Genomic DNA, 94,395 nt, shown 5'->3' with positions numbered 1-94,395 from the left:
GTGGGAGCTATGTAGGGCTTAGTGCTGCAGGATTTTCTCAAGGAAGTGCTGCGCACGTTCGGAGCGGGCGCTGATGTCGCCGAAGAATTCCTCTTTCGGGCAGTCTTCGATGATCTTGCCGGCGTCCATGAAGATCACGCGGTCGGCCACTTTGCGGGCGAAGCCCATTTCGTGGGTCACGCACATCATGGTCATGCCTTCGTGAGCCAGTTGCACCATCACGTCGAGCACTTCGTTGACCATTTCCGGGTCGAGGGCGGAGGTCGGTTCGTCAAACAGCATGACGATCGGGTCCATGGCCAGTGCGCGGGCAATCGCAACGCGCTGTTGCTGGCCGCCGGACAGTTGGCCCGGGTGCTTGTGGGCGTGTGCCGACAGGCCGACGCGCTCAAGCAGTTGCAGGCCTTTCTTGGTGGCTTCTTCCTTGCTGCGGCCGAGCACCTTGATCTGCGCGATGGTCAGGTTTTCGGTGATGGTCAGGTGCGGGAACAGTTCGAAGTGCTGGAACACCATGCCGACGCGTGAGCGCAGTTTCGGCAGGTTGGTCTTCGGGTCGGCGATAGAGGTGCCGTCGACCACGATGTCGCCTTTCTGGAACGGTTCCAGTGCGTTGACGCACTTGATCAGGGTGGATTTGCCCGAGCCCGATGGCCCGCACACCACGATCACTTCGCCTTTTTTAACCTCGGTGCTGCAATCGGTCAGCACCTGGAAGTCGCCATACCACTTGTTGATGTTCTTGATAGAGATCATACGGCAAACCTTTTTTGCAGACGCTTGACCAGCAGCGAGGCGGAAAAGCTGATGATGAAGTAGACGACACCGGCGAAGATCAGGAACTCGTTGGAGCGGCCGATGATGTCGCCGTTGGAGCGGGCGGAGTTGAGGAAGTCCACCAGGCCCACGGTGTAAACCAGCGAGGTGTCCTGGAACAGAATGATCGACTGTTGCAGCAGCAGCGGCGTCATCTTGCGGAACGCCTGGGGCAGGATGATCAGACGCATGGTCTGGCCGTAGGTCATGCCCATCGCCTGGGCTGCGCCCATCTGGCCCTTGGGAATCGACTGTACGCCGGCCCGTACGATTTCACAGAAGTACGCGGCTTCGAACATCATGAAGGCCACGACGCAGGAGGTGAACGCACCGATCGGGGTGTCTTCGCCGGTGATCCAGCGCAGCACGAACGGCACTGCCAGGTAGAACCAGGTAATGACCAACAGCAGCGGGATCGAGCGGAAGTAGTTCACATAGGCGCCGGCCAGACGCGACGCCAGTTTGTTGGACGACAGGCGCATCAGCGCGAGGACCGTGCCCAATGCGATGCCGCCGACTACGCCCATGACCATCAACTGCAAGGTCATGATCATGCCGTTCCACAGGCCAGGGATAGCGGGGATGATGCCGCTGAAATCAAAGTCCATTATTTACCCCCCACGGAGATCAGGCCGGGCACGGCGACTTTCTTCTCAACCAGGCGCATCAGCAACATCAGGCTCATGTTCAAGGTGAAGTAGATCAGCGTGGCCAGGGTGAAGGCCTCAAACAGGTTGGCCGAGAACTCGGCGGTCTGTTTGGTTTGCGCCAGCAATTCCATCAGGCCGATCAAGGACGCCACGGAGGAGTTCTTGAACACGTTGAGGAATTCCGAGGTAAGCGGCGGAATGATGATGCGGTAGGCCTGTGGCAGCAGCACGTTCCAGTAGATCTGCGGCAGCTTGAAGCCCATGGCACGCGCGGCGGCTTCCTGGCCACGTGGCAGCGCCTGGATGCCGGTACGCACCTGTTCGCACACACGGGCGGCGGTGAACAGGCCCAGGCACACGACAACGCTCAGGTAAGCCGAGGTGGTCGGGTTGAGGTCTTGTTTGTACCAGTCCTGCAGGTTTTGCGGCAGCATATCGGGTATCAGGAAGTACCAGATAAACAGCTGAACCAGCAGCGGCACGTTACGAAACAGTTCCACGTAGCAGGTCGCGATGCCCGATACGATGCGGTTTGGCACAGTGCGCATGACCCCCAGAACGGAGCCCAGCAACAAGGCGATAATCCACGCCACGACGGCGATGGCAATGGTCCAGCCCAAACCGGAGATGTACCAGTCGAGATAGGTCTCGCTGCCCACGCCGGTGGACTTGAAGAACACGCCCCAGTCCCAGTTGTAATTCATTAGGGTCTCCCCTCGAAATCGATCGATGTACAAGCACCCGCTTGGGGAAGATCCTTTCCCGCCCGACGTTGAACGTCAGGCACACGCGATCGGCTCGAAAACCGCCAGGTCGAGTGTTCCAAATTAAAGCCAGCAGGTAGTAACAGACGCCTGAGGGAGGGTTGGCTCCCTCAGGAGATAAGGTTAGTCAGAAATCAGATTTTTACGTCAGGCGCTGGTTTGTCGCTTGGGTTAGCGATCAGCTCCTTAACCTTCTCACTCATCGGGAAGTTCAGGTTCAGGCCTTTAGGTGGGATCGGGCTTTCGAACCACTTGCTGTAGATCTTGTTGATTTCGCCGGATTTGTACAGGGCGACAATCGCGTCATCCACGGCTTTCTTGAAGGCCGGGTCGTCTTTACGAACCATGCAAGCGTAGGCTTCAAAGGACTGTGGCGTACCGGTGATGACCCAGTCGTCCGGCTTCTTGGCCTTGGCTTCTTCACCGGCCAGCAGGGCGTCGTCCATCATGAAGGCTACGGCGCGGCCGCTTTCCAGCATCTGGAAGGATTCGCCGTGGTCTTTGGCGGAGATGACGTTCATGCCCATCTGCTTGTCGGCGTTCATCGCTTTGATGATGCGCTCGGACGTGGTGCCCGCGGTGGTCACGACGTTTTTGCCTTTGAGGTCGGCAAAGTCAGCGTAGGACGGCTTGCCGTCCTTGTCTTTCTTGACCAGCAGACGGGTGCCGATTTCGAAGATGTTGACGGTGAAGTCGACCTGCTGGGCGCGTTCGGCGTTGTTGGTGGTAGAGCCGCACTCAACGTCCGCAGTGCCGTTCTGGATCAACGGGATACGGGTTTGCGAGGTCACCAGGTTGTACTTGGTTTTCAGATCGGGTTTGTTCAGGTCTTTTTTCAGTTGTTCGACGATAGCCAACTGAATGTCGTGGGAGTAGCCCACTGGTTTGCCCGAGCCATCTGCGATGTAGGAGAACGGAATGGAGCTGTCGCGGTGAGCGAGAGTGATGGTGCCGGAGTCGTTGATTTTCTTCAGTGTGCCGGTGAGTTCGGCGGCGAAAACTGGAGTGCTGATCAGAGCAGCAGCGATAGCTGCGCCCAGGATATGGGGAACGATGCGCATCAATACTTCCTCGACATTTGTTTTTTTTATGAAGCCGGCTAAACGGCTCTCTTGTACAGCGAATGCCCGTAACGGCTCCTGAAGCGTCTCAGGCAATCGTCAGGGAGTGTAGAGCATGAGTCGTGCCATACCTGAAACAAAAGGTTATCTGATTGATTTATAAGGAGATTAACTTTGTGTTACTAGTAATTCGTAACTATAAGGTCCGGCAAACCGAATGGTGCGGGGTGTGCTGTTCGGAAAACCGAATGCCATTGCGGGCATAAAAAAGCCCCTGGGCCATACGGCGCAGGGGCTTTTTAACGACTTGCTGATCAGGCCGCTTCAATCTTCGTGCGGTTCTGCTCAACCTTCGACAGGTAACGCTGTACGTTTTCCTGTTCTTGCGCGGTGGTGAACAGGCCAAGCTTGGTACGGCGCCACAGGACGTCCTGAGGTTGAGTTGCCCATTCTTCAGCACACAGGTAATCGACTTCGCGGGTGTACAGGCCGCCACCAAGGTGGTCGCCCAGGTCAGCCAAGGATTGCACGCCTTCCAGCAGGCGCCAGGTGCGGCTGCCATAGGTGGTGGCCCAGCGGCGCGCGATCTCGTTTGGCACCCAGTCGAACTTGGCGCGGATGGCCTCGGCCAGGGCTTCTGGCGTGGTCATGTTTTCGCCGCCAGGCAGGCTGGCGGTGGCCGTCCAGCTTGGGCGCATCTGCGTGAAGTAAGGCGCCAGTTGTGCCATCGCCGACTCGGCGAGTTTGCGGTAGGTGGTGAGCTTGCCGCCGAACACCGACAAAATCGGTGCTTCGCCCGTGCCGCCAGACAGCGACAGCGTGTAGTCGCGGGTGATGGCCGACGGGTTATCCGACTCGTCGTTGCACAGTGGGCGCACGCCGGAGTAGGTGTGGACGATGTCGTCGCGGCTGAGCTGCTTCTTGAAGTGGGCATTCACCACGTTGAGCATGTAGTCGGTTTCACCTTCAGTGATCGCTACTTTCGCCGGGTCACCGGTGTATTCACGGTCGGTGGTGCCGATGATGGTCAGGTGGTTCAGGTACGGAATGGTGAAGACGATGCGCTGGTCTTCGTTCTGCAGGATGTGCGCGTGGGCGCCTTCGTACAGCTTCGGCACGATCAGGTGGCTGCCCTGGATCAGGCGGATGCCGTAAGGCGAATCCAGCTTCAGGTCTTCCTTGATGAATTTGGCAACCCATGGGCCGGCGGCGTTCACCAGCGCGCGAGCGCGGATCGAGAACAGGCTGCCATCGGCGCGTTCCATGTTCATTTCCCACATGCCGTTGCTGCGGTGTGCGCTGACGCAACGAGTCTGGGTGTGGATATGCGCGCCTTTTTCGCGGGCGGCCATGGCATTGAGGACTACCAAGCGGGCGTCGTCGACCCAGCAGTCGGAGTATTCGAAGCCTTTGGTGATCTCGCTTTTCAGCGGGCTGTCGGGGCCGAACTTGAGGCTTTTGGAACCGGCGAGTTTTTCGCGCTTGCCCAAGTGGTCATACAGGAACAGGCCGGCACGGATCATCCACGCTGGACGCAAGTGCGGGCGGTGCGGCAGCACGAAGCGCATCTGCTTGACGATGTGTGGCGCTTTGGCCAGCAGCACTTCACGTTCTGCCAGGGCTTCGCGCACCAGGCGGAATTCGTAATGTTCGAGATAACGCAGGCCGCCGTGGATCAGCTTGCTGCTGGCGGAAGAGGTGTGGCTCGCCAAGTCGTCCTTTTCGCAAAGGAATACCGACAAACCGCGACCGGCTGCGTCTGCTGCAATGCCGACGCCATTGATCCCGCCACCGATTACGGCAACGTCATAGACTTCGGCAAGCGGTGGAGCAGGCAAGGTGGAAGGGTTCATCGGCTGGCCTCGCGATTTATTCGTCTTGGAATTCGAACATTAATGTTCATTTCCGAAAATGGTAGCTGATAAACGCGCGCACAGCCACCCTACTTCGATTGAAAAAACTCATCGAAGAGGCGAGAAAAGAAAATTTGTGAACATGAAAGGCGTGGCGTGCCCGTTCCATCGCCATCGCGGGCAAGCCTGGCTCCCACATTTGGAATGCAATCAATTGTGGGAGCCTGGGTTGCCCGCGATGGCGGCGGTACAGGCGCCAGCGATATTGAAGGGTTAGACCACTTCCAGCCGAACCTTATGCTGGTTCAACAACTGCACCAGCGCCGGCACCGGCTGCTGATCCGTCACCAAACAGTCGACCAAACTGATCGGGCCCAAGCGAATCATGGCATTGCGCCCGAATTTACTGGAGTCCGCCGCCAGGATCACCTGGCGCGCATTGGCAATAATCGCCTGTGAAACCCGCACTTCCTGATAATCAAAGTCGAGCAGGCTGCCGTCTTCATCAATGCCGCTGATACCTACCAAGGCAAAGTCGACCTTGAACTGGTTGATGAAGTCGACACTCGCCTGACCGACCACACCGCCATCACGGCGCACATTACCGCCGGTCAACAGCACATCGAAATCGTCCTTGGCACTGAGCATGGTGGCGACGTTGAGGTTGTTGGTGATGATTTTCAGGTGGTTGTGATTGAGCAGCGCGCGCGCGATCGATTCGGTCGTGGTGCCGATATTGATGAACAGCGAGGCGTGGTCCGGGATTTGCGCCGCAATGGCTTCGCCGATGCGTTGTTTCTCATCGCGCATCTGGTCGGCACGCATGGCGTACGCGGTGTTCTCGACACTGGAGTCATAGGCCGCGCCGCCGTGGTAGCGGCGCAGCAGATTGGCGTCCGCCAGCTGGTTGATATCGCGGCGGATGGTTTGCGGGGTGACAACGAATAGCTGCGCCATCTCCTCGATACTGACGTAACCGCGTTCGCGGACCAGTTCGAGGATTTGTTGTTGGCGGGGAGGCAGATTCATGGGGCGTCCTTTGGGCTGCCATACAAAAGTGGCCCATGATGACGCAGCAAGCGGCTCCCCGCCAGTTACAACCCTATATGGGTCCGGCGGTTGGCTTATTCAGCGCCTTCGTGCGGTTCCCAGTCGCGGGTGCGGCTGACCGCTTTTTGCCAGCCGGCGTAGAGTTTTTCTTTGGCGGCTTCATCGAGCGTCGGCTCGAATTCGCGTTCGATCACGGCCTTGCCGCGCAACTCGTCCAGGCTGCCCCAGAAGCCACAGGCCAGGCCTGCCAGGTAAGCGGCGCCGAGTGCAGTGGTTTCGCGCATTTGCGGGCGCTCAACCTGGGTACCCAGGATATCGGCCTGGAACTGCATCAGGAAGTTGTTGGCCACCGCGCCGCCATCCACGCGCAGGGCTTTGAGGCGTTCGCCCGAGTCCTGTTGCATGGCGTCCAACACGTCACGGGTCTGGTAGGCAATCGACTCCAGGGCGGCGCGAATGATGTGATCCACGCGTACGCCACGGGTCAGGCCAAACAGTGCGCCACGGGCATACGGGTCCCAGTACGGAGCGCCCAGACCGGTAAAGGCCGGCACCAGGTACACACCGTTGCTGTCCTTGACCTTGCCAGCAAAGTATTCGGTGTCGGTGGCATCCGCGATGATCTTCAGCTCGTCACGCAGCCATTGCACGGTGGAGCCACCATTGAACACGGCGCCTTCGAGGGCGTAAGCCACTTCGCCGCGTGGGCCGCAGGCGATGGTGGTGAGCATGCCGTGTTTCGATTTGACCGCTTTGTCACCGGTGTTCATCAGCAGGAAGCAGCCGGTGCCATAGGTGTTCTTGGCCTGGCCGGCTTCCACGCACATCTGGCCGAACAGTGCGGCCTGTTGGTCGCCCGCGATGCCGCCGATAGCGATGCCGCTTTTGGTGCGGCCGTAAATTTCCGAAGACGACTTAACTTCCGGCAGCATTTCGCGCGGTACGTCGAGAATCTCCAGCATCTTCGCATCCCACTCCAGGGTGTGGATGTTGAAGAGCATGGTGCGCGAGGCGTTGGTGTAGTCGGTGACGTGGGTTTTGCCGCCGGTAAATTTCCAGATCAGCCAGCTGTCGATGGTGCCGAACAGCAGTTCGCCGTTGCGCGCACGCTCGCGGCTGCCTTCGACGTTGTCGAGGATCCACTTGAGCTTGGTGCCGGAGAAGTACGGGTCGGTAACCAGGCCGGTGGTGTCGCTGATGTATTGCTCGTGGCCATCGCGCTTGAGCTGCTGGCAGATCTCGGTACTGCGGCGGCACTGCCAGACAATTGCGTTGTAGATCGGGCGACCGGTGATCTTGTCCCACACCACGGTGGTTTCACGCTGGTTGGTGATACCGATGGCAGCGACCTGGTCATGGTGCAGGCCGGCTTGTGCCAGGGCCTCGACCATCACTGCGCTTTGGGTGGCGAAGATTTCCATCGGGTCATGTTCGACCCAGCCGGCTTGCGGGTAATGCTGAGCGAATTCACGCTGGGCGGTGCAGACCACGTTTGCATCACGATCAAAGATGATCGCCCGCGAACTGGTGGTGCCCTGATCAAGGGCAATGATGTAGTTCTTATTCTGAATGTCGGTCATGTCGATTGCCTTGGACGGAAATAAGGAAGTGAGTAATCAGCCTGGGCCGCAAAAGGGCAGTGGGACCAGGCTGGCGGTATCAGGAAATACGCGTCTTGCCGTTGACTGCCGTGTCAGTTGTTGCTTCAGCTATAGCAGGTGCGGCGCTTGGCAGATGACGGGCAATCAGCCCGCGATAGGCCGCAGCACCGAGGCATGCGCCGACAATCGGCGCGAAAATCGGTACCAGGAAGTAGGGAATATCGCGACCGCCAGTAAAGGCTATTTCACCCCAGCCGGCGAAAAAGGTCATCAGCTTGGGCCCGAAATCCCGTGCCGGGTTCATCGCAAAGCCGGTCAACGGGCCCATGGCGCTGCCAATCACGGCGATCAGCAGGCCGATCAGCAGCGGGGCCAGCGGGCCACGTGGCAGGCCATTGTTATCGTCGGTAAGGGCCATGATCACGCCCATCAGGATCGCGGTGATGACCATTTCAACCAGGAAGGCCTGGGCCGTGCTCAGCAGTGCATGCGGGTAGGTGGAGAACACCGACGCCAATTCCAGGCTGGCCTGGGAGCCGCGAACCATATGATGGGTTTGTTCGTAATCGAAAAATAGATTGCTGTAGAGCGTGTAGACCAGCGCGGCGGAACAGAAGGCGCCGGCGATCTGGGCAAGGATGTAGAAGGGCAATTTGCGCTTTTCGAAATCGGCAAAAATGCACAGGGCGATACTGACCGCCGGATTGAGGTGAGCCCCGGAAATACCGGCACTCAGGTAGATCGCCATGCTCACGCCGACCCCCCAGATGATACTGATTTCCCACAACCCAAAGCTGGCACCCGCGACCTTGAGCGCAGCGACACATCCTGTACCGAAGAAGATCAGAAGCGCAGTCCCCAGGAATTCGGCCATGCATTGGCTCGAAAGTGAAGGCTGTTGAAGTGCAGTTGTCATGGCAAACCTCGATTGTTGTTCTTGTTGGGCGCACAACCTCAACGGGCCGTTGCGCAATTTTCACCGTAACCGGGATCCCCATCCTGACTACGGCTTACTACTGGAACGCTGTGGGACTATTCCTACAGTATTCGGAAACGAAAAAATATAGACAAGAATGACCGCTGTCAAAGGTCGAAAGTGAACCATTGGTCATTTTTGAACTATTGGTCTGGTGAATGATCATGCTTGTCCACTCCAGCACTCATTTCAGGAGGCGCGCACTAGAGCGTTTTGCATGGGCTTGGCCTAGAATTGAGCGTCTTTTTGCCGCGCCCGGAGTAGCCATGACCCCCGCACTCGACTTGTTGAAAAAAGTTCGCGCCGAACATCATATTCACAGTTATGAACATGACCCCAAGGCCGCGTCTTATGGCTTGGAGGCCGCGGAAAAGTTGGGGCTCGATCCGGCGCAGGTGTTCAAGACCTTGCTGGCCAGCAGTGAGAAAGGTGAATTGTTGGTGGCGGTGGTGCCGGTCGTCGGAAGTCTGGATTTAAAAGCGCTGGCCCATGCGGCCGGGGTAAAAAAAGTCGAGATGGCCGACCCGGCGGCGGCGCAACGTTCCACCGGCTACCTGTTGGGCGGCATCAGCCCGTTGGGGCAGAAAAAGCGTTTGCGTACGTTTATCGATGTGACGGCGCAGCCGTTCGCGACGATTTTTGTGAGTGCAGGGAGGCGGGGCTTGGAAGTTGAACTGCCGGCGGCGGTGTTGGCTGAGCATACCCAGGCCAAATTTGCGCCGATTGGCCGGGCCTGAAACTGGCACTTTGACTGCGAAGCGATCCAATGTGGGAGCGGGCTTGCTCGCGAATGCGGTGGTTCAGTAATGAATTCGTTAACTGACACTGCGCATTCGCGAGCAAGCCCGCTCCCACATTTTGAGTCGGTTTCGTCAGCTATCAGTTGGCGGGGCTGTAGCGGCGAACGCCGGATTCGGCTTGAGGAATCTGCGCAGCGACGCTGCCTGACGCCTGGAACAACACCAGGTGTTCAGCGGCCACTCGAATCCCTACCTGCGCACCGACTTGATGGTCAGCATGGCTGGGGAAAATCGACTCCAACTGAGCGCCCGTGGGCAGTTGCAGGCGGTACAAGGTCGAGGCGCCGAGGAAGGTCTTGCCGACGATCCGCGCTTTCAACGCACTGTCCGGTGCGTAGACAATGTCATCCGGGCGCAGCAACACATCCACCGCGCCACCCGTTGGCCAGGTGTAGGCGCGATTACCGCGCAGGTCACCCAGTTCGGTGCTGACCGATTCCGGTGAGCTCAATTGACCCCGGATGAAATAGCCTTGGCCGATAAAGCTCGCGACGTAAGGTGTCTGTGGTTCGTGATAGAGGTTGTAGGGCGTGTCCCACTGCTCAAGACGGCCCTCCTTGAAAACCCCCACATGGTCGCTCACGGCGAAGGCTTCTTCCTGATCATGGGTGACCAGAATCGCGCTGGTGCCGCGTGCCTTGAGAATGTCGCGCACCTCATGGCTGAGCTTGCGCCGCAGCTCGCCATCAAGGTTGGAGAACGGCTCATCCAACAGCAACAGTTGCGGCTCCGGCGCCAGGGCGCGGGCGAGGGCGACGCGTTGCTGCTGGCCGCCGGAAAGCTCGTGAGGGAAACGCTTGCCGAGGTTTTTCAGGTTGACCAGTTCCAGCAGCTCGGCGACCACGCGGTCTTTTTGCGGGTGTTTGCGAATACCGAAGACGATGTTGTCGGCCACGCTCAAGTGCGGAAACAGCGCGTAGTCCTGGAACACCATGCCGATCCGGCGTTTCTCCGGTGCCAAGGTGAATCCCGCGCTGGAAATCACTTCGCCGGCCAGGCTGATTTCACCTTCGTGCACGGGCTCAAACCCTGCAATCGCGCGCAAGGTCGTGGTTTTACCGCAGCCCGAAGAGCCGAGCAGGCAGCCGATGTCGCCGGCGTTGAGGTGCAGGTTGAGGTTCTGCACCACCCGTTGATCTTGATAGCCGCACGCCAGATTACGCAGGTTAAGCAGTAATGGCTGGCTCATGCGTGGTGGTACGACGGCGGGACGAGGAATTCAAGCAGTGCCTTTTGTGCGTGCAGACGGTTTTCCGCCTGGTCCCAGGCCACCGAACGCTCATCGTCGAGCAGGTCGAGGCTGATTTCTTCGCCACGGTGAGCGGGCAGGCAGTGCATGAACAGCACGTTCGGCGCGGCCAGGTCGAGCAGCGCGCGGGTTACCTGGAACGGCGCAAACAGCGCCAGGCGCTTGGCGGTCTCTTCTTCCTGGCCCATGGAGGTCCAGACGTCGGTGCTCACCAGGTGTGCGCCGATCACCGCGTCACGCGGGTCGCGCACCACGGTGACCCGATCACCGGCCTGTTCCAGGAATCGCGCGTCAGGCTCGTAGCCTTCCGGGCACGCGACGCGCAGTTGGAAGTCGAACTGGATCGCCGCTTCTATATAACTGTTGCACATGTTGTTGCCGTCACCGATCCAGGCCACGGTCTTACCCTGGATCGAACCACGGTGCTCCAGGAAGGTTTGCATGTCGGCCAGCAACTGGCAGGGGTGCAGGTCATCGGACAGGCCGTTGATCACCGGTACCCGGGAGTTGGCGGAAAATTCGGTCACGGTGCTGTGGGCAAAGGTACGGATCATCACCGCATCGAGCATGCGCGACATGACCCGGGCGCTGTCGGCGATCGGCTCGCCACGGCCCAGTTGGGTGTCGCGCGAGGACAGGAAGATGGCTTGGCCACCCAGCTGGATCATGCCGGCTTCGAACGACACGCGGGTGCGGGTCGACGACTTCTCGAAAATCATCCCGAGCACACGGTTTTTCAAAGGCTCGAACAGTACGCCGCGGTTACGCAGGTCTTTAAGCTCAATGCCTCGACGGATCACGCTGAACAGCTCTTCGGGCGTGCAATCCATCAGGGAGAGAAAGTGCCTTGCGCTCATCATTAACTACCTTTTTGCAACAGACCGCAGATACTCAAAGCCTTGTTTATTGTTACAACGGGCGAGACCTGCGGCGAAAGCCGCACGGGGCGACGAAATAGGGGAAGGCGCGATCTTATAATTAAATGTCGCGTCTTACCAATAGGGCTACGGTTTTTAAGGGTGTTCAAGAAGGGCGCGAGAGCGCTTTTGAAGACTGATTCCTGACAGCAGCAGCTCATTTGTACACTGGCGCCGAGACCTTTTGCAATGTGTGAGGGCGGGCCCAGAGCGGGTTGTGTCGGTTTCAGCAACGGTGTGTAAGGTTCTGAAACATTTGCACATGCTTGGCCATGTCCTGGCCTGATGCTTGCCGATTCACAGGACGAACGTTGCTGGTGCCCACGCAGGTGACGGCCCATAGTTGGGCCAAAGCCCAATAAAAGAGACTGGCCATGACCAAGACTCTCCACCACCGTGCCTGCCATCTGTGTGAAGCCATCTGCGGCCTGACCCTGGAAACGACCCAGGCCGAGGACGGCACCCTGGCGATTACGTCGATCAAAGGCGACCCGCTGGATACGTTCAGCCGCGGGCACATCTGCCCCAAGGCCGTGGCGCTGCAGGACATCCAGAACGACCCGGACCGCCTGCACCAACCGATGTTGCGCGTGGGCAGCGAATGGCAGCCGATCCCCTGGGATGACGCGTTTGCGTTGGTGGCCGAACGATTGGCAGGCATCCAGGCCAGGCATGGGCAGAATGCGGTGGCGGTGTATCAGGGCAACCCCAGCGTGCACAACTATGGGTTGATGACCCACAGCAACTACTTCCTCGGTCAGCTCAAGACACGCAACCGGTTTTCCGCGACCTCAGTGGACCAGTTACCCCATCACCTCACCAGCCACCTGATGTACGGCCATGGCCTGTTGCTGCCGATCCCGGATATCGACCACACCGACTTCATGCTGATCCTGGGGGGTAACCCGCTGGCGTCCAACGGCAGCATCATGACCGTGCCCGATGTGGAGAAGCGCCTCAAGGCCATCCAGGCGCGGGGCGGCAAGGTGGTGGTGGTTGACCCTCGGCGCAGTGAAACAGCGGCGATTGCCGATCAGCATGTGTTCGTGCGGCCAGGTGGCGACGCGGCGCTGTTGTTCGGGTTGCTCAACACCTTGTTTAGCGAAAACCTGACCCGTGACAGCCATTTGCCGGTTGAAGGTCTCGACGACGTGCGCAACGCGATTGCCGGGTTTACCGCCGACGCCATGAGCCGCCAGTGTGCGGTGCCAGCCGAGCAGATCCGCCAGTTGGCACGGGACTTCGCGGCGGCGGACAAGGCGGTGTGTTATGGGCGCATGGGGGTTTCGACCCAGGCATTTGGCACGCTGTGCCATTGGCTGGTGCAGTTGATCAATCTGGTGACCGGCAACCTTGACCGCGTCGGTGGCGCCTTGTGCACCACGCCAGCGGTGGATTTGGTCGCCTCGACTGGCGGTGGGCATTTCAATCGCTGGCAGAGCCGGGTGTCCGGGCGCCCCGAATACGGTGGGGAGTTGCCGGTGTCAGCGTTGGCTGAAGAAATGCTCACCGAAGGCGACGGACAAATCCGCGCCCTGGTGACGGTCGCTGGCAACCCGGTGCTGTCGACGCCGAATGGCCGCCAACTTGAACAAGCCTTGGATGGGCTGGAGTTCATGCTCAGCATCGACCTCTATATCAACGAGACAACCCGTTACGCCGACCTGATTTTGCCGTCCACCTCGGCGTTGGAAAACGATCACTACGACACCACGTTCAATATGTTCGCTGTGCGCAACGTCACCCGTTTCAATCGCGCAATTCTGCCCAAGCCTGCGGGCGCGTTGCACGATTGGGAAATCTTTGTTGGCTTGGCCAAGGCCTTCGCGGCGCAGACCGGCGTCGCGCTCAAACCGACCATGGCACCTGCGCAGATGATCGACTTCGGGCTGCGCGCGGGAACGTACGGTGATGCATCCAGTCACCAGCTGTCGGTGGCGATGCTGGCGGATCATCCCCATGGCATGGACTTGGGGCCGCTCACGCCCAACCTCGCCGCACGCTTGAAAACCGCCAATGGCCAGGTGCAGGCGGCACCGGCAGTCATTCTCGCTGACCTGGCGCGTTTCACGGCGCAACCTGAGCCGGTGGCAAATGAGCTTCTGCTGATCGGCCGTCGCCATGTGCGCAGCAATAATTCGTGGATGCATAACTATCACCGACTGGTGAAGGGCAAGCCGCGCCATCAACTGCACATGCACCCGGATGACTTGGCCAGTCGGCAATTGAGCGATGGTCAGCGCGTGCGTGTCAGCTCGCGCATTGGCATGATCGAAGTGGAAGTGCTGGCCAGCCTGGACATGATGCCCGGCGTGGTCAGCCTGCCCCATGGTTGGGGTCACGGTCGCCCGGGCGTGCAGATGACCATCGCCAGTGGGCAGCCGGGGGCGAGTGCGAATGACTTGACTGACGAGCGGCAGTTGGACGAATTGTCTGGAAACGCCGCGCTGAACGGTGTGCCGGTGCAGGTGGCAGCCGCATAAGGCCCGAGCACCGCGCTGGAATTTTGCGTTACAATGCGCCACCGTGCCGACCTGTGAGTCGCGAAGTTCCTGCAGAGGTGTTCCATGGATATCATCGAAACGATCAAAGAGCAGATTGCCAACAACACCATTCTGCTTTACATGAAGGGCGCCCCGAACGCTCCTCAGTGCGGTTTCTCCGCGAAGGCGTCCCAGGCCATCATGGCGTGTGGCGAGAAATTCGCTTACGTGGATATCCTGCAAAACCCGGAAATCCGCGCCAACCTGCCGAAGTACGCCAACTGGCCTACCTTCCCACAACTGTGGGTAGCCGGTGAGCTGGTCGGCGGCAGCGACATCATCGTTGAGATGGCGGCTGACGGTTCGCTGCAAGCGCTGGTCAAAGATGCCGCGGAAAAAGCAGCAGCCAAGACAGAAGCGTGATGCTTTTGTAAAAAGCACTGCAATAAAAAGCCCCGCTTCTCGTAAGAGAGCGGGGCTTTTTTGTACCTGCGCGCCGTGGGTTATTCACCCATCTGCGATTGCAGGTAGTTTTCCAGGCTGACTTTGACGATCAGGCCCTCTTGGGTTTCCAGCCAGTCGATATGTTCTTCCTGGTCTTCAAGAATATCTTCCAGCAGTTCACGGCTGCCGAAGTCGGCCTTGATTTCGCAATGAGCGATGGCGGCCTTGAGGTCGCTGTGGCTCTTCTGTTCGAACTTCAGGTCGCTGATGATCATTTCCTGAGTGTGTTCGCCGATGTTCAGCTTGCCCAGGTCCTGCACGTTCGGCAGGCCTTCCAGGAACAGGATGCGCTTGATCAGCGCGTCCGCGTCCTTCATTGCCTTGATGGACTCTTTGTATTCACGTTTGCCCAGCTTTTCCAGGCCCCAATCGTCATACATGCGCGCATGCAGAAAGTACTGATTGATCGCGACCAGTTCATTGGCAAGGATTTTGTTGAGTTGCTGGATGACTGAGATGTCGCCTTTCATGACTGGGGTCCTGCCCTGTAATAGCTGTGTATAAGCCGGAGTTTGAGCGGCGAACCCCTTAGTGTCAAACCTAAGTTATTGAATAATAAATGAAAATTAATCTGAATAAGAATGTTTGTGTTCCGCGTCTTGGCGCTAACTAATTGAATTTCAGGCATAAAAAAACCGGACACCAGGTCCGGTTCTTTAAAACACGCTGATTTAAGCGTGTGTAAATTCTGCTGAATAGGGGAGCGCGGCCTGGGCTGTTTGCAATTGCGTCAGGGTCTCCCGTACCACTTGCTTGGCGAGGCAAGCGCATTTGCCACACTGGCTGGCAACGCCGGTGGTTTCACGTACTTCCTTGTAGCTGCAGCAACCTTCGTAGATTGCTTCGCGGATTTGTCCGTCGGTGACGCCAGTGCAGAGGCAGACATACATAAGGGAGAACCATCGCGGGTTTAAGGCTTAAGTGCGATGGATCTTAATGTTAACGAGAATGATTGTCAAAGTAGATTCGCAGGTCTTTCCGGCCTCAGCGCCGTCGCGCTGACGAACGGTTTTTTCAGTGTATGATGGTCGGTCTTTACGAAGCGTGACTGCGTCACAGGGCTGTCGCTTATAAACGGCAGACTTGGAGGCGGTCCTTTTACTTCAATCGTCACCCTTGCATCAGGAGATATCCAATGAGCGTACTCGTCGGCAAACAAGCCCCGGATTTCGACGTACCTGCCGTCCTCGGCAATGGCGAAATCGTTGACAGCTTCAAACTGTCTGAAGCCATCAAAGGCAAATACGGCCTGGTGTTCTTCTACCCGCTGGACTTCACCTTCGTCTGCCCTTCGGAGCTGATTGCTCTGGACCACCGCATGGACGATTTCAAGGCGCGCAACGTTGAAGTGGTAGCCGTTTCCATCGACTCCCATTTCACCCACAACGCCTGGCGCAACACTGCCATCAATGATGGCGGCATCGGCAAAGTCAAATACACCATGGCTGCCGACATGAAGCACGACATCGCCAAGGCTTACGACGTTGAGTCCGAAGGCGGCGTGGCGTTCCGTGGCGCGTTCCTGATCGACGACAAGGGCGTTGTGCGCTCGCAGATCATCAACGACCTGCCGCTGGGCCGTAACATGGAAGAGCTGATCCGTCTGGTCGACGCGCTGCAATTCCACGAAGAGCACGGCGAAGTGTGCCCTGCCAACTGGAAAAAAGGCGACAAAGGCATGAACGCTTCGCCAGAAGGCGTTGCGGCTTACCTGACCGAGAACGCTGGCAAGCTGTAAGCCACGTTCGACGCAAAAAAAACCGGCCTGAGAAGGCCGGTTTTTTTATGCGCCGGAAACGACCTCAGTCGTTGAAGTCTTCCCAGCCGCCCATCTGCTTCCAGCGATTGACGATGCCGCAGAACAGCTCGGCGGTCTTCTCGGTGTCGTAGCGCGCCGAGTGGGCCTCACGGCCGTCAAAGTCGATACCGGCGGCCTGGCAGGCCTTGGCCAGCACGGTCTGGCCATAAGCCAGGCCAGCGAGGGTGGCGGTGTCGAAGCTGGAGAACGGGTGAAACGGGTTGCGCTTCATGTCCAGTCGCGCCACGGCGGCGTTCAGGAAGCCCAGGTCAAAACTGCTGTTGTGGCCGACCAGGATCGCGCGTTTGCAGCCATTGGCCTTCAACGCTTTGCGCACGCCACGGAAGATATCGGTCAGCGCCGCTTCTTCACTCACCGCCATGCGCAGCGGGTGGTCGAGCTTGATCCCGGTGAACTCCAGGGCTGCCGCTTCGATATTCGCGCCTTCGAAGGGCTCGACACGGAAGAAGTGCGTGTGTTCCGGGAACACAAAACCCTGTTCGTCCATGCCGATGGTGGTGGCGGCGATTTCCAGCAGGGCGTCGGTGGCGCAATTGAAGCCACCGGTTTCTACGTCGATGACAACCGGCAGATAACCGCGAAACCGCTCGGCCATCGGGTGACGGGAACCGCCACCACTGTGCTCGTGTTCGTCATCGTAATGGTCTTCACTCACTTGCTTTCCTCCAGCAGGCGCCAGCGCAGTGTTTCACCGGCGCGCAGCGGGATAACAGTCAGCTCGCCAAACGGCAGGCTGGCAGGGGCGGTCCAGTCTTCACGAACCAGGGTAATACGGTCGGTGTTCGCCGGCAGGCCATAGAAGCGCGGGCCGTTGAGGCTGGCGAAACCTTCGAGCTTGTCCAGGGCATTGCGCTGTTCAAACGCTTCGGCGTACAGCTCGATCGCAGCAAACGCGGTGTAGCAACCGGCACAGCCACACGCGGCTTCTTTGGCGTGCTGGGCGTGGGGTGCGGAGTCGGTGCCGAGGAAGAACTTCGGGTTGCCGCTGGTGGCGGCATCGAGCAACGCCACCTGGTGGGTGTTGCGCTTGAGGATCGGCAGGCAATAGAAGTGCGGCCGAATCCCGCCCACCAGCATGTGGTTGCGGTTGTAGAGCAGGTGATGCGCGGTGATGGTCGCACCGACATTGGCCGAAGCTTCGGTGACGAACTGCACGGCATCCGCAGTGGTGATGTGTTCGAACACCACCTTGAGGGTCGGGAACAGCTCGACCACACGGCGCATATGTTCGTCGATAAAGATCTTTTCGCGATCAAATACGTCCACATCGCCACGGGTGACTTCACCGTGGATCAGCAGCGGCATGCCGACTTCAGCCATGGCTTCGATCGCCGGCAGAATCTTGTCGATACTGGTCACGCCGGAATCAGAGTTGGTGGTCGCGCCCGCCGGGTACAGCTTGGCGGCGTGCACGAAGCCACTGGCCTTGGCCTGGCGAATTTCTTCAGGCTGGGTGCGGTCGGTCAGGTAGAGCACCATCAACGGTTCGAAGCGGCTGCCGGCCGGTCGTGCAGCGAGAATACGCTGGCGATAGGCGTCGGCTTCTGCGGCATTACGCATCGGAGGTACCAGGTTAGGCATGATGATGGCGCGACCAAACGTGCGCGCTACATCAGCCACGGTTTGGGGTAACGCAGCACCATCGCGAAGATGAATATGCCAGTCGTCGGGACGCAGCAGGGTCAGGCGGTCGGACATTGGGGATTCCAGGCGGGTCAATCTGGTGGGAATGCTACCGGAAAAGACTCTTGCAGGCACTCGCTATCAAGTTTTGCGGGACGCTACCGATATCCCAAGGTATGCCTTAACGACGTATGACGCTTTGAAGTGTTGTAGAAACCAGTGGAGCCTCCCGTGCGCCAGCATTATCTAGCCCTGCTCAGTGTGTTCGCCAGCCTGCCTGCGATGGCCCTCACGTTTCAGACACGTCTGGAGAATATTGAGTGGAAGGTGGAAGGCGACCAGTTCGAGTGCCGCTTGACCCAGCCGATCACCGATTTCGGTTCGGGTGAGTTCGTGCGCCGGGCCGGCGAGCAGGCGACATTTCGTCTGAAAGCCTACAGTGGCGCACTCGGCGCGGGCTCGGCGACCTTGTTGGCCGCCGCTGCCCCGTGGCAGCCGGGCCGCGGTGATATCAACCTCGGCGCTGTGCGTGCCGGCAGTGGCGACGTGTTGTTCAATAGCTCTCAGGCTCAGGCCGGGCGATTGTTCATGGGCTTGCTGGAAGGGCGCAGCCCGACTGTGCGGCATTACGGGCGCGAAGGTGGCTACTCGGAAATTCGTCTGCTGCCAGTGAAATTCAACAAGGCCTACAACGACTATCAACTGTGTACCACCAAGCTGTTGCCGATGAATTACGATCAGGTCAAACAGACCGAAGTCGGCTTCCCCGGTGGTGGCATTGAGCTGGATGCGACGGCCAAGAAGACGCTGGCGGTGATTGTCGCGTTCATGAAAGCCGATCCGACGGTCAACCATATCGAGTTGAATGGCCATTCGGACAACAGCGGCAACCGCCTGACCAACCGCGACGTCTCACGCCGTCGTGCGCTGGCGGTCATGGACTACTTCAAGGCCAACGGCATCCAGGAATCGCAGGTCACTCTGCGTTTCCACGGTGAAAGCTATCCCCTGGCACCCAATACCAATGCCGCCAACCGGGCGCGTAACCGTCGCGTGAATATTCAGCTCGAACGGGTGGCAGCCCCCGAGAAACCGGCGCCTCAGGCGACTGGCCCGAGCAACCCTGCACACACGTCATAAAATGCGCTCATAAGGTGCGACCATCGGTCGCCCGCTCGACATAATCTGTCGCTTTATCTTCATTTGCTGTCGCGCCTCTGTAAATTCACGGTTTTGGTCGGTAGAATCGACGGCTTTCCGTACAACCCCGTGGAGTGATGGCATGGCCGACGTAAACAAGGTCGTTCTCGCGTATTCCGGCGGCCTGGACACTTCGGTGATCCTCAAGTGGCTGCAGGATACTTATAACTGTGAAGTGGTGACCTTCACCGCTGACCTGGGTCAGGGCGAAGAGGTCGAACCTGCACGTGCCAAGGCGCAAGCCATGGGCGTGAAGGAGATCTACATTGACGACCTGCGCGAAGAATTCGTCCGCGATTTCGTCTTCCCGATGTTTCGCGCCAACACCGTCTACGAAGGCGAGTACCTGCTGGGTACTTCCATCGCACGTCCGCTGATCGCCAAACGCTTGATCGAAATCGCCAACGAAACAGGCGCCGACGCCATTTCCCATGGCGCTACCGGCAAAGGCAACGACCAGGTGCGTTTCGAACTGGGTGCCTACGCGCTCAAGCCTGGCGTGAAAGTGATTGCCCCTTGGCGTGAGTGGGACCTGCTGTCCCGTGAAAAGCTGATGGATTACGCTGAAAAGCACGCCATCCCGATCGAGCGTCACGGCAAGAAGAAGTCCCCGTACTCGATGGACGCCAACTTGCTGCACATCTCCTATGAAGGCGGCGTGCTGGAAGACACCTGGACCGAGCACGAAGAAGACATGTGGAAATGGACCGTCTCCCCGGAGAACGCTCCTGACAAGGCCCAATACCTGGAACTGACCTACCGCAACGGCGACATCGTCGCGCTGGACGGCGTCGAAATGACCCCGGCCACCGTGCTGGCGACCCTGAACCGTATCGGTGGTGAACACGGTATCGGCCGTCTCGACATCGTAGAGAACCGCTATGTGGGCATGAAGTCCCGTGGCTGCTACGAAACCCCGGGCGGCACCATCATGCTGCGTGCTCACCGCGCCATCGAGTCCATCACCCTGGACCGCGAAGTGGCTCACCTCAAAGACGAGTTGATGCCCAAGTACGCCAGCCTGATCTACACCGGCTACTGGTGGAGCCCAGAGCGTCTGATGCTGCAGCAGATGATCGACGCCTCCCAGGCTCACGTGAACGGCGTGGTGCGCTTGAAGCTGTACAAAGGCAACGTGATCGTTACCGGTCGCAAGTCTGATGAGTCGCTGTTCGACGCCAATATCGCCACCTTCGAAGAAGACGGCGGTGCTTATAACCAGGCGGACGCGGCAGGCTTCATCAAGTTGAATGCGCTGCGCATGCGCATTGCTGCCAACAAGGGTCGCAAGCTGTTCTGAGTGTTCCCCTCGTTGTGAAAAATGGCCCCTTGTTCAAGGGGCCATTTTTTTTGCCTGGCTATAAAGACGCGCGCTTTAAATAGGGCGTGATGTTTATCGTTTGGCGAGGTTGTTTAAGTTTTGTTGAATATCGAAGTTGAGAGTGGCGCCACCCTTGGTGGCGTGTTTATTTCTGCGTGGATGAATGAAATTTTTACACCTGAATAGGAACTATGTCTTACAGAAGATTCACTACGTAAGTAAGGTGAGTGTGTAGGTCGCTGAATATTCCGTAGGAAATAAGGGTGTAAGCAGGTATGTTGTATGGAACTGAAACCGTTGATTGTATTTCACCTGCTCACTCGCCTGGCCGCGACAAGCAAGGGGCGTTTCCTGAAAACCCTGTGCGGTGCATAGACGGCGTACCGCTTATGTGCCGGATGTTTAACTCAAGATATGTATGGCCCCGGAAAGTTCTGAAAGTCTCCGTAAAACCGGATGCGCCTGAAGTTGTGATTTTTTGTAGGGTAATTCCTATATCGTTGTGGGTTGGGTCTCTGCTTGCTGTTGCTTGGGGGGGAGCGCTATGCCAACTAGGAAACGACTAGGCTATTGTGCTTGCTCTAAATAATTCGAACAGCGAAATTGGACTTTCTCATGAATAAAGTGCTGATCGTGGATGATCATCCCGTCATTCGTCTTGCTGTGCGCATGCTAATGGAACGTCATGGTTATGAAGTCGTTGCCGAGACTGATAACGGCGTCGATGCGTTGCAACTTGCACGGGAACATGTGCCAGACATTGTCATACTGGATATCGGGATACCCAAGCTTGATGGGCTGGAAGTTATTTGTCGCCTGGCGTCTACCAAGCAGCCTGCGCCCGTCAAGGTGCTGGTGCTGACATCTCAGGCGCCCGGCCATTTTTCGATGCGCTGCATGCAGGCGGGGGCGGCTGGCTACGTATGCAAGCAACAGGATCTAACCGAGTTGTTGAGTGCCATCAAGGCGGTCCTCTCCGGCTACAGCTATTTCCCTAACCAGGCGCTCAACTCGGTGCGCTCCACCATGGGCAATGCCAGCGAAGCGGACATGGTCGAACGCTTGTCGGGTCGTGAGATGATGGTGTTGCAGCAACTGGCCCGTGGCAAAACCAACAAGGAGATCGCAGACGGTATGTTCCTGAGCAACAAAACCGTCAGTACCTACAAGACTCGTCTGTTGCTCAAGCTCAATGCGCGTTCGCTCGTGGATCTGATCGAGCTGGCCCAGCGCAACGGCCTCGTGTAGGGCGGGTGCCATTGCGCACCGAGCTCGAACCACCGGCAGAAAAAAGCCTCCGTCAGGGAGGCTTCCGGTCGTCAACGGGTCGATCAGAGATCGAAGTCGTAATCGGCCAGTTGTTTTTGCAAGCGTCGCTCTTCCAGAAGGTTATCGATAGTGCGGCGTTTGCTCAAATTGGTCTTGGCCACCTCTGCAACAGGTGCGTCCCCATCGTCATCCGACTCTGCAACGAGGTCGTCGTCTACATCCAGTTGTTCTTTGCCAGTGCTCATAAGGTTAACTCCAGGCTAAGACTGCCGTTGGCGCTCCTTATAACGATAATCCATGAACGGGTAAAAAAGATTTTTTCAATCGACTGATCGAGAAAACCAATGATCCCTCAATCGTCGGACGTCTTGTCCTTGTATTCGCACAGGTCTTCGATACGGCAGCTGCCACAGCGGGGTTTGCGGGCCTGACAAACGTAGCGCCCGTGAAGAATCAACCAGTGGTGGGAGTCGAGCAAATATGGCTTGGGCACGAACTTCATCAGCTGCTTTTCTACCTCCACCACATTCTTGCCGCGGGCGATGCCGGTTCGGTTGCTGACGCGAAAGATATGGGTGTCCACCGCCATGGTCAGCTGCCGAAACGCGGTATTGAGCACGACATTGGCGGTTTTGCGACCCACGCCGGGGAGTGCTTCCAGGGCTTCGCGAGTTTGTGGCACTTCGCTGCCATGCAACTCCACCAGCAGGCGGCAGGTTTCGATGACGTTCTTGGCCTTGCTGTTGTACAGGCCGATGGTCTTGATGTACTCCGACAAACCTTCCACGCCCAAGGCGTAAATGGCCTCAGGCGTGTTGGCCACCGGGTAAAGCCTGGCCGTAGCCTTGTTAACGCCCACGTCAGTGGATTGGGCCGACAAGATCACCGCAATCAACAATTCGAACGGCGAAGAGTAGGCCAGTTCGGTTTTGGGCTCCGGATTGTCTTCGTGAAACCTGCGGAAAATTTCCAGGCGTTTTGCGGCGTTCATGGGGCAGGCGTTTCCTTGCAGGCGGTCAACGTGGTTTTCAAATTAGGCGCAGGCTTTGCAGGATAAACCATCGCCAGCACAGCCGGCAGCGCCTGTGGCCGATCAGGCGCCGCTATGGGCGTCCACTTGGCGCTGTGCATCATCCAGCTTGCGTTGTGCGGCTTTCAGTTCATCTGCGCTGACGTCCGCTTGGCGTTGTAACTTGCTCACATCGGCCCGGGCATAAGCCAGGGCGGTTTTCAGCTGACGCAGTTGGGCGTCGATGGGGCGTTTTTCCACGCGCTGCAAGGCTGGCCGGGGTTGCTCACTGCCAGCTTCGGCGTCATGCAAGGCTTGCTCTGCGCTGGACAGCGCGGCGCTCAAGGTTGCCAGTTGCTGTTCGTCAGCGTTCAGGTCCTGCGCTTTTTTCAGTTCGGCGCGACGCATGGCAAGCTGGATTTTGGCGCGTTTGAGCGCCGGGTCTTTTTGTGGCGGCAGGGGCGCCGGGCTGCTCACTTCCAGGGTTGCAAGTGCCTGCTCTGCCGCTTCGAACTGCTGTTGCAGGACGATCAACTGCGACTGTTGCTCAAACGTCGGTGGGTGACCAAACGCCTTCAAGGACTTGTGCAACTGGGCACGACTCATTGCGACAGTGATTTTGGCTTTCTTGACCGCCGCATCCCTGGCCGCTTGAGCGGTATCAGCCTGTACGGGCGCAACCGGCGTTGAGCGCTTGGCCCGAGCCAGTCGTTCGGCGAGCTTGTGCGCTTCTTCCCGTTGCAGGCGCGCACTGCGTTGTTCATAGCGTCGCCGCGCGCGGTCGCGCTTGAGGCCACGTTCCTGGCGTTGGTTGTCATCAGCCGCCAGGCCGCCCACAATCGGCACCACATTGGCCGCAGGGCGCATCTCGATGCAGTCGACAGGGCAGGGCGCGACACACAGGTCGCAACCTGTGCACTCATCCATGATGACGGTGTGCATGAACTTGGCGGCGCCGACAATCGCATCCACCGGGCAAGCCTGGATGCATTTGGTGCAGCCGATGCACTCGGCTTCGCGAATATAGGCGACTTGTGCTGGGGCCTCGCCTCGGCTGGTGTCCAGTTCCAGCACCGGCACACGTAGCAATTGTGCAAGCCCTGCGATGGTTTCCTGCCCACCGGGCGGGCACTTGTTGATCGCCTCGCCAAGCGCGATGCCCTCGGCGTAAGGCTTGCAGCCCGGGTGCCCACACTTGCCGCATTGGGTCTGCGGCAGCAGCGCGTCGATACGTTGAATCAGAGTCATGAGGGAATCACTGGCATGCCGGTTAAGCAAACAGGGCCTGTTGTGGTGGGCAGGCCTGTCGTGGCGAGCGGGCTTGCCCCGCGTAGGGCTGCGAAGCGGCCCTACTGAGGGCCGCTGCATTTTACACCGATGGAACCGGGTGCCCGGTTTAGGGCTGCTGGGTGCCACAGCGCGGGGCAAGCCCGCCCGTCACAACAGCCTTCTCACCACACCGTATTACTTGATGCGTTGACCCGGCTTGGCGCCGCTGTCCGGGCTCAGCAAGTAGATTTCTTCGCCGCCAGGGCCAGCCGCCATCACCATGCCTTCGGAAATGCCGAACTTCATTTTCCGTGGTTTGAGGTTGGCGATCATCATGGTCAGGCGACCATCGAGCTTGGACGGGTCTGGATAAGCACTTTTGATCCCGGAGAACACGTTGCGTTGCTCGCCACCGAGGTCGAGGGTGAGGCGCAGCAGCTTGTCGGCCCCTTCCACGGCTTCGGCCTTGACGATCAGCGCGACACGCAGGTCCACGGCGGCAAAGGCGTCGAAATCGATTTCCGCGGAAATCGGGTCCTTGGCCAATTCACCATTGCCGGCCGGTGCCGCTTCGCCGGTATCGGTCTGGCTGGCGACCAGGTCTTCTTTCGAAGCGTCGGTCATGGCCTGGACTTTCACTGGGTCGATACGGGTCATCAACGGCTTGAACTCGTTCAACTGATGGTTGCTGAGCAAGGTGGCGTGGTCGTTCCAGACCAGCGGTGCAACGTTGAGGAACGCCTCGGCATCGGCGGCCAGTAACGGCAGCACCGGTTTGAGGAAGATCACCAACTGGCGGAACAGGTTGACGCCCGTGGCGCAAATAGCCTGGACTTCAGCCTGCTTGCCTTCCTGCTTGTTCAGCGACCACGGGGCCTTGTCGGCGATCCAGGCGTTGGCGCGGTCGGCCAGGCCCATGATCTCGCGCATGGCGCGGGCAAAGTCGCGGGCTTCATAGGCGTCGGCAATGCTTGGCGCGGCAGCCAGGAACGCCTCGGTCAGCTCCGGTGCGGCGTTTTCGGCCACCAGCAGGCCGGCATTACCCTTATGGATAAACCCGGCGCAACGGCTGGCGATGTTGACGACTTTGCCGACCAGATCCGAGTTGACCTTCTGTACGAAGTCTTCCAGGTTCAGGTCCAGGTCGTCGACGCCACGGCCCAGTTTGGACGCGTAGTAGTAGCGCAGGTATTCCGGCGACAGGTGGTCCAGGTACGTGCGTGCCTTGATAAAGGTGCCACGGGACTTGGACATCTTCTGGCCGTTGACCGTCAGGTAGCCGTGAACGGCAATGCCGGTCGGTTTGCGGTAGCCCGAACCTTCAAGCATCGCCGGCCAGAACAGGGCGTGGAAGTTGACGATGTCCTTGCCGATGAAGTGGTACAGCTCGGCGGTGGAGTCCTTGGCCCAGAAGGCATCGAAGTCCAGCTCCGGCGTGCGGTCGCACAAGTTCTTGAAACTGGCCATGTAGCCGATAGGCGCGTCCAGCCATACATAGAAGTACTTGCCTGGCTCGTCCGGGATCTCGAAACCGAAGTACGGTGCATCGCGGGAAATGTCCCACTGTTGCAGGCCGGCATCCAGCCATTCGGCGATCTTGTTGGCCACGGCGTCCTGCAGGGTGCCGCTGCGGGTCCAGGTTTGCAGCATCTGCTGGAAATCCGGGAGCTTGAAGAAGAAGTGCTGGGAATCCTTGAGCACCGGGATGGCGCCGGAGATAGCCGACCGCGGGTTCTTCAGGTCAGTCGGTGCGTAGGTGGCACCGCACTTCTCGCAGTTGTCGCCGTACTGGTCTTCAGTGCCGCATTTAGGGCAGGTGCCCTTGATGAAGCGGTCGGCCAGGAACATTTTCTTTTCCGGGTCGAAATACTGCGTGATCGAACGCGTGGCAATGTGCCCGGCGTCGCGCAAACGCGTGTAGATCTGGCTCGACAGCTCGCGGTTTTCGTCGGAGTGGGTCGAGTGGAAGTTGTCGAAATCCACCAGGAACTCGGCAAAGTCGGCGCTGTGTTCAGCCTGCACATTGGCGATCAGTTGTTCCGGGGTGATCCCTTCCTTTTCGGCGCGCAACATGATGGCCGAACCGTGGGCGTCGTCCGCGCAGACATAAATGCATTGATTGCCGCGATGCTTCTGGAAGCGCACCCACATATCGGTCTGGATGTACTCAAGCATATGGCCAAGATGGATGGAACCATTGGCATAGGGCAGGGCGCTGGTGACGAGGATCTTGCGTGGCTCGGACATGGGGCTCGGCTACTTGATGAAACGGAGGTCGGCCACTATAAAGCGCCGGGAAATATATTTCACCCCGTGGTGCTGTTTCTGAATCTTCCCAGGCCTGCGAAAGCATGCCGCTGGGCGGCCGGAACGGTTAGGATAGCCGCCTGTTTCAGTCAGTCTTTTTTCGGGAGTAGCCCATGAGCGCCGTCAATCGCGCAGCGGTGGAAGCCGTTCTTCGCCAATACACCGACCCCTATTTGAACCAGGACCCGGTCACTGCCGGCTGTGTACGAGCCATCGAGGTCCAGGGCGACCAGGTCTCGGTCCAGTTGGAACTGGGCTATGCCGCAGGCCTGTTCAAGAGCGGCTGGTCGCAGATGCTGCAAATGGCCGTCGAGGGCCTGGACGGCGTGCGTTCGGCCAAGGTCGACATTCAGTGCGTGATCGCCCCGCGCAAGGCTCAGGCGCAGATCCCGGGCCTGGCCAACGTCAAGAACGTGATCGCCGTGGCGTCCGGCAAGGGCGGTGTGGGTAAGTCCACCACCGCAGCCAACCTGGCCCTGGCCCTGGCCCGTGAAGGGGCCCGCGTGGGCATTCTCGACGCCGACATCTATGGCCCAAGCCAAGGCGTGATGTTCGGCATAGCCGAAGGCACCCGACCGAAGGTCAAGGACCAGAAATGGTTCGTGCCGATCGAGTCGATGGGCGTGGAGGTCATGTCCATGGCCTTCCTTACCGATGACAACACGCCGATGGTCTGGCGCGGGCCGATGGTCTCCGGTGCGTTGCTGCAATTGGTCACCCAGACCGCCTGGGGTGACCTGGATTACCTGGTGATCGACATGCCGCCTGGCACCGGTGATATCCAATTGACCCTGGCGCAGAAAGTCCCGGTGGCCGGTTCGGTAATCGTGACTACGCCGCAGGACCTGGCGCTGCTCGATGCGAAGAAAGGCGTCGAGATGTTCCGCAAGGTCAACATCCCGGTGCTGGGCGTCGTGGAAAACATGGCGGTACACATTTGCTCCAACTGCGGGCATGCCGAGCACCTGTTTGGCGAAGGCGGTGGCGAGAAGCTGGCGACCCAGTATGGCGTCGAATTGCTCGCCTCGTTGCCGTTGGCGATGGAGATTCGTGAACAGGCCGACGGCGGCAAGCCCACCGTGGCGGCCGAGCCCGATGGGCCGATCGCTATGATTTACCAGGAGCTGGCGCGTCACGTCGGCGCGCGGATCGTCCTGCAGGAAGCGGCGGCACCGGCGATGCCGACCATTACGGTCAGCGACGACTGATCCCGCTGAAGGAAAGAAGCCTCGACCTTGTCGGGGCTTTTTTATGCCTGTTGATCAGTCAACGGCCTTCAATGACTCATTTACGCAATTGCGCGTGTAAGCATTCACTTACTTTTTCGTAAGTGTTTGGTTTTTTTACCGGGCATGGACATCCCGAAATCTCGAGAGATTTTTCTATCTATTTGAAAAATAACAGTTATTTATACTTGATCAGGCGTTCAACTCTGCCTCTGCGCAGCCTGGATCCCGTTGAACTTCCCTCGGAACTCTCTAAGATCAGCCCTGTGTCCACGGATTGACACAGCCATCAAGGAACGATGGTTAAGGAACGTCGCAGGATGCGATTCATCAGGATGATGAAAAGGAATACAGGGACTAGGGAAAAAATGTGGGCGGGTCATACCGCCCCTTTTTTCGTCTGCAGGAAAGTGAAACCTACTCCGTAGAAACGCAAAAAGGCCCGCAAAGGGCCTTTTGGGAGCAACGACGCTATCAGCGCTCGAGTTGTGCAATCTTACCTTTCTTGCCATCCCAGTCCGCTGCATCGGGCATCGGATCTTTACGCTCAGTAATATTCGGCCAGATTTCCGCCAGATCGACGTTCAACTGAATGAATTCCTGCATCTCTGCCGGGACTTCGTCCTCGGAGAAAATAGCGACGGCCGGGCATTCTGGTTCACACAGGGCGCAGTCGATGCACTCATCCGGGTGGATAACCAGGAAATTCGGGCCTTCGTAGAAGCAGTCCACCGGACACACTTCGACGCAGTCGGTGTACTTGCACTTGATGCAGTTGTCGGTAACGACGAAGGTCATTTCTAATTTTCTCCTCAGGCGGCGGCAGCGAAACCCCTTATGGTGGGGCTCGCGAGGTTCGGGAGCGATAGTCTGCAGGCCAGGCTAAAAGCCCGCAGCATCCCAAACCGCGCGAGATTCTATCAGCTTGCACGCGTCTGCGTTATATCCGAGTCTTCAGTGCATATAACATTTCGAGCGCTTTGCGTGGCGTCAAGTCGTCCAAGTCAAGCTTGGCCAACTCATCCAGCACCGGATGGGGCAGGCTGGCGAACATATCGCTTTGATGTGGCGCGCTGGGTTTGTTGCTGGCTTTGGCCGGGCTGGCCACGGAAATCTCGTGGGGTAGCGCGGTTTCTTCCAGGCGGCTCAGGTGCTCACGGGCACGGGTGATCACCTCGCTCGGCACACCGGCCAACTGCGCCACAGCCAGGCCGTAACTCTGGCTCGCCGGCCCTGGCAGCACATGGTGCAGGAACACGATGCGTTCGTTGTGCTCGGTCGCATTGAGGTGCACGTTGGCCACCAGCGGCTCGCTTTCCGGCAGTACGGTCAGCTCGAAATAGTGCGTGGCGAACAGCGTATAGGCACGCAAATGCGCCAAACGCTCGGCCGCCGCCCATGCCAGCGACAAACCGTCGAAGGTGCTGGTGCCGCGACCGACTTCGTCCATCAGCACCAGGCTGCGCTCGGTGGCGTTGTGCAGGATGTTGGCGGTTTCGCTCATTTCCACCATAAAGGTCGAACGGCCACCGGCCAGGTCATCGCTGGAACCGATCCGCGTGAAAATGCGGTCCACCAGCGACAACTCGCAACTGGCCGCCGGCACAAAGCTGCCGATATGCGCCAGCAACACGATCAAGGCGGTCTGGCGCATGTAGGTGGATTTACCGCCCATGTTCGGACCGGTGATCACCAGCATGCGGGTGTCGTCATCCAGCGACAGGTCGTTGGCGACGAACGGCGTGGTCAACACCTGCTCCACCACCGGGTGACGGCCTTGCACGATGCGCATGCACGGCTCGCTGACAAACCGCGGGCAGTTCAAATCAAGGTTCAGCGCGCGCTCGGCGAGGTTGCTCAACACATCCAGTTCCGCCAGGGCGGCGGCGGTGTCCTGCAACGGCGCCAGGCGGCTGATCAAATCTTCGAGCAACGCTTCATAAAGCATTTTCTCGCGCGCCAGAGCGCGGCTCTTGGCCGACAGCGCCTTGTCTTCAAACTCTTTCAGCTCCGGCGTGATGAAACGCTCGGCACCTTTAAGGGTTTGACGACGCTGGTAATCGATCGGCGCCGACTCGGCCTGCTTGCTCGGCAACTCAATAAAGTAGCCGTGCACGCGGTTGTAACCGACCTTCAAGTTGGCCAGGCCGGTGCGGGCCTTCTCGCGGGCTTCCAGATCAATCAGGAACTGCCCGGCGTTTTCGCTCAGCGACTGCAGCTCATCCAGCTCGGTGTCGTAACCGGTTTTCAGCACGCCGCCGTCACGGATGATCGCCGGCGGGTTGTCGATAATGGCTTTTTCCAGCAGCGCCGCGAGGTCCGGGTAAGTACCGGCGGTCACGGCCAACTGTTGCAGGTGCGGCGTGTCGAGATGGGCCATCGCCGCTTGCAATTGCGGCAGCGCACCCAAGGCATCGCGCAGGCGCGCCAGGTCACGCGGCCGCGCATTGCGCAGGCCGATGCGCGCCAGGATGCGCTCGATATCGCCGATTTCTTTCAACTGCGGCTGCAGCGTTTCAAAGCGATAGCCATCCAGCAGGCAGGTAATAGAGGTCTGGCGCGCTTGCAGCACGGTCAAGTCGCGCAGCGGGCGGTTCAGCCAGCGGGTCAGCAAGCGGCTGCCCATGGCGGTCTGGCAACGGTCGACCACCGATTGCAGCGTGTTATCGCGGCCACCGGCCAGGTTAGTGTCCAACTCCAGGTTGCGACGGCTGGCGCCATCGAGCACCACGGTGTCGTCCAGGCGCTCATGGCGCAGGCTGCGCAAATGCGGCAGGGCGGTGCGCTGGGTTTCCTTGGCATAGCCGAGCAAACAACCGGCGGCGCCGATGGCCAGGGTCAGGTTTTCGCAACCGAAACCTTTAAGGTCTTGCACCGAGAACTGCTGGCACAGACTTTTCAACGCTGAATCACGCTCAAAATCCCACGGCGCACGACGCTTGGTCCCACGACGCTTTTCTGCCGGTAAATCCTTCGGCCAATCATCCGGAATCAACAACTCCACCGGGTTGATACGCTCCAGCTCCGCCAGCAGGTTCTCCCAGCCCTTGATCTCCAGCACGCTGAAATTGCCGCTGGTGATATCCAGCACCGACAGGCCGAACAAGCGCTCATCGCCTAAAACAGCGGCAATCAAGTTGTCGCGACGCTCATCCAGCAACGCCTCATCACTCACCGTGCCCGGCGTAATAATGCGCACCACCTGACGTTCTACCGGCCCTTTGCTGGTCGCCGGGTCGCCGATCTGTTCACAGATCACCACCGACTCACCCAGCTTCACCAGCTTGACCAGATAGCCTTCCAACGAATGGTAAGGAATACCGCACATCGGAATCGACTGCCCCGCCGACTGCCCGCGCGCGGTCAAGGTGATGTCCAGCAACTTGGCGGCCTTCTTTGCATCCTCATAGAAGATCTCGTAGAAGTCGCCCATGCGATAGAACATCAACTGATCAGGGTGCTGGTTTTTCAGACGCCAGTATTGCTGCATCATCGGCGTGTGGGAGGACAGATCGGACGTGTTTTTACTCATTGGGTAGTAGGCAAATTCGTTGAAAGTGATGGGGCAAAGGGCACGCTTGGTCCAGTGTCGATCAGTTAAAAATGCGGACGTCCAAACAAAGCAGGTCGAATGTGGGAGCTGTCGAGCTTCAGCGAGGCTGCGAAGGGATCGCTGCGCTTTACCAGCGGGCCGCAACGCCTGCATCGCTGAAGTCCAAAAGCTCCACGTTTTGCCCAATTGTGGTCGCGTAACTGATCGGCATCGGGCGCTTGGCCCAGCATTTTTGCGATGGGCGCAAGGTTAACACGCGAAGTCGGCCCTTCGCAGTTCACAAACGGCCAGGTAAAACACAAAAAAGGGGCGGCGCATTTATTCACATGCGCCGCCCCTTCTTACTTTCACCCTTACTGAATGTTGCTGGGCGAATCCAACACCTTCACCACATCATCAATCACCGCTTTCACCATCTCCTGCAAGTAATGGGACGCCCAGGCGTAACGGTCCGTCTCCTTGGTCATCGCCGCATCTTCTGCGAGCTGCTTGGCAACGTGAAGAAGGTCGGAGGCGTGGTGCAGGGCTTCGTGCAGGGAAACACCGCTGTTGACCCGGAATAGCGGTTGGTCGGAGTGAAAGGAGAAGGGGGTGACGCCGAGGGTAGTTAACGCAGACGGATTTGTAGCGGTCATCGGTAAAACTCCCATATCAATTGAGAGCTACCACATTCGTTATCAGGCGAATTGGGTGGCAGCTGTGCGCAGGCTGATAAACCGGAGATACAGGAACCCGGCAGACCCGAAGGTCTCCCACGCACAGCCGCCATTGCACGAAATGTTGGGCGAAAAAAAACGCCTGCAAATCGGGTTTTGAGGGCGCTTGGTGCGCCTGCATCTTGCCGGGTTATCAGGCCCGGTCGCTGAATTGGCAGCGACGGCGGGGAGGTTAGCGTGGTGGTGTGGTGGGTGCAACTAGGGAAATGAATATGTCGCTAAGCTGCTGTCGAAAAGCACATCGCGGCATGGATTATAAACGTGTCCCTGTGTGGTGACTAAATTGGCCCAATAAAAAGCCCGACTCTGGGTCGGGCTTTGAGAAGGAGGTTTGGTTGGAATCAGGCTCTTTTCGCCTCTGCCTTCATCATCACGAGATTCTGTTGCTTCGTCGCCTCAGTGAGAACCTCACTGTAAACGCGCTTTTTCTGATCAGATTTTGCGTCACGAATAAAGTCGGCAAAGGAGCTTTTTACGCCTTTGGACAAGCCCAGCTTGATCGAAATCATCAATGCGCTCCTGATGGTGGCCCGAGCATGGCCTCTAGATCGGCCCGCGTGTATTGCTCTGGGATATGGTAGTCAATCTTATCGACGCCCGCTTTGTAAAGCCGTCCAGAATTGTCGATGTGCTTGATGAGCAAATCCACGTGAACGTCGCTTCCGTACTCTAGCTTAAGCGCGTTCACTACGTCACGCGCTGCGAAGTACTGCTCGATAAAATGCTCTTTGCGAATTCTCCTGCCTTCGGCCTCCTCGCGGGCCTTCACAAAATCCCAAGCAAGCATGGGGTTTTGATATACGTACAAGATCTGTACGAATCGTCCTTTTTTCAATGAGCGTTCAACATTGCTCCTGGCGACCTTAAGGTTTGAAAAGGTGCCGTCGAGTAGGAGGGACTGCCGTTGATCCAACGCCTGGTCAATTATTTTTTCGACCAGAATCGAAACCCCGCGTTGGAAAAGCCACGAATTTGACCCTTGGTAAGCGGCAAACTCGTTGCGAAGTTCATCAGGATCGATTCGTAGAATGGGGGTGTCGGCGAATAGGTTTACAAGAGCGACTGAAGCCTCTGTTTTTCCTGCGCCGGGCGATCCAGCCATGAAGACGGATACTGGCGACTCCTCTGATGGGTAGATAGCTTTGTCTGTCAGGCGTCTGGCAATTGACTTTTTATTTGAGCGAGCGAAGCGCAGGGCGTCTTCTGAAATCTCAGTCTCTGCCGGTGTCATCCCGTCAGCGTCGGAAAATGCGGTCTGTTCCATCAAACACCCCCATCTGCTTCTTATAGTGCGTGAAAGACTATCACGCGGTTAAACCCTCGCTGCTGATCGAAACGTCACTTAATACATCCTTGTTTATGCACTACTTATGCAAATTAGCATTTGCCAATGCTGAAAACACCCTGCACTATCCCCCTTATGCAAAAACGCAACGTTTCAACCGTCTTAAGAGAACTCCTAGACCGCGACCGGATCTCCCCCACGGAGCTTCACCGGCGCACTGGCGTGCCTCAATCCACACTCTCGCGGATCCTCAGCGGCAAGATCGTTGATCCGTCGGACAAGCACATCTCACGCATCGCCGAGTATTTCCGCGTCAGCACCGACCACTTGCGCGGGCGCGCGGCGGTGGGGGCTTTGCGGGATGACGGGCGCGACCCGATGCATTCGGAACTCAAGGACATAAGCCTGTGGGACGACGACACGCCCGTTAATGATGACGAGGTGTCGATCCCCTTTCTGCGTGAGGTTGAATTGGCTGCTGGATCAGGAAGATTCGTCATCGAGGAAAGCGAGAAGGCCAGCTTGCGTTTCGGCAAGCGCAGCCTGCGGCATAACGGTGTGCAGTTTGACCAGGCCAAGTGTGTGACGGTGCGCGGCAACAGTATGTTGCCGGTGCTGCGCGATGGCGCGACGGTCGGGGTGAACGCGGGCAAGAGTGGCATTGGCGATATCGTCGATGGCGACTTGTATGCCATCAACCACAATGGCCAGCTGCGGGTGAAACAGCTCTACCGCCTGCCTTCGGGGATTCGCCTGCGCAGTTTCAATCGCGATGAACACCCGGATGAGGACTACAGCTTCCAGGATATTCAGGATGAGCAGATCAGCATCCTCGGTCATGTGTTCTGGTGGGGCATGTACGCCCGTTAACCTCCTTACGTAAGACAAAGCCCGCCAGTGCGCGGGCTTTTTTTCGCCTGTAGAAAACCGCCAAACCCTTAACCCACAAGGCCTGAAATGCACTCGTGCATTTCGATAGCTAAAATAAATGCATTAATGCATTGACTGTATATGCATACATGCATATTCTTCATCTCAAGCCAGCCAACAAGGCCTGGTGGAGGCGGCAAGGATGCTGCCAAGGAAGACAAGGAAGGCACGCAACATCGGCAAGGACGCCATCGAAGCGATGGCAGGGAAGCCAGGCAACACCGGCAAGGATGCCGACGCTCTTTAGTAGTACCGCTTCAAAAAAACAGGCAGCGATGAACCGGCCTTAACGGTTCAGAGGGTTGGCAACTGACCCGGGTGTGCAGCGTAAAGCACCAGAAGCAGTTATCCGGCAGACAGGGATCGTGGTCGGAAAAACATCTTAGGAAAGAACCGTACCGCGCCAGTAGCGCCGAACGTTCGAATCTGGACCGCATTACTGAAAAGCCCGGGCGACCGGGCTTTTTGGAATGCCTACCGATAAATGGACTTACCCAAACACCGGCCCGTTGCCGGTAATGCTCAGCCAGGAGGCGTGACATGACAAACGAGCAGCAAGCGTTAGCGGAAATGCCTATCTGGCTGGTGATCGTACTGGCCCTGATCGGCGGTGTATCCGGCGAAATGTGGCGCGCCGACAAGGAGGGCGCCCGTGGTTGGTCGCTGATCCGGCGCCTGGCCCTGCGGTCCGGGGCGTGCATGGTGTGTGGGGTTTCTGCCCTGATGCTGTGCTACGCCGCCGGTATGTCGCTCTGGACGGCCGGCGCCATTGGTTGCCTGACCGCCATGGCCGGCGCCGACGTGGCCATCGGCCTCTATGAACGCTGGGCCGCCAAGCGTATCGGCGTTAACCAAGGCTCCGGCCAGGACCCGCAATAACCGTTGCAAGGACGCTGATCAAAATGGACCTTATCGAAAAACCCTCCCAATTGCCCCAAGCCATTAGCGACGCACTGCGCGCCGCCTTCCCGGACTTGAAGGTCGGTAATCATCAGGACTTTCAAGGCACCGGGGATAAAACCGGCGTGCTGATCACGGTCGAGGGCAACGGCCCGGGCATTCGCTCCCGTGAGGGCCGTAAAGCTCACGCCTTGTCGATTTCGCTCAAGGCCATGGTCGCGCCGGGTGCATTGCCGTTCGATGCTTGCGATTTGGCCAGCCAACTGATGGATCTGGTGCTGGATAACCGCTGGAACCTGCCACGGGCTCAGTGTGATTTGCCGACCTCTATCGTTGCGGCTCCCTCACTGCGTGCCACCGCAGAAACGGACTACGACACCTGGACCGTTTCCTTCACGCAAACCCTCTATCTCGGACCGGTGCTGCTCAACGATCCCACGGGCCAACCGCTTTTTGCCCGCACTTGGGAAGTCTCGAATATCAACGACCCCGATCAATACAAACCACTGGCGGAGTAGCCCATGTTCGACGCGCTGTTACGCATGCAACTGGGGCCGATCATCGAGCGCTTGGCGGAGATGGAAACCCAGCTCGAAGACCTTTATCGACGCGCTGAAAGTTTCTGTCGGATTGGCACCTGCCAGGCAGTCGATGCCGCCAACAATAACTGCAAGGTCAGTCACGGTGACCTGCTCTCGCCATCGATCCGTTTTTTCAACCCCAGCGCGGGCGCGCAGACCGAAACCCGTATCCCATCGGTGGGCGAGCAATGCCTGTTGCTCAACTACGGCGGCGGAGAAGGTGGCGCGCAGTCTGTGGCCTTGTTCGGTCTTAACAGTAGTCTGTTTCCGCCGGTTTCCAGCGTTGCCTCGCTGACCCGCCGCCGCCACCAGGACGGCACCCAAAGCGAGTACGACGACGCCAGTCACACCTTCAACTGGGTCAACGGCCCCACCACCTTCAGCGGCTCCCGCGAACAGGTTGACATCAAGGTCGGCGCCGCCAGCCTGACGATCAATGCCCAGAGCATCACCCTGCAGATCGGCGGCACCCGCCTGTTGCTGGACGCCGGCGGCGCGCACTTCAGCGGCCCGGTGGTGGACCACCAAGGACGCGTCATCAGCCCCTGATAAGGACATTCCATGATTGGAGTCGACAGGAACACCGGGGCAGCCGTCGATGACTGGCTGCAATTCGTGCAGCGCGCCACCCGAGCGCTGACCACCCCCGTAGGCACTCGCCAGAAACGCCCGCTGTACGGCTCACTGATCCCGCAATTGCTCGGCCAGAACCTCGGCGACGACCTGCTGATCCTCGCCCAAAGCCACGCCGCGCAAGCGTTTTACAACACCCAGAACGGCATCGCCGACTTCCAGCCCCAGGTCATCGTCGCCACCCGCCAGGGCGCCGGTTTGTTGCTGCGTTTTGCCGGCACCTGGAAAAACCGCCAACAAACCTTCGAGGTCGTGACATGAGCATGCTGATCCCCGGCCAGAACCAACTGGCCGAACCGGCCATCATTACGGTGGATGAGTTCGAGCCGTTGCTGGCGGAATTCAAGGCGTTCGTGGTCGATTACGTCGCCACCCGCGCGCCGCAAAGCGCGGCCAAACTCAAGGTCAGCCTCGACAACGAAAGCGAGTTGCTGACTCTGGCCCTGGAAGCCTTTTGCGTGCGGCTGCAAACCCATGAACGCAAGTACAACGCCCGCATCAAGCAGATGCTGGCGTGGTGGGCCACCGGCAGCAACCTGGATGCCCGCCTGGCCGATATGGGCCTGGAGCGCCAAGTGCTTGACCCTGGCGACCCGGCTGCGTTTCCACCCGTACCGCCGACGTTGGAAAGCGACGACGACGCACGCCTGCGTTATTACCTGGCGCCACATGCCCCGGCAGCGGGTTCGCGAATGCAGTATCGGCGTGAGGTTTTCACTCTGGGCGAGCGGCCGTCGGTGAAAGTGCAAAGCGCAACGCCCGGCGTGGTAACCGTCAGCTACACCTTTGACCCGGACGGGTATGCGGCGCAGGTCAAGGACGGCAATGGGCGTCGCACCGCGCCCGGCGAAGTGATGGTGACTGTGCTTTCAAGGGAAGGGGATGGCACGCCGTCTGCCGATTTGCTTGACGGCGTTCGACGCCATTTCGCACGGCCGGATGTACGACCGGAGACCGACCTGGTCAGCGTACAAGGCGCGCAAATTTTGCCTTACAAAATCCGCGTGGTCGCGAAGATCAACGCCGGCCCGGATTCAGGGCTGACGCAAGTCGCCGCGCAGAAACTGCTGCAGGACTACGCACAGTCCTGTCATCGCCTGGAAGGGCGGGTTGATCCGAGTTGGATTGACTATGCGATTCACAGTGCAGGGGCTGCGCAATTGCAAATTCTTGAACCCCTGGCGCCGATCATCTGCACCGCGTTCCAGGCGCCGTATTGCACGGGGGTTGAAGTGGAGGTGCATACGCTATGAGTGAGCCAAAAGCGAGTTTGTTGCCGGCCAATAGTTCGCCGCTGGAAAAGGCGTTGGACCAGGGGTTTGGCAAGTTGCTCGACCGCGTGACGCCGCCGTTTCCGGCGTTGATGAATCCGCTGCAAACCCCGAGCGAGTTTCTTCCTTATCTGGCCGCCGATCGTGGTGTCAGCGAGTGGGATGCGGACGCCAGCGAGGCGGAAAAGCGGCTGACCGTGGCTTTGTCCTGGCAGATCCAACGCCAGGCGGGCACGCCCAAGGCTTTGAATCATGCAGTGGAATCGCTGGGGTTCACCCCAAACATCAGCGCCTGGTATCAACAGCGACCGTTGGGGCTGCCTTACACCTTCGATGTGCAGGCCATCATCGGGCGCAGTTGGTCCAGCGGCGACCACAACCGATTGATTCGGCGTATCGATGCGGCGAAAAGCGAGCGGGACCAGGCGACCATCACCATCGTGCATGAAACAGACGGCGGGCTTGCGTTCACTCAGGTGCTACATGCACCGCTATGCGATGGCGAGCTTTGCCTGCACGGCGCACTGCCTGAGCTGGGCTTGATTGCGCGATTTAACAGTGCCGGTGTTGCCCGGCACTACACCATTAACGACTACGACCTCAGGGCGCAGCCATGACAGATGACATTACGCGCCTGGTGCGCTTCACCTCCAAAGGTTTGGATGAAGTACTGCAGGCAAAGAACCAGGGCTTGAAAGGCGAAATCACCCACGTTGGTGCTGGCACCGGCCGCTACAACCCGGATGGCACAGAAGTGGCCTTGCGTGATGAGCGCCAACGGGTCGCCATTGTGGATTATGAGGATTTGGGCGACCGGCAACTCAGGATGGCTGCGCTGCTTGATGGCGAGGCTGAGTATGAAATTGGCGAATTTGGGTTTTATCTCGCCAGTGGGACGTTGCTGGCGGTGTATTCCGTGGCGGGGAAGTTGCTGACGTATAAAGCGGCGGCGGCTCGGGTGCTTCAACGATTTACATTAGATATTTCGCCTTTGCCGTCGGACAGTCTGACGGTGGTAGTGGGCAATGAAAACCTCAATGTCTTGATGACTGAGGAGTTTGCGCAGCTTGCCGCGGCGAGTGTCGATAACATGGCGCGGCATGTGGGGGTGTTGTTGCGGGTCATGAGCATGGAAGTCAAATAGCCAATGTCTTTGGGTGTTGGGAAAAACGACGTTTTACAAGGAGCGTAAAAGATGAGTTTGGAAACGGTAATCGCCGGTTTGGTGTCGGCGTGTAATGCACTAACGGATACAGTAACTAAAAAGATATCATTGATCGACCAGAAAGTAATTACGGCAACTGAGCAGGTGCCAGCGACTGTTCGAGCTGAAGTTAACAAGGTTCTGTATGTGGACTCCTCCAGTGGCCTGGACACTAATAGCGGTCTTACGCAAGATAAGCCACTTAAGACCATCGCTGCTGCGGTTGGCAGGGTCATGTTGTGCGGCTCCGCAACTATTTTTCTGCGTCGTGGAAAGGTCTATGAGGTAGGTCGTGGCTTGGGCGGAACCAATGTTGACAATATGTCGCTTCTATTCATTCCGTATGGGACAGAGGCTTCTAAGCCAATCGTTCGAGGCGCGTTGGTGCGCTTTTCTGAATCGAATGTCTACGTATGTGGTGGCTTCTCCGCTATCACGGAAATGTCGATTAAGTTCACCGACTGCCGAATAGAAACCGGCCTGGCGAATGGCGTTTCACAATATGGCCCTGATTATGGCGGCTTGTTTTCTCGCGATGGAGGGGTGGGCGAAAGTGTCAGCTTTAAGTTGTTTTTTCATAAATGTGAGGTCGTGGTTCAGGACGTTCCACTGTTCAGCACGTACTACGGGTTTATTCAGCTAAGTCTCGCGCAAACGACCATTACCAAAGGCGGAGCCCAGACGACAATCGTCAATGTTGGTGTGCCCAAAATGGTTGATATCAGCACGGTGTCTATTGTTGGTTTCGGCACTGGGGCGACACTTGATAGTTTGCTTACCTTGGCGCCAGGTTCCTACACGGCCCGTCAAGCCTATACGACTATTTCCGCATAAGGAGCGTTTAAGTGAGAACAGTGAATTACAAGGGCTCGATATACGTCAATCCAGATGCAGAGAGTCTGGAAGGGATGGGTTTGTCGGCTGAAGATGCAACTGAGGTTATGGCACAACTGGTGAGTAACGAAGCCATCCAGCGTCGAGACGAACTGTTGCAAATCGCCGCGATACGTATCGCCCCCCTGTTGGATGCACAAGACTTGGGAAAGGCAACCGATGACGAGGGCGCACGGCTGCAAGCCTGGAAGCTGTATCGAATCGAATTGAACCGCATCGATAAGCAGGAAGGTTTTCCGGCCTTAATCAATTGGCCTGTAGCGCCAATCTAAGAACTGACATGACCGCGAAAGCGGTTTTTTTTCGCCCAATGAATTCCCTGCTTAAGGGGCATTTTTGCATCTGGAGAAATTTACATATGGCCAACCGCCAAACCTACACCGTCCTCATCCCATTCCCCATCGGAGGTGGCCACTGGTCCACCGCCGGCGAGGAGCTTGAGCTGCTGGACGTCGAAGCATCCGCCCTACGCACCGCTGGCCGCCTGGAATTGACCAGCGTCCTTAACTCCACCCCCAAGAAGGCTGACTAACCATGGCTGAGGTTCTTAACTTCGAGCACAACGGCATCACCGTGAATGCCACCGAATCCCCCGAGGCCATGGGTGGCCTTGGCGACAACGTCATCGGCCTGGTCGGCACCGCGCCGAATGCCCACGCGTCGATTCCAAAAAACGCGCCGTTTCGCATCAACAGCTTCACCACCCAGGCGCTGCTGGACCCCACCGGCGCGGAGTCGGGCACGCTGTTTCAGGCGGTGTACCAGATCCTTAAAGTGGTGAAGGTGCCGGTCTACGTGGTCATCGTGGAGGAGGGCGCAACCCCGGCTGACACGATCAATAACGTGATCGGCGGCAATGAGCCGACCACCGGCCGCAAGCTCGGCCTGGCTGCGTTGAGCAGCGTGCCGGAAGACCTGACCATCATCGGCGCCCCAGGCTTCACCGGCACCAAGGCCGTGGCCGGTGAGTTCGCCTCTTTCGGCAAGCGCATCAAGGCCCGTGTGGTGCTGGATGGCAAGGACGTTTCGGTCGCCGACCAAGTGACCTACAGCGGCGAGTTGGGCGGTGCCGACCTCGGTTTTGACCGTTGCCTGGTGGTGCACAACATGCCGTCGGTGTATTCCAAGGCGGCGAAGAAAAACGTGTTCCTGGCGCCATCCTCGTTGGCCATCGCCGCGCTGGCCAAGGTCAAGCAGTGGGAAAGCCCAGGCAACCAGGTGACGTTCGCCGAGGACGTTTCCCGCGTGGTCGAGTACAACATCCTCGACACGTCTACCGAAGGCGACCTGCTCAACCGCTACGGCGTGAGCTACTACGCACGCACCATCCTCGGCGGCTTTTCGCTGCTGGGTAACCGCTCCATCACCGGCAAGTTCATCAGCTACGTGGGCCTGGAAGATGCGATCAGCCGCAAGCTGGTCAAGGCCGGCCAAAAAGCCATGGCCAAGAACCTCACCAAGTCCTTCATGGACCAGGAGGTCAAGCGCATCAACGACTGGCTGCAAACCCTGGTCGCCGACGAAACCATCCCAGGCGGCAGCGTGTACCTGCACCCGGAATTGAACAGTGTCGAGAAGTACAAGAACGGCACCTGGTTCATCGTCATCGACTACGGCCGCTATGCGCCGAATGAACACATGATTTATCAACTCAATGCCCGCGACGAAATCATCGAGCAGTTCCTGGAGGACGTTCTCTAATGTTTACCAACCGTGTAAGACAGGCCATTGCGGCCACCCTTCAAGGCCTGCCGTTGTCCGCGACGGTGGAAGAGTTCGATCCGCCGAAGATTGAATTCGAGATGGAGCCCATGTCCGGCGGGCGCTTTATTGCCGAAGAAATGGCCAAGAGCGGCAAGGTGCTCGGTGCCACGCTGGTACTGCAAGGTGCGGGGCCGGAAATCATGCTGGCCCTGGGCGTGCGCCTGGGCGACGACATCTTGCTCAACGTGCGTGAAGCCGGGCAAGACCAGGACGGCAAGACCTACTTCACCTACCACACGGTCGGCGGCAAGCTCAAATCTCTGGTCGAGGCGAAGCTGAAGATGGGCGAGAAGGTCACCACTACGCTGGAATTGTCCTGCCGCACCTACAACCGTCTGGAAAATGGCATCTCGGTGATCGACATCGACGTGCGCACCCAGAAATTTGTGCTCAACGGCGTCGATATTCTTGGCGATGCGCGCCGAGCGGTACTCATGCCTTAAGGGCGACCGTGCTCTGAAATGGGCACCGTCAATGTGGGAGCCGGGCTTGCCCGCGATGCAGGCGACTCGGTGTACCTGGTGTACCGAGTTGATGCCATCGCAGGCAAGCCAGCTCCCACATTGACCGCGCTCAGCTTTAGATCTGCGCTGCTTTTCAACAACGCTCTACAAGGAATTGCCCCATGGCCTGGATGCCACCGCTGCACAGTCTGCTGTCCCCGATCACCGCCGACACCGGCGCGACGATCCAGCAGGTTCAGCTCAAACCGCTGTTCTACGCCGCGCAAAAAGCCGCGCTGGCCCGGGCCGGTGATGACGAGGACGACCAGTTTTTTGAATTGGCGAAACTCGCCACCGGCCTGTCGGAAAAAGAGCTCGACCAACTCAAGCGCCCGGACTACGTGAGCATCGCTCAGTACGTGCACGAAATGTCGACGCGCCCAGCGTCGTTCTTCCTGGATGAGCGCGAAGAAGCGACCCACGACCAACCGGTCCAACTGCTGCTGCCACTCGACGCAGCCGGCCGCACCCTCACCGAACTGCCCCTTGAAATGCCCGCCCTGCGCGCTACCAAAGTGATGAAAAAACTCGCCACCAACAAAGAGCGCGCCGAGTTCATCACCGCTCACTGCACCGGTTTGATGATCCCCGATCTCGCCGGCCTGACCGTACCCGACTGGACGGAACTGCAGGAGCGCATCGACGATTTTTTAAATCAACCGGCGGACTTCTTTCGCAGCGCGACATCGAAGTAATCCTCGATGTGGTGCCGCTGATCTACTCGGTCAATGAGGCGGAGATCCTCGACTGGGACGCCGGCAAAGCATTGCGCCGCTACGACATTGCGATCACTCGCCTTGGCGTTAAACAGGAGTAAGCGGGATGCAGAACAAGTATTCGCTCGCGAATGCCATGGCCAAGGATGGCCGTGACATTTTCGGTAGTGCAGACGGCGCAAATGATGCCGATATCCTCAGCTCAGGTGCGCTCGGGCCAGAAAAACCCGTCGACATAAAGGCGCTGGAACCGTTATCCGGGATGGTGCTGGAACTGGCCAATGCCGGCTTGAAACTTAATGAATTCGCACAGTCTTTGGGCGTATTGCGCGAGAACGTGGATTCCCTCGCAACGTCCTTATCCTCACTGAAGGCGGCTGATGCCCAACTGTTGAAAACCCAGGCGCGCACCGACACGACCAGGGTTGCCGAGTTTAAATCGACCCAGTCTGAAGACCGGCGCATTACCCGGGAAGCAATGACGGTGGGCAGCGGGCAGGTTCTCGACCCGGTCGCAGCACTTCGATATTCGAATGCCCACCGTTCGTTTGATGCGACGGCGACGTCGGATAAGTCGACAACGGTTCTGCGCGCGGAGTCCAGTGCCAGCGAAAAACGCCTTTCCAAGACGCTGGAGCCCGTGTCGGTATTGCTCGAGCCAACATGGCTGCAAGTGAAGACTGGCGTGATGAATACGGCCAATGATTTGGCCAGTGAATCGCCGGTTATGGCCAAGACGGTTAAAACGGCTGAGGCTGTAATCTTGCCGGTGGTTTCGCCGGTGGTTACCGGGTTTTTCTCGGGCTTGGGGGAGACGATCAAAACCCGGGTAACCGGCAATCTTATCGATGTGACGCTGGGTAAGTTGGGCGGTGGGGTTGGCAAGTTGTTCAAGGACAAGGGCTTTGAAAAGGAAAAGTCCTGCTGCTGTTCAGCCGCGGCCGAAAAGCCCATCACGAGTAGCCGTTCTGCACCGGGTGGTTCTTCCAGGAAAAGGAACTCCCGAAAACCACAGTCCGAAAATCCAAAAAAATCGCAAAACCCAAAAAAATCTCAAAACACACCCAAGAAGCAAATGTCTGCACCGAAACCTGCCGCCACAAGACGTTCCCCCGCAAAAGGCGGTGGTTGGGTTGCATCGCTGCGTGGCGTGGGCGAACGCCTTTCGAAGTGGTTTCCCCAGCAGCAGTCTGTCGGTTTCCATGCTGGGGCCGCGGCGCCAGGTTTACAGCCTCGCGCCGCCAGCACAAACAGGCGCAAGAAAAATACTGGTTCATCTCAATCATCCATAGGCAGAGGGCCTGGGTTGATCGAAGCGTTGGAGCGGGGACTTGTGCCGTTGCCCGCTGAAGGAAGTGCGAATACCCCGTCGCGCATGCAGCCCGTCAGCCGTGAGCATCTGCCCGCTCCAACGGCGCGCTCACTGAAAATGCCCGCTTCGGGCTTGTGGGGCGCGATGGGAAAACTGGAGTCGTCCGCCGCCCGGCGCCTCGGCCCGTTGAAGTACGTGGACACTGCCATGGATGTGGTTCAAGGCGTACGCAACGGCGACGCTAAAGCTGTCGGATCAGGCCTGAGCTCAGCGGGTGGCGCCTGGGCCGGAGCTTCTGCCGGCGCCGCTATCGGCACGCTGGTTTTTCCCGGTGTCGGCACGGCTGTCGGTGGTGCAATCGGCGGTTTGCTCGGCAGTGAGGCGGGCGCCTGGCTCGGTGACAAATTGTTCAGCTCAAGTGATCGCCTGCCTGCGCCCAATGCGGTGAGCAAGGAGCTCAACGCCGCGCGCACGGACAACGTGCAAGTCACGATTGCCCCGAGCATCCAGATCACCGGCGTCAACCCGGCCGATGCCCAGCAGGTCGTCAACCAAGTGATCCAGGCCCTGCAATTTCAATGCATGCCGATGGTCACCGACAGCCTGGGGATCCGGCGCAACGCGGCACTGGCCGATCCTTCAGGAGGTGATTGATGCGACAACAGATGGTACTCGGCGACTTTGTTTTTGGCTTATCCCGAGGCTTTGCCTATTCGTCGCTGATACGTACCAGCGACGGCGGCTGGAGTGACCTGGCGATCATTGCCAGCAAGTCCCAGTCGCGGCAGAGCGGCCAAAAGCTGGAAAAACTCACGTTCAGCGGCACGGCGATGTACGCCATCGGTATGCAGCGGCTGGACGAATTACGTGCGCTGCAAAATGCGCGGGCGCCATTGCCCCTGGTCGATGGCATTGGCCGTAACTGGGGCCTTTGGCGGATAAACTCGGTGACGGAAACCCAGAGCTATGTGATCGACGACGGCACCGCCATGCTCATGGCCTGGACCATGGAATTAGAGGAATTCGTCAATGCGTAGAGTGCGAAGTATTGCCGGTGATTCGGTCAACCTGCTGCTCTACCGCGAGTTGGGCCGTTGCGATGATGCAGCGGAAGAAACCCTTTGGCGCCTGAACCCTGGGATGGCCGAATACGGCCCGGTACTGCCGGCCGGCGTGTGGGTAATCGTGCCTGAACTGCCAGCGCGGCCGGCTGCTGTACGCCCCGTTCTGGCCTGGGATTAAGGAGGCTGCATGGCACAGGGATTCACACCGATCGTGGAGTTTTATGGCGCCAATGCGGCGCTGCTTAATCAACGGCTGATGCACTGGAGCCACACTGACGCTGCCGGCATTAAGGCGGATCGGCTGGAACTGACGCTTAATATTGAAGGCCTTGAAGGTTTGCCCACCCTGAGTGGCAAGATCGGCTTGCGTGCCGGTTATCTGGAGTCGGGGTTGGTGGAAAAGGGCGAATTTGTCGTCACCCAACGTACCCCGGTGCTGTTTCCCATGCGCTTGATGATCGTGGCCACAGCCGCGCCCTTCAGTGTGGTGGATGCAACGGGTTATCGGCAGCGTCGATCCGCCAGTTACGGTCCGACAACGCTGGGCGCGCTGTTTCGCCAGCTGGTCAGTCCTCACGGCTTTTCACCACGTGTGGCACCCGCGCTGGAGGGTATTGCGATTCCGCACATCGACCAGTCCAACGAGAGTGATATGGCGTTCATTTCGCGCCTTGCCAGAATCTACTCTGCGGTCACCAAACCGTTTAACGAGCTCTACGTGTTGGCCGAAGCCGGCCGAGTCAATTCGCTCTCCGGTCAGCTACTGCCGGAGGTGAAGCTGTCCGTGACGGAGGACAACCGCCCCGGTGAACAGAGCTTCATTACTGCCAAGCTCGACGAAACGTCCCGCGCGAAATACGAGGGCTGCCGCGCCAGTTGGTGGGATGCCTCCGCTGGCAAGCAGCGTGTGGTCCAGGTGGGCAATGCGCCGTTCAAAACCTTGCGTCAACGCTACCAGAACGCAGCCGAAGCCCGCGCCGTGGCCGAAGGCGAACTGCGCCGTGTGGGGCGTGAAGACTTGAAATTGTTGATCGATTGTCCCGGCAATCCGTTGTTGGCGGCTGAAGGGTTGTTGCTGCTGGATGAGACGTGGCCGCCATACATGCGGGGGCGATGGTCGATCAAACAGGTGGTGCATGTCGGCGACCCCGTGACGGGGTATCGCAGTTCGATTACGGCGTGTGGGTTATCGATATAGGCACTTTTCAAGAGTAAAACCCATGGTGATAACACTCCCCCAACTGCTTGACGTGATGCCGGGTGCCCGCCTTAGAGCGGGCTTTTTTTTAACGCCTTTAAATGCGGCGTTCGTTCGCTACGAGATAAGCAATGCGAAGCGCATCGCCGCCTTCCTCGCCCAGGTCGGCCACGAATCCGGCCAACTGCGCTACGTGCGTGAACTGGGCAGCGACCAGTACCTGAGCAAATATGACACTGGTGCCTTGGCCGAGCGCCTGGGCAACACGCCCCAAACAGATGGCGACGGCCAGAAGTACCGGGGCAGGGGGCTGATCCAGATCACCGGGCGTCGTAACTACCTGGCCTGCAGCCAGGCGCTGTTTGGTGATGATCGCTTGCTGCGCGAGCCCGATTTGCTGGAGCAACCGCAGTGGGCGTGTGAGTCGGCTGCGTGGTTCTGGCAGAGCAACGGTTTGAATGAACTCGCCGACAAGGACCAGTTCACCACTATCACCCGACGCATAAACGGCGGGCTCAACGGACTGGAGGACCGTTTGCAATTGTGGGCGCGGGCGAAAGCGGCGTTATGTGTTTCCTGGCGGGTTGTCGTCTGATCGGTGTTTGTCTGCTGAAGGTGGTGGTGTGACGGGGACAGGCTGGGTGATATGGCGCGCGGTTCGCACGGTAATCGGCTGCCCAGTGCCAGCCGCCGCCACCCCCGGCGGCGTGGTTAATGAAGCCCCGCGAGCCGGACTTGACCCGGCGCATGCTCAACGAATTATCGGCATCACCGACGACGGTGATAACGCCCTGATCGCCCTGCGTGCCTGCCAGGCTTATGTGCATGCCGTCGGGCGTTGGTTTCTTGATGCACTCTGTAACTTGCATGGCCGATGGGCTCCTGTAGGGTAGGCAAACCCCCGCCCATTCCTGGAGACGACCGTGAAGGAAATCACTCAACTGGCTGCTGAACTGGGTCGCCGTTTGCAGGTGCTCAATGCCCACGTCACTACTGCCGAGTCCTGCACCGGCGGCGGTATTGCGGAAGCGATCACGCGGATTCCGGGCAGTTCGGCCTGGTTCGAGGCCGGGTATGTCACGTACTCCAATCGACAGAAGACCCGGCAGCTGGGTGTGCCGGAAGCGTTGTTCCGCAAAGTCGGCGCCGTCAGCCAGGAAGTGGTGGAGGCGATGGTCAGGGGCGCGCAGGAAAAAAGCCTGTCGCGCTTCGCCGTGGCGGTCAGCGGTGTCGCGGGGCCGGACGGCGGTTCGCCGGACAAGCCAGTGGGCACCGTATGGCTGGCGTTTGGTGTTGGCGAGGACGTGAGCGCTGAGCTTGCGCACTTCCCCGGCAACCGTGACGAGGTTCGCCGACAAACGGTAAAGGCCGCCCTGGAGGGCTTGTTGCGACGAGCTGCAGTAGAAATCGAAAATCAGGGGTAGGCGATCCCGGATCTTTGTGGAACAATACTGTCTACTTATACAGGTGTTGGCCGTCAGGCCTTATTGATTACGTGAGGACTTTAATGGACGACAACAAGAAGAAAGCCTTGGCTGCGGCCCTGGGTCAGATCGAACGTCAATTCGGCAAGGGTGCCGTAATGCGTATGGGCGATCACGACCGTCAGGCGATCCCGGCTATTTCTACTGGCTCTCTGGGTCTGGACATCGCGCTCGGCATTGGCGGCCTGCCAAAAGGCCGTATCGTTGAAATCTACGGTCCTGAATCTTCCGGTAAAACCACCCTGACCCTGTCGGTGATTGCCCAGGCTCAAAAAATGGGCGCCACCTGCGCGTTCGTCGATGCCGAGCACGCCCTCGACCCTGAGTACGCCGGCAAGCTGGGCGTCAACGTTGACGACCTGCTGGTTTCCCAGCCGGACACCGGTGAACAAGCCCTGGAAATCACCGACATGCTGGTGCGCTCCAACGCCATCGACGTGATCGTGGTCGACTCCGTGGCAGCCCTGGTGCCGAAAGCTGAAATCGAAGGCGAAATGGGCGACATGCACGTGGGCCTGCAAGCCCGCCTGATGTCCCAGGCGCTGCGTAAAATCACCGGTAACATCAAGAACGCCAACTGCCTGGTGATCTTCATCAACCAGATCCGTATGAAGATCGGCGTGATGTTCGGCAGCCCGGAAACCACCACCGGTGGTAACGCGTTGAAGTTCTACGCTTCGGTCCGTCTGGATATCCGCCGTACTGGCGCGGTGAAGGAAGGCGACGAGGTAGTGGGTAGCGAAACCCGCGTTAAAGTGGTGAAGAACAAGGTGGCCCCGCCATTCCGTCAGGCTGAGTTCCAGATTCTCTACGGTAAGGGTATCTACCTGAACGGCGAGATGATCGACCTGGGTGTGCTGCACGGTTTCGTCGAGAAGTCCGGTGCCTGGTATGCCTATAACGGCAGCAAGATCGGTCAGGGCAAGGCCAACTCGGCCAAGTTCCTGGCGGACAACCCGGATATCGCTGCCACGCTTGAGAAGCAGATTCGCGACAAGCTGCTGACCCCAGCACCCGACGTGAAAGCTGCTGCCAACCGCGAGCCGGTTGAAGAAGTAGAAGAAGCCGACACTGACATCTGAAGCAAACGATGACTGTTGTACTCGATACACTCGTCGCCGTTCGGCGCACTGCGATGGACCTGCTCGCTCGCCGCGAGCATGGTCGAGTCGAGCTGACGCGTAAACTGCGTCAGCGAGGCGCAGAGCCTGAGATGATCGAAAGCGCCCTCGACCGTTTGACGGAAGAGGGGCTGCTGTCGGAAGCCCGTTACCTTGAAAGCTTTGTCTCCTACCGCGCGCGCTCCGGCTACGGCCCAGCGCGAATTCGTGAAGAGTTGAGCCAGCGTGGCCTGCAACGTGCCGATATCGACCTCGCCCTGCGTGAGTGCGGTATCAGTTGGCAGTCGCAGTTGGAAGATACCTGGCGCCGCAAGTTTTCAGGGCATCTGCCGATTGATGCCAGGGAGCGTGCGAAGCAAGGGCGCTTCCTGAGCTATCGCGGGTTTTCGATGGAGATGATCAGCCGCTTACTGAGCGGCCGCGACATGGATGACTAAGTGCTGAGCTGCTGAACTTTAAAGTGTGGGAGCTGGCTTACCTGCGATGTGGGCATTTCGGTATGCCCGTAGGATCGCAGTGATGCCATCGCAGGCAAGCCGGCTCCCACATCGAATCTGCTCCACCTGTAGATCCTGCTTAAAAAAAAAGGCCCACTATGAAAATAGTGGGCCTTTTTTTTTGCCTTGAAAATCACGCAGGCTCTGGCGTTACTCGCTGCTGCGTCTTCCCCTGAGCCTGTGCCCAGTTTTCCGGCAAGTTGATGTAATCCACCAACTCCCGCAATCGGCCCTGATCACGACCATTGAAGTTGAACACCAGCCGCGTCAAATGGCTGAACCTTGGTTCATCATGTTCCTCGCCTGTGTAAGCAAGCTGCTGGAACTCACCACTTAGCCGCAGGCTGGCAAACTCGCTCTGCAAGTGGGCGAGTGCACGGTCACTGAGTGGATGATTCATGCGCACCACAAACTCACGCTTCAACCAGCGCGTGGAATGGAAGTTGGCATAGAACTGGTTTATCTCTTCTACCGCTTCTTCAGCGCTGTGCACCAGGCGGACCAGCTTGAGGTCGGTGGGCAGGATATAGCGATTGGCTTCCAGCTGGCTGCGAATGAAGTCCAGTGCGCCTTGCCAGAAACCACCGCCTGGGGCATCCAGCAATACTACCGGCACCAGCGGGCTCTTGCCGGTCTGGATCAGGGTCAGCACTTCGAGTGCTTCATCCAGCGTGCCAAAACCGCCCGGGCACAGCACCAACGCGTCGGCTTCCTTGACGAAGAACAGCTTGCGGGTAAAGAAGAAGTGGAAAGACAGCAGGTTCTCGGTGCCATCAATGGTCGGGTTGGCGTGCTGTTCAAACGGCAGGTTGATGTTGAACCCCAGGCTGTGTTCCAGGCCCGCACCCTCGTGGGCAGCCGCCATGATGCCGCCACCGCCGCCCGTGATCACCATCAGGTCGGATTGCGCCAGCAGCGTGCCGACTTCCCTGGCCAAGGCGTACAGCGGGCTTTCGACCGGCGTGCGCGCCGAGCCAAACACCGTGACCTTGCGGCGGTCCTTGAACTGTTCCAGCACACGGAAGGCGTTATCCAACTCGCGGATCGCCTGCAGCGTGATTTTTGCATTCCAACGGTTGCGGTCATCCTGGGCCATGCGCAGGACGGTAAGGATCATGTCGCGATAAAGGGGGATATTCGGGCTGTTGGGGGCGATCAACTGGAGTTGTGCGTCGACCTGCTGCGTGAGGTCCGCCCCGTTTTCGTCAAAATGACGGAGCAGGTGGTCATTCGATTCGTAAGGCATTCAACTTCTCCTTCTTCACAGAACCTGGGCCATCGGCGAGATATTCGTCCGGGACCGCGACACTGCATGTGTCGCTGCATGCCCAAGGCATTGCACGGTGTTCGCCAAGGGGCAAAGCGGGCTCTGTATGTTCCTTGTGATTTAGAAACCTTTGCACTGCAAGTCGCAGGCGGGCAACCCTCTTTTGCCCTGAAAATATTACAGAACGGCGTGGGAAACGCTGTGGAGGGGCTACCGGGATGACTTGATCATGAGCCGAAAAACCCTTGGCTGGCAACCGCTTATTGGTCACTCATCAAGCAGTTTAGTTGCCGGCTGGCAAGTGACGCGGGGGAGGTGCGCGCTGCTGGACAGCCGCGCGCGATCATCGAGCAACAGTTACTTTTTCTTCTTCGCAGCAGCGGGTGCCGGGCAATCCGCTTCCACAAACTTGACCGATGCCACAGGGCGGTTGGTCTTGTTCTCGGTGATTTCATAGCGCATCACTGCGCCTTTGGCCATCAACTCGCGGTAACCCTTGTTCAGGCACACGCTTTGGCCCAACTGGAAGTACACGGCCTTCGGGTTGGCGCGCATCTGTTCGGCACGATCAGGTTGCACACTGAGGTGATCGATCAGTTGCATGCCTTCAACGGTGTAGGCCACTTCCAGGGTCTTTTCATCGATTTCCCGGGGCAGGTCCTTGTTGCTTTCTGCCGCGACGCTTTGCAGCTTCCTGTTCATTTGGGCCTCCAGCAGCGAGGCCGCGTGGGCGCCCATGGGCAGAACCAGCGCAAGGGCGACGGATGGGGCAACAAGGCGCAGCATGGAACGCAGCATGAAACTCTCCTGATTCGGTTACTGGTGCATAGACCAGCCACTGCGCTGTGCGTTCAGTGGCGCGCAATTATAGGTGACCGCTTGCCACTACAGCCAGGCGTATCGCTGAGAAGTGTCAGTGGCTCTGGTAAACTGCCTCCAATTAAAGCCTGCCTCGAGTTCCCTCAGTGTCGATTTCCCCTGCTACGCGGCGCATCCGATGAGCCACGCCGTCTCCCGCTTGCGTACCCAGCGCCTGGCGCGTGCCGTCAGGCCGTTTCTCAACCGAGGCTCGCGCGCCGAGCGTTGCCCCGATTGCCGGGTGATTCCCGAATACTGCCTGTGCGCCTGGCGCCCGACGGTGCAGGCTCGATCTGCGATGTGCCTGCTGATGCACGATGTCGAGCCGATGAAACCCAGTAACACTGGCTGGCTGATCGCCGATGTAATCGCCGACACCACTGCGTTTGCCTGGTCGCGCACGGAGGTCGACCCCGAATTGCTGACGCTGCTGGCCGACCCGCAGTGGCAGCCCTACATCGTGTTTCCGGGTGAATTCGTGGCCCCTGAGCGGGTTGTCAGCGAAGTGACGGTTGAGGAGGGCAAGCGCCCGCTGTTCATCCTGCTGGACGGTACCTGGAGCGAAGCGCGCAAGATGTTCCGCAAAAGCCCCTACCTGGAACACCTGCCCGTCCTGAGCCTGGCGCCCGAGCAGTTGTCCCGTTACAAACTGCGTCGTTCCAAGCGTGATGATCACTTCTGCACCGCCGAAGTGGCGGCGCTGTGCCTGGAACTGGCTGACGACCTGGCCGCCGCCGAAGTGCTCGACGCTTACCTCGACGTCTTCAGCACCCATTACCTGGCAGCCAAGTTCAACTTATCCCTGGACTCGACGGATAGCGTTCATACTCGTCTTGCACCCTATATCGCGGTGCTATAACCAGACGACGTTTGCATGATGGCACCGTAAATCCTCAACTGGCTAAAATGCCCACGGGCGTAGTGCTTGACCCTCCAGGCTCCGCTGGGCATGCTGGGCGCCGATTGGGGCGTGAGCGTGAATTTTCAGCGTCGTTTCAGGTGTTTTTGACGTTGAACGTGCCCTGTGGCGATGGCTGCCTGGCCGTCGCCTTGTGTACTGGCGAACCCTGAACCCATCAGGGCTCCCATAAAAAACAGGATCATTTAATCAATGGCCACATACGAAATCCTGATAGCCGATGACCATCCGCTGTTTCGCAGTGCGCTGCATCAGGCCGTTACCCTGGGCCTTGGTCCGGACGTGCGCCTGGTTGAGGTGGCCAGCATTGCCGAGCTGGAAGCCCGCCTCACCGAAAAGTCCGATTGGGACCTCGTGCTGCTCGACCTCAACATGCCAGGTGCCTACGGTTTCTCGGGGCTGGTGCTGTTGCGCGGGCAATACCCGCAAATTCCGGTGGTGATGGTCTCGGCCCAGGAAGACGCCGACGTGGTGGTGCGCTCCAAGGAGTTTGGCGCCAGCGGCTTTATTCCCAAGTCGAGTGCCATGGAGGATATCCAGAACGCCGTTCGCAAGGTGTTGGACGGCGATGTGTCCTGGCCACCGCAAGCGTTCGAAGAAATCAATGTGTCCGACGAAGCCAAGGCCGCGCGCGATGGCCTCGCGAGCCTGACGCCCCAGCAATTCCGGGTATTGACCATGGTCTGCGAAGGTTTGCTGAACAAGCAGATTGCTTATGAGCTCAGCGTGTCGGAAGCGACCATCAAGGCCCATGTCACGGCGATCTTCCGCAAATTGGGGGTGCGTACGCGAACCCAGGCGGCGCTGCTCTTGCAACAACTTGAGTCAATTTCGCAGCATTAAGCGGTTAGCGATTCACGCTTTTTTGACTTTGTGTCATCTAGTTTCCCCACTTCTTTGGTTCAGTTGCCTACATCTATGTCGCCTTTCAAGGGTCAAACCGGTATCAAACGTATCTTCAACGCAGGGAGCTATTCCCTGGATGGCCTGCGCGCGGCTTTCACCGGCGAGGCGGCATTCCGTCAGTTGGTGTTGCTGAATGTCATCCTGATCCCGTTGAGCTTTTTCCTGCACGTCAGCCGGGTCGAGCGCGCTTTGCTGATCGCGGTGTGCCTGCTGGCGTTGATCGTCGAGCTGCTCAACTCAGCCGTAGAAGCGGCGATCGACCGCATCTCGCTCGACCGTCACCCTTTGTCGAAAAACGCCAAGGACATGGGCAGCGCCGCGCAATTCGTGGCACTGACCATGATCACCCTGGTGTGGGCCGTGATTCTGATCTGAGGATCAGGCAATGCTCGGCAGCACGATCTCGTCGCTGCGCTGAACCCCGGCGGTGAAAGCGCGGCACAGCTCCAGAAACTCGCGCATCGCCGAGGTCTGGTATTTCTGTTTATGCCAGATGAAGTAGAACTGCCGGGCCAGGTCCAGGTCCGGGGTTTCCACCGGCACCAAACTGCCACGGCGGAACGCATCGCGCAGTGCCAGCCGGGAAATGCAGCCAATCCCCAATCCCGATTCCACCGCACGCTTGATCGCCTCGGTGTGTTCCAGTTCCAGGCGGATATTCAGTGCGCTGCGGTGATGGCGCATGGCCTGGTCAAACGTCAGGCGTGTGCCTGAACCTTGTTCGCGCAGGATCCACGCTTCATGGGTCAGCTCTTCCATGGTCGCCACGCCGCGTTTGGCCAAATGATGCTGGGGCGCACAAAACACCACCAGCTCATCTTCGACCCAGGTTTGCACCTCGATGTCCGGGTGGCTGCAGTCGCCTTCGATTAGACCCAGGTCAATTTCGTAGTGCGCGACCTGGTGCACGATATTCGCAGTGTTCTGCACATGCAGCTTCACCTGGCTCTCGGGGTGCTGCTGCATGAAGCTGCCGATCAGCAGGGTGGCCAGGTAATTGCCGATGGTCAGGGTGGCGCCGACCGCCAGGGAGCCGAAGCCGGACTTGCCGTTGAGCAGGTCTTCGATCTCCTTGGCCTGGTCCAGCAGCGCCACGGCCTGGGGCAAAAGCTGGTGGCCGAGGGCGTTGAGGCTCAGCCGTTTGCCCGCGCGGTCGAATAATTGGCAGCTGGATTGACGCTCCAGCTCGGTAATCGACGTGCTGGCGGCGGATTGAGATAAGGCCAGAAGGCCAGCAGCGCGTGAGACGCTTTCCTGCTGGGCGACGGCGACGAAAACTTGCAGTTGACGTAGAGTAAATCGCATATCTATATAACCGATAACCCTTATCTTAATAATCCAGTTAACAGATATTGTCGCCGCCATTAGAATGCGGTGCAATTGCGCATCCAAACATTGGCGCAGACCCATTTCCAGGAGTTCCCCGTACATGAGCAACATGAACCACGAGCGTGTCCTCAGTGTTCATCACTGGAACGACACTCTGTTCAGCTTCAAGTGCACCCGCGATCCGGGCCTGCGCTTCGAGAACGGTCAGTTCGTGATGATCGGCCTGCAACAGCCCAACGGCCGCCCGCTCATGCGCGCTTACTCCATTGCCAGCCCGAACTGGGAAGAGCATCTGGAGTTCTTCAGCATCAAAGTGCCGGATGGCCCGCTGACTTCCCAATTGCAGCACTTGAAGGAAGGCGACGAGATCATCATCAGCAAAAAACCGACAGGCACGCTGGTGCTTGACGATTTGAAGCCGGGCAAACACCTGTATCTGCTCAGCACCGGTACTGGCCTCGCTCCATTCATGAGCGTGATCCAGGACCCGGAGACCTACGAGCGTTTCGAAAAAGTGATCCTGTGCCACGGCGTGCGTTACGTCAACGAAGTCGCCTACCGCGAATTCATCACCGAACACCTGCCGCAGAACGAGTTCTTCGGCGAGGCGCTGCGTGACAAGTTGATCTACTACCCGACGGTGACCCGCGAGCCGTTCGAAAACGAAGGCCGCCTGACCGACCTGATGCGCAGCGGCAAGCTGTTCCGCGACATCGGCCTGCCTCCGATCAACCCCGAGGACGACCGTGCCATGCTGTGCGGCAGCCCAAGCATGTTGGACGAGACCAGCGAAGTGCTGAACAGCTTCGGCCTGAAGGTTTCGCCGCGTATGCGTGAGCCGGGTGACTACTTGATCGAACGCGCGTTCGTCGAGAAGTAATCACCGATCCAAATGAATGTGGGAGCTGGCTTTTGTGGGAGCTGGCTTGCCTGCGATAGCATTACCTCGGTTCAACTTAACGACCGAGGTGTCTGCATCGCCGGCAAGCCAGCTCCCACATAAGCTGCTCCCACATTTGTTTTCGGCGCTTATTTGGCTGGAACCACTTCCAGCACACAGATCACGCCCGCCTCCGGATAGTGCCAGCGCACATCCACATCCCAGAACTGTGCCCCGTATTCACGCTCAGGCCCCGGCGTCTGATACGCCGGCCGTGGGTCCTGTGCCAGACACTGCTCGATCAACGCCACCAACGGCTCGTCAAGGCGCTGAGCGTGGCCTTGTGCCTGGAGCAGGGCGGTCTTCAGCCATTGCACCGGAATCAGCTGCGGCGCGCTGCTCGCGATGCTGTTGGTGGCGCTGTCGATAATGTCGGCATACGGCACATACGGCTTGATATCCAGCACTGGCGTGCCATCCAGCAAATCAATCCCGGAAATCCACAGCCGCCCCGGTTCGACCTTGTCCAGCTTGACCACTGACTGGCCAATGCCGTTGGGACGATGGGTCGCGCGGGTGGCAAATACACCCATGGACGTGTTGCCGCCCAGGCGCGGCGGGCGCACTTTGAGGCGAGGCTTGTCTTCCAGAGCCTGGTGGAACAGAAACAGCAACCAGACATGGCTGACCTGTTCCAGGCCCTGCACCGCCTCACCCTGGTCGAACGGTGCCACCAACTCCAGCACGCCACGGGCGGCCGGCGCCAGTTGCGGCTGGCGCGGGATGGCGAACTTCTCCTTGAAACAGGAGCGCACGAAGCCGACGGGCGAGACCTGGTAACTCATGGCTTACGCACGAACCCGCAGGGTCAGGCCCTTGAGGAAGTTGCGCAGCAACTGGTCGCCGCAGGTGCGGTAGTTGGTGTGGCCGAACTTGCGGAACAGCGCGCTGAGCTCAGGCTTGGACACCGGGAATTCGGCGGCCTTGAGGATGGCGTGCATGTCGTCTTCTTTCAGTTCGAAGGCGACGCGCAGCTTCTTCAGGATGATGTTGTTGGTCACCGGGGTTTCAATCGGCTGCGGCGGACGCGTTTCGTCCTTGCCGCGCTTGAAAATCACCAGGCCATCCAGGAAGTGAGCCATGACGTCGTCCGGGCAGAATACAAAACCTTCTTCCTCATCTTTCTTGAGGTAGGTCAGCAGGTCTTCCTTGGTCACGTCCATGCCGCCAAGTTTGATGATCTCGACCATCTTGTTGTCGCTGATGTCGAGCATGTAGCGCACGCTGCGCAGTACGTCGTTGTGAATCATGGTGGGCAATCCTGGTATTCAACTGAGGGCACCGCCCAGTCAGGCGGTGTCAAGAAAGGGGTGCGGCTTAGAACTTCTCTTTGCCGGACAGGTAACGCCATTGGCCTACTGGCACTTTGCCAATTGACACGCCGCCAATGCGAATACGGCGGATGGCGATGACTTTCAAGCCAACGGCTTCGCAGAACAGAGCGATGACGCCCGGTTGCGGGTTTTTCATCGCAAAGCGCAGGCGGTTTTCGTTCTGCCAGCTGGCTTTTACGGCCGGCAGCTCTTTGCCTTTGTAGGTCAGGCCGTGGTTCAGGCGATTAAGGCCATGAGCAACCATGTCGCCTTCGACTTCCACCACGTATTCCTGCTCGATCTTGGCGGCATCGGCGGTCAACTTGCGCAGAATCTTCCAGTCCTGGGTGAACACCAACAGGCCGCTGGCCTTGGCTTGCAGGTCGGCACTGGCGGTCAGGCGCAGAAAGTGGCCTTTGAGCGGGCGTTTGCTGAAGCGGTGTTCTTCGGACAGGGTCTCGGCGCTGATCGAGGCCATCGCCGTTTCGGCATCCATACCTACCGGCGCGTGCAACAGAATGGTCACCGGCTCCGGCACAGTGGCCTTGGCCTCTGGATCGAGCTCGACCTTCTGGGTGGTGATCTTGAACTGTGGCTCGTCAATCACTTCGCCGTCCACCGAGACCCAGCCGCCTTCGATAAACAGCTCAGCCTCCCGACGGGAGCAACCGACCAGTTCAATAAGGCGTTTGGAAAGGCGTATGGGGTCAGTCATGACAAGGGCCGTAGCAAAAGGGGGCGGCTATTGTACCTGTGTGGGCGCGGTTAATCCCGGCCCCATTTCAGCGTAGTGGCTTTATTGGTTGGTACACGGTTCAAAATGTGGGAGCGGGCTTGCTCGCGAATGCGGTGGATCAGCTAGCACATCTTTGACTGACACACCGCATTCGCGAGCAAGCCCGCTCCCACATTGGCACTGTGTTTCGTCAGCCACTGCGCCGTTGCTGTTGGCGCAAACGCATGTGCAGCAACGGGTACGGTTGGCCCAGGCCATCATGCTCCGCGCGTCCGATTACCTCGAACCCCTGCTTGAAGTAAAAGCCCAGGGCCTGGGGGTTCTGTTCGTTGACGTCCAGTGCATCGGCGTTCATGTGCTCGATCGCATAGCGCAGCAGTTGCCGGCCGAGGCCCTGGCCGCGGTGCTGCGGGTCGATAAACAGCATCTCGACTTTACCCGCGGCCACCCCGGCAAACCCGGTAATACGCTGGCGCGCGTCTTTGGTGCAGATCAGCATGACGGCGTCCAGGTAACGTGTCAGCACCAGTTCCTTAAGCAGCACGATGTAGCTGTCCGGCAAGAAGTCGTGGGTCGCGCGCACGGACGCTTCCCAGATCTGCGCCAATTGCGCGAAGTCGCTGATTTTAGGTGTGTGGATAACCGAATGCTGACGCATGCCCGCTGCCCCTTGCCGATGATCGGCGTCGATGGGCAAACGATAGACCTAAAAAAGCCCCGCATCTTGTTCAGAAGCGGGGCTTTTTCAATTTTTTACAGCCTTAATCGCGCTTTTCAGCCCACAGGTCGTATTCGTCGGCGTCTGTCACCGTGCACCAGACCTTGTCGCCCGGCTTCAAGCCGCTGGCATCGTCGATAAACACGTTACCGTCGATTTCCGGGGCATCGAAGAAGCAACGGCCAACTGCGCCTTGCTCGTCGACTTCATCGATCAGCACTTCGATTTCCTTGCCGATACGCAGTTGCAGGCGTGCCGAGCTGATGGCCTGTTGATGGGCCATGAAACGCTCCCAACGGTCTTGCTTCACGTCGTCTGGAACGATGGCAGCGTCCAGCAGGTTGGCCGGAGCGCCTTCCACCGGCGAGTACTGGAAGCAACCGACGCGGTCCAGTTGGGCCTCGGTCAGCCAGTCCAGCAGGTACTGGAAGTCTTCTTCGGTCTCGCCAGGGAAGCCGACGATGAACGTGGAGCGGATGATCAGCTCAGGGCAGATCTCGCGCCAGTTCTTGATACGCGCCAGGGTCTTGTCTTCGAAGGCCGGGCGTTTCATGGCCTTGAGGATTTTCGGGCTGGCGTGCTGGAACGGGATGTCCAGGTACGGCAGGATCTTGCCGGCGGCCATCAGCGGGATCAGCTCGTCCACATGCGGGTACGGGTAAACGTAGTGCAGGCGTACCCACACGCCCAGGCTGCTCAAGGCTTCGCAGAGTTCGGTCATGCGGGTTTTCACCGGCGCGCCGTTCCAGAAACCGGTGCGGTATTTCACGTCGACGCCGTAGGCGCTGGTGTCCTGGGAGATCACCAACAGCTCTTTGACGCCGGATTTGACCAGGCGCTGGGCTTCGTCGAGCACGTCACCGACCGGGCGGCTGACCAGCTTGCCGCGCATCGACGGGATGATGCAGAAGCTGCAGCTGTGGTTGCAGCCTTCGGAAATCTTCAGGTAGGCGTAGTGGCGCGGCGTCAGCTTGATGCCTTGCGGCGGCACCAGGTCGATCAGCGGGTTGTGGTCCTGGCGAGGCGGCACCACCTGGTGCACGGCGTTGACCACTTGCTCGTACTGCTGCGGGCCGGTCACGGCCAGCACGCTTGGGTGCACCTTGCGGATATTGCCTTCTTCCACGCCCATGCAGCCGGTCACGATGACCTTGCCGTTTTCCTTGATCGCTTCGCCGATCACTTCCAGCGACTCAGCCTTCGCCGAGTCGATGAAACCGCAGGTGTTGACCACCACCACGTCGGCGTCCTGATAAGTGGACACGACGTCATAGCCTTCCATACGCAGTTGCGTGAGGATGCGCTCGGAGTCAACGAGAGCCTTCGGGCAACCCAGGGATACAAAGCCGACCTTTGGGTTGGCTTTTGCGATGGTGGTGGACATGTCTAACCTCGGTATTGAATGACGCCGCCGCCCAGAAGGGCAGGGCAGCGGACGGGCGCTTAGCGCGCCTCTGATCAAAAAGTGCGCAATTCTAGCGACGGGCAACGCACTTGACCAGCTTTATGCAGGGAAATGCGACGAGTGCTGTATTGGCTAATTCGCATAGCCCTTACCCTGCACTTAAGCCCGGGCGTCGTGCTCTGTGCGGTGCGATACAACTTTAGACATGCCTACACCTAACGCTTGAAGCACTTTCAGGAGGGTGGAGAGCTTTGGGTCACCGCCGACGGCGATGGATCTGTACAGATTTGCTCTATTAAGCCCCGTGTTCTGCGACAAACTGAGCATTCCGCCACGAGCTTCCGCTATGCGACGGATAGCGACAAGGAAGGCGTCCTCACCACCCGCTTCATCGATTTCCTCAAGCGCGACAGAAAGATATTCGAGGGCGAACGCTTCGTCGTCTCGGAGCATTTCAAGAACGCTATCTTCATGAGAACGAGTACGAATGGTCATTTTTGCTGCACCTTGTAAGATTTCCAGAGAGCCTTGGCCTGATCAATGTCGTTCTGCTGTCTGGCCTTTGAGCCACCGCCCAGCAGGAAAACTATTTTCCGGTCCTGGATTGCGTAATACACGCGAAAGCCAGGTCCGAAGTCGAGCTTCATCTCAAAAACTCCATCTCCCACCGGCTCGGTAAGGCCAAAGTGACCAAGTGATGCTCGGTCCACTCTGGTTGTGATTCTTGCTTTTGAACGCGTGTCTTGCACGGTGTCCAGCCAAGCCTGGTAGATATCCACGCCATTGACTGACAGTACGTGTTTCACTTCGTACATGAGAAATGTACTTTAAAAGAGACAGGCCGATGATTGAGTTTATATATCGGCTGCGCGCGCCATGCAGGGGCACGATTTATTGATCAGCTAAGCCAGCTGGGGAGTCCCGGCTTACGCCGCTTAGGCAGCACTAATGAGCCAGGCCAAAAATATACGGTCCGCCGTAATGTGATCAATGCAGGCAAAAAGGCTCCAAAATGCCGTGACCTTTATTAACGGCTGCAGAAAACGACACCAGAACCACTTGAGCAGGGAAATGCGACGAGTGCTGCGCTATGCTTCGCGCCGTTGCACGCGGGTAAAACCTCGGGGTCAATAAAACGTCTGTTACGAGAAGTAAAACAGCGCATGCTACGGTCAGCTTAGGCGCGTTGTTTATATAAGACCTCAGGTCAAAGGGCAGGAGTGGTTGATGGGTCAGGCAAATAGTCAGGCAGCAGGTGCCGAGCATTCCAATGCAAAGCCGATTGGCATGTTGGTGGCGGCAGTCGGGGTGGTTTACGGCGATATCGGTACCAGCCCGCTCTATACCCTTAAAGAAGTGTTTACAGGTGGTTACGGGGTTCAGGTCAATCATGACGGGGTCTTCGGCATTCTGGCGCTGATTTTCTGGTCGCTGGTGTGGGTCGTGTCGATCAAGTACGTGCTGTTTATCCTGCGCGCGGACAACCAGGGCGAGGGCGGCATCATGGCCCTGACAGCGCTGGCGCGGCGGGCGGCGTCGCCGTACCCCAAGTTGCGTTCGGTGCTGGTGATCCTCGGCCTGATCGGTGCGGCGCTGTTTTATGGCGACAGCATGATTACCCCGGCGATCTCGGTATTGTCGGCGGTCGAGGGCCTGGAACTGGCCTTTGATGGGATTGAACGTTGGGTGGTGCCGCTGTCGCTGGTGGTACTGGTGGGGCTGTTCCTGATCCAGAAACACGGCACTGACCGTATCGGCAAGCTGTTCGGGCCGGTGATGGTGGTGTGGTTCCTGGTGTTGGGCGGCCTCGGCGTGCACGGCATCCTGCAACATCCCGAGGTGCTCAACGCGCTGAACCCCGTGTGGGGCGTGCGTTTCTTTGTGTCCCATCCGGGCATGGGCGTGGCGATTCTTGGCGCCGTTGTGCTGGCCTTGACCGGTGCCGAAGCGCTGTATGCCGACATGGGCCACTTCGGCCGCAAGCCGATCGCGCGTGCCTGGTTCGCCCTGGTGCTGCCGGCGCTGGTGCTCAACTACTTCGGCCAGGGCGCGTTGCTGCTGGAAAACCCCGAAGCGGCGCGCAACCCGTTCTACTTGCTCGCGCCGGAATGGGCGCTGGTGCCGTTGGTCGCGCTGTCGACCCTGGCCACCGTGATTGCATCCCAGGCGGTGATTTCCGGCGCGTTCTCCCTGACGCGTCAGGCGATCCAGTTGGGTTACATCCCGCGCATGCACATCCAGCACACCTCCAGCGCCGAGCAAGGTCAGATCTACATCGGTGCGGTGAACTGGTCGCTGATGGTCGGCGTGATCCTGCTGGTGCTCGGCTTCGAATCCTCCAATGCCCTGGCCTCCGCCTACGGCGTGGCAGTGACCGGCACCATGTTGATTACCAGCATCCTGGTGTCGGCGGTGATGCTGCTGCTCTGGAAGTGGCCACCGGTGCTGGCGATTCCGGTGTTGATCGGCTTCCTGTTGGTGGACGGCCTGTTCTTCGCCGCCAACGTGCCGAAGATCGTCCAGGGTGGTGCCTTCCCGGTGCTGGCGGGGATTGTGCTGTTTATCCTGATGACCACCTGGAAGCGCGGCAAGGAACTGCTGATGGACCGCCTCGACGAAGGCGGCCTGCCGTTGCCGATCTTTATCAGCAGTATCCGCGTGCAGCCGCCCCATCGCGTGCAGGGCACGGCGGTGTTCCTCACCGCGCGGACCGACGCCGTGCCTCACGCGCTGTTGCATAACCTGCTGCATAACCAGGTGTTGCATGAACAGGTGGTGATGCTGACGGTGGTCTACGAAGATATTCCGCGCGTACCTAGCTCACGGCGGTTCGAGGTGGATGCCTACGGGGAAGGGTTCTTCCGCGTAATCCTGCACTTCGGTTTTACCGACGAGCCGGACGTGCCCGAAGCGCTGAAGTTGTGCCATCTGGACGATCTGGATTTCAGCCCGATGCGCACCACGTACTTCCTCAGCCGCGAAACGGTGATCGCCTCGCGCATCAAGGGCATGGCCCGATGGCGTGAAAGTTTGTTCGCGTTCATGTTGAAGAACGCCAATGGCAACCTGCGCTTCTTTAAGCTCCCGGTAAACCGGGTGATCGAGCTGGGCACCCAGGTCGAAATGTAAGCCACTGCAACACGGGAGCCGGCAATCGGCTCCCGTTTTCCTTCTGAACCCTGTGCAAGCTACCGTTGTCGACTAGGCTCTAAGCACTGTTTGAAGAGTGCCCACAGAACCCAGAAGAGGTGCGTCATGAGTCAGCTGCTCGAACCCTACACCCTCCGCCAATTGACCCTGCTCAACCGGATTGCCGTCTCGCCGATGTGCCAGTATTCATCCGACGATGGCCTGGCCAATGACTGGCACCTGGTGCACCTGGGCAGTCGCGCCGTCGGCGGCGCCGGGCTGATTTTCACCGAAGCCACCGCCGTGACCGCCGATGGCCGCATCACCGCCCAGGACCTGGGCTTGTGGAACGACGCACAGATCGAGCCGTTGCAACGCATCACGCGCTTTATTGCCGCCCAAGGCGCGGTCGCGGGCATTCAATTGGCCCATGCGGGGCGCAAGGCCAGCACTCATCGGCCATGGATCGGCAAGCATGGCAGCGTCAAGCCGGAAGACGGCGGTTGGGTGCCGGTAGGCCCATCGCCGATTGCCTTTGACCCGAATCACACCCAGCCCAAAGCATTGGACGAAGCGCAGATCCAGAACGTGATTGGCGACTTTGTGGCCGCCGCCAAGCGTGCGTTGACCGCCGGTTTTGAAGTGGTGGAAATCCATGCCGCGCACGGTTATCTACTGCACCAATTCCTGTCGCCGATCAGCAACCAGCGTCAGGACCAATACGGTGGTTCGTTTGAAAATCGCATCCGCCTGGTGCTGGAAGTGACCAAGGCTGTGCGCGAGGTCTGGCCTCAAGAGCTGCCGCTGTTTGTACGCGTATCGGCCACTGATTGGGTTGAAGACGGCTGGAACCCTGATGAAACCGTGGAACTGGCGCGCCGCCTCAAAGACCTCGGCGTGGACCTGATCGACGTATCCTCCGGTGGCACTGCCGCCAATGCCGAAATCCCGGTAGGCCCGGGTTACCAGACGCGCTTTGCCGAGCGTGTGCGTAAAGAGTCGGGTATCGCGACCGGCACGGTCGGCATGATCACCGAACCAGCCCAGGCCGAGCATATCCTGCGCACCTGCCAGGCCGACATTATCTTCCTGGCCCGTGAGTTATTGCGTGATCCGTATTGGCCGCTGCATGCCGACGACGACCTGGGCGGGCGCAAGGCGATTTGGCCAGCGCAATACCAACGGGCGACCCATCGCGATCAGCCGATTCATGAGTCTGATTTGAGGGACTGATCCTGCGCCTGTTTCATACAAACCCACCCTGAACCGGTGGGTTTTTTGTGCTCGCAGGTCACGCAAGCCCGATCCTTGGTCGCTGGAAATCAGCGGCAATCATGCGGCGGGATCTTACGTTAGCCCAGAGCGATATCCCGTTGTAGGTAACCGTCGCCCGCATGGAGCGGACCCCGACCTGTATGCGCAAGAGCCCCACGACATCCACCTGAACCGACCTCTGTGTGAGAAAGGGTTGTAGGTCTTTGTTACCGAAGAATTTTTTAAGTGAATGCTCTAAAAAAATCCCACACGTGACGAGATTGTTTCTACGCTTAGGGTAAGTCTGATTTCTGGCCCAGGGAGTCAGCCGGCTTGTCCCCGAAGGTATCGCGCCTCAAGGGAGTTGGGAGATGGGCACCCGAAGTATTTGACTGAAATCAGGAGTAACGGTCCATGACCAAATCCTATGGCGTAGCGAGTGCGGTGGCGTCTTTTCTGAGTCGCCGGATAGCCTTGCGGGGTCGAAGGTTGAGTTCGGATGAAAGGGAGCTGCTGGCGCAATATCGGGCGTTGACCGAAAGCGATCAAATGGCGATGCGGTATTTGATCGGGGCAATGAAGAGCGTGTCGCGGTTCTGAGCCGCAGGAGGGAAGCGTTCCCACGCGTGCGTGGGAACGCGTTGTATCAGGTGTACTTGCGCTTGTCTGGCGCAGGCGGGAAGTACTGATACAGCCAGGTTTCACTCAACGTGCGGTCCTGCGTGCGGATAAACAGGCGTAATTCCACTGGATCCACGCTGTCGCTGGTCGGGTACCAGTCGAACAGAATGCGATAGCCCTTGATGTTGTCGAGCACCAGCACGCTGAAATCTTTCACTTCGCCGTGGGAACAGGTCACCACCGGCTCAATCCCGGTGCCGGCGGGCAGTCGGTCCAGGCCGCCACCTTTGAAGTCCACAGCAAACCGGCGTGCCCATACTTCGGGGTAGTGCTCGCCCGGTGCCCAGCCCTCGGTAAAGCCGCCCATGCCTGAGCGGGTAGCGTCAACTTGCGCCAGCGGGGTGCTTACCGGCGGCAGTGCGCTCCAGTACAGCTTGTAGCCATAGTTGAGCGAGTCGCCGGCGGCCACGGGTTTTTTCGGGGTCCAGAAGGCCACGATGTTATCCAGGGTTTCGCCGGTGGTGGGGATTTCCAGCAGGTCGATCGAGCCTTCGCCCCAGGCGGTGGTCGGTTCTACCCACAGGCTTGGGCGCTTGCTGTACCAGTCCACGGTGTCCTGGTAGCTGGCGAACTCATGGTCGGTCTGCACCAGGCCGAAGCCTTTCGGGTCGGTGTCGGCGAACGCGTTGAATTGCAGCTTGGCCGGGTTGTTCAGCGGGCGGCAGATCCACTCGCCGTTGCCGCGCCACATCGCCAGCCGATCCGAGTCGTGGATTTGCGGGTGGAGGGTGTCGCACATACGGCGCTCAACGGTGCCGCAGCTGAACATGCTGGTCATCGGCGCGATGCCCAACTGTTCAATGGTGGTGCGCGCATTGATATTTGCATCGATGGCCATCACCACCTGGTTGGCCTGGCAGTCGATGTCGAAGCGGTAGGCGCCGGTGGCGCTCGGCGAGTCGAGCAGGGCGTAGACCACAAAACGCGTGGCGTCCTTGGCCGGGGTTTCGAACCAGAATTGCGTGAAGTCGGGGAATTCTTCGCGTTTTTTCGCGTAGGTATCAATTGCCAGGCCGCGTGCCGAAAGGCCGTACTGGCCGGTGGAATCCACCGCGCGGAAGTAGCTGGCGCCGAGGAAAGACAACACGTCATGGCGATCCAGTTCCGGCGCCTTGAACAGCTTGAAACCGGAGAAACCCAGGTCGCCAGTCAGCTGCTGGGTGTCGACCGTGGTCTTTTCATAGTTGAACAGCGACGGGCGGAAATGCACCTCGCGCGCTTCGCGGGTCTTGGGGTCGACGCTGTGCATGCGCACCGGCGTCTTGAAGCCCATGCCGACGTGGAAGAATTGCACGTCGAGCTGGCCGTTCAGTTCCTTCCACAGCGAGTGGTTGCCGTCATAGCCGATGGCATTGAAATTCTGCGGGGTCATGGTCGCCAGCGTCGGCGGCAGCACCTGTTTGGTGTCTTTATACGCGGTGCCGGCGAGCTGCTTGGCCTGGGCTTTAAGCGTTTCAAAATCAAACGCCACGGCCTTGCCATCGGCGGCACGGTTCCCGGCCCAGGCCTGCGCGGCCAGCAGGCCAGAGGCCGACAAACCGGTATAAGCCGCAATGGCCATGGATGCTTTGAGCAAATTCCTGCGGTGCATAGAGACAACCTGTCGTGAGCAAATCCCGCGCCGTTCCTGGCACGTGCTGGATCAGAAATAACGGTTCGGACATGCCTTCGGCCAAACGCAACGGACTATAAACAGACGCCGGATAGCTTAAGCGGTTCGATGGATAAGGAAAATTGCTTGATGGCGAGGTAATGGCGTTGCGTGTGAAACAAGTTGTTTCTACGTGTGCGTGCGGAGTTGAGGTCTGGCAGCCAGGCTGGCGGCGTTACATCTGGAAGCACTCTAGATCGCGGCTTTTTGGCACTTAGTTTTACGCTGGGGGCCTATTGGTCCTACGAACCCAAGTGTCTGGAGGCTGCGAATGAATACCCGTGGATTGCTCGACCAACTGCTCAAATCGGGCCAGGACATGTTGCAAAACAAGGCTGGCGGCCAGCGTAAATCGGACGACAAAGGGGCACTCGGCGGGCTGCTCGGCAGTGGCGGGCTGGGCAGTTTGCTCGGCGGTGCGGGTGGCGGGGCCCTGGCGGCCGGTGCCATGGGTTTGCTGCTGGGTAATAAGAAGGCCCGTAAAATTGGCGGCAAGGCCCTCACCTACGGTGGCCTGGCGGCATTGGGCGTGATTGCCTATAAGGCTTACGGCAATTGGCAGGCGCAGCAGGCCGGCGCGCCTCAAGGCGAACCGCAAACCATCGACCGCCTGCCACCGGCCCAGGTCGAGCAACACAGCCAGGGCATTCTTAAAGCGTTGGTCGCGGCGGCCAAGGCCGACGGGCATGTGGACGAGCGCGAACGCGCGTTGATCGAGGGCGAATTCACCAAGCTGGATAACGACCGCGAACTGCAAACCTGGCTGCATGCCGAGCTGAATAAACCCCTCGACCCCGCCGACGTGGCCCGCGCAGCCGGCACCCCGGAAATGGCCGCCGAGATGTACGTTGCCAGCGTGATGCTGGTTGACGAAGAAAACTTCATGGAAAAGGCCTATCTGGATGAGTTGGCGCGCCAGTTGAAACTCGAGCCCGGTCTAAAGGCCGAGCTGGAAAAACAGGTGCGCCAAGCCACCCTTTGACGCTCATCCAGCGTTATCAAACACCCCGGCCGAAGCAGCGGTTCGGGGTGTTTTTGCACTCTGTGTGCGCTGCATCAAAACCCATTGATTAATGAGGGCTTGCGCTCAGCTATACTCCCCGCATTTGAATGGCCCTTCGAGGAATTACTGTGAAGAACTGGACCTTGCGCCAACGGATCTTGGCTAGCTTTGCGGTCATTATCGCCATCATGTTGTTAATGGTTGTGGTCTCTTATTCACGGTTGTTGAAGATTGAGGCTGGCGAGACTGCGGTCCGTGATGACGCAGTGCCGGGGGTTTATCTCAGTTCGATGATCCGCAGCGCGTGGGTCGACAGTTACCTGCAAACCTTGGCGTTGCTTGGTCTGCGTGACGACAAGGGCCTGACCGACGCCGACAAGGCTGACTTCAAAGCCTTTGAAGGGCGCATCCAGACACAGATGGCCAACTACCAGCAAACCATCAACGGTCGCGATGACCAAGCCGAGTTCAATAAATTCGAATCCCTGCACCAGGCCTACAACAAGAGCCTGGCCACGGTGCTCGAGAGCCTGGCGCGCAATGATCTGGTCGCCGCGCGCAAAGAGTTCAATACCAACCTGACGCCTGCATGGACGGCAGGGCGATTGAAACTCAACGACATCATCACCGAAAACAAAGATGTCGCCGACCGTGCGACCACTGCCATTGATGACGCGGTAGCAGCCGCCAAGGTCAGCATGCTCGTGTCGTTGCTCTTGGCCATCCTCGCCGCCGGCCTGTGTGGTCTGCTGTTGATGCGCGCGATCATGGCGCCGATGCAACGCATCGTGGCGATCCTGGGCACCATGCGCGACGGCGACCTGAGCAAACGCCTGAACCTGGATCGCAAGGACGAATTCGGCGCCGTGGAAACCGGCTTCAACGACATGATGACCGAGCTGACGGCCCTGGTGTCCCAGGCCCAGCGTTCGTCGGTACAGGTGACCACCTCGGTCACCGAGATCGCCGCGACCTCCAAGCAGCAACAGGCCACCGCCACCGAAACAGCGGCAACTACCACCGAGATCGGCGCGACTTCACGCGAGATCGCCGCCACGTCCAAGGACCTGGTCCGCACCATGACCGAAGTTTCGACAGCCGCCGACCAGGCATCGGTCGCCGCCGGTTCCGGCCAGCAAGGCCTGGCGCGCATGGAAGAAACCATGCATTCGGTGATGGGCGCCGCCGACCTGGTCAACGCCAAGCTGGCGATCCTCAATGAGAAGGCCGGCAACATCAACCAGGTGGTGGTGACCATCGTCAAGGTGGCCGACCAGACCAACCTGCTGTCGCTCAATGCCGCCATCGAGGCCGAGAAGGCCGGTGAATACGGTCGTGGTTTTGCCGTGGTGGCCACCGAAGTGCGGCGCCTGGCCGACCAGACCGCCGTGGCCACGTATGACATCGAGCAGATGGTGCGCGAGATCCAGTCGGCAGTGTCGGCGGGCGTGATGGGCATGGACAAGTTCTCCGAAGAAGTCCGGCGCGGGATGTTCGAAGTGCAGCAAGTGGGCGAGCAACTCTCGCAGATCATCCATCAGGTGCAGGCCCTGGCGCCGCGGGTGTTGATGGTCAACGAAGGCATGCAGGCCCAGGCCACCGGCGCCGAGCAAATTAATCACGCGCTGGTGCAATTGGGCGATGCCAGCAGCCAGACCGTGGAGTCCCTGCGCCAGGCCAGCTTTGCCATTGATGAACTGAGCCAGGTTGCGGTCGGTCTGCGCAGCGGCGTCTCGCGTTTCAAAGTCTGATGAGCGACCTCGCGGCTAAACGCGGTGCCGTCCCGGCAGCGAAAAAAGCGTTGTTCCTGGTGTTCCACATCGGCGGTGAACGCTACGCGCTGAGGGCCACGGAAGTGGCCGAGGTGCTGCCGCGCCTGCCGCTCAAACCGATTGCCCACGCGCCGCTGTGGGTGGCGGGGATCTTTGCTCATCGTGGGGCGTTGGTGCCCGTCATCGATCTGTGTGCCTTGACCTTCGGTACGCCGGCAAAGGCCCGCACCAGCACGCGCCTGGTGCTGGTCAATTACCAGCCGCAGCCGTGGGTCCAGGCGCGCTGGCTGGGGCTGATCCTCGAACAAGCCACCGACACCCTGCGTTGCGGGCTTGAGGAGTTCCAGCCTTATGGGCTGGACAACCGCGAGGCGCCTTATCTGGGGCTGGTGCGTGAAGATGCCTTGGGCTTGATGCAGTGGATTGGCGTCAACGAACTGCTCACCGAGCCTGTGCGCACCTTGCTGTTTTCCGCCGAGCTGAGCCTATGAGCAACGACCCGCGGTTCTTTGCCTTCTTGAAGGAGCGCATTGGCCTGGATGTCGCCTCGGTGGGTGAGGCGATTATCGAGCGCGCGGTGCGTCAACGTAGCCAGGCCGTGCAGGCGCAGACCGCCGAGGCTTACTGGCAGCACCTGCAAAGCTCCCATGATGAGCAGCAGGCGCTGATCGAAGCGGTGATCGTCCCCGAGACCTGGTTTTTCCGTTACCCCGAATCCTTTGCCACCCTGGCCCGCTTGGCCAAGGCACGCCTGGCCGAGATCAAGCACATGCGTGCCCTGCGCATTCTCAGCTTGCCGTGTTCCACCGGCGAAGAGCCGTATTCGATTGCCATGGCGTTACTGGATGCCGGGCTTGCGCCGCACCAATTCAAGGTGCAGGGCATGGATGTCAGCCCGCTGTCGGTGGAGCGCGCCAAACGTGGGGTGTATGGCAAGAATTCTTTTCGCGGCAGCGATATCGAGTTTCGTGAGCGCCATTTCACCGAAGAGGTCGACGGTTATCGCATCGCCGACCGGGTGCGTGAACAAGTCCGCCTGCAAGTCGGCAACCTGCTCGACCCTGCGTTGCTGGCCAATGAGCCGAGCTACGATTTCGTGTTCTGTCGCAACCTGCTGATCTACTTTGACCAGCCGACCCAGAAGCAAGTGTTCGACGTGCTCAAGGCCCTGACCCACGTGGACGGCGTGCTGTTTATCGGCCCGGCCGAAGGCAGCCTGCTGGGGCGCCATGGCATGCGCTCGATAGGCGTACCGCAATCCTTTGCGTTCAGCCGGCATGTCGAGCCGGTCAAGCCTGAGCCGGTCTTCGTACCGATGCCTGCGCCGGTGCCACAGCGCAGCGCAGCGCCGATTCCACCCAAGCCGCGACCGTTCAGCACGGTGAGTGCTCAGGTGGTGCCGATCAAGGCGCCACACACTGATACCGGCGACTTGCTCAGCCGGATCGCTACCCTGGCCAACGAAGGTAAAAGCGTTGAAGCGCGCGCCGCCTGTGAACAGTATTTGAGTAACCATCCGCCGGCCGCCCAAGTGTTTTACTGGCTGGGGCTGCTCAGCGATGTGGCCGGCAGCGCCCTGGAAGCCCAGGGGTATTATCGAAAAGCCTTGTACCTGGAACCGCAGCACCCGCAGGCCCTGATGCACCTGGCCGCGTTGCTCGAGTCCCAGGGCGACAGCGCGGGGGCGCGCCGGTTGCAGGCGCGTGCCGCCCGTAGCGAGCGAGCTGACAGTGAGTCCAAACGATGAGTAGCCCTGACGCACTCAATACCGCAGGCCTGGACCTGACCCTGGCCGACACCCAGGCCATCGACGACTGCTGGAACCGTATCGGCATCCATGGCGACAAGTCCTGCCCGTTGCTGGCCGAGCATATCCACTGCCGCAACTGTTCGGTGTACTCCGCCGCCGCCACGCGTTTGCTCGACCGTTACGCCTTGCAGCAGGAGGACCAACGCCCGCAGGCGGCCGTTGAAGTCGCGAGTGATGTCGTCACTCGATCCCTGTTGATGTTCCGCCTCGGCGAAGAATGGCTGGGTATTGCAACCCGTTGCCTGGTGGAGGTGGCGCCGCTGCAAGCGATACATTCGCTGCCACATCAGCGTTCCCGCGCATTGCTCGGTGTGGCCAATGTACGCGGCGCGCTGGTGGCGTGTTTATCGCTGGTGGAGTTGCTGGGGCTGGACCCCACCAGCCATGGTGCAACCGGCGGGCGTATCATGCCGCGCATGTTGATTATTGCCGCACAGGACGGCCCGGTGGTGGTGCCGGTGGATGAAGTCGACGGCATTCATGCCATCGACGAACGTACCTTGAAGGCGGCGTCGGCCTCCGGCACCCAGGCCAGTGCGCGTTTCACCCAGGGTGTGCTGCAGTGGAAAGGCCGCAGCCTGCGGTGGCTGGATGAGGCGCAATTGCTGTCCGCCGTGACCCGGAGCCTCACATGACCCCCGACCAGATGCGCGATGCCTCGCTGCTGGAACTGTTCAGCCTGGAAGCCGATGCGCAGACCCAGGTATTGAACGCCGGTTTGCTGGCCCTGGAGCGCAACCCGACCCAGGCCGATCAGTTGGAAGCCTGCATGCGCGCCGCGCATTCGCTCAAGGGCGCCGCGCGGATTGTCGGCGTGGACGCCGGGGTCAGCGTGGCTCACGTCATGGAGGATTGCCTGGTCAGCGCCCAGGAAAACCGCCTGTACCTGCAACCCGAACATATCGATGCGTTGCTGCAGGGTACTGATCTGCTGATGCGTATCGCCACGCCCGGCAACGACGTGGGTCCCGCAGATATCGAGGCCTATGTGGCCCTGATGGAGCGCCTGCTCGATCCGTCGCAGCCGATTGCCAGGGTTGAACCTGCGCCAACGCCCAAGCCGGCACCCGCGCCTGTCCTCGAAGAGCTGCCACCGGAGATCGAGCCTGCGGCGTCGGCCACGCCTTCTGCGCCGCGCCAGAACAAACCCATGACCGAAGGCGGCGAGCGCGTGCTGCGGGTGACCGCCGAGCGCTTGAACAGCCTGTTGGACCTGTCCAGCAAATCGCTGGTGGAAACCCAACGACTCAAGCCTTACCTGGCCAGCATGCAGCGCCTCAAACGCATTCAAAGCAACAGTGTGCGCGCCCTGGACACGCTGGATGGCCAACTCAAGGCTCTGGATTTAAGCCTTGAAGCTCAGGAGGCCCTGGCCGACACCCGCCGTCTTTTAAGCGAAGCCCAGGCCCTGCTGGCGGAAAAAACTGCCGAGCTGGATGAGTTCGGCTGGCAGGCCGGGCAGCGCGCCCAGGTGCTTTACGACACGGCGTTGGCCTGCCGCATGCGGCCGTTTGCCGATGTACTCGCCGGGCAGGTGCGCATGGTCCGCGACCTTGGCCGCAGCCTGGGCAAGCAGGTGCGCCTGGAGATCGAGGGCGAAAAGACCCAGGTCGACCGCGACGTGCTGGAAAAGCTCGAAGCGCCGCTCACCCACTTGCTGCGCAATGCCGTCGACCACGGTATCGAAATGCCCGAGCAGCGCATGCTCGCCGGTAAACCGGCTGAAGGCTTGATTCGCCTGCGAGCCTCCCACCAGGCGGGCCTGCTGGTGCTGGAGCTGAGTGACGACGGCAATGGCGTCGACCTTGAACGCCTGCGCGGCACCATCGTCGACCGGCACCTGTCACCTTTGGAAACCGCCCTGCGCTTGAGCGAAGAGGAACTGCTGACGTTCCTGTTCCTGCCAGGGTTCAGCCTGCGCGACAAGGTCACCGAAGTATCCGGGCGTGGCGTCGGCCTGGACGCGGTGCAGCATATGGTTCGCCAACTGCGCGGCGCGGTGGTGCTGGAGCAGACGGCGGGGCAGGGCAGTCGCTTCCATCTGGAGGTGCCGTTGACTCTGTCGGTGGTGCGCAGCCTGGTGGTGGAGGTCGGTGAAGAAGCCTACGCATTCCCACTGGCCCACATCGAACGCATGTGCGACCTGGCGCCCGATGACATCGTGCAACTGGAAGGCCGTCAGCATTTCTGGCACGAAGGCCGGCATGTCGGCCTGGTTGCCGCCAGCCAGTTGTTGCAGCGCCCGCCGGGGCAGAGTAATGAAGAAACCTTGAAGGTAGTGGTGATCCGCGAGCGCGATGCGGTGTATGGCATTGCGGTGGAACGCTTTATCGGCGAGCGCACCCTGGTGGTGTTGCCGCTGGATGATCGCCTGGGCAAAGTCCAGGACATCTCCGCCGGGGCCTTGCTGGATGACGGCTCGGTGGTGTTGATCGTCGACGTCGAAGACATGCTGCGTTCGGTGGATAAATTGCTCAACACCGGCCGCCTGGAACGTATCGCCCGGCGCAGCCAACAGGCTGCCGAAGCACCGCGTAAACGGGTGCTGGTGGTGGACGACTCGCTCACTGTGCGAGAGCTGCAACGCAAATTATTACTTAATCGTGGTTATGAAGTGGCCGTAGCGGTCGATGGCATGGACGGCTGGAACGCGCTGCGTTCCGAAGACTTCGACTTGCTGATCACTGACATTGATATGCCTCGTATGGACGGGATCGAATTGGTCACACTCTTGCGCCGTGATAGTCGCCTGCAATCGTTGCCGGTGATGGTGGTCTCGTACAAGGATCGCGAAGAAGACCGGCGTCGTGGACTGGACGCCGGCGCCGACTATTATCTAGCTAAAGCCAGTTTCCATGACGACGCCTTGCTGGACGCCGTGATGGAACTGATTGGAGGCGCCCGGGCATGAGGATCGCGATCGTCAATGACATGCCCCTGGCGTTGGAAGCCTTGCGGCGCGCCTTGAGTCTTGAACCCGCGCACCAGGTGGTGTGGGTGGCCAACAATGGCCTTGAAGCCGTACAGCGTTGCGCCGAACTGACGCCGGACCTGATCCTGATGGACTTGATCATGCCGGTGATGGACGGCGTAGAAGCCACGCGGCAGATCATGGCCGAAACCCCGTGCCCGATCTTGATCGTCACCGTGGACCGTCAGGCCAACGTCAGCCGAGTGTTTGAAGCCATGGGCCATGGCGCGCTGGACGTGGTGGATACACCGGCGCTGGGCGTGGGCAACCCCAAGGATGCAGCGGCACCGTTGCTGCGCAAGATCCTCAACATTGGCTGGCTGGTCGGCCAGAGTGGCAGCCGCGTACGCGCCGAAACCGCGCCCCAGCGCTCCACCGGCAAACGCCGCAGCCTGGTGGCGATCGGGTCGTCGGCAGGCGGGCCGGCTGCCCTGGAAATCCTGCTCAAGGGTTTGCCCCGAGACTTTCCGGCGGCCATCGTGCTGGTGCAGCATGTGGACCAGGTGTTTGCCGCCGGCATGGCGGAGTGGCTGAGCAGCGCCTCCGGCCTGCCGGTGCGCCTGGCCCGTGAAGGCGAGCCGCCACAAGCCGGAACGGTGTTGCTGGCCGGCACCAATCACCACATTCGCCTGTTGAAAAATGGCACGCTAGCCTATACCGCAGAGCCGGTGAACGAGATCTACCGGCCGTCCATCGACGTGTTTTTCGAGAGCGTCGCCAGCCACTGGAACGGCGATGCCGTCGGCGTATTACTCACCGGCATGGGCCGCGACGGCGCCCAGGGGCTCAAGTTGTTGCGTGAACAAGGATATTTGACCATCGCCCAGGATCAACAAAGCTCGGCGGTGTATGGCATGCCCAAAGCGGCGGCGGCGATTGATGCTGCTGTTGAAATTCGCCCACTGGATAGAATTGCACCCCGATTGCTGGAGGTATTTGCAAAATGATCAGTATCTCCCGCTGCTGGCTTGCAGCTAGTAATTCAGGTGACTGCACATGAGTGATTTACAGATCGACGACATCAAGACCGACGAAAATGCTGCCATGGTGTTGCTGGTCGACGACCAGGCCATGATCGGCGAAGCGGTGCGGCGTGGGCTCGCCCATGAAGAAAACATCGATTTCCACTTTTGCGCCGATCCGCATCAGGCGATTGCCCAGGCCATCCGCATTAAGCCAACCGTCATTCTGCAAGACCTGGTCATGCCGGGCCTCGACGGCCTGACGCTGGTGCGCGAATACCGCAACCACCCGGCCACGGCGAACATTCCGATCATCGTGCTCTCGACCAAGGAAGAGCCGTTGATCAAAAGCGCGGCGTTCTCGGCCGGGGCCAATGATTACCTGGTCAAGCTGCCGGACAATATCGAGCTGGTGGCGCGCATTCGCTATCACTCGCGCTCCTACATGACGTTGTTGCAGCGGGATGCGGCCTACCGTGCGCTGCGGGTCAGCCAGCAGCAGTTGCTGGACACCAATCTGGTGCTGCAACGGTTGATGAACTCCGACGGTCTGACCGGGCTGTCCAACCGCCGCCACTTTGACGAATACCTGGAATTGGAATGGCGCCGCGCCATGCGTGACCAGACTCAGCTGTCACTGCTGATGATCGACGTCGACTTCTTCAAGACCTTCAACGACAGCTTTGGCCATGTTGAAGGTGACGAAGCCCTGCGCAAAGTCGCCGCCGCCATCCGTGAAGCCAGTAGCCGTCCTTCGGACCTGCCAGCGCGTTACGGGGGTGAAGAGTTCGCCCTGGTGTTGCCGAACACCTCGCCGGGTGGTGCGCGCCTGGTGGCGGAAAAGCTGCGCATGGCAGTAGCCGCGCTGAAAATCCCGCATATTGCACCAGCTGAAGGCTCGAGCCTGACCATCAGCATCGGCCTGTCGACCATGACCCCGCAGCAGAGCAGCGATTGCCGGCTGCTGATCATGGCAGCGGACAAGGGTTTGTATACGGCCAAGCATAATGGGCGTAACCAGGTGGGTATCGAATAATTCGGTACAACGCTAATCCCTTGTGGGAGCGGGCTTGCTCGCGAATGCGGTATGTCAGGTAATGAATCAGTGACTGACCCACCGCATTCGCGAGCAAGCCCGCTCCCACATTTGGATCTTCATTGTTCTTGAGATCGGATGCAGACCCGCCTTTTCGCCAAGCGGGCTGCCGTTCGCGTCTCTTTGTCGTTATACTCGTCGGCTTTCAAAAGTTCGCCAACGAGTGCTGCCCGCCATGGAAATCAACCCGATCCTTAACACCATCAAGGACCTGTCCGAGCGCTCCGAAACTATTCGGGGGTATCTTTGACTACGATCAAAAGCATGAGCGTCTGACCGAAGTCAATCGCGAGCTTGAAGATCCGGCTGTCTGGAACAAACCTGAATACGCCCAGGAACTGGGCCGCGAGCGCGCTGCGCTGGCGCAGATCGTCGACACCCTCGACGAATTGAACACCGGTCTGGGCGATTGCCGTGACCTGCTGGACATGGCCGTCGAAGAAAACGACGAAGGCGCAGTGGGCGATGTCGTCGCCGAGCTGGCCCGTCTCGAGGAAAACCTCGCCAAGCTTGAATTCCGCCGCATGTTCAGCCACGAAATGGACCCGAACAACGCCTACCTGGATATCCAGGCCGGTTCCGGCGGCACCGAGGCCCAGGACTGGGCCAACATCCTGCTGCGCATGTACCTGCGCTGGGCTGACAAGCGCGGTTTCGACGCAACCATCATGGAGCTGTCAGCCGGTGAAGTCGCCGGTATCAAAGGCGCGACCGTGCACATCAAGGGTGAATACGCCTTTGGCTGGCTGCGTACCGAGATTGGCGTGCATCGCCTGGTGCGCAAGAGCCCGTTCGACTCCGGCAACCGTCGCCACACTTCGTTCTCCGCGGTGTTCGTCTCCCCAGAGATCGACGACAAAGTGGAAATCGAGATCAACCCGGCCGACCTGCGAATCGACACCTACCGCTCCTCCGGCGCCGGTGGTCAGCACGTAAACACCACCGACTCGGCCGTACGTATTACCCACGTACCGACCAACACCGTGGTCAGCTGCCAGAACGAACGTTCCCAGCACGCGAACAAGGACACCGCCATGAAAATGCTGCGGGCCAAGTTGTACGAGCAGGAAATGCAGAAGCGCAACGCGGCTTCGCAGGCGCTGGAAGACACCAAGTCGGATATCGGCTGGGGTCACCAGATCCGTTCTTATGTGCTCGATGCGTCGCGGATCAAGGATCTGCGCACTAACATCGAACGCAGCGACTGCGACAAGGTGCTCGACGGCGATATCGATGAATACCTGGAAGCCAGCCTGAAATCAGGCCTGTAACAAGACTGTAGGAGCCGGGGGGACACTTAGTCCTTGCCCGGCGATCCCCTGCCGAAGGCTGGGGAAAACGTACCTGTGATGGAATTTCAAAAGACATGAGCGACCAACAACTCGACCCGCAAGCCCTGCAACAGGAAGAAAACTCCCTGATCGCCCTGCGCAAGGAAAAGCTTGCTGCCGAGCGCGCCAAGGGTAACGCCTTCCCCAACGACTTCCGCCGCGACAACTACTGCGATGCCTTGCAGAAGCAATACGCGGACAAGACCAAGGAAGAGCTGGCGGAAGCGGCGATCCCGGTCAAGGTGGCAGGTCGCATCATGCTCAACCGTGGCTCGTTCATGGTGATCCAGGACATGACCGGGCGCATTCAGGTCTACGTCAACCGCAAGACTCTTTCGGAAGAAACCCTGGCCTCGGTGAAAACCTGGGACATGGGCGACATCATCGCGGCCGAAGGCACCCTGGCCCGTTCCGGCAAGGGCGACCTGTACGTTGAGATGACCAGTGTACGCCTGTTGACCAAGTCGCTGCGCCCTCTGCCGGACAAGCACCACGGCCTGACCGACACCGAGCAGCGCTATCGCCAGCGCTACGTTGACCTGATCGTCAACGAAGACGTGCGCCAGACCTTCCGCGTGCGTTCGCAGGTCATCGCCCACATCCGCAGCTTCCTGATGCAACGTGACTTCCTGGAAGTGGAAACCCCGATGCTGCAAACCATCCCGGGTGGTGCCGCAGCCAAACCGTTCGAAACCCACCACAACGCGCTGGACCTGGAAATGTTCCTGCGTATCGCGCCTGAGTTGTACCTCAAGCGCCTTGTGGTTGGCGGCTTCGAAAAAGTCTTCGAGATCAACCGCAACTTCCGTAACGAAGGCGTTTCGACGCGTCACAACCCTGAATTCACCATGTTGGAGTTCTACCAGGCGTACGCCGACTACGAAGACAACATGGACCTGACCGAAGAACTGTTCCGCGAACTGGCACAGCTGGTGCTGGGCAGCACTGACGTGCCTTACGGCGACAAGGTGTTCCACTTCGGCGAGCCGTTTGTACGCCTCTCGGTGTTCGACTCGATCCTCAAGTACAACCCAGAGTTGACCGCTGACGACCTGACCGACATCGACAAGGCCCGCGCCATCGCCAAGAAAGCCGGCGCCAAGGTGCTGGGCTTTGAAGGCCTGGGCAAACTGCAGGTGATGATTTTCGAAGAACTGGTGGAGCACAAGCTGGAGCAGCCGCACTTCATTACCCAGTACCCGTTCGAAGTGTCGCCGCTGGCCCGTCGCAACGACGACAACCCGAACGTTACCGACCGTTTCGAGCTGTTCATCGGCGGCCGCGAAATCGCCAACGCCTACTCCGAGCTTAACGACGCGGAAGACCAGGCCGAGCGATTCATGGCGCAGGTGGCCGACAAGGACGCCGGCGACGACGAAGCCATGCACTACGACGCCGACTTCGTCCGCGCGCTGGAGTACGGCATGCCACCGACTGCCGGTGAAGGTATCGGTATCGACCGGTTGGTGATGTTGTTGACCAACTCGCCGTCGATCCGCGACGTGATCTTGTTCCCGCACATGCGGCCACAAGCGTAACCCTAGCGAAATCCGAAGCCGCCTTTTATAAGGCGGCTTTTTTATGGGGTGTATTTAGCCGTCAATAGAACGGCGCCAGGTGTTCGTTCCCACGACGACCCGTCTGCGTGGGAATGCAGCCCGTGACGCTCCGCGTCACCTTTTAAAGGAAGATCTGCCGTGAACCGCGTAATGGCTCAAGAAGGTGCCGCCGGCATTGCTGCTGCCGTGGCTGAAAGCGTCCAGTATCAAGGCCGCAAGGCCAGTCGCCGGGGCAGCGAGCAACGCAGGCAAGACATTCTCGATGCGGCCATGCGCATCGTCGTGCGTGACGGCGTACGGGCCGTGCGCCATCGCGCGGTGGCGGCGGAAGCCGGCGTGCCATTGTCGGCCACCACCTACTACTTCAAGGACATCGATGACTTGCTCACCGATACCTTCGCCCAGTACGTCGAGCGCAGCGCGGCCTTCATGGGCAAACTGTGGGTGCGCAACGAAGGCCTGCTGCGCGAGATGGTCGCCTATGGCGATGGCAGCCAGGCGTCACGCTCGCAACTGGCCGATGACATTGCAAAGCTGACCGCCGATTACGTCATGCGCCAACTGACCAACCGCCGTGAACACCTGATGGCCGAACAGGCCTTTCGCCAGGAAGCCTTGCTTAACCCGCGTCTGGCGGAACTGGTGCGTTCTCATCAGCAGATTCTGTTGCAGGGCACCGGGCAGTTTTTCCAGGTATTGGGTTCCCGCGAGCCGCAACAGGATGCCAAAGTGTTGACGGCGATAATCGGTCGGATGGAATATCAGGGCCTGCTTGGCGGCCCAGAGCCTCTGACCGGTGAAGAGATGCTTGAGATTCTCAAGCGTTACATGCATTTGGTGTTGGCCTCGGTCTAGCTAAATGTGGGATCTGCTTTATGTGGGAGCTGGCTTGCCTGCGATAGCATCACCGCGGTGTGTGCTTGAATGACCGTGTTGCCTGTATCGCAGGCAAGCCAACTCCCACATCGGTAGGTGCCATGCAAACCATTCAGTGGGGTATTTGATGAAAGCCTGGCGTGTCGCGCTAATCGCCTTGTCGTTCCTGTTGCTCAGCGGTTGCCTGGTGACGTTCAAGGACCCGCTGCCAGCCAAAGAAGCAGCACCGGATGCCTTGCTCGGCCACTGGTCGAGCAAAAATGCCTGGGGCGAGCCGCTCAACCTGCAGATTACCCGCGTCGGTAAGCATCGTTACAAAGCGGTGAGCTACCCTAAAGCCAAGCCGGGCCAGCGCGATGAGTATCTGTTTACGGTTTCGCGCCATGGCAACCGTTGGTATTTGTCGGCGCCGTTGCCGGACAAACTCGGCGGGCACTTCATTTTGGCTGGCTTCGATTTTGAAGGCGAAAGCGACGAAAAGCCTGAATTGGTGGTCTACAACCTCGACCTCGAGCAAATCCATCAAGCCATAGGCCAGCAGGCTTTACACGGCAGCACTGTGGACACCGTCGAAGGCGCCGGCGTGTTGGTGGACAGCCCGCTGGACCAGGTGTTTGCCTACCTGGATAACCCGGCCAATGCCGATGTGTTCGTTGAAGCCGTGCGCTACCAGCGCGCGGGCAAATAACGTTTAAAGAGGAAGCACCGGGTGGACGATTACCAGCAGACGATACGCACCTTGTCCGATCGCATAGTGCTGGCGCAAACACCGATTCGCGTGCTCGACGCCGTGAAGTGGGACGAGAACATTCGCCAGGGATTCCTCAAGGCCAAGGGCAAGGCTTTGCCCGCCGTGGACCGCGATTATTACCTGAACCGGCCGCTATCGTTCGACTCCAGCGCGGTCAAGCTGGAGTTCCAGAACATCGAGCGCGACATCACCCGCCAGCTTGGCCAATTCAACCCGGTCGGGCAGATCATGCGGCGGATGTGCAAGGAGTACCGCATGGTGGTGCGCATGCTCGAAGCGCGCGGCACCGAGGACTTCGGCCTGATCTCCCAGGAACTCTACGGCGCCGCTTCCGATGCCTTCCACGCCGGCGACCCGACCCTGGCTGACCTGGGCCTGATGCTCTCCGACTACCTCAATAACATCGACGGCCGTGGCGACCTCAAGGACGAGGCCAAGACTCTCACCGCCAAAGATGCCGTGGCGATGTTGCAAACCCGCCTGAACAAGGTATTTGGCGAGGCGGAAGAAACCATTCGCGTGTTCGAGTCCGACGGGATCGTCGCCGACGCGGCGGCAGGCGCCGACTACATCAAGATCCGCGCCGACGCGATGTTCAACGAACGTGATGTGCGCGCGCTGGAAGTGCATGAAGGCCTGGTGCACGTCGGCACCACGCTCAATGGCCAAAATCAGCCGATCTGCACGTTCCTGTCCAAGGGGCCGCCGTCTTCCACCGTAACCCAGGAAGGCCTGGCGATTCTGATGGAAATCATCACCTTCGCGTCCTACCCCAGCCGCCTGCGCAAACTGACCAACCGCACCCGCGCCATCCATATGGTGGAGGAGGGCGCTGACTTCCTGCAGGTGTTCGAATTCTTCCGCGAGCAAGGTTTTGAAATGGCCGAAAGCTACGGCAACGCCAGCCGGGTGTTCCGTGGCTCGACGCCGACCGGCCTGCCGTTTACCAAGGATTTGTCCTATCTCAAGGGATTTATCATGGTCTATAACTACATTCAGCTGGCCGTGCGCAAAGGCAAGCTGGAACAAGTGCCGCTGTTGTTCTGCGGCAAGACCACGCTGGAAGACATGCGTACCTTGCGCCAACTGGTCGATGAAGGCCTGGTGGTGCCGCCCAAGTACCTGCCCGAGCAGTTTCGCGACATGAACGCACTGGCGGCGTGGATGTGTTTCTCCAACTTCCTCAACCACTTGAGCCTGGATCGGATCGAAGCGGATTACTCGAATATCCTTTAGGCAATTTAACTGACGAAACCGATTAAAAAATTTGGATCTCCACAAGGCTGCAGATCGCGGCCAAATCGCGAGGCTTCAACGGATGAGAATCCTCGGCATTCTTTGCCTGCTATTCACATTGAACGGCTGCAGCTCGCTGCTGTTCTACCCTGAGCCCGGGCTGCCGTTCACGCCGGAAAAGGCCCACCTGCAATACCGCGATGTCACCCTGACCACCGCCGATGGCGTAAAGCTTCATGCCTGGTGGCTGCCGGCCAAGCCCGGGGTGCCCGTCAAAGGCACGGTGCTGCACTTGCACGGCAACGGCGGCAACCTCGCCTGGCACCTGGGCGGCAGTTGGTGGTTGCCGGAGCAGGGCTATCAAGTGCTGCTGCTGGACTATCGCGGTTATGGGCTGTCGCAAGGCAAGCCGTCGTTGCCGGCGATCTATAAAGACATCGATGCTGCGTTTATGTGGCTCGACAAGGCCCCCGAAACCCAGGGCCAACCGCTGATTGTGTTAGGCCAAAGCCTGGGTGGCGCGCTGGCGGTGCATTACCTGGCAGCGCACCCGGAGCGTCAGCTCAAACTCAAGGCGCTGGTGCTGGACGGCGTGCCTGCCAGTTATCGTGACGTAGGACAATTCGCCCTCAGTACGTCCTGGTTAACATGGCCGTTTCAGGTGCCTCTGTCCTGGCTGGTGCCGGACGCCGACAGTGCGATCAACACCATGCCCCAACTGACCGGCGTACCGAAACTGCTGTTCCATAGCCTGGATGATCCGATTGTGCCGGTGGCCAACGGCATTCGCCTGTATCAGGCCGCGCCGCCGCCCAGGGTGTTGCAGTTGACCCGTGGTGGCCATGTGCAGACCTTTGCCGACAAGACCTGGCAAACCGTGATGCTGCGTTATCTGGATGACCCGCAGCACTTCAACGGCCTGCGCCGCCTGGGTGAAATTCCGAATTATCCTGTTCCTAAAGTTGACTCATCAGAGAGCCCGCAATGAGCGAAGAACGCAATATGATCCCGCTGATCCTCACCGGTATCGGCACTATCATCGGTACCGTCGGTTGCCTGTGGTTCTACGGCTACCTGCACTTCGCCAAGCCGGAAGATGCATTGCTGCTCAGCGACTTCACCCTGCTCAAGACCGTGCCGGGCGTGGACTATAAAATTTCCCTGACCCCGGCCGCACAAGTGGCGCAGTGCGTTGATGGCGTGCTGGTGATGTTCGATACCGAGCAGAAAGGCTTGAGTGGCGTGCTGGTCAACAACAAGAAGCAAGCGGTGCGTTGCATGGGGCAGGAAACTCCGCAACTGCAGGAATAGCCCCATCACGGAAATATCTGGAACCGTCTTGCGTCACACGCCACAGAAGGCGATGTAACTTACGCAAACGGGGCGGGCAAGGTGGTCATAAATATTGGTGCAATACGCAACATGCTGGACATGGCCCGTGGGCATGAGTCGCTGACGCGACAAGATGCACAGGCCCATACGCTCAGGCAACTGATGGAGCGGCTGTCGGAGAACACCTATGACGCGAAAAAGGTAACGCATGCGGACGATTCGGAGGGCCCCATCACCTTCGGATAGTCCAAAAAAAACCCACCGTAAGGTGGGTTTTTTTATCCAGCTTCAATCAATCAGTTCGCCATCGACGAACGTGGCTTCACTGGCTGGTTGTCGTTGGAGATGGTCACTTCAACGCGGCGGTTCATGGCACGGCCCGAAACGCTGCCGTTGTCGGCAACCGGATATTCCTTGCCGTAACCCTGGGTCACGATGCGCGAGATATCCACGCCCTGTTGAGCCAGTGCACGCTGTACAGAGGCCGCACGACGCTCGGACAGGCTCTGGTTGTACGAGTCGGAGCCGGTGCTGTCGGTGTAGCCTTCGACGATCACTTTACGGTCCGGGTTATCACGCAGGAACTGCGCCAGCTTGGTGATGTTCACCAGGCCGCTGGATTTCAGGTCGGACTTGTTGGTGGCGAACAGCACGTCACCGAACGTCACCAGGGTGCCGCGATCAGTCTGCTTGGCGTTCAAGCTGTCTTGCAGTTGCTTGATCTGCGCATCACGGGCTTGCAGCAGGGCGCGGGCACGTTCGTCACCGGCGTTTTTCAGCTGGGCTTCGGATTGGCGCAGTGCGATGGTGTCTTTCGCCACTTCAACGCGCTGGTTGGTCAGGTAGGCCAGTTGGTCGACTTTCTTCTGGTCTTCCTTGTCACGGTAGGCCTTGTCAGCCTTGTCCAGCCAATCCTGAGCGTCCTTGGTTTCCAGCGCCGCTACCTTGGTGGCATTCGGGTTGGCTTGCAGGGCCGAGAAGTTGGTCCGTGCGTTTTCCAGGTTCGCGTTTGGCGGGGTGGAGCAGGCCGCCAGAGCAACGCTCATCGCCAGCAGGGCAGGGATCATCAGTTGTTTACGCATAGTCGTGTCGTCCTTTCAATTCGATATCGGGTGCAATGCAATCAGTGGCGGCGGCTTATTGCTGTTTGATAACAGCCGGGCGCATGCCTTCCTGACGCAGCTCCTGAACAGCCTTCTGGGAGTCCTTCACAGCCTGGTCTGCCTTGGCAGCCTGGGCTTTACGCTCAGCGACGCGGGCGTCCCACTCGGCTTGTTCGGCCAGTTGACGGGCCTTGTCGTAGTTTTTGTCGTGCATGGCGATTTCAGCTTCTTTGAGCTTGTCCTGAGCCGACTTCATTTCTACGGCGGCGTACTCGGTACCACCGGCGCTGACGGCGCTGTTCACCGCAGATTGGGTCACGGCGTATTGCTCGGTCGGTGGGTTACCGGCGCAGCCCGCCAGTACGAAGCTGGTGCCGATTGCCAGCGCGGCCAATTTAAGCCCGCGCAGGTGGTTAAACGAGGATTTGGCAGTGCTGGTCTTCATCGTCTTCAACTCCATTGGATAACTCCTCAAAAACATCAAAATCCACTTCGTTGGTCAGCGGTCGAGGCCCCGGCGGTAAAGCTCGTAGTGCCTTTTCAAACGGCCGTTCCAAGTGATGGCTTACTGGCTGTGACCTGATGCTTTTTTCAAAAGTTCAGAGAAGATGGCGATTTGCCTAAAAAAATATCTGACTGTTTGGTCAGCGTTTAAAAGTTTGAACTTTTGCTGCGCGCGAAGGTACGCCGAGCCTCTGTGAGGCCCGGAATACCTGGGGTTGGATGGGTTTAACGGATGTTTATCAGTGCTTCTGTTCGTCCGCGCCGGCTGATAAATCATGCAGATAGCGCCGCGACAGCGTGAGAAAGCGTGGAGTAGGGCCGACGTCTTCGTACAGCGGGTCCCCCTCTTCATCGGTGGCGACCACGTGCTGGCCCTTGATGTAGGGAAAGCTGGCTTCCAGCTCTTCAAGGGCGGCGCCGATCAGCTCACCGAGCAGTTCTTCGGGGTGGCGCTTGGGGTACATCTCGGCAATGGCGGCCAGCCGGGCGGCGGACTCCATGTCCAGATGGATCGCGTACTCGGTTTTGGTCAGGCGACCCTTGGCGGTCTCTTCCCAATGCTGGGCCAGTTCTCGAATTTTCATGGCAACCTCAATAAGCCCGCGATGGCAGGCGGTGATGAGTGTCCAGCCGCCTGCGTGGATAAACGCGACGACTCACTGTTGAGACTAGCTGTAACCGGCAAGGTTTAAAGTGTCTTGTCAGAAACCGATGCGAGCGGCACTCTGGAAGGCCTGCGCGTCCCGGATTTCTGGCTGGAGATTGGCTGATGAGTGATATCGATGCACGCTTGCGTGAGGATGTTCACCTGCTGGGTGAACTGTTGGGCAACACCATTCGAGAGCAATACGGCGATGATTTCCTCGACAAGATCGAGCAGATCCGTAAAGGCGCCAAGGCCGACCGCCGTGGCAGCGTATCCGAGCAAACCGCCGGCGAGGAACTCAGCGCCAGCTTGAACCAACTGCAGGAAAGCGAACTGTTGCCCGTGGCGCGAGCCTTTAACCAGTTCCTCAACCTGGCCAACATCGCCGAGCAGTACCAGTTGATCCACCGGCGCGATGAGTCGCAACCAGCGCCTTTTGAGTCCCGTGTATTGCCGGAGCTGCTGGCCCGCCTGCAAAGCGAAGGTCACAGCAACGAATCCCTGGCCCGCCAGTTGGCGCGGTTGGAGATTGAATTGGTCCTTACCGCCCACCCGACTGAAGTGGCGCGCCGCACCCTGATCCAGAAATACGATGCGATCGCCGCGCAACTGGCGCTGCAGGATCACCGCGACCTCACCACGGCCGAGCGCGAGCAGATCCGCGAACGGTTGCAGCGGTTGATCGCCGAAGCCTGGCACACCGAAGAAATCCGCCGCGTGCGGCCCACCCCGGTGGATGAAGCCAAGTGGGGCTTTGCGGTGATTGAGCATTCGTTGTGGCAGGCCATCCCGAATTATTTGCGCAAGGCTGACCACGCCTTGCACGCGGCCACCGGCCTGCACTTGCCACTGGAGGCCGCGCCGATTCGGTTTGCCTCGTGGATGGGCGGGGACCGTGATGGCAACCCGAATGTCACCGCGCCGGTCACCCGCGAAGTGCTGTTGCTGGCGCGCTGGATGGCGGCGGATTTGTATTTGCGTGATATCGATCACCTGGCGTCCGAGCTGTCGATGCAACAGGCCAGCCCGGCGTTGCAAGCCAAGGTCGGCGACAGCGTCGAGCCGTATCGCGCCTTGCTCAAGCAATTGCGTGAACGTCTGCGTGCCACGCGGCAATGGGCGCACACCGCATTGACCGCCAACACCCCGGCACCCGCCGAGGTGCTGCAGAACAACCGCGACCTGCTCGACCCGCTGGAGCTGTGCTACCAGTCGCTTCACGAGTGCGGCATGGGCGTAATCGCTGATGGCCCGTTGCTCGATTGCCTGCGCCGCGCCGTGACCTTCGGCTTGTTCCTGGTGCGGCTGGATGTGCGCCAGGATTCCAGTCGCCACTCGGCGGCCATGACCGAAATTACCGATTACCTGGGCCTCGGTCGCTATGAAGACTGGGATGAAGAGGCGCGTATCAGCTTCCTGACCAAGGAGCTGAGCAATCGTCGACCGCTGCTGCCGGGCTATTTCAAACCGTCGGCGGACACCGCCGAAGTGTTGAATACCTGCAAGGAAATCGCCGCCGCACCGGCCGCGTCTCTCGGCTCGTATGTGATCTCGATGGCGGGCGCCGCCTCGGACGTGCTGGCGGTGCAACTGCTGCTTAAAGAGTCGGGCGTACAACGACCGATGCGCGTGGTCCCGCTGTTCGAAACCCTGGCCGACCTGGATAACGCCGGGCCGGTGATGGAGCGTCTGCTGCAATTGCCGGGCTATCGCGCGCGCTTGCATGGCCCGCAGGAAGTGATGATCGGCTACTCGGACTCAGCCAAGGACGCCGGCACCACGGCTGCCGCCTGGGCGCAGTACCGGGCGCAGGAACGTTTGGTGGATATCTGCCGTGAGCAGCAGGTGGAATTGCTGTTGTTCCACGGTCGTGGCGGCACTGTTGGCCGGGGTGGTGGGCCAGCTCACGCGGCGATCCTGTCGCAACCGCCGGGCTCGGTAGCGGGGCGTTTTCGCACCACCGAACAAGGCGAAATGATCCGCTTCAAGTTCGGCCTGCCGGACATCGCCGAGCAGAACCTCAATCTGTACCTGGCCGCGGTTCTGGAAGCCACGCTGTTGCCACCGCCGCCGCCCGAGCCGGCCTGGCGCCATTTGATGGACGAATTGGCGGCAGACGGTGTCAGCGCTTACCGCGCCGTCGTGCGCGAAAATCCCCAGTTCGTCGAGTACTTCCGCCAGTCCACGCCGGAGCAGGAGTTGGGCCGTTTGCCGTTGGGCAGTCGCCCGGCCAAGCGGCGTGCGGGCGGTATCGAAAGCCTGCGGGCGATTCCGTGGATTTTCGGTTGGACCCAAACCCGCCTGATGCTACCCGCCTGGCTTGGCTGGGAAGCTGCATTAAGCAAGGCGCTGGAGCGCGGCGAGGGCGAGTTGCTGGGGCAGATGCGCGAGCAATGGCCGTTCTTTCGCACCCGCATCGATATGCTGGAAATGGTGCTGGCCAAGGCCGATGCCGACATAGCGCGTTTATATGACGAGCGTCTGGTGCAGCCTGACCTTCTGCCATTGGGTGCGCACTTACGCGACCTATTGTCGCAGGCGTGCAGTGTGGTCCTTGGCCTGACTGGCCAGTCGCAACTGCTGGCCCACAGTCCGGACACCCTGGAGTTTATCCGTTTGCGTAACACCTACCTCGACCCGCTGCACCTGTTGCAGGCCGAGTTGCTGGCGCGCTCGCGTCAGCAGGAGGCGGCGCAGGATAGCCCTCTGGAACAGGCGCTGCTGGTGTCCGTGGCGGGTATTGCCGCCGGACTGCGCAACACCGGTTAAGGTTTCTTGCGTGTTCTCAACGACTTGCGGATAAACAATGACGGCCGCCCTGAAAGGGGCGGTTGGCGTTTATGGGGCAGGGTTGCACTCAGGCACACCTTGGCTATGACGCATGCGCTGCGCGGGTTACTCCGACTTTCGGCGGCTTGTATGGATAGGGCCCGCTGTGTATCTTGATCAGCCTTTGGGGTTTTGATCGGCTTGGGCCGATATTTCCACGAGCCACATTTTTACGAGATTGGCCCCACGCGGCGAATCCGAGCGTCATCTCTATAAAAAATTGAGGAGCACATCGATGCGCGTCATTCTGCTGGGAGCTCCCGGGGCCGGTAAAGGTACTCAGGCAAAGTTCATCACTGAAAAATTCGGCATTCCACAAATCTCCACCGGCGACATGCTGCGCGCGGCCGTCAAGGCCGGCACCGAGCTGGGCCTGATCGCAAAAAGCGTGATGGACAGCGGCGGCCTGGTTTCCGATGACCTGATCATCAACCTGGTCAAGGAACGCATCAGCCAGGACGACTGCAAGAACGGTTTCCTGTTCGACGGCTTCCCACGCACCATTCCCCAGGCTGAAGCCCTGGTGAAGGCTGGCGTTGAGTTGGATGCCGTGGTTGAAATCGCGGTTGAAGACGAAGAAATCGTCCAGCGTATCGCCGGTCGTCGTGTTCACGAGGCCTCGGGCCGCGTGTACCACACCGTCTACAACCCGCCGAAGGTTGAAGGCAAGGACGATGTTACCGGCGAAGACCTGGTACAGCGTAAGGATGACACCGAAGAAACCGTGCGCCATCGTCTGTCGGTCTACCACTCCCAGACCAAGCCACTGGTGGACTTCTACCAGAAACTGTCCGCTGCACAGGGCAAGCCGAAGTACAGCCACATTCCTGGCGTGGGTTCGGTAGAAGCCATCACCGCCAAGGTGCTGCAAGCGCTGAGCTGATCAAACGATCAGCTGCATGCACAACGGCCCGCTTGCGGGCCGTTGTTGTTTATACTGGCGCACTTTTTTCCGATTTGGACACCTACACCGATGAGCACCCTGCTGGCCCTGGACACCGCGACTGAAGCTTGCTCTGTTGCCTTGCTGCACGATGGCAAGGTAACGAGCCACTACGAGGTGATCCCGCGCCTGCACGCGCAGAAGCTGTTGCCGATGATCAAGCAATTGCTGGAAGACGCCGGCACCACCCTTGCTGCGGTGGATGCCATTGCCTTTGGCCGTGGCCCCGGCGCGTTTACCGGCGTGCGCATTGCCATTGGCGTGGTGCAGGGCCTGGCGTTTGCGTTGGAGCGCCCGGTATTGCCAGTCTCCAACCTCGCGGTGCTGGCCCAGCGTGCGCTGCGTGAGCACGGCGCCTCGCAAGTGGCGGCGGCCATTGATGCACGGATGGATGAAGTCTATTGGGGTTGCTACCGCGAGACGGCCGGCGAAATGCGCCTGGTGGGCGTGGAAGCCGTGCAGCCGCCGCAAGTCAGCGCGTTGCCCGTGGATGCTAGCGGTGACTGGTTCGGTGCCGGTACCGGCTGGGGTTATGGCGAACGCATCAATGTGCAACTGGTCGGCCAGGACGCCACTATGTTGCCGCATGCCGAAGACCTGCTGACCCTGGCACGCTTCGCTTTCGAGCGTGGCGAAGCGATTCCCGCCGATCAGGCTGCACCGGTTTATCTGCGCGATAAAGTGGCGCAAACCAAGGCTGAGCGCGGGATTATTTGACGCCAAAAAAGCGAGATTTTTGTGGCGATTTTCGCCAATCGTCAGAATTTGACCGGGTTTGTAAACCTTTTACAAATTATGTGTTCTAGTTATCACCAGAGCATTTGCGCACAACGGAAAGTGCCGCTAAATTGCCATCATTGATACCGAGTCTGCATGTATGCGTATAGACGGCTTTTCCTCACAGTCCTACCCCCTCAAGCGTAAGCCACGTAAGGCGAACGTGACGGTAGACGATTCCGTCGAGGATTCGCCGGACTTCATTGAGGTCCAGTCCGACGCGCAGTCCAGCGCCCAGGGTTCTGCCGGCGCGCGTATCGGTGGTCTTCCCGCCCGTCAGCAAGACATGGTGTTCCACCGTTCCATGAGCAAAAGCGTCGCCACCGCCCTGGCCAGCTACCTGACCACCGCCGGCTTTGTCGAATGGGATATGGAAGTGCTGGGTCTCGACATCCACATCTGATGCGCCTGCCTTACTTTATTGGTTGCCCGTCCTGGAGTGAAAACGCCTGGCGCGAGTACCTGTACCCGGCCGATGCGCGCTCCAGCGATTACCTCGCGCTGTACTCCCAGGTCTTCAACGCGGTTGAAGGCAACACCACTTTTTATGCTCGCCCCTCGGCCGCCACGGTGCAGCGCTGGGCTGAAATCATGCCTGAAGATTTTCGCTTCACTGCCAAATTCCCGGGCGACATCAGCCACGGAGGCGACTTGCGCGAACAGTTGCCGGCGGCGGAAAGTTTTGTCGGCTTGATGAGCCCATTGGGGGCGCGTGTTTCGCCATTGTGGCTGCAACTGTCGGCGAGCTTTTCGCCGCAACGCCTCGGCGAGCTCGCCGGTTTTATTGATGGCCTGGAACGCCCGTTGGCGGTGGAAGTACGCCACCCGGAATTCTTCGCCAAGGGCGATGCCGAACGCACGCTCAACCGCTTGTTACGTGACCGTGGTGTCGAGCGGATCTGCCTCGACCCCAGGGCCTTGTTCAGTTGCACGTCCACCTCGGCCGCCGTGCTGCACGCCCAATCGAAAAAGCCCAAGGTGCCACCGCGCCCGGCGGCGCTGACCCAGTTTCCCCAGGTGCGTTTCATCGGCCATCCGGAGCTTGAGGCCAACGACCCGTTTTTGCTGCCGTGGGTGGAAAAAATCGCCGGCTGGATCGAAGAGGGGCGCACGCCCTACGTATTCCTGCACACCTCGGATAACCGGCTGGCTGCGCAACTGGCGCTGCGGTTTCATGAAAAACTGATGGCCCGTTTGCCGGGCCTGCCGCCGCTGGCGACCTTGCATCGAGAACCCGAAGCGGAGCAACTGGGGTTACTCTAGGGCTCCTTTTTACGCCAGGAGTGAGTCATGGATGCCCAAACCCTTCGCGCCGAAACCTTCAAGGCCTTGCACGAGCGTGATCATGCGTTCGTGATGCCCAACCCGTGGGACGCCGGCTCCGCCGTCATGCTTGCCAGCCTCGGCTTTGAAGCCTTGGCCACCACCAGTGCGGGCTATGCGTTCAGCCTGGGGCGGCCGGATGCGGAAGGCGCGTTGTCGCTGGAGGATACGTTGGGTAATGCTTCTGCGATTGTCCGGGCGACCGCGCTGCCGGTGGCGGCTGATCTGGAAAACGGCTTCAGCGATACGCCCGAAGGGTGTGCCCAAACCATCCTGCGCGCAGCCGCCACCGGGATCGTCGGTGGCTCCATCGAAGACGCCACGGGCATTGCCATCGATCCAATCTATCCCTTTGATCTGTCCGTCGAGCGCGTGGAAGCCGCGGTTGCTGCTGCCCGCAGTCTGCCATTCCCGTTCACGCTGACAGCCCGCGCGGAAAACCTCCTGCATGGCCGCCTGGATTTGCCTGACACCATCCGCCGCTTGCAGGCCTACGCCGAAGCCGGTGCCGACGTGCTGTATGCCCCAGGGCTACGCAGCGCCGAAGAAATACTGGCAGTGGTCAAGGCCGTCGCGCCCAAGCCGGTGAACGTGTTGATGTCCGGCGGCTTGAACCTCAGCGTGGCGCAGTTGAGCGAGATGGGCGTGAGGCGCATCAGTGTCGGTTCGGCCATGGCGTTGGCGGCGTATGGCGAGTTTTACCGAGCTGCGCAGGAGGTGTATGCGTTGGGCACCTTTACCTTCACCGAGCGCAAGATGCCGTTCAGCCAGGCCAACCAATTCTTCAAGGGCTAAGCCGTGCGCTTTTTTAAAGTGGTCGGTGCGCTGCTGTTGCTGGCGGGTGTGTGTGCACTGGGTGTGTGGCGAGGCTGGGTGCCGTTGCCCAATGAATGGAACCCCTGGGCGCCGCTGGATGTGCGCGCCAGCCCGAACGTGTTGACGCGGTTCAAGCTCGGGCGGCTGCAGGATGATCCGGCGCTGTGCGACGAGGTGTTGAAAACGTCTGGTTTGCGCGTCATCCGTCAGGCAGACAGCCCCGCTGACGCCGCGTGCCCATTGCGCAACGTCTTGCGCGTGCAAGGCGCCGACGTGGCCTTGAGCAGCAGCTTTCTCGCCAGCTGCCCGCTGGCCGTGGCGTTTGCCTTGTTCGAGCGCCATAGCCTGCAACCGGCGGCCCAGGCGGTATTTGGCCAGGCGGTGACGCGGGTCGATCACTTGGGCAGCTTTGCCTGTCGCAACCTGTATAACCGCGCAGACGGGCGGCTCAGTCAACATGCCTCGGCCAATGCCCTGGATATTGCCGGCTTCCGCCTGGCCGACGGACGCAGCATCAGTGTGCTCAAAGACTGGCCGGGGGAAGGCGATGGCGCGCGTTTTTTGCGGCAGGTGCGAGAGGGGGCCTGCGCTGATTTCAACGTGGTGTTGAGCCCGGACTACAACGCTGCTCATCGCAACCACTTCCATCTGGACATGGGGCCCTGGTGGGTGTGCCGCTGAGGCTTATGCGGCGAGGCGCAGGTTGTTGAGGATCAGTGGGCGCGCCCAGTTGTAATCGAAGTCCAGCGCTTTCTGTTGCGCTTCCAGTGCTTCGGTCGGGTACGGCGTGGCGGGTGGTGGCAGCAAGTCCAGTTCGAACTCGGCAATCGGCAGGTGCAAGGGCTGTGGTTCCGGTGCCGGGCCTGGCGCAGGCTTTGGTTGACCAGCGTTCAGAACAATCGGGCGTACCCAACCGCTTTCAAAATTCTGCTGGCGCTGTAGGGCGACGATTTCTTCTGCCGGGAACGGCGCGGGGGGCGGTGGCAGCAACTCGGTTTCAAATTCGGCGATGGGCAGGAACAGCGGCTCCGGTGGGGCGATCTCGGTGTCTTTCACATCGCACTCACGCTGGGTGAGGATCTGCGACAACAGGTCGGCGCCTTCGCTGGGTTCTACCGCCGGGTCTCTCGGTGCCGGTGCCTTGGCGGCGAGTGCGTCCGGCGTATCGCCGAGCTGTTCGGCCAACGCACGGGCGAAGAAGTCCTGCCACACATGACTCACGCCGGCCAGCGCTTGAGTATTACGCAGGCCGTAGTGGTTGTGGGTCGGCAATACACCGATAGTTGGGGGAAGAATGTCTGACATTTTTCTCGGTCGACGCTCAGCTCTGGCAAAATACCTGACTGTTGTTTTTATCGGCCGCTATTTGCCGATCCTTAATATTTTTGAGCGTAGCGATTGATGAACGAACAACCAGCGGCCAGCCGCATTCGGGTCGAGGCCTTGGCCGAAGGTTTTACGGCGCGTGCCGAGCAGTGGGCTTCGTTGCTGGGCCTGCCGTTGCACCTGGAGGAGGCGGACTTTTCCCTGCAAGTCGGGGAGCATGGCCTGCAGCTCCAACAGCTTGGGCCTGACGCACCGGGGCCGGTGCGCGTGGACTTTGTCGAAGGCGGCGCAGCTCACCGGCGTTTATATGGCGGTGGCAGCGGGCAGATGATCGCCAAGGCGGTCGGCGTTGCTCAGGGTGTGCGCCCGCGCGTGCTGGATGCCACGGCAGGTTTAGGCAAGGACGCGTTCGTGCTGGCCAGCCTGGGCTGCGAGATGAGCCTGATCGAGCGTCAGCCACTGATTGGCGCTTTGCTCGAAGACGGTCTGGCACGTGGCGCGGGTGATTTTGAAGTGGCGCCCATTGTGGCGCGCATGAAGCTGCTCAAGGGCAATTCCATCGATGTGATGCTCAATTGGGAAGGCGAACCGCCGCAGGTGATCTACCTGGACCCGATGTTCCCTCATCGTGAGAAAACCGCCCTGGTGAAGAAGGAAATGCGCCTGTTCCGGCCACTGGTAGGCGATGACCCGGATGCACCCGCCTTGCTGGCCGCCGCCTTGGCGTTGGCCAGCCACCGCGTGGTGGTCAAGCGTCCGCGCAAAGCGCCGTGCATTGAAGGGCCGAAGCCGAGCCATGCGCTGGATGGTAAATCGAGCCGGTATGACATCTATCCTAAGAAAGCACTCAAGCCTTGATGGCCTCATCGCGGTATAGGTATCTACGCGACTCTTTGTGTCGCTTTAAGTCTGTGAGGGGGTTAGGTAGATTGA

Annotated in this window: 98 protein-coding genes and 1 pseudogene; 61 read left to right on the top strand and 38 right to left on the bottom strand. The window is 59.4% G+C overall.

From position 1 onward, the window contains the following. Positions 1-18: 18 nt before the first annotated feature. From ACI77D_RS25355 to ACI77D_RS25320, 8 genes are all read right to left on the bottom strand, one after another. Positions 19-753, bottom strand: coding sequence for an amino acid ABC transporter ATP-binding protein (locus tag ACI77D_RS25355; protein WP_007916729.1), 735 nt, complete (start codon positions 751-753; stop codon positions 19-21). Beyond that, positions 750-1,421, bottom strand: coding sequence for an amino acid ABC transporter permease (locus tag ACI77D_RS25350; protein ID WP_064450921.1), 672 nt, complete (start codon positions 1,419-1,421; stop codon positions 750-752). The genes ACI77D_RS25355 and ACI77D_RS25350 overlap by 4 nt, the downstream gene beginning before the upstream one ends. Then, positions 1,421-2,167: an amino acid ABC transporter permease gene (locus tag ACI77D_RS25345; RefSeq protein WP_064450922.1), complete on the bottom strand. Its 747-nt coding sequence runs from the start codon at positions 2,165-2,167 to the stop codon at positions 1,421-1,423. The genes ACI77D_RS25350 and ACI77D_RS25345 overlap by 1 nt, the downstream gene beginning before the upstream one ends. Positions 2,168-2,361: 194 nt before the next feature. Next, positions 2,362-3,288, bottom strand: a complete 927-nt coding sequence (locus ACI77D_RS25340; protein ID WP_053254639.1) for a glutamate/aspartate ABC transporter substrate-binding protein — start codon at positions 3,286-3,288, stop codon at positions 2,362-2,364. A gap of 314 nt (positions 3,289-3,602) precedes the next feature. Beyond that, positions 3,603-5,141, bottom strand: coding sequence for a glycerol-3-phosphate dehydrogenase (gene glpD / locus ACI77D_RS25335; RefSeq protein ID WP_064450923.1), 1,539 nt, complete (start codon positions 5,139-5,141; stop codon positions 3,603-3,605). A gap of 273 nt (positions 5,142-5,414) precedes the next feature. Next, on the bottom strand, positions 5,415-6,170 hold the full coding sequence (locus ACI77D_RS25330; RefSeq protein ID WP_010212755.1) for a DeoR/GlpR family transcriptional regulator: 756 nt from the start codon (positions 6,168-6,170) through the stop codon (positions 5,415-5,417). A gap of 95 nt (positions 6,171-6,265) precedes the next feature. Next, positions 6,266-7,771 (bottom strand): glycerol kinase GlpK, encoded by a 1,506-nt coding sequence (gene glpK, locus ACI77D_RS25325; protein WP_064450924.1) that lies wholly within the window; start codon positions 7,769-7,771, stop codon positions 6,266-6,268. A 79-nt stretch (positions 7,772-7,850) separates the two neighbouring features. Next, positions 7,851-8,708: an MIP/aquaporin family protein gene (locus ACI77D_RS25320; protein ID WP_064450925.1), complete on the bottom strand. Its 858-nt coding sequence runs from the start codon at positions 8,706-8,708 to the stop codon at positions 7,851-7,853. 326 nt (positions 8,709-9,034) lie between these two features. On the opposite strand from ACI77D_RS25320, the gene ybaK reads away from it, so the two are divergent. Then, a complete protein-coding gene (gene ybaK / locus ACI77D_RS25315) occupies positions 9,035-9,505 on the top strand; it encodes a Cys-tRNA(Pro) deacylase (RefSeq protein ID WP_221296049.1) in 471 nt (156 codons plus the stop codon). A gap of 142 nt (positions 9,506-9,647) precedes the next feature. Here the strand turns inward: ybaK and ACI77D_RS25310 are convergent, their stop codons facing one another. Next, positions 9,648-10,757: an ABC transporter ATP-binding protein gene (locus tag ACI77D_RS25310; protein WP_064450927.1), complete on the bottom strand. Its 1,110-nt coding sequence runs from the start codon at positions 10,755-10,757 to the stop codon at positions 9,648-9,650. Further along, positions 10,754-11,674 carry an ornithine carbamoyltransferase gene (gene argF / locus ACI77D_RS25305; RefSeq protein WP_407017703.1) on the bottom strand — a complete coding sequence of 307 codons (921 nt, stop codon included), beginning with the start codon at positions 11,672-11,674 and terminating at the stop codon, positions 10,754-10,756. Before argF ends, ACI77D_RS25310 begins: the two co-directional genes overlap by 4 nt. A 434-nt stretch (positions 11,675-12,108) precedes the next feature. Between argF and ACI77D_RS25300 the strand changes: the two genes are divergently transcribed. Next, positions 12,109-14,217 carry a molybdopterin oxidoreductase family protein gene (locus ACI77D_RS25300; protein WP_407017702.1) on the top strand — a complete coding sequence of 703 codons (2,109 nt, stop codon included), beginning with the start codon at positions 12,109-12,111 and terminating at the stop codon, positions 14,215-14,217. 84 nt (positions 14,218-14,301) lie between these two features. After that, a complete protein-coding gene (gene grxD, locus ACI77D_RS25295) occupies positions 14,302-14,640 on the top strand; it encodes a Grx4 family monothiol glutaredoxin (RefSeq protein ID WP_064450930.1) in 339 nt (112 codons plus the stop codon). Between the two features lie 80 nt (positions 14,641-14,720). Here the strand turns inward: grxD and bfr are convergent, their stop codons facing one another. Further along, positions 14,721-15,191, bottom strand: coding sequence for a bacterioferritin (gene bfr / locus ACI77D_RS25290; RefSeq protein ID WP_064450931.1), 471 nt, complete (start codon positions 15,189-15,191; stop codon positions 14,721-14,723). Positions 15,192-15,392: 201 nt separating this feature from the next. Then, positions 15,393-15,611: a bacterioferritin-associated ferredoxin gene (locus ACI77D_RS25285; RefSeq protein WP_010564137.1), complete on the bottom strand. Its 219-nt coding sequence runs from the start codon at positions 15,609-15,611 to the stop codon at positions 15,393-15,395. A 245-nt stretch (positions 15,612-15,856) separates the two neighbouring features. Between ACI77D_RS25285 and ACI77D_RS25280 the strand changes: the two genes are divergently transcribed. After that, positions 15,857-16,459, top strand: a complete 603-nt coding sequence (locus ACI77D_RS25280) for a peroxiredoxin (RefSeq protein ID WP_003172097.1) — start codon at positions 15,857-15,859, stop codon at positions 16,457-16,459. A gap of 64 nt (positions 16,460-16,523) precedes the next feature. Here the strand turns inward: ACI77D_RS25280 and rnt are convergent, their stop codons facing one another. Together rnt and pyrC are read right to left on the bottom strand one after the other, a co-directional pair. Next, positions 16,524-17,195: a ribonuclease T gene (gene rnt, locus ACI77D_RS25275; protein WP_010564138.1), complete on the bottom strand. Its 672-nt coding sequence runs from the start codon at positions 17,193-17,195 to the stop codon at positions 16,524-16,526. Then, positions 17,192-18,238, bottom strand: a complete 1,047-nt coding sequence (gene pyrC / locus ACI77D_RS25270) for a dihydroorotase (RefSeq protein WP_407017701.1) — start codon at positions 18,236-18,238, stop codon at positions 17,192-17,194. Before pyrC ends, rnt begins: the two co-directional genes overlap by 4 nt. Positions 18,239-18,394: 156 nt before the next feature. Here pyrC and ACI77D_RS25265 point away from each other — a divergent pair, with 156 nt between their 5' ends. The 3 genes from ACI77D_RS25265 to ACI77D_RS25255 all read left to right on the top strand — a co-directional run bounded on the left by ACI77D_RS25265 (position 18,395) and on the right by ACI77D_RS25255 (position 21,932). After that, entirely contained in the window at positions 18,395-19,303 is a 909-nt protein-coding gene (locus tag ACI77D_RS25265) for a flagellar protein MotY (protein WP_407017700.1), read from the top strand. Between the two features lie 142 nt (positions 19,304-19,445). Beyond that, on the top strand, positions 19,446-20,663 hold the full coding sequence (locus tag ACI77D_RS25260; protein WP_048720141.1) for an argininosuccinate synthase: 1,218 nt from the start codon (positions 19,446-19,448) through the stop codon (positions 20,661-20,663). A 636-nt stretch (positions 20,664-21,299) separates the two neighbouring features. Continuing rightward, entirely contained in the window at positions 21,300-21,932 is a 633-nt protein-coding gene (locus ACI77D_RS25255) for a response regulator transcription factor (protein WP_053254650.1), read from the top strand. Positions 21,933-22,015: 83 nt separating this feature from the next. Here ACI77D_RS25255 and ACI77D_RS25250 read toward each other — a convergent pair whose 3' ends face one another. The 4 genes from ACI77D_RS25250 to metG form a co-directional block, all read right to left on the bottom strand. After that, positions 22,016-22,198 carry a PA3496 family putative envelope integrity protein gene (locus ACI77D_RS25250; RefSeq protein ID WP_064450934.1) on the bottom strand — a complete coding sequence of 61 codons (183 nt, stop codon included), beginning with the start codon at positions 22,196-22,198 and terminating at the stop codon, positions 22,016-22,018. A 107-nt stretch (positions 22,199-22,305) separates the two neighbouring features. Beyond that, a complete protein-coding gene (gene nth / locus ACI77D_RS25245; protein WP_064450935.1) occupies positions 22,306-22,944 on the bottom strand; it encodes an endonuclease III in 639 nt (212 codons plus the stop codon). Between the two features lie 102 nt (positions 22,945-23,046). Continuing rightward, the gene (gene rsxB / locus ACI77D_RS25240; protein WP_407017699.1) at positions 23,047-24,210 is read right to left on the bottom strand and encodes an electron transport complex subunit RsxB; all 1,164 of its coding nucleotides are present in this window, start codon (positions 24,208-24,210) and stop codon (positions 23,047-23,049) included. A 216-nt stretch (positions 24,211-24,426) separates the two neighbouring features. Next, positions 24,427-26,478, bottom strand: a complete 2,052-nt coding sequence (gene metG / locus ACI77D_RS25235) for a methionine--tRNA ligase (protein ID WP_262667132.1) — start codon at positions 26,476-26,478, stop codon at positions 24,427-24,429. A gap of 173 nt (positions 26,479-26,651) precedes the next feature. Between metG and apbC the strand changes: the two genes are divergently transcribed. Continuing rightward, the gene (gene apbC, locus ACI77D_RS25230) at positions 26,652-27,746 is read left to right on the top strand and encodes an iron-sulfur cluster carrier protein ApbC (protein WP_407017698.1); all 1,095 of its coding nucleotides are present in this window, start codon (positions 26,652-26,654) and stop codon (positions 27,744-27,746) included. Between the two features lie 492 nt (positions 27,747-28,238). On the opposite strand, the gene fdxA is transcribed toward apbC, so the two are convergent. The 5 genes from fdxA to ACI77D_RS25205 form a co-directional block, all read right to left on the bottom strand. Continuing rightward, complete coding sequence (gene fdxA, locus ACI77D_RS25225; protein ID WP_064450939.1) at positions 28,239-28,562, bottom strand: ferredoxin FdxA; 324 nt, start codon at positions 28,560-28,562, stop codon at positions 28,239-28,241. A gap of 142 nt (positions 28,563-28,704) precedes the next feature. Then, positions 28,705-31,296: a DNA mismatch repair protein MutS gene (gene mutS / locus ACI77D_RS25220; RefSeq protein WP_407017697.1), complete on the bottom strand. Its 2,592-nt coding sequence runs from the start codon at positions 31,294-31,296 to the stop codon at positions 28,705-28,707. 374 nt (positions 31,297-31,670) lie between these two features. Next, a complete protein-coding gene (locus ACI77D_RS25215; RefSeq protein WP_221294052.1) occupies positions 31,671-31,952 on the bottom strand; it encodes a DUF3077 domain-containing protein in 282 nt (93 codons plus the stop codon). 422 nt (positions 31,953-32,374) lie between these two features. After that, on the bottom strand, positions 32,375-32,542 hold the full coding sequence (locus ACI77D_RS25210) for a hypothetical protein (RefSeq protein ID WP_177016320.1): 168 nt from the start codon (positions 32,540-32,542) through the stop codon (positions 32,375-32,377). After that, positions 32,542-33,264: a zeta toxin family protein gene (locus ACI77D_RS25205; protein WP_177016648.1), complete on the bottom strand. Its 723-nt coding sequence runs from the start codon at positions 33,262-33,264 to the stop codon at positions 32,542-32,544. The genes ACI77D_RS25210 and ACI77D_RS25205 overlap by 1 nt, the downstream gene beginning before the upstream one ends. Positions 33,265-33,453: 189 nt before the next feature. On the opposite strand from ACI77D_RS25205, the gene ACI77D_RS25200 reads away from it, so the two are divergent. From ACI77D_RS25200 to recX, 23 genes and pseudogenes are all read left to right on the top strand, one after another. After that, entirely contained in the window at positions 33,454-34,188 is a 735-nt protein-coding gene (locus ACI77D_RS25200; RefSeq protein ID WP_094949894.1) for an XRE family transcriptional regulator, read from the top strand. Positions 34,189-34,788: 600 nt separating this feature from the next. After that, positions 34,789-35,127, top strand: a complete 339-nt coding sequence (locus ACI77D_RS25195) for a phage holin family protein (protein WP_177016319.1) — start codon at positions 34,789-34,791, stop codon at positions 35,125-35,127. A 23-nt stretch (positions 35,128-35,150) separates the two neighbouring features. After that, positions 35,151-35,666, top strand: coding sequence for a hypothetical protein (locus ACI77D_RS25190; protein WP_407017696.1), 516 nt, complete (start codon positions 35,151-35,153; stop codon positions 35,664-35,666). A 3-nt stretch (positions 35,667-35,669) separates the two neighbouring features. Then, positions 35,670-36,278: a phage baseplate assembly protein V gene (locus ACI77D_RS25185; RefSeq protein WP_407017695.1), complete on the top strand. Its 609-nt coding sequence runs from the start codon at positions 35,670-35,672 to the stop codon at positions 36,276-36,278. Positions 36,279-36,290: 12 nt separating this feature from the next. Further along, positions 36,291-36,623, top strand: coding sequence for a phage baseplate protein (locus ACI77D_RS25180; RefSeq protein ID WP_407017694.1), 333 nt, complete (start codon positions 36,291-36,293; stop codon positions 36,621-36,623). Then, positions 36,620-37,615, top strand: a complete 996-nt coding sequence (locus ACI77D_RS25175) for a baseplate J/gp47 family protein (RefSeq protein WP_197624598.1) — start codon at positions 36,620-36,622, stop codon at positions 37,613-37,615. The genes ACI77D_RS25180 and ACI77D_RS25175 overlap by 4 nt, the downstream gene beginning before the upstream one ends. Continuing rightward, on the top strand, positions 37,612-38,250 hold the full coding sequence (locus tag ACI77D_RS25170; RefSeq protein ID WP_221294056.1) for a phage tail protein I: 639 nt from the start codon (positions 37,612-37,614) through the stop codon (positions 38,248-38,250). Before ACI77D_RS25175 ends, ACI77D_RS25170 begins: the two co-directional genes overlap by 4 nt. Further along, positions 38,247-38,777 carry a phage tail protein gene (locus tag ACI77D_RS25165; RefSeq protein WP_221294057.1) on the top strand — a complete coding sequence of 177 codons (531 nt, stop codon included), beginning with the start codon at positions 38,247-38,249 and terminating at the stop codon, positions 38,775-38,777. The genes ACI77D_RS25170 and ACI77D_RS25165 overlap by 4 nt, the downstream gene beginning before the upstream one ends. A gap of 51 nt (positions 38,778-38,828) precedes the next feature. Continuing rightward, complete coding sequence (locus tag ACI77D_RS25160; protein WP_221294058.1) at positions 38,829-39,671, top strand: hypothetical protein; 843 nt, start codon at positions 38,829-38,831, stop codon at positions 39,669-39,671. 11 nt (positions 39,672-39,682) lie between these two features. Next, positions 39,683-40,003: a tail fiber assembly protein gene (locus ACI77D_RS25155; RefSeq protein WP_407017693.1), complete on the top strand. Its 321-nt coding sequence runs from the start codon at positions 39,683-39,685 to the stop codon at positions 40,001-40,003. An 8-nt stretch (positions 40,004-40,011) separates the two neighbouring features. Next, the gene (locus ACI77D_RS25150; RefSeq protein ID WP_242169372.1) at positions 40,012-40,263 is read left to right on the top strand and encodes a hypothetical protein; all 252 of its coding nucleotides are present in this window, start codon (positions 40,012-40,014) and stop codon (positions 40,261-40,263) included. Between the two features lie 2 nt (positions 40,264-40,265). Beyond that, positions 40,266-41,432 (top strand): phage tail protein, encoded by a 1,167-nt coding sequence (locus tag ACI77D_RS25145; protein ID WP_259762952.1) that lies wholly within the window; start codon positions 40,266-40,268, stop codon positions 41,430-41,432. After that, positions 41,432-41,938 carry a phage major tail tube protein gene (locus ACI77D_RS25140; protein ID WP_124416555.1) on the top strand — a complete coding sequence of 169 codons (507 nt, stop codon included), beginning with the start codon at positions 41,432-41,434 and terminating at the stop codon, positions 41,936-41,938. The genes ACI77D_RS25145 and ACI77D_RS25140 overlap by 1 nt, the downstream gene beginning before the upstream one ends. 182 nt (positions 41,939-42,120) lie before the next feature. Next, positions 42,121-42,693 (top strand): phage tail assembly protein, encoded by a 573-nt coding sequence (locus ACI77D_RS25135; RefSeq protein WP_128586968.1) that lies wholly within the window; start codon positions 42,121-42,123, stop codon positions 42,691-42,693. Between the two features lie 127 nt (positions 42,694-42,820). Next, positions 42,821-44,680 carry a phage tail tape measure protein gene (locus ACI77D_RS25130; RefSeq protein WP_407017692.1) on the top strand — a complete coding sequence of 620 codons (1,860 nt, stop codon included), beginning with the start codon at positions 42,821-42,823 and terminating at the stop codon, positions 44,678-44,680. Continuing rightward, positions 44,680-45,063, top strand: coding sequence for a phage tail protein (locus ACI77D_RS25125; protein ID WP_262667148.1), 384 nt, complete (start codon positions 44,680-44,682; stop codon positions 45,061-45,063). Before ACI77D_RS25130 ends, ACI77D_RS25125 begins: the two co-directional genes overlap by 1 nt. Next, positions 45,056-45,268 carry a tail protein X gene (locus ACI77D_RS25120; RefSeq protein WP_064451005.1) on the top strand — a complete coding sequence of 71 codons (213 nt, stop codon included), beginning with the start codon at positions 45,056-45,058 and terminating at the stop codon, positions 45,266-45,268. Before ACI77D_RS25125 ends, ACI77D_RS25120 begins: the two co-directional genes overlap by 8 nt. 9 nt (positions 45,269-45,277) lie before the next feature. Further along, entirely contained in the window at positions 45,278-46,288 is a 1,011-nt protein-coding gene (locus ACI77D_RS25115) for a contractile injection system protein, VgrG/Pvc8 family (protein ID WP_064451006.1), read from the top strand. Between the two features lie 22 nt (positions 46,289-46,310). Further along, positions 46,311-46,883 (top strand): glycoside hydrolase family 19 protein, encoded by a 573-nt coding sequence (locus ACI77D_RS25110; RefSeq protein ID WP_407017691.1) that lies wholly within the window; start codon positions 46,311-46,313, stop codon positions 46,881-46,883. Positions 46,884-46,959: 76 nt separating this feature from the next. Next, positions 46,960-47,181, top strand: a pseudogene (locus ACI77D_RS25105) (hypothetical protein); the annotation flags it as partial. Between the two features lie 30 nt (positions 47,182-47,211). Beyond that, entirely contained in the window at positions 47,212-47,712 is a 501-nt protein-coding gene (locus tag ACI77D_RS25100; RefSeq protein ID WP_064451008.1) for a CinA family protein, read from the top strand. 83 nt (positions 47,713-47,795) lie between these two features. Then, a complete protein-coding gene (recA, locus tag ACI77D_RS25095; protein WP_048720087.1) occupies positions 47,796-48,854 on the top strand; it encodes a recombinase RecA in 1,059 nt (352 codons plus the stop codon). Positions 48,855-48,862: 8 nt separating this feature from the next. Next, a complete protein-coding gene (gene recX / locus ACI77D_RS25090; protein ID WP_053254676.1) occupies positions 48,863-49,330 on the top strand; it encodes a recombination regulator RecX in 468 nt (155 codons plus the stop codon). 193 nt (positions 49,331-49,523) lie between these two features. Here the strand turns inward: recX and ACI77D_RS25085 are convergent, their stop codons facing one another. Together ACI77D_RS25085 and ACI77D_RS25080 are read right to left on the bottom strand one after the other, a co-directional pair. Next, positions 49,524-50,636, bottom strand: coding sequence for a TIGR00730 family Rossman fold protein (locus ACI77D_RS25085; protein WP_064451010.1), 1,113 nt, complete (start codon positions 50,634-50,636; stop codon positions 49,524-49,526). Positions 50,637-51,014: 378 nt separating this feature from the next. Beyond that, complete coding sequence (locus ACI77D_RS25080; RefSeq protein ID WP_053254678.1) at positions 51,015-51,455, bottom strand: PA3611 family quorum-sensing-regulated virulence factor; 441 nt, start codon at positions 51,453-51,455, stop codon at positions 51,015-51,017. Between the two features lie 199 nt (positions 51,456-51,654). Between ACI77D_RS25080 and ACI77D_RS25075 the strand changes: the two genes are divergently transcribed. The 3 genes from ACI77D_RS25075 (at position 51,655) to ACI77D_RS25065 (ending at position 53,715) form a co-directional block, all read left to right on the top strand. Continuing rightward, positions 51,655-52,374 carry a tRNA-uridine aminocarboxypropyltransferase gene (locus ACI77D_RS25075; RefSeq protein ID WP_407017690.1) on the top strand — a complete coding sequence of 240 codons (720 nt, stop codon included), beginning with the start codon at positions 51,655-51,657 and terminating at the stop codon, positions 52,372-52,374. Between the two features lie 252 nt (positions 52,375-52,626). After that, complete coding sequence (gene erdR, locus ACI77D_RS25070; RefSeq protein ID WP_053137423.1) at positions 52,627-53,277, top strand: response regulator transcription factor ErdR; 651 nt, start codon at positions 52,627-52,629, stop codon at positions 53,275-53,277. Between the two features lie 75 nt (positions 53,278-53,352). Next, complete coding sequence (locus tag ACI77D_RS25065) at positions 53,353-53,715, top strand: diacylglycerol kinase (protein WP_053254680.1); 363 nt, start codon at positions 53,353-53,355, stop codon at positions 53,713-53,715. A gap of 3 nt (positions 53,716-53,718) precedes the next feature. On the opposite strand, the gene ACI77D_RS25060 is transcribed toward ACI77D_RS25065, so the two are convergent. Then, complete coding sequence (locus ACI77D_RS25060) at positions 53,719-54,645, bottom strand: LysR family transcriptional regulator (RefSeq protein WP_042944277.1); 927 nt, start codon at positions 54,643-54,645, stop codon at positions 53,719-53,721. A gap of 124 nt (positions 54,646-54,769) precedes the next feature. Here ACI77D_RS25060 and fpr point away from each other — a divergent pair, with 124 nt between their 5' ends. Next, on the top strand, positions 54,770-55,549 hold the full coding sequence (gene fpr / locus ACI77D_RS25055) for a ferredoxin-NADP reductase (protein WP_017529767.1): 780 nt from the start codon (positions 54,770-54,772) through the stop codon (positions 55,547-55,549). 149 nt (positions 55,550-55,698) lie between these two features. Here the strand turns inward: fpr and tsaA are convergent, their stop codons facing one another. From tsaA to ACI77D_RS25020, 7 genes are all read right to left on the bottom strand, one after another. Further along, the gene (gene tsaA / locus ACI77D_RS25050; protein WP_064451012.1) at positions 55,699-56,394 is read right to left on the bottom strand and encodes a tRNA (N6-threonylcarbamoyladenosine(37)-N6)-methyltransferase TrmO; all 696 of its coding nucleotides are present in this window, start codon (positions 56,392-56,394) and stop codon (positions 55,699-55,701) included. A gap of 3 nt (positions 56,395-56,397) precedes the next feature. Further along, complete coding sequence (locus ACI77D_RS25045) at positions 56,398-56,859, bottom strand: DUF1456 family protein (protein WP_053254682.1); 462 nt, start codon at positions 56,857-56,859, stop codon at positions 56,398-56,400. 67 nt (positions 56,860-56,926) lie between these two features. Beyond that, entirely contained in the window at positions 56,927-57,637 is a 711-nt protein-coding gene (locus tag ACI77D_RS25040; protein WP_064451013.1) for an rRNA pseudouridine synthase, read from the bottom strand. A gap of 211 nt (positions 57,638-57,848) precedes the next feature. Beyond that, positions 57,849-58,316 (bottom strand): GNAT family N-acetyltransferase, encoded by a 468-nt coding sequence (locus ACI77D_RS25035; protein ID WP_064451014.1) that lies wholly within the window; start codon positions 58,314-58,316, stop codon positions 57,849-57,851. Positions 58,317-58,419: 103 nt separating this feature from the next. Then, positions 58,420-59,760, bottom strand: a complete 1,341-nt coding sequence (rimO, locus tag ACI77D_RS25030; RefSeq protein WP_064451015.1) for a 30S ribosomal protein S12 methylthiotransferase RimO — start codon at positions 59,758-59,760, stop codon at positions 58,420-58,422. Between the two features lie 180 nt (positions 59,761-59,940). Further along, on the bottom strand, positions 59,941-60,276 hold the full coding sequence (locus tag ACI77D_RS25025; RefSeq protein ID WP_064451019.1) for an addiction module antidote protein: 336 nt from the start codon (positions 60,274-60,276) through the stop codon (positions 59,941-59,943). Then, the gene (locus tag ACI77D_RS25020) at positions 60,273-60,596 is read right to left on the bottom strand and encodes a type II toxin-antitoxin system RelE/ParE family toxin (protein WP_262667152.1); all 324 of its coding nucleotides are present in this window, start codon (positions 60,594-60,596) and stop codon (positions 60,273-60,275) included. The genes ACI77D_RS25025 and ACI77D_RS25020 overlap by 4 nt, the downstream gene beginning before the upstream one ends. Before the next feature lie 412 nt (positions 60,597-61,008). Here ACI77D_RS25020 and ACI77D_RS25015 point away from each other — a divergent pair, with 412 nt between their 5' ends. The 3 genes from ACI77D_RS25015 (at position 61,009) to ACI77D_RS25005 (ending at position 64,764) form a co-directional block, all read left to right on the top strand. Then, entirely contained in the window at positions 61,009-62,910 is a 1,902-nt protein-coding gene (locus ACI77D_RS25015; protein ID WP_407017689.1) for a potassium transporter Kup, read from the top strand. Between the two features lie 126 nt (positions 62,911-63,036). After that, the gene (locus tag ACI77D_RS25010; RefSeq protein ID WP_407017688.1) at positions 63,037-64,143 is read left to right on the top strand and encodes an NADH:flavin oxidoreductase/NADH oxidase; all 1,107 of its coding nucleotides are present in this window, start codon (positions 63,037-63,039) and stop codon (positions 64,141-64,143) included. Between the two features lie 435 nt (positions 64,144-64,578). Continuing rightward, the gene (locus ACI77D_RS25005; protein WP_064451023.1) at positions 64,579-64,764 is read left to right on the top strand and encodes a hypothetical protein; all 186 of its coding nucleotides are present in this window, start codon (positions 64,579-64,581) and stop codon (positions 64,762-64,764) included. A gap of 46 nt (positions 64,765-64,810) precedes the next feature. Here the strand turns inward: ACI77D_RS25005 and ACI77D_RS25000 are convergent, their stop codons facing one another. Further along, on the bottom strand, positions 64,811-66,436 hold the full coding sequence (locus ACI77D_RS25000; protein ID WP_407017687.1) for a glucan biosynthesis protein D: 1,626 nt from the start codon (positions 66,434-66,436) through the stop codon (positions 64,811-64,813). Between the two features lie 331 nt (positions 66,437-66,767). Between ACI77D_RS25000 and ACI77D_RS24995 the strand changes: the two genes are divergently transcribed. From ACI77D_RS24995 to ACI77D_RS24925, 15 genes are all read left to right on the top strand, one after another. Further along, on the top strand, positions 66,768-67,478 hold the full coding sequence (locus tag ACI77D_RS24995; RefSeq protein WP_407017686.1) for a tellurite resistance TerB family protein: 711 nt from the start codon (positions 66,768-66,770) through the stop codon (positions 67,476-67,478). A gap of 149 nt (positions 67,479-67,627) precedes the next feature. Continuing rightward, positions 67,628-69,250: a methyl-accepting chemotaxis protein gene (locus tag ACI77D_RS24990; protein ID WP_064451026.1), complete on the top strand. Its 1,623-nt coding sequence runs from the start codon at positions 67,628-67,630 to the stop codon at positions 69,248-69,250. Beyond that, entirely contained in the window at positions 69,250-69,762 is a 513-nt protein-coding gene (locus ACI77D_RS24985) for a chemotaxis protein CheW (protein ID WP_064451027.1), read from the top strand. The genes ACI77D_RS24990 and ACI77D_RS24985 overlap by 1 nt, the downstream gene beginning before the upstream one ends. Next, positions 69,759-71,018, top strand: a complete 1,260-nt coding sequence (locus ACI77D_RS24980) for a protein-glutamate O-methyltransferase CheR (protein ID WP_064451028.1) — start codon at positions 69,759-69,761, stop codon at positions 71,016-71,018. Before ACI77D_RS24985 ends, ACI77D_RS24980 begins: the two co-directional genes overlap by 4 nt. Continuing rightward, entirely contained in the window at positions 71,015-71,716 is a 702-nt protein-coding gene (locus ACI77D_RS24975) for a chemotaxis protein CheW (RefSeq protein ID WP_407017685.1), read from the top strand. Before ACI77D_RS24980 ends, ACI77D_RS24975 begins: the two co-directional genes overlap by 4 nt. Continuing rightward, the gene (locus ACI77D_RS24970; protein WP_407017684.1) at positions 71,713-73,992 is read left to right on the top strand and encodes a hybrid sensor histidine kinase/response regulator; all 2,280 of its coding nucleotides are present in this window, start codon (positions 71,713-71,715) and stop codon (positions 73,990-73,992) included. Before ACI77D_RS24975 ends, ACI77D_RS24970 begins: the two co-directional genes overlap by 4 nt. Beyond that, positions 73,989-74,999 carry a chemotaxis response regulator protein-glutamate methylesterase gene (locus ACI77D_RS24965; protein WP_064451031.1) on the top strand — a complete coding sequence of 337 codons (1,011 nt, stop codon included), beginning with the start codon at positions 73,989-73,991 and terminating at the stop codon, positions 74,997-74,999. The genes ACI77D_RS24970 and ACI77D_RS24965 overlap by 4 nt, the downstream gene beginning before the upstream one ends. Positions 75,000-75,048: 49 nt before the next feature. Continuing rightward, a complete protein-coding gene (locus ACI77D_RS24960; protein WP_064451032.1) occupies positions 75,049-76,050 on the top strand; it encodes a diguanylate cyclase in 1,002 nt (333 codons plus the stop codon). 235 nt (positions 76,051-76,285) lie between these two features. After that, positions 76,286-77,381 (top strand): peptide chain release factor 2 gene (prfB, locus tag ACI77D_RS24955; protein ID WP_096236834.1). Its coding sequence is split into 2 segments (ribosomal slippage): positions 76,286-76,357 and positions 76,359-77,381, totalling 1,095 coding nucleotides; the frame shifts between segments, so codons are not numbered across the junction. A gap of 95 nt (positions 77,382-77,476) precedes the next feature. Then, positions 77,477-78,979: a lysine--tRNA ligase gene (gene lysS / locus ACI77D_RS24950; RefSeq protein ID WP_064451033.1), complete on the top strand. Its 1,503-nt coding sequence runs from the start codon at positions 77,477-77,479 to the stop codon at positions 78,977-78,979. A 159-nt stretch (positions 78,980-79,138) separates the two neighbouring features. After that, entirely contained in the window at positions 79,139-79,855 is a 717-nt protein-coding gene (locus ACI77D_RS24945) for a TetR/AcrR family transcriptional regulator (RefSeq protein WP_169875936.1), read from the top strand. A 148-nt stretch (positions 79,856-80,003) separates the two neighbouring features. Further along, positions 80,004-80,564, top strand: coding sequence for a hypothetical protein (locus ACI77D_RS24940; RefSeq protein ID WP_221294074.1), 561 nt, complete (start codon positions 80,004-80,006; stop codon positions 80,562-80,564). A gap of 21 nt (positions 80,565-80,585) precedes the next feature. Continuing rightward, positions 80,586-81,863 (top strand): flavohemoglobin expression-modulating QEGLA motif protein, encoded by a 1,278-nt coding sequence (locus ACI77D_RS24935; protein ID WP_064451036.1) that lies wholly within the window; start codon positions 80,586-80,588, stop codon positions 81,861-81,863. An 82-nt stretch (positions 81,864-81,945) separates the two neighbouring features. Further along, the gene (locus ACI77D_RS24930; protein ID WP_407017683.1) at positions 81,946-82,851 is read left to right on the top strand and encodes an alpha/beta hydrolase; all 906 of its coding nucleotides are present in this window, start codon (positions 81,946-81,948) and stop codon (positions 82,849-82,851) included. Then, positions 82,848-83,174: a hypothetical protein gene (locus ACI77D_RS24925; protein ID WP_407017682.1), complete on the top strand. Its 327-nt coding sequence runs from the start codon at positions 82,848-82,850 to the stop codon at positions 83,172-83,174. The genes ACI77D_RS24930 and ACI77D_RS24925 overlap by 4 nt, the downstream gene beginning before the upstream one ends. Before the next feature lie 317 nt (positions 83,175-83,491). Here ACI77D_RS24925 and ACI77D_RS24920 read toward each other — a convergent pair whose 3' ends face one another. The 3 genes from ACI77D_RS24920 to ACI77D_RS24910 form a co-directional block, all read right to left on the bottom strand. Next, positions 83,492-84,277, bottom strand: coding sequence for an OmpA family protein (locus ACI77D_RS24920; protein WP_053254704.1), 786 nt, complete (start codon positions 84,275-84,277; stop codon positions 83,492-83,494). A gap of 55 nt (positions 84,278-84,332) precedes the next feature. Continuing rightward, positions 84,333-84,758: a DUF4398 domain-containing protein gene (locus tag ACI77D_RS24915; protein WP_064451039.1), complete on the bottom strand. Its 426-nt coding sequence runs from the start codon at positions 84,756-84,758 to the stop codon at positions 84,333-84,335. Between the two features lie 283 nt (positions 84,759-85,041). Then, on the bottom strand, positions 85,042-85,386 hold the full coding sequence (locus tag ACI77D_RS24910; protein WP_064451040.1) for a hypothetical protein: 345 nt from the start codon (positions 85,384-85,386) through the stop codon (positions 85,042-85,044). Positions 85,387-85,571: 185 nt separating this feature from the next. Between ACI77D_RS24910 and ppc the strand changes: the two genes are divergently transcribed. From ppc to ACI77D_RS24875, 7 genes are all read left to right on the top strand, one after another. Continuing rightward, positions 85,572-88,217: a phosphoenolpyruvate carboxylase gene (gene ppc, locus ACI77D_RS24905; protein ID WP_407017681.1), complete on the top strand. Its 2,646-nt coding sequence runs from the start codon at positions 85,572-85,574 to the stop codon at positions 88,215-88,217. Positions 88,218-88,512: 295 nt separating this feature from the next. Next, the gene (gene adk / locus ACI77D_RS24900) at positions 88,513-89,160 is read left to right on the top strand and encodes an adenylate kinase (RefSeq protein ID WP_034118422.1); all 648 of its coding nucleotides are present in this window, start codon (positions 88,513-88,515) and stop codon (positions 89,158-89,160) included. 90 nt (positions 89,161-89,250) lie between these two features. Beyond that, positions 89,251-89,937 carry a tRNA (adenosine(37)-N6)-threonylcarbamoyltransferase complex dimerization subunit type 1 TsaB gene (tsaB, locus tag ACI77D_RS24895; protein WP_064451042.1) on the top strand — a complete coding sequence of 229 codons (687 nt, stop codon included), beginning with the start codon at positions 89,251-89,253 and terminating at the stop codon, positions 89,935-89,937. A gap of 160 nt (positions 89,938-90,097) precedes the next feature. Continuing rightward, complete coding sequence (locus tag ACI77D_RS24890; protein ID WP_407017680.1) at positions 90,098-90,400, top strand: hypothetical protein; 303 nt, start codon at positions 90,098-90,100, stop codon at positions 90,398-90,400. Further along, positions 90,400-91,260: a DUF72 domain-containing protein gene (locus tag ACI77D_RS24885; RefSeq protein WP_407017679.1), complete on the top strand. Its 861-nt coding sequence runs from the start codon at positions 90,400-90,402 to the stop codon at positions 91,258-91,260. The genes ACI77D_RS24890 and ACI77D_RS24885 overlap by 1 nt, the downstream gene beginning before the upstream one ends. Positions 91,261-91,287: 27 nt before the next feature. Further along, positions 91,288-92,115, top strand: coding sequence for an isocitrate lyase/phosphoenolpyruvate mutase family protein (locus ACI77D_RS24880; protein ID WP_407017678.1), 828 nt, complete (start codon positions 91,288-91,290; stop codon positions 92,113-92,115). Between the two features lie 3 nt (positions 92,116-92,118). Then, complete coding sequence (locus tag ACI77D_RS24875; protein WP_064451046.1) at positions 92,119-92,817, top strand: extensin family protein; 699 nt, start codon at positions 92,119-92,121, stop codon at positions 92,815-92,817. Positions 92,818-92,820: 3 nt separating this feature from the next. On the opposite strand, the gene ACI77D_RS24870 is transcribed toward ACI77D_RS24875, so the two are convergent. Continuing rightward, positions 92,821-93,441: a hypothetical protein gene (locus tag ACI77D_RS24870; RefSeq protein ID WP_064451047.1), complete on the bottom strand. Its 621-nt coding sequence runs from the start codon at positions 93,439-93,441 to the stop codon at positions 92,821-92,823. 96 nt (positions 93,442-93,537) lie between these two features. Here ACI77D_RS24870 and ACI77D_RS24865 point away from each other — a divergent pair, with 96 nt between their 5' ends. After that, the gene (locus ACI77D_RS24865) at positions 93,538-94,320 is read left to right on the top strand and encodes a class I SAM-dependent methyltransferase (protein WP_262667160.1); all 783 of its coding nucleotides are present in this window, start codon (positions 93,538-93,540) and stop codon (positions 94,318-94,320) included. Positions 94,321-94,395 lie beyond the last annotated feature (75 nt).

It is taken from the genome of Pseudomonas sp. O39, assembly GCF_045447295.1.
Taxonomy (GTDB): Bacteria; Pseudomonadota; Gammaproteobacteria; order Pseudomonadales; family Pseudomonadaceae; genus Aquipseudomonas; species Aquipseudomonas antarctica_A.
Note: the sequence above shows the minus strand (reverse complement) of the source record. Positions and strands in the feature narration are given on the sequence as shown.

Coding starts and splice junctions, on each gene's coding strand:
- ACI77D_RS25140 (WP_124416555.1), top strand. CDS start 41,432: ATGTTTACCAACCGTGTAAGACAGGCCATTGCGGCCACCCTTCAAGGC.
- ACI77D_RS25165 (WP_221294057.1), top strand. CDS start 38,247: ATGACAGATGACATTACGCGCCTGGTGCGCTTCACCTCCAAAGGTTTG.
- ACI77D_RS25005 (WP_064451023.1), top strand. CDS start 64,579: ATGACCAAATCCTATGGCGTAGCGAGTGCGGTGGCGTCTTTTCTGAGT.
- ppc (WP_407017681.1), top strand. CDS start 85,572: ATGAGTGATATCGATGCACGCTTGCGTGAGGATGTTCACCTGCTGGGT.
- ybaK (WP_221296049.1), top strand. CDS start 9,035: ATGACCCCCGCACTCGACTTGTTGAAAAAAGTTCGCGCCGAACATCAT.
- ACI77D_RS25250 (WP_064450934.1), bottom strand. CDS start 22,198: ATGAGCACTGGCAAAGAACAACTGGATGTAGACGACGACCTCGTTGCA.
- fdxA (WP_064450939.1), bottom strand. CDS start 28,562: ATGACCTTCGTCGTTACCGACAACTGCATCAAGTGCAAGTACACCGAC.
- ACI77D_RS25285 (WP_010564137.1), bottom strand. CDS start 15,611: ATGTATGTCTGCCTCTGCACTGGCGTCACCGACGGACAAATCCGCGAA.
- fpr (WP_017529767.1), top strand. CDS start 54,770: ATGAGCAACATGAACCACGAGCGTGTCCTCAGTGTTCATCACTGGAAC.
- ACI77D_RS24890 (WP_407017680.1), top strand. CDS start 90,098: ATGCGTATAGACGGCTTTTCCTCACAGTCCTACCCCCTCAAGCGTAAG.
- rsxB (WP_407017699.1), bottom strand. CDS start 24,210: ATGACTCTGATTCAACGTATCGACGCGCTGCTGCCGCAGACCCAATGC.
- ACI77D_RS25200 (WP_094949894.1), top strand. CDS start 33,454: ATGCAAAAACGCAACGTTTCAACCGTCTTAAGAGAACTCCTAGACCGC.
- tsaA (WP_064451012.1), bottom strand. CDS start 56,394: ATGAGTTACCAGGTCTCGCCCGTCGGCTTCGTGCGCTCCTGTTTCAAG.
- ACI77D_RS25355 (WP_007916729.1), bottom strand. CDS start 753: ATGATCTCTATCAAGAACATCAACAAGTGGTATGGCGACTTCCAGGTG.
- ACI77D_RS25350 (WP_064450921.1), bottom strand. CDS start 1,421: ATGGACTTTGATTTCAGCGGCATCATCCCCGCTATCCCTGGCCTGTGG.
- ACI77D_RS24920 (WP_053254704.1), bottom strand. CDS start 84,277: ATGCGTAAACAACTGATGATCCCTGCCCTGCTGGCGATGAGCGTTGCT.
- ACI77D_RS25075 (WP_407017690.1), top strand. CDS start 51,655: ATGAGCCACGCCGTCTCCCGCTTGCGTACCCAGCGCCTGGCGCGTGCC.
- glpD (WP_064450923.1), bottom strand. CDS start 5,141: ATGAACCCTTCCACCTTGCCTGCTCCACCGCTTGCCGAAGTCTATGAC.
- ACI77D_RS25000 (WP_407017687.1), bottom strand. CDS start 66,436: ATGCACCGCAGGAATTTGCTCAAAGCATCCATGGCCATTGCGGCTTAT.
- ACI77D_RS25175 (WP_197624598.1), top strand. CDS start 36,620: ATGAGCATGCTGATCCCCGGCCAGAACCAACTGGCCGAACCGGCCATC.
- ACI77D_RS25195 (WP_177016319.1), top strand. CDS start 34,789: ATGACAAACGAGCAGCAAGCGTTAGCGGAAATGCCTATCTGGCTGGTG.
- tsaB (WP_064451042.1), top strand. CDS start 89,251: ATGAGCACCCTGCTGGCCCTGGACACCGCGACTGAAGCTTGCTCTGTT.
- ACI77D_RS24985 (WP_064451027.1), top strand. CDS start 69,250: ATGAGCGACCTCGCGGCTAAACGCGGTGCCGTCCCGGCAGCGAAAAAA.
- ACI77D_RS25170 (WP_221294056.1), top strand. CDS start 37,612: ATGAGTGAGCCAAAAGCGAGTTTGTTGCCGGCCAATAGTTCGCCGCTG.
- ACI77D_RS25280 (WP_003172097.1), top strand. CDS start 15,857: ATGAGCGTACTCGTCGGCAAACAAGCCCCGGATTTCGACGTACCTGCC.
- nth (WP_064450935.1), bottom strand. CDS start 22,944: ATGAACGCCGCAAAACGCCTGGAAATTTTCCGCAGGTTTCACGAAGAC.
- ACI77D_RS24925 (WP_407017682.1), top strand. CDS start 82,848: ATGAGCGAAGAACGCAATATGATCCCGCTGATCCTCACCGGTATCGGC.
- lysS (WP_064451033.1), top strand. CDS start 77,477: ATGAGCGACCAACAACTCGACCCGCAAGCCCTGCAACAGGAAGAAAAC.
- ACI77D_RS25015 (WP_407017689.1), top strand. CDS start 61,009: ATGGGTCAGGCAAATAGTCAGGCAGCAGGTGCCGAGCATTCCAATGCA.
- ACI77D_RS25145 (WP_259762952.1), top strand. CDS start 40,266: ATGGCTGAGGTTCTTAACTTCGAGCACAACGGCATCACCGTGAATGCC.
- argF (WP_407017703.1), bottom strand. CDS start 11,674: ATGAGCGCAAGGCACTTTCTCTCCCTGATGGATTGCACGCCCGAAGAG.
- glpK (WP_064450924.1), bottom strand. CDS start 7,771: ATGACCGACATTCAGAATAAGAACTACATCATTGCCCTTGATCAGGGC.
- ACI77D_RS24960 (WP_064451032.1), top strand. CDS start 75,049: ATGAGTGATTTACAGATCGACGACATCAAGACCGACGAAAATGCTGCC.
- bfr (WP_064450931.1), bottom strand. CDS start 15,191: ATGAAAGGCGACATCTCAGTCATCCAGCAACTCAACAAAATCCTTGCC.
- ACI77D_RS24995 (WP_407017686.1), top strand. CDS start 66,768: ATGAATACCCGTGGATTGCTCGACCAACTGCTCAAATCGGGCCAGGAC.
- ACI77D_RS25085 (WP_064451010.1), bottom strand. CDS start 50,636: ATGCCTTACGAATCGAATGACCACCTGCTCCGTCATTTTGACGAAAAC.
- ACI77D_RS25110 (WP_407017691.1), top strand. CDS start 46,311: ATGGTGATAACACTCCCCCAACTGCTTGACGTGATGCCGGGTGCCCGC.
- ACI77D_RS24885 (WP_407017679.1), top strand. CDS start 90,400: ATGCGCCTGCCTTACTTTATTGGTTGCCCGTCCTGGAGTGAAAACGCC.
- recX (WP_053254676.1), top strand. CDS start 48,863: ATGACTGTTGTACTCGATACACTCGTCGCCGTTCGGCGCACTGCGATG.
- ACI77D_RS24865 (WP_262667160.1), top strand. CDS start 93,538: ATGAACGAACAACCAGCGGCCAGCCGCATTCGGGTCGAGGCCTTGGCC.
- ACI77D_RS24915 (WP_064451039.1), bottom strand. CDS start 84,758: ATGGAGTTGAAGACGATGAAGACCAGCACTGCCAAATCCTCGTTTAAC.
- grxD (WP_064450930.1), top strand. CDS start 14,302: ATGGATATCATCGAAACGATCAAAGAGCAGATTGCCAACAACACCATT.
- ACI77D_RS25205 (WP_177016648.1), bottom strand. CDS start 33,264: ATGACACCGGCAGAGACTGAGATTTCAGAAGACGCCCTGCGCTTCGCT.
- ACI77D_RS24910 (WP_064451040.1), bottom strand. CDS start 85,386: ATGAAAATTCGAGAACTGGCCCAGCATTGGGAAGAGACCGCCAAGGGT.
- ACI77D_RS25190 (WP_407017696.1), top strand. CDS start 35,151: ATGGACCTTATCGAAAAACCCTCCCAATTGCCCCAAGCCATTAGCGAC.
- pyrC (WP_407017701.1), bottom strand. CDS start 18,238: ATGTCCGACCGCCTGACCCTGCTGCGTCCCGACGACTGGCATATTCAT.
- ACI77D_RS25125 (WP_262667148.1), top strand. CDS start 44,680: ATGCGACAACAGATGGTACTCGGCGACTTTGTTTTTGGCTTATCCCGA.
- ACI77D_RS25130 (WP_407017692.1), top strand. CDS start 42,821: ATGCAGAACAAGTATTCGCTCGCGAATGCCATGGCCAAGGATGGCCGT.
- ACI77D_RS24880 (WP_407017678.1), top strand. CDS start 91,288: ATGGATGCCCAAACCCTTCGCGCCGAAACCTTCAAGGCCTTGCACGAG.
- ACI77D_RS25020 (WP_262667152.1), bottom strand. CDS start 60,596: ATGTACGAAGTGAAACACGTACTGTCAGTCAATGGCGTGGATATCTAC.
- ACI77D_RS25300 (WP_407017702.1), top strand. CDS start 12,109: ATGACCAAGACTCTCCACCACCGTGCCTGCCATCTGTGTGAAGCCATC.
- ACI77D_RS25060 (WP_042944277.1), bottom strand. CDS start 54,645: ATGCGATTTACTCTACGTCAACTGCAAGTTTTCGTCGCCGTCGCCCAG.
- ACI77D_RS25065 (WP_053254680.1), top strand. CDS start 53,353: ATGTCGCCTTTCAAGGGTCAAACCGGTATCAAACGTATCTTCAACGCA.
- ACI77D_RS25080 (WP_053254678.1), bottom strand. CDS start 51,455: ATGCTGCGTTCCATGCTGCGCCTTGTTGCCCCATCCGTCGCCCTTGCG.
- ACI77D_RS25025 (WP_064451019.1), bottom strand. CDS start 60,276: ATGACCATTCGTACTCGTTCTCATGAAGATAGCGTTCTTGAAATGCTC.
- ACI77D_RS25185 (WP_407017695.1), top strand. CDS start 35,670: ATGTTCGACGCGCTGTTACGCATGCAACTGGGGCCGATCATCGAGCGC.
- ACI77D_RS24970 (WP_407017684.1), top strand. CDS start 71,713: ATGACCCCCGACCAGATGCGCGATGCCTCGCTGCTGGAACTGTTCAGC.
- ACI77D_RS25135 (WP_128586968.1), top strand. CDS start 42,121: ATGGCCTGGATGCCACCGCTGCACAGTCTGCTGTCCCCGATCACCGCC.
- ACI77D_RS25035 (WP_064451014.1), bottom strand. CDS start 58,316: ATGCGTCAGCATTCGGTTATCCACACACCTAAAATCAGCGACTTCGCG.
- ACI77D_RS25320 (WP_064450925.1), bottom strand. CDS start 8,708: ATGACAACTGCACTTCAACAGCCTTCACTTTCGAGCCAATGCATGGCC.
- erdR (WP_053137423.1), top strand. CDS start 52,627: ATGGCCACATACGAAATCCTGATAGCCGATGACCATCCGCTGTTTCGC.
- ACI77D_RS25040 (WP_064451013.1), bottom strand. CDS start 57,637: ATGACTGACCCCATACGCCTTTCCAAACGCCTTATTGAACTGGTCGGT.
- ACI77D_RS25150 (WP_242169372.1), top strand. CDS start 40,012: ATGACCGCGAAAGCGGTTTTTTTTCGCCCAATGAATTCCCTGCTTAAG.
- ACI77D_RS25180 (WP_407017694.1), top strand. CDS start 36,291: ATGATTGGAGTCGACAGGAACACCGGGGCAGCCGTCGATGACTGGCTG.
- ACI77D_RS24980 (WP_064451028.1), top strand. CDS start 69,759: ATGAGCAACGACCCGCGGTTCTTTGCCTTCTTGAAGGAGCGCATTGGC.
- ACI77D_RS24975 (WP_407017685.1), top strand. CDS start 71,015: ATGAGTAGCCCTGACGCACTCAATACCGCAGGCCTGGACCTGACCCTG.
- ACI77D_RS25260 (WP_048720141.1), top strand. CDS start 19,446: ATGGCCGACGTAAACAAGGTCGTTCTCGCGTATTCCGGCGGCCTGGAC.
- ACI77D_RS24965 (WP_064451031.1), top strand. CDS start 73,989: ATGAGGATCGCGATCGTCAATGACATGCCCCTGGCGTTGGAAGCCTTG.
- mutS (WP_407017697.1), bottom strand. CDS start 31,296: ATGAGTAAAAACACGTCCGATCTGTCCTCCCACACGCCGATGATGCAG.
- ACI77D_RS25115 (WP_064451006.1), top strand. CDS start 45,278: ATGGCACAGGGATTCACACCGATCGTGGAGTTTTATGGCGCCAATGCG.
- ACI77D_RS24930 (WP_407017683.1), top strand. CDS start 81,946: ATGAGAATCCTCGGCATTCTTTGCCTGCTATTCACATTGAACGGCTGC.
- ACI77D_RS25210 (WP_177016320.1), bottom strand. CDS start 32,542: ATGATTTCGATCAAGCTGGGCTTGTCCAAAGGCGTAAAAAGCTCCTTT.
- ACI77D_RS25215 (WP_221294052.1), bottom strand. CDS start 31,952: ATGACCGCTACAAATCCGTCTGCGTTAACTACCCTCGGCGTCACCCCC.
- ACI77D_RS25340 (WP_053254639.1), bottom strand. CDS start 3,288: ATGCGCATCGTTCCCCATATCCTGGGCGCAGCTATCGCTGCTGCTCTG.
- ACI77D_RS25310 (WP_064450927.1), bottom strand. CDS start 10,757: ATGAGCCAGCCATTACTGCTTAACCTGCGTAATCTGGCGTGCGGCTAT.
- ACI77D_RS25330 (WP_010212755.1), bottom strand. CDS start 6,170: ATGAATCTGCCTCCCCGCCAACAACAAATCCTCGAACTGGTCCGCGAA.
- ACI77D_RS25010 (WP_407017688.1), top strand. CDS start 63,037: ATGAGTCAGCTGCTCGAACCCTACACCCTCCGCCAATTGACCCTGCTC.
- adk (WP_034118422.1), top strand. CDS start 88,513: ATGCGCGTCATTCTGCTGGGAGCTCCCGGGGCCGGTAAAGGTACTCAG.
- rimO (WP_064451015.1), bottom strand. CDS start 59,760: ATGTCCACCACCATCGCAAAAGCCAACCCAAAGGTCGGCTTTGTATCC.
- ACI77D_RS25160 (WP_221294058.1), top strand. CDS start 38,829: ATGAGTTTGGAAACGGTAATCGCCGGTTTGGTGTCGGCGTGTAATGCA.
- ACI77D_RS25120 (WP_064451005.1), top strand. CDS start 45,056: ATGCGTAGAGTGCGAAGTATTGCCGGTGATTCGGTCAACCTGCTGCTC.
- ACI77D_RS25045 (WP_053254682.1), bottom strand. CDS start 56,859: ATGATTCACAACGACGTACTGCGCAGCGTGCGCTACATGCTCGACATC.
- recA (WP_048720087.1), top strand. CDS start 47,796: ATGGACGACAACAAGAAGAAAGCCTTGGCTGCGGCCCTGGGTCAGATC.
- apbC (WP_407017698.1), top strand. CDS start 26,652: ATGAGCGCCGTCAATCGCGCAGCGGTGGAAGCCGTTCTTCGCCAATAC.
- ACI77D_RS25255 (WP_053254650.1), top strand. CDS start 21,300: ATGAATAAAGTGCTGATCGTGGATGATCATCCCGTCATTCGTCTTGCT.
- metG (WP_262667132.1), bottom strand. CDS start 26,478: ATGTCCGAGCCACGCAAGATCCTCGTCACCAGCGCCCTGCCCTATGCC.
- ACI77D_RS25345 (WP_064450922.1), bottom strand. CDS start 2,167: ATGAATTACAACTGGGACTGGGGCGTGTTCTTCAAGTCCACCGGCGTG.
- ACI77D_RS24940 (WP_221294074.1), top strand. CDS start 80,004: ATGAAAGCCTGGCGTGTCGCGCTAATCGCCTTGTCGTTCCTGTTGCTC.
- ACI77D_RS24870 (WP_064451047.1), bottom strand. CDS start 93,441: ATGTCAGACATTCTTCCCCCAACTATCGGTGTATTGCCGACCCACAAC.